The 82040-nt window shown below is 35.9% G+C and carries 70 protein-coding genes; 2 read left to right on the top strand and 68 right to left on the bottom strand.

All coding sequences use genetic code 11. The features are described from left to right. Positions 1 to 540: 540 nt before the first annotated feature. The 18 genes from C9J34_RS12875 to ftsE all read right to left on the bottom strand — a co-directional run bounded on the left by C9J34_RS12875 (position 541) and on the right by ftsE (position 27158). Positions 541 to 2379, bottom strand: coding sequence for an oligopeptide ABC transporter substrate-binding protein (locus C9J34_RS12875; protein ID WP_107840384.1), 1839 nt, complete (start codon positions 2377 to 2379; stop codon positions 541 to 543). Between the two features lie 396 nt (positions 2380 to 2775). Next, complete coding sequence (locus C9J34_RS12870; RefSeq protein WP_202973684.1) at positions 2776 to 3681, bottom strand: ABC transporter permease; 906 nt, start codon at positions 3679 to 3681, stop codon at positions 2776 to 2778. 32 nt (positions 3682 to 3713) lie between these two features. Next, entirely contained in the window at positions 3714 to 4676 is a 963-nt protein-coding gene (gene opp4B / locus C9J34_RS12865) for an oligopeptide ABC transporter permease (protein ID WP_107840379.1), read from the bottom strand. 1 nt (position 4677) lies between these two features. Next, complete coding sequence (locus C9J34_RS12860) at positions 4678 to 5628, bottom strand: ATP-binding cassette domain-containing protein (RefSeq protein WP_107840378.1); 951 nt, start codon at positions 5626 to 5628, stop codon at positions 4678 to 4680. Next, positions 5628 to 6638 carry an ABC transporter ATP-binding protein gene (locus C9J34_RS12855; RefSeq protein WP_107840376.1) on the bottom strand — a complete coding sequence of 337 codons (1011 nt, stop codon included), beginning with the start codon at positions 6636 to 6638 and terminating at the stop codon, positions 5628 to 5630. Before C9J34_RS12855 ends, C9J34_RS12860 begins: the two co-directional genes overlap by 1 nt. A 701-nt stretch (positions 6639 to 7339) precedes the next feature. Beyond that, entirely contained in the window at positions 7340 to 8812 is a 1473-nt protein-coding gene (locus C9J34_RS12850; RefSeq protein ID WP_107840374.1) for an alpha-amylase family glycosyl hydrolase, read from the bottom strand. 222 nt (positions 8813 to 9034) lie between these two features. Further along, positions 9035 to 9403: a YisL family protein gene (locus tag C9J34_RS12845; RefSeq protein ID WP_107840371.1), complete on the bottom strand. Its 369-nt coding sequence runs from the start codon at positions 9401 to 9403 to the stop codon at positions 9035 to 9037. Positions 9404 to 9703: 300 nt separating this feature from the next. Next, positions 9704 to 10606 carry a fumarylacetoacetate hydrolase family protein gene (locus C9J34_RS12840; protein WP_107840369.1) on the bottom strand — a complete coding sequence of 301 codons (903 nt, stop codon included), beginning with the start codon at positions 10604 to 10606 and terminating at the stop codon, positions 9704 to 9706. A gap of 58 nt (positions 10607 to 10664) precedes the next feature. Continuing rightward, entirely contained in the window at positions 10665 to 11837 is a 1173-nt protein-coding gene (locus C9J34_RS12835; RefSeq protein WP_238600648.1) for a DUF418 domain-containing protein, read from the bottom strand. Positions 11838 to 12067: 230 nt separating this feature from the next. Next, a complete protein-coding gene (addA, locus tag C9J34_RS12830) occupies positions 12068 to 15766 on the bottom strand; it encodes a helicase-exonuclease AddAB subunit AddA (RefSeq protein ID WP_107840367.1) in 3699 nt (1232 codons plus the stop codon). Beyond that, positions 15735 to 19292 (bottom strand): helicase-exonuclease AddAB subunit AddB, encoded by a 3558-nt coding sequence (addB, locus tag C9J34_RS12825; protein WP_107840365.1) that lies wholly within the window; start codon positions 19290 to 19292, stop codon positions 15735 to 15737. Before addB ends, addA begins: the two co-directional genes overlap by 32 nt. 322 nt (positions 19293 to 19614) lie before the next feature. Continuing rightward, on the bottom strand, positions 19615 to 20235 hold the full coding sequence (locus C9J34_RS12820; RefSeq protein WP_107840363.1) for a TVP38/TMEM64 family protein: 621 nt from the start codon (positions 20233 to 20235) through the stop codon (positions 19615 to 19617). A 233-nt stretch (positions 20236 to 20468) separates the two neighbouring features. Continuing rightward, the gene (locus tag C9J34_RS12815) at positions 20469 to 21638 is read right to left on the bottom strand and encodes a PDZ domain-containing protein (RefSeq protein ID WP_107840394.1); all 1170 of its coding nucleotides are present in this window, start codon (positions 21636 to 21638) and stop codon (positions 20469 to 20471) included. Positions 21639 to 21771: 133 nt separating this feature from the next. Next, positions 21772 to 23193: a S41 family peptidase gene (locus C9J34_RS12810; RefSeq protein ID WP_107840361.1), complete on the bottom strand. Its 1422-nt coding sequence runs from the start codon at positions 23191 to 23193 to the stop codon at positions 21772 to 21774. A gap of 59 nt (positions 23194 to 23252) precedes the next feature. After that, positions 23253 to 23816 carry a peroxiredoxin family protein gene (locus tag C9J34_RS12805; protein WP_107840358.1) on the bottom strand — a complete coding sequence of 188 codons (564 nt, stop codon included), beginning with the start codon at positions 23814 to 23816 and terminating at the stop codon, positions 23253 to 23255. 491 nt (positions 23817 to 24307) lie between these two features. Then, positions 24308 to 25561 carry a murein hydrolase activator EnvC family protein gene (locus C9J34_RS12800; RefSeq protein WP_420799128.1) on the bottom strand — a complete coding sequence of 418 codons (1254 nt, stop codon included), beginning with the start codon at positions 25559 to 25561 and terminating at the stop codon, positions 24308 to 24310. Between the two features lie 24 nt (positions 25562 to 25585). Beyond that, positions 25586 to 26482 carry a permease-like cell division protein FtsX gene (gene ftsX / locus C9J34_RS12795; protein ID WP_107840356.1) on the bottom strand — a complete coding sequence of 299 codons (897 nt, stop codon included), beginning with the start codon at positions 26480 to 26482 and terminating at the stop codon, positions 25586 to 25588. After that, entirely contained in the window at positions 26472 to 27158 is a 687-nt protein-coding gene (ftsE, locus tag C9J34_RS12790) for a cell division ATP-binding protein FtsE (protein WP_107840354.1), read from the bottom strand. The genes ftsX and ftsE overlap by 11 nt, the downstream gene beginning before the upstream one ends. 458 nt (positions 27159 to 27616) lie before the next feature. On the opposite strand from ftsE, the gene C9J34_RS12785 reads away from it, so the two are divergent. Continuing rightward, the gene (locus tag C9J34_RS12785) at positions 27617 to 28996 is read left to right on the top strand and encodes a transposase (protein ID WP_107840352.1); all 1380 of its coding nucleotides are present in this window, start codon (positions 27617 to 27619) and stop codon (positions 28994 to 28996) included. Between the two features lie 105 nt (positions 28997 to 29101). On the opposite strand, the gene C9J34_RS12780 is transcribed toward C9J34_RS12785, so the two are convergent. From C9J34_RS12780 to C9J34_RS12765, 4 genes are all read right to left on the bottom strand, one after another. Further along, complete coding sequence (locus C9J34_RS12780) at positions 29102 to 30292, bottom strand: SHOCT-like domain-containing protein (RefSeq protein ID WP_107840350.1); 1191 nt, start codon at positions 30290 to 30292, stop codon at positions 29102 to 29104. 192 nt (positions 30293 to 30484) lie between these two features. Then, entirely contained in the window at positions 30485 to 33352 is a 2868-nt protein-coding gene (gene uvrA / locus C9J34_RS12775) for an excinuclease ABC subunit UvrA (RefSeq protein ID WP_107840348.1), read from the bottom strand. Between the two features lie 7 nt (positions 33353 to 33359). After that, positions 33360 to 35342, bottom strand: coding sequence for an excinuclease ABC subunit UvrB (gene uvrB / locus C9J34_RS12770; protein WP_107840346.1), 1983 nt, complete (start codon positions 35340 to 35342; stop codon positions 33360 to 33362). Between the two features lie 187 nt (positions 35343 to 35529). Next, entirely contained in the window at positions 35530 to 35790 is a 261-nt protein-coding gene (locus C9J34_RS12765) for an IDEAL domain-containing protein (RefSeq protein WP_107840344.1), read from the bottom strand. A gap of 317 nt (positions 35791 to 36107) precedes the next feature. Between C9J34_RS12765 and C9J34_RS12760 the strand changes: the two genes are divergently transcribed. After that, on the top strand, positions 36108 to 36599 hold the full coding sequence (locus tag C9J34_RS12760; protein ID WP_107840342.1) for a competence protein ComK: 492 nt from the start codon (positions 36108 to 36110) through the stop codon (positions 36597 to 36599). 69 nt (positions 36600 to 36668) lie between these two features. On the opposite strand, the gene prfB is transcribed toward C9J34_RS12760, so the two are convergent. From prfB to C9J34_RS12530, 46 genes are all read right to left on the bottom strand, one after another. Then, positions 36669 to 37773 (bottom strand): peptide chain release factor 2 gene (gene prfB, locus C9J34_RS12755; RefSeq protein ID WP_107840390.1). Its coding sequence is split into 2 segments (ribosomal slippage): positions 36669 to 37700 and positions 37702 to 37773, totalling 1104 coding nucleotides; the frame shifts between segments, so codons are not numbered across the junction. 75 nt (positions 37774 to 37848) lie between these two features. Then, positions 37849 to 40356, bottom strand: a complete 2508-nt coding sequence (secA, locus tag C9J34_RS12750; protein ID WP_107840340.1) for a preprotein translocase subunit SecA — start codon at positions 40354 to 40356, stop codon at positions 37849 to 37851. A 249-nt stretch (positions 40357 to 40605) separates the two neighbouring features. Beyond that, on the bottom strand, positions 40606 to 41508 hold the full coding sequence (locus tag C9J34_RS12745) for a nuclease-related domain-containing protein (RefSeq protein WP_107840338.1): 903 nt from the start codon (positions 41506 to 41508) through the stop codon (positions 40606 to 40608). Positions 41509 to 41567: 59 nt separating this feature from the next. Further along, positions 41568 to 42113: a ribosome hibernation-promoting factor, HPF/YfiA family gene (gene hpf, locus C9J34_RS12740; protein ID WP_107840336.1), complete on the bottom strand. Its 546-nt coding sequence runs from the start codon at positions 42111 to 42113 to the stop codon at positions 41568 to 41570. Positions 42114 to 42218: 105 nt separating this feature from the next. Then, positions 42219 to 42614, bottom strand: a complete 396-nt coding sequence (locus C9J34_RS12735) for a PilZ domain-containing protein (protein WP_107840334.1) — start codon at positions 42612 to 42614, stop codon at positions 42219 to 42221. A gap of 204 nt (positions 42615 to 42818) precedes the next feature. After that, on the bottom strand, positions 42819 to 43223 hold the full coding sequence (gene fliS, locus C9J34_RS12730) for a flagellar export chaperone FliS (RefSeq protein WP_107840332.1): 405 nt from the start codon (positions 43221 to 43223) through the stop codon (positions 42819 to 42821). A gap of 402 nt (positions 43224 to 43625) precedes the next feature. After that, complete coding sequence (locus C9J34_RS12725; RefSeq protein ID WP_107840330.1) at positions 43626 to 44168, bottom strand: competence protein ComK; 543 nt, start codon at positions 44166 to 44168, stop codon at positions 43626 to 43628. 590 nt (positions 44169 to 44758) lie between these two features. Continuing rightward, complete coding sequence (gene fliS / locus C9J34_RS12720; protein WP_420799130.1) at positions 44759 to 45151, bottom strand: flagellar export chaperone FliS; 393 nt, start codon at positions 45149 to 45151, stop codon at positions 44759 to 44761. 37 nt (positions 45152 to 45188) lie between these two features. Further along, a complete protein-coding gene (gene fliT / locus C9J34_RS12715) occupies positions 45189 to 45548 on the bottom strand; it encodes a flagellar protein FliT (RefSeq protein ID WP_107840326.1) in 360 nt (119 codons plus the stop codon). 12 nt (positions 45549 to 45560) lie between these two features. Then, positions 45561 to 47669: a flagellar filament capping protein FliD gene (gene fliD / locus C9J34_RS12710; RefSeq protein ID WP_107840324.1), complete on the bottom strand. Its 2109-nt coding sequence runs from the start codon at positions 47667 to 47669 to the stop codon at positions 45561 to 45563. Positions 47670 to 47691: 22 nt separating this feature from the next. Continuing rightward, a complete protein-coding gene (locus C9J34_RS12705; protein ID WP_107840322.1) occupies positions 47692 to 48111 on the bottom strand; it encodes a flagellar protein FlaG in 420 nt (139 codons plus the stop codon). Positions 48112 to 48228: 117 nt separating this feature from the next. Further along, on the bottom strand, positions 48229 to 48378 hold the full coding sequence (locus C9J34_RS22400; RefSeq protein WP_238600647.1) for a hypothetical protein: 150 nt from the start codon (positions 48376 to 48378) through the stop codon (positions 48229 to 48231). Positions 48379 to 48401: 23 nt separating this feature from the next. Then, positions 48402 to 48614: a hypothetical protein gene (locus C9J34_RS22395; RefSeq protein ID WP_238600646.1), complete on the bottom strand. Its 213-nt coding sequence runs from the start codon at positions 48612 to 48614 to the stop codon at positions 48402 to 48404. A 46-nt stretch (positions 48615 to 48660) separates the two neighbouring features. Further along, complete coding sequence (gene fliB / locus C9J34_RS12695; protein WP_107840320.1) at positions 48661 to 49881, bottom strand: flagellin lysine-N-methylase; 1221 nt, start codon at positions 49879 to 49881, stop codon at positions 48661 to 48663. 48 nt (positions 49882 to 49929) lie between these two features. Then, on the bottom strand, positions 49930 to 51060 hold the full coding sequence (gene pseC / locus C9J34_RS12690; RefSeq protein WP_107840318.1) for a UDP-4-amino-4,6-dideoxy-N-acetyl-beta-L-altrosamine transaminase: 1131 nt from the start codon (positions 51058 to 51060) through the stop codon (positions 49930 to 49932). A gap of 2 nt (positions 51061 to 51062) precedes the next feature. Beyond that, positions 51063 to 51869 carry a formyltransferase family protein gene (locus C9J34_RS12685; protein ID WP_107840316.1) on the bottom strand — a complete coding sequence of 269 codons (807 nt, stop codon included), beginning with the start codon at positions 51867 to 51869 and terminating at the stop codon, positions 51063 to 51065. Between the two features lie 2 nt (positions 51870 to 51871). Beyond that, positions 51872 to 53212, bottom strand: coding sequence for a DUF4910 domain-containing protein (locus C9J34_RS12680; protein WP_107840315.1), 1341 nt, complete (start codon positions 53210 to 53212; stop codon positions 51872 to 51874). Then, on the bottom strand, positions 53209 to 54255 hold the full coding sequence (gene pseI / locus C9J34_RS12675) for a pseudaminic acid synthase (RefSeq protein ID WP_107840313.1): 1047 nt from the start codon (positions 54253 to 54255) through the stop codon (positions 53209 to 53211). Before pseI ends, C9J34_RS12680 begins: the two co-directional genes overlap by 4 nt. Positions 54256 to 54300: 45 nt before the next feature. Next, positions 54301 to 55455, bottom strand: coding sequence for a glycosyltransferase family protein (locus tag C9J34_RS12670; protein WP_107840311.1), 1155 nt, complete (start codon positions 55453 to 55455; stop codon positions 54301 to 54303). A 57-nt stretch (positions 55456 to 55512) separates the two neighbouring features. Next, positions 55513 to 56475 carry a UDP-2,4-diacetamido-2,4,6-trideoxy-beta-L-altropyranose hydrolase gene (pseG, locus tag C9J34_RS12665; RefSeq protein WP_107840309.1) on the bottom strand — a complete coding sequence of 321 codons (963 nt, stop codon included), beginning with the start codon at positions 56473 to 56475 and terminating at the stop codon, positions 55513 to 55515. After that, the gene (locus tag C9J34_RS12660; protein ID WP_107840307.1) at positions 56476 to 57198 is read right to left on the bottom strand and encodes a cytidylyltransferase domain-containing protein; all 723 of its coding nucleotides are present in this window, start codon (positions 57196 to 57198) and stop codon (positions 56476 to 56478) included. Further along, positions 57195 to 58391: an acyl-CoA reductase gene (locus tag C9J34_RS12655; protein ID WP_107840305.1), complete on the bottom strand. Its 1197-nt coding sequence runs from the start codon at positions 58389 to 58391 to the stop codon at positions 57195 to 57197. Before C9J34_RS12655 ends, C9J34_RS12660 begins: the two co-directional genes overlap by 4 nt. Continuing rightward, positions 58388 to 59449 (bottom strand): LuxE/PaaK family acyltransferase, encoded by a 1062-nt coding sequence (locus C9J34_RS12650; RefSeq protein ID WP_107840303.1) that lies wholly within the window; start codon positions 59447 to 59449, stop codon positions 58388 to 58390. The genes C9J34_RS12655 and C9J34_RS12650 overlap by 4 nt, the downstream gene beginning before the upstream one ends. Continuing rightward, on the bottom strand, positions 59446 to 60780 hold the full coding sequence (locus C9J34_RS12645; RefSeq protein WP_107840300.1) for an AMP-binding protein: 1335 nt from the start codon (positions 60778 to 60780) through the stop codon (positions 59446 to 59448). Before C9J34_RS12645 ends, C9J34_RS12650 begins: the two co-directional genes overlap by 4 nt. Positions 60781 to 60920: 140 nt before the next feature. Then, positions 60921 to 61160, bottom strand: a complete 240-nt coding sequence (locus C9J34_RS12640; RefSeq protein ID WP_107840298.1) for an acyl carrier protein — start codon at positions 61158 to 61160, stop codon at positions 60921 to 60923. 57 nt (positions 61161 to 61217) lie between these two features. Next, positions 61218 to 61757, bottom strand: a complete 540-nt coding sequence (pseH, locus tag C9J34_RS12635) for a UDP-4-amino-4,6-dideoxy-N-acetyl-beta-L-altrosamine N-acetyltransferase (RefSeq protein WP_107840296.1) — start codon at positions 61755 to 61757, stop codon at positions 61218 to 61220. A gap of 35 nt (positions 61758 to 61792) precedes the next feature. After that, positions 61793 to 62521 carry an SDR family NAD(P)-dependent oxidoreductase gene (locus C9J34_RS12630; RefSeq protein ID WP_238600645.1) on the bottom strand — a complete coding sequence of 243 codons (729 nt, stop codon included), beginning with the start codon at positions 62519 to 62521 and terminating at the stop codon, positions 61793 to 61795. Positions 62522 to 62900: 379 nt separating this feature from the next. After that, complete coding sequence (locus C9J34_RS12625; RefSeq protein ID WP_107840294.1) at positions 62901 to 64208, bottom strand: hypothetical protein; 1308 nt, start codon at positions 64206 to 64208, stop codon at positions 62901 to 62903. Continuing rightward, the gene (locus C9J34_RS12620; RefSeq protein WP_107840292.1) at positions 64205 to 64582 is read right to left on the bottom strand and encodes an NIF family HAD-type phosphatase; all 378 of its coding nucleotides are present in this window, start codon (positions 64580 to 64582) and stop codon (positions 64205 to 64207) included. The genes C9J34_RS12625 and C9J34_RS12620 overlap by 4 nt, the downstream gene beginning before the upstream one ends. Continuing rightward, complete coding sequence (locus C9J34_RS12615; RefSeq protein ID WP_107840290.1) at positions 64575 to 65159, bottom strand: SIS domain-containing protein; 585 nt, start codon at positions 65157 to 65159, stop codon at positions 64575 to 64577. Before C9J34_RS12615 ends, C9J34_RS12620 begins: the two co-directional genes overlap by 8 nt. Beyond that, complete coding sequence (locus C9J34_RS12610) at positions 65156 to 66658, bottom strand: sugar phosphate nucleotidyltransferase (protein WP_107840288.1); 1503 nt, start codon at positions 66656 to 66658, stop codon at positions 65156 to 65158. The genes C9J34_RS12615 and C9J34_RS12610 overlap by 4 nt, the downstream gene beginning before the upstream one ends. Continuing rightward, positions 66655 to 67182 (bottom strand): hypothetical protein, encoded by a 528-nt coding sequence (locus C9J34_RS12605; RefSeq protein ID WP_107840286.1) that lies wholly within the window; start codon positions 67180 to 67182, stop codon positions 66655 to 66657. The genes C9J34_RS12610 and C9J34_RS12605 overlap by 4 nt, the downstream gene beginning before the upstream one ends. A 19-nt stretch (positions 67183 to 67201) precedes the next feature. Further along, positions 67202 to 68269, bottom strand: coding sequence for a glycosyltransferase (locus C9J34_RS12600; protein WP_107840284.1), 1068 nt, complete (start codon positions 68267 to 68269; stop codon positions 67202 to 67204). 47 nt (positions 68270 to 68316) lie between these two features. Next, positions 68317 to 69414 carry a glycosyltransferase family 2 protein gene (locus C9J34_RS12595; protein WP_193768996.1) on the bottom strand — a complete coding sequence of 366 codons (1098 nt, stop codon included), beginning with the start codon at positions 69412 to 69414 and terminating at the stop codon, positions 68317 to 68319. After that, on the bottom strand, positions 69407 to 70354 hold the full coding sequence (gene fcl, locus C9J34_RS12590) for a GDP-L-fucose synthase (protein ID WP_107840279.1): 948 nt from the start codon (positions 70352 to 70354) through the stop codon (positions 69407 to 69409). The genes C9J34_RS12595 and fcl overlap by 8 nt, the downstream gene beginning before the upstream one ends. An 83-nt stretch (positions 70355 to 70437) precedes the next feature. Further along, positions 70438 to 71787: a sugar phosphate nucleotidyltransferase gene (locus C9J34_RS12585; protein ID WP_107840277.1), complete on the bottom strand. Its 1350-nt coding sequence runs from the start codon at positions 71785 to 71787 to the stop codon at positions 70438 to 70440. 85 nt (positions 71788 to 71872) lie between these two features. Next, the gene (gene gmd / locus C9J34_RS12580; protein ID WP_107840275.1) at positions 71873 to 72880 is read right to left on the bottom strand and encodes a GDP-mannose 4,6-dehydratase; all 1008 of its coding nucleotides are present in this window, start codon (positions 72878 to 72880) and stop codon (positions 71873 to 71875) included. Further along, positions 72881 to 74071 (bottom strand): glycosyltransferase family 4 protein, encoded by a 1191-nt coding sequence (locus C9J34_RS12575; protein ID WP_107840273.1) that lies wholly within the window; start codon positions 74069 to 74071, stop codon positions 72881 to 72883. It abuts the gene before it with no gap. Beyond that, on the bottom strand, positions 74055 to 74900 hold the full coding sequence (locus C9J34_RS12570; RefSeq protein WP_107840271.1) for an NAD-dependent epimerase/dehydratase family protein: 846 nt from the start codon (positions 74898 to 74900) through the stop codon (positions 74055 to 74057). Before C9J34_RS12570 ends, C9J34_RS12575 begins: the two co-directional genes overlap by 17 nt. A gap of 1071 nt (positions 74901 to 75971) precedes the next feature. Beyond that, the gene (locus C9J34_RS22635; protein WP_107840268.1) at positions 75972 to 76913 is read right to left on the bottom strand and encodes an acyltransferase; all 942 of its coding nucleotides are present in this window, start codon (positions 76911 to 76913) and stop codon (positions 75972 to 75974) included. Beyond that, positions 76914 to 78377, bottom strand: coding sequence for a capsular polysaccharide export protein, LipB/KpsS family (locus tag C9J34_RS12555; protein ID WP_107840266.1), 1464 nt, complete (start codon positions 78375 to 78377; stop codon positions 76914 to 76916). Positions 78378 to 78418: 41 nt separating this feature from the next. Further along, on the bottom strand, positions 78419 to 79111 hold the full coding sequence (locus C9J34_RS12550) for an acylneuraminate cytidylyltransferase family protein (RefSeq protein ID WP_107840264.1): 693 nt from the start codon (positions 79109 to 79111) through the stop codon (positions 78419 to 78421). Continuing rightward, positions 79108 to 80163, bottom strand: a complete 1056-nt coding sequence (locus C9J34_RS12545) for a nucleotidyltransferase family protein (protein ID WP_420799129.1) — start codon at positions 80161 to 80163, stop codon at positions 79108 to 79110. Before C9J34_RS12545 ends, C9J34_RS12550 begins: the two co-directional genes overlap by 4 nt. A 44-nt stretch (positions 80164 to 80207) precedes the next feature. Beyond that, positions 80208 to 80882: a class I SAM-dependent methyltransferase gene (locus tag C9J34_RS12540; RefSeq protein ID WP_107840262.1), complete on the bottom strand. Its 675-nt coding sequence runs from the start codon at positions 80880 to 80882 to the stop codon at positions 80208 to 80210. 11 nt (positions 80883 to 80893) lie between these two features. After that, the gene (locus C9J34_RS12535) at positions 80894 to 81556 is read right to left on the bottom strand and encodes a class I SAM-dependent methyltransferase (protein WP_107840260.1); all 663 of its coding nucleotides are present in this window, start codon (positions 81554 to 81556) and stop codon (positions 80894 to 80896) included. An 11-nt stretch (positions 81557 to 81567) separates the two neighbouring features. Continuing rightward, a partial coding sequence (locus C9J34_RS12530; protein WP_238600644.1) for a hypothetical protein occupies positions 81568 to 82040 on the bottom strand: 473 nt, incomplete at its 5' end.

The following is an 82040-nucleotide window of genomic DNA, read 5'->3' as shown; positions in this document are numbered from 1 at the left end:
TTTCAATATATTTTAAATAATTTAAAACAGTATAATATAGGTTATTCAGATTTCATTCTATTTATGTAATTAGAAGTTTTTGTTCAAAATCCAATATTAATAAAACATTCAGAATATTACTTGATTTATTTTTTATGATTTAGCAATATTTTCTCTGTTAGCAGAAATATAACATCCAGTTACAATTATAGAAAACACTCAATTCCGATTTTGAAGAGAGACTCTGCATGATGTAGATTAGTTAATCATTGACACGTGTTGTAACGCTTTTAGATTACTATGAGCCGTTCCATGTCATACGCTATAATCACTTCATAATAAGATGGAAGCTTAATCGACGTTTCATTTTACGAGGCGGGACTGTTTGTTTTAAATAGTTGTAAATTGTCCCACGACTCAATTGATGTTTTTCGGCAATCTGCGTGGTACGTATATCTACTTGATTATCCTGTTGGATCCCTATAGTTCATGTGCATACCGGGCACACTTAAAAAACCCTCTCCTGCAAATGAAGGAGAGAGTTTTCTCTAAAAAAAATTATTATTTAACCGGTGTGTCTGCTACTAATTCTACTAATTCTAAGTTAGAAAGTGTTGTATTACCGTATTCAACGCTCCAGTTTTTCACACGTTTGTTAACTGGTGTAAGCTCTAAACGGTACATCATTGGTACAATTGGTGCCACTTCAGCCATTTCTTTTTCAAATGCTGCGAACTGCTCAGCACGGTAAGTAGCATCAAATGACTTGTTAGAGTCGATATTGCTTAAAATTGTTTGTAAGTTTTCTGATGTGTAACGAGAGAAGTTATATGCAGCTGTATGTGCATAAACACCAGATGGTGATGGGTTAGTACCTACGCCCCATGCAGCCATAAAGATATCGATGTTTGGATCATCAGCTTCTACTTTGTCATAGAATGAGTTAAACTCAATTGTACGACCATCTGTGTACACAACATTTAATCCAATTTCTTTCCAGTTTTGTAACCAGAATGCTGAAATTTGCTCAGCTACATCATCACCTGACATTGTAGCAAATTTAATTTCAAATGGCTTACCTTCTTTATCTTCACGGATACCGTCACCATCAACATCCACATAACCAGCGTCATCTAATAATTGACTTGCTTTATCTGGATCATATTTATATCCTTCTAAGCTTGCATCATGGAATGATGAGAATACCGGAGGAAGGATTGCATTTGCACGCTCACGTAAGCCATCATAGAATACTTCTGTTACTTCTTCAACGTTTAATGCATAAGCCATAGCTTGACGTAAGTTTACGTCACCCATTTTAGAATTTTCTAAATCAGTTGCTACTTCTTTTGTTTCTGTATCCCATTTCCCTACTTTAAAGCCTAGGTATGAGTAGTAAAGCTCTGGAACCGCTAAAACATCAATATTTGTTAAGTTTTCGATTTCAACATATTTTGAAGAACCGAAAGAAAGTGATACATCATATTCACCTGCTTCTAATGCTTTTGCAATAGATGCTGATGGTACTACTTTCACGATAACGCCGTCTAATTTCGGTTTACCTTTCCAGTAGTTTTCATTAGCTTTAAATTGTACAGATTCACCAGGAACAACACGGTCAATTACGAAAGCACCAAGTGTTACTGGATTTTTACGAATTGCATCATGCTCTACTAATTCTGCTACAGGAACATCGCTAAGGATATGGCTTGGCTCAGCATAAGTTAAGATGCCATCTCCACCAGAGAATAAACCTGGAGATACTTCTTTAAGTTGTAATTCTAAAGTAGTTTCATCAATCTTGTTAAGACCTGAAATTGTGTCAGCTGTACCATCATGATACTCTTCAGCACCTACGATATTACGGAAGAATGAGTTGTAACGTACACCTGTGTAATCTTTATGACCGATAATGTTATATGGTAACATTAAATCTTCAATTTTTAATGGCTCGCCATCAGACCATTTTACACCTTCACGAATTTTAATCGTTACGATGTTTGGCTCACCCTCTGTTAAAGTAAAGCTAGCGATTCCTTCATCAGTAAGTAAGAAGTCACCATCGCTTTTAAAAATACTGTTAGAAGCAAACTCCATTAAGTCTGCATCATATGCATCCTCATAAAGTGCATATGAGAAAATACCTTGGAAAGGCTCATCTTTCTGCATAGCTACCATTAATGTACCGCCTTCAATAGCAGTCCCTTCGTTTTCAACAGAAATCGAGAAACCATCTTCTTCTTGCTCAGTATTAGTTTCCTCATTAGTTGTTGTGCCACCGTCAGTTGTGCCACCATCAGTACCTTTGCCTGCGTCTTCTTTTTTATCTCCGCCACATGCAGCTAATACTAGCATTAGTGCAAATAACATTGTTAGAAGAGCCCAACGTTGTTTCTTCATTTTTTTTCCTCCCTTTTTTGCCTCAGCTAGAAATTGTACCTATAAACACTAGCCATATTTATCAAAACACACTTACCAACTACTGATAAATGTGATGGTACCACTCTCTTTTGTACTGAAAGCGTTAGCAACAACTCTTTTGTGCAAAAGCGAAGCGTCAGCTACAAGTACAAAACTCTTACTAGTATTCTAGTAAATCTTTCAAAAAAAATCAATTTTCAGTTTTTTCTGAATAAAATTAATTAATAGTTTTTTCAGAAAGCAACTATTTGAAATAACTTCTTTCATATCTTAACTACTTTATATGCAAAAAGTCTAGTATATTTTCATAATTTGCGTGGAAAATTTAGAAAATATTTTCTAAATCTCCCACGCACGCATTGGATTACATCGAAATTACCCTAGACGTTGCTTAGCATCTGCCGCACGGCGCAACGCTTGTCCAACATAGTTGATTGAAAGCATTAATATTAAAATAAATAATGCCGCTGGTAGCCATACCCACCAATATGTTGACATAACTAATGGATTATTAGCATATGCTACAAGTGTCCCTAATGAAGGTGTTGACGGTGGTAAACCGAACCCTAAATAAGTTAAACCTGTCTCAATACCGATATTCCCTGCAAAGCTTAGTGTTGCTTCAACAATTAAAATTGAACTAATATTTGGCATTACTTCTTTGAAAATAATAACAAAATCATTCGTTCCAAGTGTCTTTGAAGCATTTACATAGTCACGACGGCTTTCTGATAATGATTTTGAACGTATAAGACGTGCAATACCCGTCCAGCCAAATATACTAATAATAAGAATAAACGTAAATACAGTATATTTCGGTACAATTGTAATAAATACAATAATAATCATTAAAGATGGTAATGTAATAAAGAAGTCAATAATACGCATAAACATATTATCAATCCATCCACCGAAATAACCACAAGCTAAACCGATAAAAATACCTGTTATGCCTGTTATTAATGTAATGGCAATCGCAATTAATAACGAGTTTTTCGCTCCGATAATAAGCTGTCCTAAAATATCACTACCACCAATATCTGCTCCAAGCCAATGTGTAGAGCTAGGTGGTGCATATTTATTACGCAACGAAACTTTCATGACTTCTGCCGGATCAAAAAACAGTGATGCTATAAAAACGCCAAAAATCGTTACAACCATAACTATTAATGAGAACATCGCAACTTTATCTTTTAGAAACTCTCGCCATATAACCTGAAAGCCTGTTGGCGGAGCGCTTACGATTTCTTGCTCTTTTTTATTATCTTTCTCTTTAACCACTTTTTTCACCTCTCCTTAAGTTATTATTTTGTCTATTCAATCCTAATTCGTGGGTCAACAATACTCATAATAATATCGGATAATAGACTACCTAATAACGCTAAGAAACCATATAACATAACAAGCGCTGTAATAACACTATAGTCACGAGATGAAATCGATTGAATAAATAAGTGTCCCATACCTGGATATGCGAAAATTGTTTCAATGAAAATTGAACCGCCTAATAATCCTGTAATTGTAAAACCGATAAATGCCGCTACTGGTAATAGCGAGTTACGGAAAATATGTTTTGAATATACTTTGCGTGCTGGTACCCCTTTTGCACGTGCTGTACGTACATAATCCATGCTTTTTGCATCAACTACTTCAGTACGTAAATATTGGATAATCCCAGTAGTACCTAAAACAGCTGCTGTAAATGCAGGTAAAATCATATGGTAAACTTTACTCATATAGTAACCAGCTGTGCCTGGTGCTTCTCGAACATCTACTGAACCCGTTGTTGGGAACAAGCTTAGTTGGTAACCGAAGAAGTATAGCAAAATCAATGCTAATACGAATGTCGGTATCGCAAAACTAATAAAACTATATAAAACGACCCCTCTGTCAAACCAACTGTTATGGAAACGCCCTGCCAATACCCCTAATGGCACTGCGATTGCATAGAGCATAACAGCGGTTAATAACGATAACCAGAACGTATTCATCGCACGTTCACCGATTAATGTTGATACTTTTACTTTGTACGTGTAACTATTTCCAAATTCCCCTTTAAAAGCATTGCCCATCCAACGTACATATTGCTGATACCATGGATCATTTAAACCATTTAATTCACGCAATTCTTCAATACGTGCAGGATCTGTTTCTGGTGTGATTTTGCCTGTGAATGGATCACCCGGCATGTTTTTCGCCATAATAAAAATTAATAAACTCAGTATAAATAATTGTGGAATCATAATTAAAACACGTCGAACAACTGTTTTCCACATATTAATTGCCTCCCTTCAAAGCTGAAGAAGTTGCAGCGACAAAATGCGTATCTGAAATTGGCGATAAATTATACACTCGACCATTTTCATCAAAATACTGCTTATGCTCTACTTGATAGTTACGCTCTACTTCAATGCGCTCAAGCTTACGATCTTCGCGTCCATTTGGTGTAATATCTGGAATAGCCGATAGTAATCGTTTTGTATAAATATGTTGTGGATTCTCGTAAATATCATATTTCGTACCTGACTCTACGAAACGTCCTTTATACATAATCGAAATATAGTCACACATATGCTTTACCACACCTAAATCATGTGAAATAAATAAATAGCTTAAGCCATATTCGTCTTGAATATCTTTCATAAAGTTTAAAACTTGCGCTTGTACAGATAAATCAAGTGCTGAAACTGGCTCATCCGCAATAATTAATTTAGGATTTGTTGCAATCGCACGTGCAATACCAAGACGTTGCTTTTGACCACCAGAGAATTCATGTGGATATTTTAATTTTGCATCTTCAGGCATACCAACAATCGCTAAAAGCTCGCTAATTCTACGGCTTTCCTCCTGAGGTGTTAGCTTCAAGAAGTTACGAATTGGCTCTGCTAAAATATCTTGTACACGCTTTCTCGGATTCATACTAGAATGTGAGTCTTGGAAAATCATTTGAATATCACGGTTATAAGCAGAAGTACGATCACGACGCTTATTCGTCACATTTTCACCTTCATAAATAATAGAGCCTGCTGAAATTTTCTCTAAACCAATAATTGATTTACCTGTTGTCGATTTACCACAACCAGATTCCCCAACTAAACCATAGGCTTTCCCTTTTTCAAACTCCATTGAAATACCATCAACAGCATATACATTATCAACTATTGTATTAAAAAATCCACCGCGAATTGGGTAATGGACTTTTAAATCATTAATTTGCATAAAGCTCATTATGCACGTCCTCCTTCTTCGCCTTTAAAATAGAATTCTTTATAGCACGTACATCTTACGAAGTGATTTGGTGCTACTTCATGCAGCACAGGATCCTTCTCATGCGCGCTCTCTGGAATCCAAGAAATACGTGGTGAGAAACGACAGCCTTGACGTGGCAATTTTAATAAAGAAGGTACAATTCCTTCGATAACATTCAATTTCTTCCCGTCTGAATTCATCTGTGGAATTGAGTTAAATAACGAGCGTGTATATGGGTGTTTCGGATTATTAAACAATTCCTCTACTGGTGCCTCTTCGATAATTTGACCCGCATACATAACAGCTACGCGATCAGCTACTTCAGCTACAACACCTAAATCGTGTGTAATTAAAATAATGCCTGAGCCCGTTTCTGCTTGTAAGTCTTTTAGTAAGTCTAAAATTTGCGCTTGGATTGTTACATCCAAAGCCGTTGTCGGTTCATCCGCAATAATAATTTGCGGCTTACAAGAAATCGCAATCGCAATAATAACACGTTGTCGCATACCACCAGATAATTGGTGTGGGAATTGTCTTGCAACACGTTGTGGATTTGGAATTCCAACTTGCGCTAATAGTTCGAAAACTCGAGCTACACGTGCTTCCTTCGTTAATTTAGTATGGTAGATTAAAGCTTCCTCAATCTGCTCCCCTATACGCATTAATGGATTTAATGCAGAAAGCGGATCTTGGAAAATCATCCCTATATCCATACCACGAACATCGTTGAACTCTTCCTCGCTTAATTTTGCAAGATTTTTATTTTTAAATAAAATCTCACCTTGCACTCGCGTTTTATTATGGTCGTGAAGTCCAATAATTGATGTGGCTAAAGTACTTTTACCACAGCCTGATTCGCCAACAATCGCCAGGATTTCGTTTTTTCTTAATGTTAAAGACACTCCGTCTACAGCGTCGAAGTATGTATCTTTGATTCGAAAACCTGTATGTAAATCTTTAATTACTAAAAGCTCTTCTGACGTCTTCAAATTCTTTCTCCTTTCAAGCAACCAGTTGAGAATATTATGACAATTTACTATTCAGCAAAAATCAATCATTCTAAAACTGTTTCTTAATTCTTGTTGTATAATTTAAAAGCTGACTATACCGCTTCACATTATACTCTTTGTAAATCTTTAAAGTCAATATGTCCTTCTTTAGCTATTCTGACATAATATGATTCTAAATTTAAATAATATTTTTGACAAGCCTTTTTTATTTTTTTCTTACTTCATCACTTTAAAGTGCTAGTTAATGCCTTTTATTCTTCATTATCAACAAATTCCTTCCAATTCAAAAAATATATTAAAATAATGATAATATCCCTCTATAGATATAAGAATATTCAAACAATAGTTTTCTGTTTTGGCAATATCTGCGTTACACTGATTTTACATTCATTATTAGTGTCATGAAGTATCGTAATATATGTAACATAAAGCTTATTTAAATAATTATGAAAAAATAATATTTTCCCTTATTACTTAGTAACACGAAGGTTTATAAAGCTTTTATTTGTTTCTTCTTATTTATTATAAGAAGGCTCCTATTACATGTTATATTTCGCATACCGAACCAATATTTCTGCACGTTTCCAATATTTTTTATTTTAAATTTTTATTTTAAATTTTTTTCTCTCCATACAAAAAACGCCCTATCAATTCCCTAAAAAGGAATGATAAGGCATTTTTTATATCTCTGTATTCTCTTCTAAGTTACGTTTTTTTCGACCGCGTTTGATGATTGCAATGACAAAGATGACAAACAATACATAAACAATTCCTAATGCCACCAAATAGGGGATATTCCATCCGCGTTCATCGATAATTTGATAAACTTCTGAAACTTCTCGGTCTAGAACAACGATATATTCATCATCTTTATTTTGCTTTACAATTTCATTACTTAATACACCGCGCAGTTCTTTGTCTTCACCAATCTCAGCTGCAGTTAAAACAACTTGCTTCGTTTTACTCGTATTGTTTGTAATAACTAGCCACTGCTCTTCTTCAGATTTACGAGTAAAAGCAATTAATCCATTGTCATTTTCAACTAGGCTAAAATCGCCTTGGCGCATAGCAGCAGATTTACTTCGTATACTTTGCAAGTTTCCGATATAATCAACAAGCTCTTCCTCTGTTTTAAAATTATAAATTTGATGCGCTTGCTCACCTGCCACACCATTCATCGCAATTTCCGTACCATATTGTACAACTGGTACACCAGGCAAGAACATTATTGGTAGCAATGCTGTCTTTAAACGCGTTGGTGGGAACATTTTTTGCTCCGTTGCGTCCAATACAAAACGATTTGTTTGTAACGAGTCAATCATTAGTAGTGGTGCTACTTGCTCACCTGCTAAGTATGGTTCGATATGCTTTAATAAATCATTGGTTGGTAAATCTACATTTTTGAAGATATCACGATATATTTCAGCTGCATCTTCCGCAAATTTCGCATCAAAATTTGCCTCACTATCTTCATTTGTAATCACATACATTGCATTATTTCGTGTCTTCACAGCTTCAATTAAGCTATTTAAAAAGGCTGTATCTGCATCCCCAATATTCGTTAAACGAATACCACCAAAATTATAGCTCTCAACGAACTGCATTAGGGCTTCCTCTAAAGCAGCCTGTACTTCCAAATTTGTTAAATCCCATTGTACAAGCTCTTCATGTTGCGATTTAATCCAAGCTTGCTTCGCTGGGTCTTGCGCCCACTCATGATTAACGCTGACATTCGATAGTGGGAAATCCACCATTATTTGAATACCTTCTTTATTGTAGGCCAGAATTAAATCAGCTAATTCCTGCTCCGTTCCAAAATGAGGTTCAAGGTTTTCATAGCTCGTTGGTGTCCAACCGTCATATGTTTCGGTTGTAAACACTGTCCCGATCGAGGTAATAGTAAAGCCCATTTTTTTTATTGTAGGAAGCTTTTCAACTAAACCGGCAAAATCCCCACCAGCAAATTGCGTTGCATCTTGTCTATCTACATTTATATCGTTTTGCGCTGTTTTGTTAAAATAGCGGTCAACTAATACATCATATATACTTTCATCTGCAATTGTTCGTGCCTCATCTGCATAGCTAACGATCGATAATGGCGTTAGTAATAAGATTGCCACGATTATCGCAGAAACCCATTTCATCATTTTCATTTAAAGTTCTCCCCTAGTTAACAGTAGTTCATCGTCATTTTACCAAACTTCCGAACCCTTTTTCTATTACAATACTGTAAATTAAATTGAAATACGGCAAATACGTGAACAAAAGCGATAGGCTGCGCCAATAAAGTGGTAAAAAAACGCTCATAAAACCCAGAAATTGATCAATTAATAAAAAATGCAGAGACATTTTACTTTGTCTCTGCACCTTTCATTTTAGAAATTCATACCGATTCCTGTCGATAACCCTAAATAAAGCGTTACTGCTAATACGATTGCAAATAATGCCCAAAACATCGTTGTTGGCTTGCCCTTTTTCTTACGCACTAAAATCATTTCCATAAAGCCGATGACAAGTATGCCAAATAATACTTTCATATCATAGTACATACCGCTCTCTGCGATATTGCTGCGCCACTCCATAAATAATGCGCCGCCAGAAATAATAATTAAAATGTACATAACACGTAATGCCATATGTACGCCTTTATTTGGCTTACTTGCTAATGCAGCAATGAAAAATAATACAAGTGCAAGTACCCATGTCGTAATATGAAGATGTGTTGTGCTCGTTAAAAAACTCATTGTATCCCACCTCATTTTTTCTCTTCATGACATATCCTATCATGTGAGATGAGTAGTTTCAATGAATATGGTGCCAGGCACACACACAATTCTCACACAATTCCAAAGAAAAACCTGAACGACAATGAAACATTAATTGTTTCAAAACCTTCAGGTTCTTCATGATTTATTTATCTCATACTTAACAATCTTTTGTGTACCGAAAGCGTAGCGTCAGGTACAGACTATGAAGCTCTTAGTTTGTGTTCCTTTATCATCAATCAGTGGGATTGAGAAACTTCCACTGATTAAAGGCTCACTTTATGCAAAACGATTTGCTAATGTACCAATTCCTTCAATTGAAATTTTCACTTCATCGCCAGCTTTTAAATATGTTGGTGGATTCATGCCTTTACCTACTCCTGCAGGCGTGCCTGTTAAAATAATATCGCCAGGCTCTAACGTCACATATTTTGATAAAATCGCAATTAAGTCTGCTACTTCAAACATCATATCTTTTGTTGAACCATTTTGACGCACTTCACCATTTACTTTCGTTACAATTGACAGTACTTGTGGATCTGGAATTTCATCCTTTGATACTAAGTATGGCCCCATCGGACAAGCGCTATCTAAGCTTTTGCCTAAGAAAAATTGCTTATGCTTTTCCTGTAAGTCACGCGCTGTAATATCGTTGGCAATTGTGTAACCAAACACATAATCATAAGCCATGCCTTTCGGAATATCTTTACCGCGCTTCCCAATAACGACTGCTAATTCACCTTCGTAATCTAGCATTGTCGTTTTCTCTGCATGAACTGGTAATGTTGTTTCATCCGCAGCGATTGCTGTAGGTGCTTTTGTAAAGACAATGATATCCTCTGGTGCTGCATCTGCCCCCATTTCTTTCGCATGATCATCATAATTTTTCCCTACACATAAAATATTTTTCGGTGTGCGCGGGATCGGGGCTAACCATTCGATCTCATTAAATGTATGTTTAAATTGCTGCGCATTTTCGCTTTTTTGTGCGGCATCTACTAATTTTCTTGTTTTTTCTACAAAGTCAAAGCCTAATGCAATACCATCAATAATCGTTGACGGAAAAGAAGGAAAAACTTGTAGTGCTTCTTGTATTGCTAACACATCCCAAACCGCTTCTTCTTTTTTTACTTTCGGTCCAAATTTTACTTGTTCATCTAATTTAAAAGATAATAATTTCATAATTGTGTTTGCACTCCTTCTTTTTTATACATCATACATCATTATGCAACAAAAAGCCTTATTTTTCTGATAATTTTTTACCGTAAGTCAATCTTTTTATAGCAGCCTCAAGTGGTCCTTGCGAAAACTTCGATAACCATAGCTCTGCAATAATCAATTGTGTAGCAAAAATACCTAACGCGATATACGTGCCCATTTCGACAGTCATTTTTCCATACAATCCAAGCCCAAAGTTATAGAAAATAAAAGTACCAATAATTGACTGCATAATATACATTGTCATCGACATGCGCCCTAGCTTCGCAAACGGTGATAACACCTTCAGTGCGAATGGCAATAAACAAATAACGATAATCACCGCCATATAGCCGATTGCTAAAATTGGTCCTCCGACAACTACTTTTACATAGTCTAATAGATGCGTATGTGTAAACATGTATGGTGCACTTTTAATAAATAAGCCTAAACCTATACCCACTACAGCTAAAATCAGCCACATCACTTTTAGTTCTTTTGCTCGTTCAATTAAACGCCACTTCGCTGCGGCTGCACCAATGAGCATATATGGCAATATCGTAAATAAGGACATAAACCACATACCGAAACCCATTTGTACAGATAGATCAGCTAGGCGTTGCGTAAATGCATCCATCCATGTACCTGTGCCATATGCTGTAATCGCATTTTGAATCATTATAATATCCACTGCTCTTGCTTCAACTTCCGAATTTAACATGCCCATCATGGACAAGACGAATAGCATAAAGCCATGGAACAGCCCATTTAACATGATTGCAATAGTAATCATCCACGGACTTTTCAAACGTATTAACACAATTAAAAAGAAACCGCAAAATGCATAGGTAGCTAAAATATCGCCCCACCAAATAAGAAAGGCATGTAACAAGCCAATTACTAATAAAATAATAAGGCGCTTCGGTGCAAATTTATAAAAATTTATACCCGTTTTTTGCGACTTTATATATTGCATCGCTAATCCATAGCCAAATAGCATGGAGAATAGCGGATAAAAGCTACTTTGCACATAAATATCTAATGTTTGCTGCCAAATAATATCCTTTGCTTCAGTAAACCAATGAAGCGTATCGATATGTGGTTGCGGTAAATAGAAGCCAAACATATTTACTAGTAAAATACCTAGTAAACTTACACCGCGTAAAATATCAATTGTATGTACCCGTTCATGCATTAATGTAGGTTGAAATTTCACAATTATAGCTCCTTTGATAAGGCCATCTGAAAAGTAGAATAACACACCACTTTTCAGATAACAATTTTCTGTTTTGTGGAGCATACTTACCATTCAGAAAAATGACTTTAGCCTTTAAATAGTTGAAAACACTAGCCCCAACGACTTTTCTTTACAAATTTAAAGCGAATAAAATATTTTTTAGAAGTAGTTGCTACTTTCGGCATAACGCTTTTATATCATCACAATTGCTACTTCAACACAACAGTTTGACCAATATCATATAAATACAATATTTTTTCTGTGACCTGTACTTGATTAATCATCTCAATTGCTTCGCTATAAATTTGTAACTGCATTTGATAGCGCTTTGCCATTTCTTCTGTTAAAGCAGGCTCTACCTCAAATGGTGGACGAATTTTATCCGTTTTATAATCGAGTAAGACCCATTGCCCATTTTCCTCAAATAAGCAATCAATAACCCCTTGCACAATTTGACTATCCCCTTCAGAATCTGTTCGGCTAATCGTAAATGGTACTTCACGAAGAAGTTGCGTTGCCTGTTTAAAGCGAACACCAATTGGAGAGTTGAAAAATTCCATTACCTTGTCCATCTTAACAATCGCCGCTTCATCTTTTGTTAGCAATTCACGCTCAACTAAATTCCCAACAAAACCGTTCGCTTCATCAAGCGTTGTAAAGCCTTGCTGCGGCACATGCTGCATAATGGAGTGAATAACCGTTCCCATCTCAGCTGCTGACAAAGCTTTTGACTGTATAAAGCTTGGACGTTTCGCTATTGACGCTTGTTTCATCACCTGCGGATTATAAACGATATCCTCCTCCTGCTGTAGCGCCTCAAAACGCTTAATTTCCGAAACCGACGTCTTCGATTTTTTCGTTGTCGCCTGCAAATACGGATATATGGCTGTAAATCGCTCTGTTAACTCTCCAACAAGCTGCTCACTCACCTCTTCCTCTAGTAACATTTGCACGAAAGAAGCTTGTTCCTCTATATGTTTGAGAAGCTCCGTTGCCAATATTTTGACTGACCATAGCGAGTCTTTTTGTGCGATTATTTCACGCTCTCCAAATGCCTCATCCTGCATAGCTCTCGTTAAAAAATCTGGATGACTAACAAGGGCAGGTGCTACCCAATCTAAAAATGAATTCGCACTTGCTCTTAAATAATTAGGCAATAACGCTTTTGGCGGCAGGTCTTGAAGCATTTCCCATTTTGCTAGCTTCTTCTCCCAATTTTTCACTGTGCCTAACAAAATTAAGCGCTCTTTTGCACGCGTCATCGCTACATAAAGTATACGCATTTCCTCCGCCTTAAGTTTCGCTATTTTCTTTTCTTTTATAGCTAAATATGGCAAAGATGTAAACATCGTGCGCTCTTCTGTATTAATCGCCTTTACGGCAAGGCCAAAATCTTGATCGAATAAATAGGAACCTTTAAAATCTTGCTGGTTGAAGGATTTAGCGATACCCGCTACGAAAACAACTGGAAACTCCAATCCTTTTGATGAGTGAATCGTCATTAAACGAACGACATCATCACCTTCTCCAATGGATTTTGCAATACCTAAATCATCACCACGTGACTTCATGCGATCAACAAATCGTAAAAATCGGAACAAGCCACGGAATGAAGTTTTTTCATAAGCCAAGGCTCTGTCATGCAACGCCCTTAAATTCGCTTGGCGTTGCTTGCCATTCGTCATCGCACCAACAAACTCATAATAATTCGTATCTAAATAAATCGTCCAAATCAAATCAGCAAGGGAGCCTCGGCGTGCTAGGTGGCGCCACTTATCTAATAATGTTAAAAAATAATCGAGCTTTTCTGCCACTTTTGAATTCACTGGTTGCTCTATAAACGTAGTTACTGCTTCAAAAAATGGCACATTCCCTTTTGCCAAACGCACCTCAGCAAGCTCATTTTCCGTCAAGCCGAAAAATGGGGCTCGTAACACCGATGCAAGTGGAATATCTTGATACGGGTTATCTACAATTTTTAATACATTCAACATAATCATTACTTCTAGCGCATCAAAATAACCTTTTGATGATTCTGCATAGAGCGGAATACCCGCCACTTTAAATTCCTCGGCAAAATCCGCTGACCATGTCATTGAGCGCATTAAAATAACAATATCACTGTAGCGAATCGGTCGTGTTGTACCATCTTTTGGATTATAAATGGGCATTTCTTTTTCAATCATATGTTGAATTTTTCGAATCATATAGCGTGCTTCTTGCTGCGATGTTCTTAATTCCTCCTGCTCTTCATCAAGCTCAGTAGTTTCCTCCTCCTGCTCTGTAAACTGGTCAAGCACAACAAATTCAACAGGAATATTCATCTCGCTATACTGTGCACGGAATTTTAATGCTGCCTGCTCGTCATAATTAATTTCTCCAACGGTTTCATCCATAATGCGCTCAAATACATAGTTCGTCCCTGCTAATACTTCTGAGCGACTACGAAAATTCGCATTTAAATCGATTTTCAGCCCTGTATCGATTGGATTTTCAGAGAAATCTTTATATTTGCGTAAGAATAGGCGTGGTTCTGCTAATCGAAATTGATAAATTGACTGTTTGACATCACCGACCATAAATAAATTTCCTGTCGCCTCATCACCTGATTTGACAAGCTGTAAAATCGTCTCTTGTAATAAATTTACATCTTGGTACTCATCAACGAGTACCTCTTTAAAGCGCTCTTGAAAATCCCTCGCTACCGCAGATGGCTCAATGCCTGTCGCGGTTCGCTCTGTCAAAATTTCTAAAGCATAATGCTCTAAATCGGAAAAATCAACAAAGGCTCGCTCTAGCTTTGCCGCTTTAAATGCTTCACTAAAAATTTTCACAAGCTTCACAAGTGTTTCGATAATTGGCTTCATCTGTCTAATTTCATCAAGTAAAAATTGAGGCTTACGTATAAAAAATGTATCCTTTATTGCTTTCACAATATCCTTTGCCTCATCGCGATGATTTTTTGCCATCTCTTTTATTTGTGAATCTGCATCATCTGATTTTTTGATTGTCGGCAATCTGCCCCATTGCGCTTTTTGCATATGCTCATGAACGTCTTGCCATGTACTATTTTTGAGCAGGTCAATTGCAACTTGCACAAAGGCAAGCTCCTCTACTGCTAATGGGCTATACGCACCGATGCCAAAATCGCCTTCTGCATAGCGTTGCATTGTTAATAAATTATTTTCAGCAGCATATAAAGAATTCAAGATAGATGTTTTTAATTGAGGAGTGAATTTTAAATCATCCACTGTTACATCTGGCGCAATATCGTATTCCTTAGCCAGCGTATCAAGCCATTCATATGGTGCAGGTTGTACACGTGACATATTGTACAGCTGCAATAGCAACACTTCGATTTCTTGATCATGTCGATCCGAAGAAAAACTATCAACAAGCTCATATACTTCTGCTTGCAATAATTCTCCATCGTCGCCATATGCCTGCTCTAATATAGTAGAAAGGACATCATCCTGTAATAAAGCAACCTCATCCTGACTCGCTATGCGAAACCCTGGATCAAGATCAATCATATACGCATATTGGCGACAAATCGCTAAACAAAATGAATGTAATGTTGAAATTTGCGCTTTATTAATCAAGCTTAATTGACGTCGTAAAAAACGGTTATTTGAATCCTTTGCAATTTCCTTTTCCAATGCGGCAGCCAAGCGACTTCGCATTTCGGCTGCCGATGCGTTCGTAAACGTTACAACGAGCAATTCATCTACATCGAGCGGCTCGTCCTTCGCAATAATTTTCTGGATAAGGCGCTCAATTAAAACGGCCGTTTTTCCTGACCCTGCTGCTGCTGACACAAGCGTATCCTGTCCTGTCGCCCAAATTGCTTTCCATTGCTCATCCGTCCATTGAGCATCAGTCGGTTTCTTCGGTATCTTTAAGGTCACTATAGCCACACTCCTTTCTTACCTTTAAAATCAGCTCATCCGTCTTTTTCACTGGTAAATGATGATATTGCTGATGCCCGTCTGATGGATCAAACTGGCATACTGCTTTGAATCCACAATAATCACAGGCTGTTCGATTTTTTAATTTATACGGATAAATGTCTGTCGCTCCTGTGAATATTTTATTGCCCGCCTCTTTATGCTTTTCAATGACAAAGTCCTGTAAAATCGGCATCGTTTGCACATCTACCGTTTTAGAGTATGCGCCAATTGCCCCTTTCGTTGTCATACTCACTGGAATAACGGGCGATTTCTTTTGCTCCAATAAATTTTCATCCATCGCCTCTAGTACAGGAATTTCATTCGTTAACAGCCCTTGCATTCGGTATTTTTCAAGGCGTTGCAATTCTCGCATTTGCTCATCTACATATTCCTCCAAGCGAATTAAAGGATCGTGTACATGAACATACAGCATTCCTGCTGGTGTCACAGTAATTTCCTCATTTTTCGGCAAGGCGAATAGCTCTTTCGCATTTTTGACGGCTACATCTAAATACGTTAAAAGTTGCAATGAAATACCGTGATACACTTCATTTAAATCTAAATCGCGGCTTGATGATTTATAATCGACAACACGTAAATACAACTGGCCATTTTCTTCATATGCATCAATGCGGTCAATTTGTCCGCGCAAATACATTTTCCGCTTATTTTCTAATGGAATTTCCAATGCAGGTAACGGCTTAATCCCCTTTTTCACCGTTTTATCATCCGTTTTGCCAAAAGGTTTCTCATGAACGACTGGCTTAAACTTCGCTACCTTCGCATGCTCTGTCAAAGCAAATAATGTACGTGCCACAACACGAATTAGCTTTTCCTTAATATATAAATAGCGCGAATTGCTCTCTAAAATACGATAAGAAAAAATATGAACAAGCGGCTCTACTGCCTCACGTGCCTTTTGCAAACATTCCTTATAATTGGCTGGGGGTATCTCATCGCTCGATAAAATTGTACGCAATGCTTCATGGAATAAATCCCCCATCGCAAAAGTTTCTAAGCGATATTCCGCACGCTCCTCTAATCGCAAGCCATAAGTTGCAAAATGAGAATATGGACAGCGATAAAACTTTTCAATACGCGAAACACTGGCCTGTAGCTCCTCGCCATATAACTTTTCAGTGATCGCTGGTTGCAATGGTTCTGCCTTATTAATCGTATATAATGGCTTCGTCACAAACTGTAGCATTTGCTCCCATTGTGGATAACGACGATAAAATGTACGCAATGCACGCCACTCTGCTGCAAGCGATTTCGTCTGCTCCGCCTCTTTCAACTGTGTCGCTAAATAGGCAATGGATGGCTTCGGATGACGTAAATAAGGTAATACTTTACTTTGATCGATTTCTTCTATTGGGTCGATAAAGACACGCGTATGTGCTAATGTGCGCCGTTCGCCTATAGTAAATAATTTGTGCAATCGATTAATATACAGCGATGGCAGCAAGCTTTTTCCCTCTTCATCTGCGCTCGCAAATGTAATATAAAGCTTGTCTGTCGGTGAAGTAAACGCACGATAAATTAAAAACGCTTCCTGTAATAGCTTGCTTTTCGCACTCGGTGCTAATTCATAGTCAAACTGCTCAAAATGATGGCGATCCGCATCTGTTAACAATCCTTCTTGATCAATCCGCATTGGATAAACGCCATCATTCACACCGATAATAAACACTGCTTTCATATTATCAAAACGTGAGTATTCCACTGTCGCGACAGTAATCTCATCAATGGCTGGTGGAATATTCGAAAATTGCAATGAATCATAGCCTTCATCAAGCATTTCTGCTGCTTCCTGCAATGTCACTTCTTGCTCGCCAAACATTAAAACAAATTGATCGAGTATATTGACCCAGCCATTCCATACTTGGTCATGTTCACTTGCTAAATCAAGAGCTGTTTCAAGCTCCTGCGCCTTCATGCTTTGTAACTTTTCATATAATTGCAAATGTTCTGCATATTCATACAAAGCTTGCCCTATTTCTAAGCCTGTTTTTGCATTTTTTAAAGCTTGCTCCAACATGAGTAAAGGATTACGTACAATTTGGCGCGCCTGTTGTAGCCTTTCTTGCATTTCAAGCTCTTTATCTGTTTGTACAGCACCTATTTTCTCCAATACACGGAATCGACGATATTGCCAAACTTCTTCATCATGCCAGCGCTTACCAATAATTCCTTTCGCTATAACAAAATTTTCAAGCTTATCTAGCTGCTCACGATAAGTTTTCACCTCTGCGTGCAAAGGCAAAAATAAATCTGTTTTTACTGCGCGAAAAACAGGCTCATATTGCCAATTCGATATAACTGCCTCTAAAGAAGAACGCATAAATTCAATAAAGGGATGATGTAACATCGGTCGCTTTTCATTCATAAAAAACGGAATTTCATATTGCTTGAAAATCGTCGCAATGAGCGGATCATAGACATCTGCTTGGCGATACATAATCCCGATATCTTTATAACGAACTTGTTCCTCTGTCACAAGGCGCGTTATTTCCCGTGCAATACTTTGTATTTCTGCACGCCGGTTTACACCTTCGATAATCTGCACTGCTCCTGATGCTGCTTGAGCTACTGGTATGGAAGCATGGAAATTTGCTTCAATGTGCAATAAATCAGATTGTTGTGTACGGCAATTCGTCATTAAGTGCACACGGTTTTCAATTTCAAGATGATGCTGTGCTGCAAAATCCATTAATTTATCGTATGTAAACGCCGCACGATGAAATAATGCTTGTGGGTCCATTGCATCCTGTACATCATCAAAAGGTAAAACAATTGTGACACGCTTTGCTAATAATAATAATTGCTCAACGATGGCAAATTCCCTTATTGTAAATGCTGTGAAGCCATCAATATATACTTCTGCCTGCTGGATTTTTTCGGAGTTTTTTAATTGCTCAACTAAAATTGGATAAAAGCCTTCTCCATCCACGTAGCTTTCACCGATACTTTCTTCTAATTGCTGCAAAATAATTTGAAAATCCTTCATTTTTGCAATTAATGTATGCGCTGCCCCGTATGCTTCAAGCTCCTTTATTAGTTCGATAATAGAAATACTCGTTACATCATATTGGCTAAATTCACGCAGTAGTTGCTCAATTTCCTGCGTAAACCCTCGCTTACCAGCAGCTTGTTTAAAAATAGCGAATTGCTCCTTATAATCTTGCAAAATACGGCGAATAAGCATTCGATACCCAAAACTATCAATTTTATCGCGTGCAACACCGCCTGTCTCCTGTAAAATAAACCAAGCTAATCGTTTAAACGTTAATACTTGTGCCCGTATCATTCCGCTAATATCATAGCGATTTGTTAAATCGTATTCTGTTTTAAATGACATTTGATCAGGTACAATGACAAATAATGGTGCACCAAAGGGCTCCTCCTTTAAACGCTGCACAATTTCCTGCTGAAGTAATGTCGTTTTTCCAGTACCAGCTCGCCCTGAAATAATGCGTAAAGACATCAAACTCCCTCCTCTTTCTATCATTATACAACAGAACATACGTTTTAAATACTAATTCTTCCACCATTGCTCAAAATTCAAAAAATAGCTTAACCTGAATTTGCTACGATATTTGTACCTAGCCTTCGGAATGAATCACTAAAAGGGGTGCCAAAAGATATTCTCCTTTTAGCCCCCTTCGTTTCTGTATTAAATACCTGCTAAAAACAATGTGTACCTGTAAAAATTATTTACTGTTCGCTTTCACAACAAAAACATGAGCTGACGCTTTGCTTTCATACAGAGAAGCTCCTGCGATTACTTGTCGCAAAGGAGCTTCCTTTTAAGAATGGCTCTCTTTACTAACTGCTCGTAAATCACGTTCCACTCGTTTATTTAATTTATTTTCAACCCATTTTCCAATAATCCACAACAGAAAAATCCCACATATAACTAAAATTAATTTTTTCGGATCTGTTAAAATAGCGCGTAAATCATATCCTAATCCGCCAGTCACAGCAATCATCACAAATTTCCCTATAACAAGTGCTGTTAAATAATAATATCTTCGAATATTTGATAAACCTGCCACAATATTAATTAAAAATGCTGGTGAAAATGGAAAACACAATAGCACCAATATTGGCGCTAATCCTTTCATATCTACCCATTTGATTAATGTTTGTACACGTTTATTTTGTACGAATCTTTGCAGCTTCGGATGCGTTCCAAATTTCCTTGATACTAAAAATAATCCGTACGCACCTATAACGGAACCAATCCAAGATATGACAATCCCCAAAACAATTCCATACGCATTGACATTTGCCACAACGATAACAACGAGTGGTAATATAGGAATAAAGGCTTCAATAGCTGTCATAAAAATACCAAAAATCGGTCCTAGTAAATGATATTGTTCAATTAAATTTTCTAAATTTTCGATTGTAAACCAATCTCTCATCTGCTATCCCCTCTATATCAAAAGCACTGTATTTTATACTCATTTTAACATATTCTGCAGTATATAATATTTAACATTATTCGTCATTTTTCGCGAATATCTCATATATATTTTATACAATGTAGACGCAAAGCATACTATTAAAGTTTCACAAGGGGAATTATGGATTTTATTCTTTTAAAATACAAAAGCTGCCTGAAAAGTGGCATATTCCTCCACTTCTCCGACAGCTCTTAATTCACTAACAATAACCCAATTTTATAATGATCATTACTATGCACAACATGCTGTGCTAGGCGTACCTCATTTTGATGATTTAATATTTCTAAACGACAATGAGCAGCATTTACTTGTAGTGCTTCATATAATTCGCTTTCAGTAAATACGTCCTTCCCATTGACTTTGCGAATCACCTCACCAGCAACTAAACCCATTTTTTCAGCTGGTGAATTCGGTAATACACCTGCAATGATGACACCTCTAGACAATGGAGCAACCGCATAAGCATCTGTGCGCTCCTGTATTTTGTAATAAAGGCTAATGAGTAAACGTAAAATAGCTGCGCTCATTAAGGTTATAACACCAATCAGTGGTATAAAGTTTGAGGCTAACCCACCAATTATTACGAGCTGTGCCAAAATAAAAATAGCTCGGCTATACTTCGGATAAAAATAAACAGGTAATGTGCGTTTCGTCATTTGCTGGAAGCCAAACACAAATGGGAATAGCACAAGCGAAAATTCACTAGCCCCTAAAGTAAATTGTGGCCACCATGGAAGATAACTAGCGATTGCATCACCCGGGACAATGAAGAATAACGGTACAAATCTAATCCCCTTACTAAAATAAGCGACAGCATTTCTTCCCCGCTTCGTTTGTTCTACTACTGGGGAAGCAAACTTAGGTCCTGCCAGACGAATAAAACGAGCTTCCAACATTAACAGCATGCCTGCAATTAAAGTAATCGTCATTGCAGCTCCATGCTCATAAGAAAAGCCTTCGAATGTAAAGCCAAACACAGTAAAGCTTTTACCGAAATAAGCCATCGCTACAAGCACGCTAAAGCTAATCGCAATTGTCACAATGGGTGATAATAAATGGAATATAAAAATAATCATTGATGCTATGCTGACAACTATTAGCAGTAATAAAAATTCACTTGGAATTACTAACCCAACCGCTACTATTATCATGGATATAAAAAGGCTAGCAATCCAATTTATTTTCACAAAGCTTATTAATTCCGACCAACCATTTAAAATACGAATTCTAAAAAAGCGGCGCTCTCGTTTAACGCGACGATAGCCAAGATAAATGGCAAAAAGAGCAGCTACATACAATAATGGATTCATAATAAAGCGCAAAATAGCCATTAGTACTTCTATGATTATATCTATATACACAACTTCACCTACCAAGCCTCTTCTTTTTCTACAGGATCTTCATTATTCTTAGTTTATCTTTTAAAAGTCTCACTTTATAATTGTAGCAAAATCTTATTATATTGCGTAGCGCAAATTCTCCTAATTAGCTTTTTTACTGACGACTCTCTAGCTCATGTAATAAAAAGCTAAGTGCCATTTCGAGTTGCAAATCATGCTCTGGCTTTTCTTTATAAGTAAGGGCTTCTTCTTGTAATGCCGTAAAAAAGCTTTCGTCTAACTCTTCCCCTTTTACTAAATCATGCTGTTTTCGGAACTGCTTTACAACTTGGGCTGTTTCCTCATCGAAAAAGCCATCTGTTCTTCCAACTGAATAGCCAAGCTCATTTAACACATTTTGCACGTAAGCAATTTCTTCACTAAAATCACCTTGCTTGAAAGTGCCAACCAATGGCATCATTTCTAATGTGAAAAGTGGATGTTGCTTTACTTCTATATCTGGCAAAATACCTTTCCCATGAATCCATTCCTTTGTTGGCGTTAACCACTTATTTGTGGACAATTTTACCTCACCGCCATTTTGTAGCTCCCACGATTTTTGAACTGTACCTTTACCAAAGCTTGTATTGCCAATAATCGTTGCACGCTCCCACGCTTGCATCGCTGCAGAGAACACTTCACTTGCGGAGGCGCTTCCTTCATTTTGCAAAATGACAATCGGCTTTGTTAATGCTTCAATTTGCTCTGGCTTCGTCGTAAGAGGCTCCAATGCTCCTGCATTATTTTGCATATAAGCGAAAATACGCTCTCGATTTTCCAATGTGCTTATAATTTCAGCAACGCTATGCAAATAACCTCCTGGATTATCGCGCACATCAATAATCCAGCCTTCCACATCTTTCTGCGCTACTTCCGCAACTGCATTTTTCCATTCATCAGCCGTTTTTTCACCAAACATGCTAAGTGATAAATAACCAAATGATTCATCTGCTCGCTCTATAATCGCCGCTTCCACCGTTTCATTTTTTAATGCCGCTCGTTCTATTGTAAGCTTAATATGGCGCTCTGCCTGTGGTCTGTATAAAACAAGTATCACCTTTTCCCCAATCTTCCCTTGCATTAAGCGCATGACATCACCCATTGTTTTTCCATCAAGACGCTCATCATCAATTTGGACAATTTCATCTAGCGGGCGCACACCTGCCTTCTCAGCAGGTGAATCTTTAACAGGCGAAATGATAACAAACTTACCGTGCGTTTCCGCCAACTCCACACCAATCCCCACTCGTTCGCTTGCAAGTGACTGTCTATGTATCGCAGCCTCCTGTTCGCTATAGTATGTGCTGTATGGATCTTTGATTGCTGACGCCATACCGCGTAATGCCCCTTCTACTAACACATTCGACGCTGTATCATAAACGGATTGTTGTGAAATGAGCGTATACAATTCATCAACAGCCGCTAACTCCTCAGTAGGCGCCTTTTTCGCAAAGAAAAAATCATTGTTCCACAAAAACAAACTGCCTCCAACAATCCCAACAATACAAAATAATAAAACAATTCGGCTTTTGCGCATCTACTAACCTCCTACTAAACAAATTATGAATAATAGAAGAAAATGATACGTCCATTGTTTTATTTTAATTTTGATGCATATTGTTGCAATGCCTCTAAATCAAGCGGTCCTGTAATTTGATATTGAATACGACCTTCTGAATCAATCATAAAGGTGGTAGGAATCGCAATAATTTTATATGTCTCTGCAATATCTTTTGATTCTGCAAGTAAAATAGGAAATTGCAAGTCAAAGCCTTTCGTAAATTGCTGAATTTGCTTATGTGAGCCATCTTGATATGTTAAATTAATTGCCAAAATTTCTACATTATCTGCTGCTGCATGCTTTTTATAATAATTTTGCATATGGGGCATTTCTACTTTACAAGGTGGACACCAAGTAGCCCAAAAGTTAATCATCACTTTTTTACCTCGATAGTCTTCCAATGACACCGTTTGCCCATCCAATGTTTGCAACGTAAAATTAGGCGCAAATTGCCCTTTCTTCAAGCCTACTAACTCGACCTCCTGCCCAATCGTTGCCTCTGCAAGCCTTTGACTATCCTCAATCTGCCCTTTTATATAAGTCACTACTGCAATTGTTATTAATAGAAGAATAAGCAGCAAGCTTATATTTTTTTTCATTAAATCACTCCTCATCAATTAACGACCTGTTATTATTTGCAATTTTACTTATTTCGAAAAAAGCCTGCATCACATCAGTGAGTTTTAACCTAACAGTTAGTAGCTTCTCACGATTTATTGGCGAGTTTTCTTGATTTATCTGCGAGTTTCACCTTTTATCTGCGTTTTCTCACGATTTATCTGCGGATTTCACCTTATATCTGCGCTTTCCCATGATTTATCTGCGGGTTTCAATATATCTGCGCTTTCCCTTGGTTTATCTGCGGATTTCACATTTTATCTGCGAATTTCACATTATATCTGCGTTTTTCTATGATTTATCTGCGAATTTAGCAATATATCTGCGCTTTCTCTTGGTTTATCTGCGAGTTTCACGATTTATTGACACTTTGCATTATTTATCTGTGCTTCTCTTGCATTATCAACGCCTTCCAAAATACAAACGGCTGTCAGGAAAATCATGCGTGAGCATGTTTCCGACAGCCTTTCATTTATAGTGGAATGTAACGCAGTGGATTTACTGACCCTACACTTTGTCCACGCCATGGTCCAATATGGATTTCAAAATGTAAATGTGGTCCTGTTGAACGGCCTGTACTACCCATCGAAGCAATTCGTTGTCCTTTGCTCACTGTCTCACCTACGCCTACATTAAATCCGCTTAAGTGTGCATATACCGTTGTGAAAATCTGCCCATCAATCGAGTGCGTTAAAATCACAACATTCCCATATGTAGACAATGGACCTGCATACGAAACAATGCCATCTGTTGCTGCAACAATCGGTGTTCCTGTAGCATTGGCTATATCAACACCATAGTGAAATTCTGTACCGAAGCCAATATTTCGCCAGCCATAGCCAGATGTTAAACGACCATTTGTAGGCTTTGTCCAAGTTCCAGATGAAACAACTGGAATATTATTGTTTGCCATTTCACGTCGGCGCTGTAATTCTTGCTGACGAGCAATTTCTGCAAGACGGTTTTGCTCTGCAACAATTTTCTTTTGTAATTCCTCACTTACTTGTAATGCTTCTGAATAATCAGCTTCCAGTAATTGTTTTTCTTTTTTCAGCTTCTCCTGTTCACGCTCAAGCTCATCAATTAATTTATTTTTATCCTTTTTCTGCGCATCTAAAGAAGCACGTAAACGTTCAAGCTCAGCTTGATTTTCTTCTAGTTTCTTTTTCTTATTTTCTAACAGGAGCTTTTGCTCTTCTAAACTTTCAATATCTCGCTTTTGGTCGCGCATAATCTGACGGTCTGCTTCCATCAATGTACTAACTGCTGAGAAACGGTCAATAAAATCAACAAAGCTGTTTGCCCCAAGTAGCACGTCCAAATAAGACACTGTACCATTTGCCTGAATTGCACGCATGCGCTCACGCAACAATTCATCTCGTGCTTCAATTTTCCCTTCCAGTTCCGCAATCGCTTCCTCAAGCTCTGCAATTTCTTGATTTGCTACTTTGATATCCTCTATAACAACATCAATTTCTTCATTCGTTTGCACAATTTTTTTATCGAGTGCTTCAATTTGTGATAATATTTCCTGCTGTCTATTTTCATTTGCTTTTATTTCAGATGTTGTTTCATTAATGGAGTTTGTTATATTCGATTTTTTCTGTTCAATTTCATTTTTTTGGCCCTTTAAGTCATTTAACGTATTTGCTGAAACGGCTGGCATTTGTACAATAAGTAATAACGCTAAAGTGACCATTAACCATTTAAATGGTGCTGACTTCAAGCTGATAAACCCCTTTCAACTGAATTAAACTTTTAAAAACTTGCGCACGGACATAAAACTGCCCCACACACCGATTAGTATACCGATTGCGAGAATTAAACCATTTACTTGGTAAAGTAAAGGAGTAGAAGGTAAAATTTGTAGCATTTGCCCTTTTAAACGCGGCAATACAATTTGATAAATATTGTAATAAGCAACAGATACGACAATCATCGGAATAAGTGATCCTAATATCCCTAGCCACATACCTTCTAAAACGAATGGAATACGCACAAATGAATTTGTCGCACCAACAAGCTTCATAATTTCAATTTCATCTCTTCGTGCAACAATCGTAATGCGAATCGTATTTGAAATTAAAAACATCGCCGTAAACAAGAGACCTAAAATTAATACTAAGCCTACGTTTCTACTAATTTCAATAAAGTTAAAAAGATTCTCTACTTTGCCTTCACCATATTTCACTTCATATGTATGATTTAGCTTCTCGATTACTTTCGCTACATTTGCTGTTTCATGTGGATTGACAGCCTTTACATATAAAACATTATGCAATGGATTATTTTGCTCATATAAACTGAGTTCTTCCCCAAAATCTTTAATTAGCTTATCAAGCTCTTGCTCCTTTGAAGAATAAACGACTTCAGCTACATCCGGTAAATTGTGAATTTCATCGATAAGTTGATCCTCTGCTAGCTTTGCCTCTTCCGTATCTGCGATTATATCGATATAAACTCGTATTTCAACATCATTTTCCAAATCTGTTGCTACTTTATTTAAGTTCATCATGATGACTGCAAACACACCAACAAGTAGTAACGTGACAGTTACCGCACTAATCGAGGCAAAGGTCATCCAGCCATTTCGCCCTAATGATTTAAAGCTTTCTCGGAAATGTCGGCGAATTGTTCTACCCTTCATAGCCGTAGTCACCTCCGTATTCATCACGAGCAATCATACCGCCTTCAATCGCGATAACTCGACGACGAATTGTGTTTACAATTTCACGGTTATGCGTTGCCATAACAATCGTTGTACCGCGCGCATTAATTTCCTCAAAAATATTCATAATTTCCCACGATGTTTCAGGATCCAAATTTCCTGTAGGTTCGTCCGCAATTACTACTTTCGGCATGTTCACAATTGAGCGGGCAATTGCGATACGTTGCTGCTCCCCACCTGATAGTTCACTGGGTAACATGCGCGCTTTATGTTTTAGACCTACAAGCTCTAACACTTCCAATACTCGTTGACGAATTTTTTTCGGCTGCTCCTCAATCACTTCCATCGCAAACGCTACATTTTCATACACAGTTAAACGCGGCAATAGTTTGAAATCTTGGAATACAACACCTATTTGTCTACGCATTTTTGGAATGCGACTTTGCTTTAAAGATGTTAAATTTATGCCATTGACAATTACATCACCAGAAGTTGCTTTTTCTTCACGATACATTAATTTTATAAATGTAGACTTCCCTGCACCACTTGGACCGACAACGTAAACAAATTCACCTTGTCTTATATCAACAGTGATACCATTAGTAGCTACAACACCATTTGGATATTTTTTTACAACATTGTTCATTTGAATCATTCTTTTACCACCTAAATTTCGTTATATCACAAGTTGACAATTTTTTTACTCTTCCTCATTATAACATTGTCTAGGTGTCATGTTATTACATTTTCATGTCAATATCGCTTAAAATTTAGTTAATGCTGGTAACTATTATGAACCACCTCCATAAAAACCAACGAATACTTTCTCAAGACAAATATTTTTGAAAAATTTCGCAATCAATATGACAAAGTATTGCACTTTCAGTAGTAAGTTAATATGTACACCTTCACTCAAAATAAGTGTTGTTTAAAAGTGACAAAATCGCTTCTCCCCCACACACTATGCTTTATTTTTCAAATGTAAAAAGCTGTCGGAAAAGTGCTTTCCGACAGCTTCATTCTGTTGATAAACTCCGCCGTCAAGAGATATTTTGTGAAAATTCGGGTAAAGTCCCTTCAAATCATAATTTTTTATGAATGGGAGGGATTTTCATGTTTTTTATGCACTCACGTCAAGATATCGAAAAAAATCGGCAGTTTTATCAAGCGATGTACGACCCCAATCATCCATTAATTCAATTAGACAAACTCATCGATTGGCAGTGGATTTATCAAAAAATCTTACCTTATTATTCTCCTACAAAAACGGGTCGCCCTACTGTGGACCCTCTTTTTCTCATTAAAATGCTTGTGATTCAGGGGCTAGAAGGGTTTCGTTCGGTTCGCTTTACCTGTAAACAAATTCAGTCCCATGCTACCTATCGCTGGTTTTTAGGGATTTCTCCATTTCAAAAAGTGCCGCATCATAGTACCGTTTCACGTTTTCTATGGGAACGCCTACAAGGTGCTTCTTTTTGGCGAGCATTTCATCATACACAACTGCTTACACTTCAAGCAGCACGTTTTATTGCGAATGAAACGTGGGCTGCGGATGAAACGGAATTAAAAGCGAATGCGAATAAACGGTTTCGTCAAAAGCTTTTTGTCCAAAAAACGATTCAAATGAAATCAGAAGAACTTGAAATCATTAATGCCTTTCGCACACGTCACGGAAAAAAAGCTTTAAAGCCATCTGCACCTAAAATTGATTACCACCCAACGAATTTTAGTCCGATTGATGCGGATGCTCGACTTTCTGTTAAACACGTGGAACGGGGACAGTTTGCGTATTTTGAACACCGAATTGTCGATACGCTTCATGGCTTTATTATAGCGACAGATGTTACAGCCGCTAACGTTCCCGGTCATAAAATCTTACCTAGACAAGTGGATCAATTAAAAGAACTGTTTGGGGCTTATGCAAAGGAAATTACATTAGATGCAGGGTATTACAATGCGACGTGCGCGAAGGCTTTATTCGACCGGAACTTTTTTGTTTCGATGCCTTATAAACGACCACATTCAAAGGAACATCCTCAGTGTAGAAAAGTTCAATTTCAACAGGTGACAGAGACCCTTTATTGTTGTCCAAATGGCGTCCCCTTTACGTATGCTACAACGACGCGTCAAGGCTATCATGAGTTGAAGGCACCTAAGGGCAGTTGTTTCCATTGTCCTTTTGCCCTCAAAGAAGATACCGATCGCGTCTTAAGAATCTCCATTCATCAACCGACGTATGATCAATTGAGGGAAATGCGGCTTTCTTGGCGAGGGAAGATTTTACGAAGTGTTCGGCCACAAACGATTGAACTGAGTTTTGCTCAAAGTAAAGAAAACCACGGTCTCCGTTATGCCAGATACCGTGGTCTCCAAAAAGTTGAAACACAAGTTTTGATGACAGCCATCATTCAAAACTTGAAGAAATGGGCCAAGCTCCGTTCACTACAACAAGTCGGGCTCCATCTCACCTATAAGATTATAGAAGAGTTTTGATAAAAATTCAAAAAATCCCGTCAAAAGTTCGACGGGATTTCATTGACAGTTTTGTTTTTCAACACTGTGAAGCTGTCGGAAAAGTGCTTTCCGACAGCTTTCATTTTAGTTATTATGGTAGCGAACAATTACAGAGCCCGTGCGTGTTTCACCTGCTATTTTTAACACTGGTGCACCTTCAACAACTTTACTAAAGTGTGCTGTTTTTAATAAAAATTGATCTTCGCTTGTGCTAATAGCTACATCTGGCAGTCCAACATCTGTTTTCCCGAAATTTGTCATTGCACGGCCATCTAATGCTAAATTTTTTGGTATATAAAGCTCAACCGCTCCAGCCACTGTAGAGCCTTTTAATTTACGAGCACGCTCAGAGCTTGTTGTTAATGTAACGGCTCCATTGACAGATTCCGCTTCAATTTCTTGAATATCTCCATCGATGTAAATTCGGCCATTTACTGATTCAGCTTCTAAATCTTCACCTTTCACTAAACGAGCCTCAATCATGCCATTACCAGAATTTAAATCTGCACGTTGGAATTCCGTGTTTTCAATACGAACTGCTCCATTGTATGTTTTTAATTTTAATAAAGTAGAATGGATACCACTCACAGTAACACCACCATTTAATAAACGAACGATGAAAATATCATAATGCTTTTCTGGTACATATACATGTAAATCAACAGATGACATTTTTACTGCTGTAGCAATCGTTAGCTTGCCGTCATGCAATGTGACAAAATCATTCGTAAATTTAGCAATTGTTTGTTCCTCATCACTGTCCGACTTCGCCACTTTTATATTCGCTTCTACCAAGATTTTATTATCTGTAGCTTTTTCAATCGTTAGCTTACCGCTTGGCAAATCAACTTCAAAGCCATTTACTTCGTCAGCATCATAGACAAATGTTTTATTGAACTCTACCTTTTCACCAAATGGAAACTCAAAATCAAATTCCTTCACCTTTGAAAAAGCACCGTTCATTAAGCCCATCATACGATTGCTAAATTGAGATAAGTCTTCCTTCAAATCATTCATAAATTCGTTCATTTTTTTATTTGCTTCTTTATCATTGAATGCTTTGTTAAATAGGTCCTCAAAACCTGTGGATTTCTGCTTTTCTGAATCATCAGCTTTCGTAAAGCCTTCTTTTTTCTCTTCTAATTTCGGTGCAACTGGCATCGTCGCTTGTGTAGGCTCACCTTTTCCTAAGCCTTCTAGTAATACAATGGCCTCTTCTGCTGAAATTGTTCCGTTCTCAACTAACTTTAAAATACGTTGGCGTTCATTTTGCATGTTAAAAAGCCTCCTCTAATTTGTATACTAAGTTATACGCCCAAAGAAGAAAAAGGTTTCAAATTTTAGCAAAAACCTTTATCACAACGATTTCGTTACTCCCTCAATTTATGACTGACGCTATGCTTTCGTCACAAAGAGAATCTGTGATTGCTGCTACGCTTTCATCACATTAAAAGCTTGTAGCTAACGTTACACTTTCGCTACAGAAAGGATTTGTTCTGCCATACGCTTGCGGTCACGCTCTAAAATAGGCTTTAAATAGTGTCCTGTGTGACTCTTCTCATTTGCACAAATTTCTTCTGGTGTTCCTGTTGCAACGATTGTTCCACCTTTGTCTCCACCTTCAGGGCCTAAATCAATCATATAATCTGCGGTTTTAATTACATCTAAATTATGCTCAATGACTAAAACCGTATCGCCATTCTCCACAAGTCGCTGTAGAACGACTAATAAGCGAGCGATGTCATCCGCATGTAAGCCTGTCGTTGGCTCATCTAAAATATAAAATGATTTACCTGTTGAACGACGATGTAGCTCCGATGCTAGCTTTACGCGCTGTGCCTCACCACCAGATAACGTCGTCGCAGGCTGCCCCAGCTTCATATAACCTAAGCCGACATCTACAATTGTTTGTAGCTTACGATGAATTTTCGGTATGTTTTCGAAAAAGACGACTGCATCTTCAATTGTCATATCTAATATATCTGCAATATTTTTATCTTTATACTTCACTTCTAATGTTTCACGATTATAACGTTTTCCATGACATACTTCACATGGTACGTACACATCTGGTAGGAAGTGCATTTCAATTTTAATAATACCGTCACCACGACAAGCCTCACAGCGACCGCCTTTCACATTAAAGCTGAAGCGACCTTTTTTGTAACCGCGTACCTTCGCCTCATTTGTCACTGCAAATACGTCACGAATATCGTCGAAAACGCCAGTATAGGTTGCAGGATTGGAGCGTGGTGTACGACCAATTGGTGATTGGTCAATATCAATAACTTTCTCTAGTTGTTCGATGCCATCCACTGATTTATGCGCACCAGGCTTGACCTTTGAGCGATTCAGTTTGGCTGCTAGTGATTTATATAAAATTTCATTAATCAATGTTGATTTACCAGAGCCTGATACACCTGTAACCGCAATAAACACACCTAGTGGAATATCGACATTGACTTTCTTTAAATTATTTTCTGTCGCGCATTTAATCGTTAATTTACGACCATCTGGCTTACGACGTTCCGCAGGTAATGGAATAAATTTCTTACCACTTAAATATTGTCCTGTTAAGGAAGCCTCATTATCCATTACCTCAGCTGGTGTACCTTGTGCGACAATTTCGCCACCGTGCACACCAGCGCCTGGTCCAACATCAATAATATAATCAGCTGCCAACATCGTATCCTCATCGTGCTCAACAACGATTAACGTATTGCCTAAATCACGCATGCTTTGTAGCGTCGTAATTAAACGGTCATTATCTCGTTGATGCAAGCCAATTGAAGGTTCGTCTAAAATATACAAGACCCCTGTTAAACGCGAGCCAATTTGTGTTGCTAAGCGAATACGTTGTGCCTCACCACCAGATAAAGTACCTGCTGCGCGTGATAATGTTAAATAATCTAAGCCGACATTGACTAAAAAGCCTAGACGTTCATGAATTTCGCGTAAAATTAAACGCGCAATCTGCAAATCCTTCTCTGATAACTTCAAACCATCAAAGAAAGCATTCGCCTCTAAAATTGAAAATTTTGTTACTTCACCGATATGCTTGTCATGTACTTTGACTGCAAGCGTTTCTGGCTTTAAACGATAGCCTTTACAAGATGGGCATGGCTGCTCTGCCATATATTTCTCCATTTGCTCACGTACATAATCAGAGGATGTGTCGCGAAAACGGCGCTCCACATTGTTCAAAACCCCTTCAAATTCTACTAACTGACTACGCTTATGCCCAAATTCATTTTCGTAGTTGAATTGAATTTTGTCTTTGCCAGAGCCTTTTAACACTTTATCCATTTTTGCTTTTGGTATTTCTTTAATAGGTACATCCATCGGAATATCGTAGTGATCACATACCGCCTTTAATAATTGTGGATAATATTGGGAACTCGTTGGCTCCCATGGCGCAATCGCATGCTCTAACAATGTTTTATTCCAATCTGGTACAACTAAGTCGATGTCTACTTCTCGCTTCAGTCCTAACCCATCACAAGATGTACACGCCCCGAATGGACTATTAAACGAGAACATACGTGGCTCTAGTTCACCAATTGAAAAACCACATTGTGGACATGCATGGTGCTCGCTAAATAATAGCTCCTCATGCCCCATTACATCGACTAACACGCGCCCTTCTGCTAAACGAAGTGCTGCCTCTAATGAGTCGCTTAAACGCGCAGCAATTCCTTCCTTCATGACAACGCGGTCCACAACAACTTCAATGGTATGCTTTTTGTTTTTATCAAGCTCAATATGATCATCTAAATCACGTAATTCACCATCAATACGGACACGTACATAGCCCTGCTTTTTCAAATCTTCCAATAGCTTCACATGTGTCCCTTTACGCCCTTCGATCATCGGTGCAAGCAGTTGCATTTTCGTCCGCTCAGAATATTCCATTAAACGATCAACCATTTGCTCTATTGTTTGCGACGTAATTTCAATGCCGTGTGTTGGACAAATCGGCTTACCGATACGTGCAAATAATAGACGTAAATAATCATAAATTTCCGTTACTGTTCCGACAGTGGAGCGCGGATTACGACTCGTTGTTTTTTGATCGATTGAAATAGCTGGCGATAAGCCTTCAATCGTATCAACATCTGGCTTATCCATTTGCCCTAAAAATTGACGTGCATAAGCAGACAATGATTCGACATAACGACGTTGCCCTTCGGCATAAATCGTATCAAATGCTAATGAAGATTTTCCTGAGCCAGATAGTCCTGTCAAAACAACGAGCTGATCACGCGGTATGGTCACATCAATATTTTTCAAGTTATGTGCACGTGCACCTTGTACAACGATTTCTGTATTTTTCAAGTGGAATCTACCTTTCTGCCTTCAATTCAAAGATTGTATCTCGAAGCTCTGCTGCTCGCTCAAAATCTAGGACCTTCGATGCTTCCTTCATCTCTACTTCCAATGAGGCAATTAATTTGTCTATTTCAGCCTTTGTTAATTTCTTACCTTTTGTCACTTTCGTTACATATGTTTCCTCTTCTTCTGCAACTTGTGTTGCACGGATAACATCTGGAATTTTCTTAATAATCGTCTGTGGTGTAATGCCATGTTCTTCATTATAAGCCATTTGAATCGTGCGACGACGCTGTGTTTCGTCAAGTGCCTTTTTCATCGAATCTGTCATTTTATCAGCATACATAATAACATGACCGTTCGCATTACGCGCTGCACGCCCAATTGTTTGAATCAAGGAACGCTCAGAGCGCAAGAAGCCCTCTTTATCCGCATCTAAAATCGCAACAAGCGACACCTCAGGAATATCAAGCCCTTCTCGTAATAAGTTAATTCCGACTAATACATCATGCGTTCCTTTACGTAGCTCACGAATAATTTCAATACGTTCTAACGTTTTAATTTCTGAATGTAAATATTCTACTTTCAAACCAACTTCCTTCAAATAGGAAGTTAAATCCTCTGACATTTTTTTCGTCAATGTTGTAATCAAAACGCGTTCATTACGCTCAATTCGCTGGTGAATTTCATCGATTAAATCATCAATTTGCCCTTCAATTGGACGCACATCAATTAATGGATCTAATAAACCTGTCGGACGAATAATTTGTTCCACCATTTCAGGTGTATGCTCCAGTTCGTACGGACCAGGTGTTGCTGACACAAAAATCGCTTGGCTAACTTTCGAATCAAACTCATCAAACTTCAATGGACGATTATCTAAAGCTGATGGCAAACGAAAACCATGATCTACCAATACGGATTTTCTCGCTTGGTCACCATTATACATTCCTCGCACTTGCGGTAATGTAACATGGCTTTCATCGACAACAAGTAAAAAATCATCTGGAAAATAATCGAGCAGCGTATAGGGTGTTGCGCCAGATTCACGCAATGTTAAATGACGCGAATAGTTTTCAATCCCTGAGCAAAAGCCCATTTCCTTCATCATTTCTAAATCATAATTTGTACGCTGCTCTAAGCGTTGTGCCTCCAATAATTTATCTTCCGCGCGAAACTTCGTTAACTGCTCGTCCAACTCTACTTCAATATTCTCAATCGCTTTGCGCATTTTTTCCTCACGCGTCACGAAGTGAGATGCTGGGAAGATTGCAACATGGTCACGTTCTGATAAAATTTCACCTGTCAATGCATCGACCTCTCGAATGCGATCAATTTCATCACCAAAAAATTCAACGCGAATACAATGCTCATCACGTGATGCTGGGAAGATTTCTACTACATCGCCGCGCACGCGGAATGTTCCACGAATAAAATTAATATCATTGCGCTCATATTGCACATCAACAAGACGACGCAATAATTCATTGCGCTCGATTTCCATCCCCGTTCGAACTGACACGACCATTTCTCGATACTCTTCAGGTGAACCTAAACCATAAATACACGATACCGAAGCAATAATAATAACATCATTGCGCTCAAACAATGCGGATGTGGCGGAGTGCCGCAATTTGTCTATTTCATCGTTAATGCTTGAATCTTTTTCAATATACGTATCTGTTTGTGGCACATATGCTTCTGGCTGGTAGTAATCATAATAGCTAACGAAATATTCCACCGCATTATTCGGGAAAAATTCCTTAAACTCGCTATACAACTGCCCTGCTAATGTTTTATTATGTGCCATCACCAAAGTAGGCTTATTTACTTGTTGAATCACATTGGAAATTGTAAATGTTTTCCCTGTACCTGTCGCACCTAATAGCGTTTGATGACGCTTACCTTTCTGTACGCCTTTAACGAGCTCCTCGATGGCATTTGGTTGATCGCCATTTGGTTGATAAACTGATTGTAAATCGAAAGTTTCCGTCATGTTTGTTCGCCCCTTCTTGCCAATCTAGTTAGTTGTATTTTAGCATATTCACTTTCAAATATCGACAATTAAGCGAACATATATTCTTTCATCTTTAAAATTAATTTTTAATGCAAACAAAAACAGCATGTTAGATTTAACTTTCTCTAACATGCTGTTCTATTTATGCGGCAATCCTTTAGGTAATTCACATAAAGGCAATGCTTTCTTCATTTGGTTGCTCCTCCAACTCACGTAATTCATTTGTATAAGTATAAAAATTTTGTTCATTCCTTTCATCTAATGCCACATCGATTAACTCTTGCAGCTGTTCAATTCTCTGTAATCTTTGAAGCCTACTTAAGAATAAGTCCAGATAAATGTCACTCAATAATTGCTCACATTGATTTTTCGTTCCCTGTTGACCTACTGCTCGTAAAAACTCAGTGTATGAATAGTATTTATCCATTTTGATCACCTCGATGCTCTTTTTTCTATTATATAGGAGGAAAATTCAATTTGCAATATTTTCTGATAATTTTATATCTTTAGATTTTTTTCACTACTTTATCATCATTGTTATTGATTACATTAACATACATGTATTATAATGGATGTTGTAGAGGATATATAAATTGTTCGATTTTATACATTCGGCTATTACGAAACAGCTTCTAGATGAACACTTAAAAAATTAGCGTATATTAACTCAAAGCCCTTGGTTAATGAGGTCCACTGAAGCCAAAAACTCTAGCTGAGGCGCAACTTATTGGAGGGGATCATAATTTGAATAAAAGCATGAAACATTTAAAATCTTATCATGTTACAAATGCAACTTATTTACTTTTACCAATAAAAAAAGACAAGCAGTTACATACTCTCGTCTTTGATAAAACGGGTTGTCTATATGTTTCACAAAGCCCTATGAGAATAATTAACGCATCCTGCAGGCAAATGGGAAGCAGCTATCAATCGGCCAAAGAACTTTCCAAGCAGTACTTCGGTTCAAATAAACATAAACTCCCCATCGTCGTCGCCATCAACTACGGAGATCCTTGTGTCATGTTCCCTTTAATGTCTCCAAAATCCCCTTTAAACGGATGGGTATCATTTAACTCCTTAATTAACATCCAAGATCAAGAAGGTCAAATTAATGTCACATTCAAAAACTTTTTAGATTCCAATTTAGATATTCAATATACATCATTTTGTAAACAATATGTCAATGCTGCGATGTTACATAAACATTTAACATCAAAGTGGACACATTTAGTTTAGCAGTTTTGCTGTATCCTCTACATGAAAAAGCCTCCGTATGTCTCTTCATCATACGGAGGCTTTTTCATTTTATTTCACAATACGTGAACGTAAATACGCATTAATAAATGAATCGATATCTCCATCCATCACCGCACCGACATTTCCTGTTTCTTCGTTTGTACGATGATCTTTTACCATTGAATATGGGTGAAATACATAAGAACGGATTTGTGAGCCCCAGCCAATTTCCTTTTGCTCACCACGAATTTCATCTAGCTGTGCTTGTTGTTTTTCGATTTCTAATTGGTAAAGCTTTGCCTTTAACATTTGCATGGCTTTTTCACGGTTTTTAATCTGTGAGCGCTCCGCCTGACATTGTACAACTGTACCTGTTGGGGTATGCGTAATACGAACAGCTGAATCTGTCGTATTAATATGCTGACCACCAGCACCTGTCGCACGATATGTGTCAATTTTCAAATCCTCTGTACGCACTTCAATTTCAATTTCTTCATTAAATTCTGGCATTACCTCACATGATACGAAAGACGTGTGACGACGACCTGAGGAATCAAATGGTGAAATACGTACAAGGCGATGTACACCTTTTTCTGCTTTTAAATAACCATATGCATTATGACCTGTAATCGATAATGTCACAGATTTAATCCCTGCCTCATCACCTGGCAAATAATCCATTGTCGATACTTTAAAGCCACGCTTTTCCGCCCAGCGTGTATACATGCGCAGTAGCATCGAGCCCCAGTCCTGAGACTCTGTACCACCAGCACCAGGATGCAGCTCTAAAATAGCATTGTTTTTATCGTATGGATCAGATAAAAGCATCTGCAATTCGAAATTGCCCATCTTCTCTTTCAATTGCCCTAGTTCATTGTCTAGCTCCATTTGTAAATCTTCATCAGGCTCTTCACGTAAAAGCTCTAACGTCATTTCTAAATTTTCATGTGTTGAAAGTAAATCATTGAATTCATTGACGATTGCTTTAATGCCGTTTGCTTCATTAATAACGCCTTGTGCTGCCTGTTGATCATTCCAAAAATCAGGCATTAACATCATTTCATCAAGCTCTTGAATACGTGCCTCTTTGTTTTCTAAGTCAAAGAGACCCCCTAAAATCAGCTAATTTCTCAGCCGTATTTTCCAATATATTTCTTGCCTCTGCTAATTCAATCATATCCATTCCTCCGTTAAGAAGTAAGAAAGGAAATCGAGTAACAAGCGCTCTCGACTTCCATTCTTTACTTATTTAATTCGCTACACCATGACAGTTTTTATACTTTTTACCGCTACCGCATGGACAAGGTTCATTGCGGCCAATATTTTCAGCTTTACGCACAGGTGCTTTTTTCTTTGGTGCTGCTTCCTCTTTTGGATTAACAGCTTGCCCCTTTGCAACCTCTTCACGCTGTAAATTGCTACGAATTTCGGCTTTCATCGCATATTTAGCAACATCCTCGCGCACAGCTGCCACCATATCCTCGAACATTGCAAAGCCTTCTTGTTGATATTCACGCAGTGGATCTGTTTGACCATATGCACGTAAATGAATCCCTTGACGTAACTGATCCATTGCATCAATATGGTCAATCCATTTCGTATCAATTGAACGAAGTAAAATAACCTTTTCAAATTCACGCATACGCTCTGGCGTTAATTGCTCTTCCTTCTCATTATAACGCTCTTGTACAGCATCATAAATCGTATCAATCATCGCCTCTATTGTTTTGCCTTGTAAATCGCTCACTGTTACGTTACCTTCATCAAGTAAGTTTGCTGCGATATAATCTTCAAGCGACCCTAAGTTCCAATCTGTTTCTTCACCTTGTGTATGAAGTGCTACTGCATGTTCAATTGATTCGCGAATCATTGACTCCACAAGCTCACGCATATTTTCTGATTCAATGACATCTTGACGTTCGTTATAAATTACTTCGCGCTGTTGACGTAATACATCATCATATTGTAATAGGCGTTTACGTGCATCAAAGTTATTTCCTTCCACACGTTTTTGAGCTGATTCAACGGCTCTTGATACGATTTTCGATTGAATCGGCTGTGAATCATCCATACCAAGCTTTGTCATCATCGACTTCATATTATCCGAGCCGAAACGACGCATTAAATCATCCTCTAAAGATAGATAGAATTGCGTTACCCCGGGGTTCCCTTGACGACCAGAACGACCACGTAGCTGATTATCGATACGGCGAGATTCATGACGCTCTGTACCAATTACAGCTAAACCACCTAGCTCCAACACACCTTCGCCTGGTTTAATATCCGTACCACGACCAGCCATGTTCGTAGCGATGGTCACAGCACCTTTTTTACCAGCATCTGCAATAATTTCCGCCTCGCGCTCATGGTTCTTCGCATTTAATACGTTATGTGGAATTTTATGTTTCGTTAACAATGTAGAAATAATTTCAGACGTTTCAATGGCAACAGTACCTACTAATACAGGTTGCCCTGCTCGATGGCGTTCCGCGATATCACGCGCTACTGCCTCAAACTTCCCTTTCATTGAAGCGTAAACTAAATCTGGGCGGTCATCACGCGCAATTGGCTTGTTCGTCGGAATCGCTATGACATCCATATTATAAATATTGCGGAATTCCTCTTCCTCTGTTTTCGCTGTACCTGTCATACCAGATAGCTTTTGATACATACGGAAGTAGTTTTGGAAAGTAATCGTTGCCATCGTCATCGATTCATTTTGAATCTCTAAGCCTTCCTTCGCCTCAATTGCTTGGTGCAAACCATCAGAATAACGACGTCCTTTCATTAAACGACCAGTAAAGCCATCAACGATGACAACTTCGCCTTCCTGTACAACGTAATCAACATCCAGATGCATTGAGACATGTGCCTTTAATGATTGATTAATCGCATGGTTTAAACGAACATGCGTTAAATCGAATAGGTTGTCAATGCCAAATGCTCGCTCCGCTTTTTCAATCCCATTCTCCGTCAACGTTACACCTTTTGTTGACTCATCATAATTGTAATCATCTTCAGCCTTTAACATACGCACAAATGCGTTTGATTGTACATAAAGCTGCGCTGTTTTACCAGCTTGTCCCGAAATAATTAATGGCGTACGTGCTTCATCAATTAAAATGGAGTCAACCTCATCAATAACAGCAAAGTTAAGCGGTCGCTGTACGCGCTCCTCTTTATACAAGACCATATTATCACGCAAATAATCGAAGCCTAGCTCATTGTTTGTCGAATATGTAATATCCGCCGCATAAGCCTCACGTTTCTCATCCTTTGATAAGCTATTTAAGTTTAAGCCCACAGTTAAGCCTAACCATGCAAAAAGCTCACCCATTTCCGTCGCATCACGGCTCGCTAAATATTCGTTGACCGTCACAACATGTACACCTTTACCAGTCAACGCATTTAAATAAACGGCTAATGTAGAAGTTAATGTTTTACCTTCCCCCGTTTTCATCTCCGCAATATTACCATCGTTTAAAGCAGCAGCCCCCATAATTTGCACGCGGAATGGATACATACCTAAAACGCGACGCGCTGCTTCACGCACAACCGCAAACGCCTCTGGTAATAAGTCGTCCACCGTCTCACCTTTTAGGAAACGCGCCTTAAATTCCTCTGTTTTCGCCTTTAAAGCATCATCAGGCAATGCCTCCATTTGGCTAGCATACGCCTCAACAGTATCCGCCTTTTTCTCCAAACGTTTTAATTCTTTTTTATTAAAGTCAAACATCTTATTCAATATATTTAACATATGTTTTCACTTCCTGTATTTTCTCTACCCCTCATTTTAGCATTATCTGTATGCGTGGTGCAAATTTTCATAAATTATAAAAAACAAATGCACAAATTTACTCAGATTGCTTTTATTCCTGAGTGAACTCTTATTCTATTGGCGTTTTTTATGATTCTATTGGCGGTTTATTACATTCTATTGGCGAATTTTACTGTTCTATTGGCGTTTGCAAAATTTACTTGGACTGCTGACATCCACCTAATTCTATTAGTGCTTCCACAAAATACGATACTTTCTAACTCTTTTCTCTCCTACATAAGGTAGCTCAAGCTTCTTCAGCAAGCGCTTCGCTGCATGAATCGAATCAATACCTAAAAATGTTCGAAACTGCTCGTTTGAAATCCATTCGTCGACTAATAGGTAATAATCACTTAAAGCACGTTGTAATAAAGTGCCGTCATCTTTCAATACACAATCCAAACAAATAAAATTGCCATGCTTATAGTACATTTGTGCTGCACATTGATTGCATAACACACCTCTTCGCATGAGAGAAGCATCTATATTTAATTTTGGCTTCACTGAAACACGCATTTGAAGTAATTGCTGTAGGAGCTGCTCTAGGTGGTCATTTGTTAAGCAGGGGGGGTGCGAAGCAAGTAAGTCGCGAACATAAGATTCTAGCCCGCTACTATGAATAATCGGCGCATTTGGAGGTATACGCTCAATAATAGTTTTAGGATGTGCCAAAACAACCACATAAAATATGGGAAGTGTTCGTATATATTGCTCCAGCATTCGTTGATGGCGCTGTGCCTGATTCAATGGATTGCGAAAGCCTTGTACACTGCCGTCTTTCAGCTTGCGTGTAAATTGATGTGGAGTATTATCAATTTCAATAATACCTGTGATATTTTTGATTTCTAAAATGAGAAGAAATTGATGACAAAGAAAAAGGGTGTCTATTTGATGTTTAGAAGTTTGAAAATCGTGGAGTAAAAAATAAGGTGTATTTAGCTGCATATCGTCCCATTGGCGGTCAACATAATATTCACCTACCAAACCTTGTTGTACGCGGATTAGTTCATTCTTATACTCAAAAAATCCTCGGCGAACAGCTGCTGTCAGCATTGCTTCTCTAACCGATTTTTCGCGTGGTAAAACAATCAATAAAATGTCCCCCCTATCTTGTAAGGGCTGTTAGGAAAATTCCTAACAGCCCCGAAAGTTTAGTTTGTTTCAATTAAACCGTATTTGCCATCTTTACGTTTGTACACAATGTTTGTACTGTCTGACTCTGCATCTGTGAAGATATAGAAATCATGACCAAGCATGTTCATTTGTAAAATCGCCTCTTCTTGGTCCATTGGCTTTAAGTTAAATTGCTTTGTACGAACGATTGAGTACTCTTCTTCTTCAGCAGGCTCGTTTTGTGTAACATTTGCAAAGTATAAGCCAGCTCCCTCACGCTCACGGAATTTACGATTTACCTTTGTTTTATGTTTACGGATTTGGCGCTCCAACTTATCAACGATTAAATCAATAGCTGCATACATATCGCCATTGCGCTCCTCTGCACGAAGCGTTAAATTTTTCATCGGAATTGTAACTTCTACCTTTGTTTGTTTATCGCTATACACTTTTAAGTTAACGTTAGCGCTTGCGTTCATATCATCGTTGAAATAACGCTCAACCTTCTCGATTTTCGTTTCAACATACTCACGAATCGCTGGAGTTACCTCGATGTTCTCTCCACGAATATTAAAGTTTAGCATATGAACTCCTCCTTCATTTAAGGCTATATTAATTTATTTCGACATTGTAAAGGATTCTCCTTCTTTTTTTAAAATTCTTTTTCAAATATCGACATTTTTTTCACCTTAACTATTTGTTAGCTTCGCCTGCGCTATTTCTTTTTTACGTCGTACCTTAAGTTCACTAATAATTAAATCTTCAAGCGAGGATTGATCATGAAATATAATTCCATACTGTTTGCCTTGACCAAACTCTTTCGTCCAAACAATCTCACCAACTCCAATAATTTCACTTGAATCTAAAACGAACTGAACTTCTAAAAGTGGGGCTTGACTGACATTTTCATTGAAGTTTGCTTCTGCAAACATTTTTATACCATGTGGACTAATATCCAATATACTTGCTTCGAAAATTTCACCATCGTTCTTTACACCAGATTGATTATTTATAAGTTTTTTCACTTTTGCTTGAATCGGTTCATCAAATGCAAAACGAAAGCCTTCTTGCCTTTTAAAAAACATCTAACTCCTCCTCACCACATACTGACTATTTATTGTTAGTTTCATTATTAATCAAGCGCTAGTAATCGTCTATCATCTTTATTACTATTTCAACACCAAGTCTTTATACCTAAATAAAAAAAGCTAAAATATAGTGAAATAATTACATTGAATAATATGTAAATATCCACAAGGCGCTTACATCACCTTGTGGATATGAGTTCATTATACTTGTCGTGCATTACTATATTGCTGCTGACGTGTAATTTTCAATACTTCCTTCCACGTATCGCGGAACTCCGTCATTAAGCCTTCTACTTCCTCAACAATTCCCACATCATTTTTTGTGTTCGCCTCGACTAGACGTCTGTTCATATATTCGTATAATGGTAGCATTTGCTTAGAAATTTCAATATCCATATTTAAAGTTGACATTAATTCAGCAATAATAGCCTGTGCTTTTAATATATTTGTATTTTTCTCTTCAAAATTTTTTTCTTCAATCGCTCTTTTTGATTTTATTAAAAATTTCAAACAACCATTATATAACATAAGTGTTAAATCACCTGGCGACGCTGTTGTAACGCTATTTTGCTTATATGCATTAGATGCAGATGTATGTGCTGACAATGGTTGACATCCCCTTTGTTCATCTATTTACTACTATTTTACATTATCTAGTACAATATTAGCTAGTCGAAAAGCAACAGTTTTGTGAAAATGCTAGGATGATTTACTTTGATTTTTAAAACAAATTTGCTTATTGAGAAATAGAAAATTTTATAACAGTATTCATCGGATAGTTCCCTGATATAACGACAGCCAGATTTTTCGATTTCACTTGCTTTAAACTTCGTGATATCCACCAGCAGTTGTGTATAGCAACGTTCTTAGATTAGGCTTCTCTTTCTCAATACCTGCCAGCTAATTAACCACTTACCTTGCTATCTACTTAAAATCAGAGGATCGATGGATCAAGGTAAACTAATACCTGCTATTAATTTCAGCGAAAAAACTGAGGCAAAGCTTGATTTAGCAGAGAAGTACATTCTCAGTTAAATCAATTGTTTCATATTCTGATAAGCGCTCTAGAATAATCGAGGACATATGTTGTGTGCGTTGCTCCATTTTCGCTCTCAATAAATGCGCATGGTCAATGCGCTTCGTAAATGCCTTGTAATAAACAGGTACAAAATAGCTCTTGCCGTTTGTTAAAATAACCTTTGTCCGACCATTTCCTGAATCCTCAAAATAGATTACACAATGTAACGCAATCCATATGCTCTTTGGAGAGGTAATTGATTCACTCGGGAACCAATATATATTTTGTGCTGGATTAATGGCAATTGGGTACATATGAATATTCCCCAAAACGGCTCGAGATCCATCACGTGCCCCTCTATAGCTCGAGCCAAAATGCTTTAAATTATACTCCAATAGCTTTTGCTTTGACATAGCAACATGTAGATTTCGATGCTTTTCAATAACAATTGAATAAAATTCTCCATACTCATTTGTTCTCTCAATTAACATTGCTGTTTCAGTAGTAAAAATATAATTTTCCAATAAATTCATAATGCTCCTCCTCGAATTATACTAAAGGAATACACTGCAAAAAATTAGTATATTTTGCATCAAAAATCTTCGAAAGATATACTTTATTAACTATCTATTATGCTTTAACAAAAGATGCTTACCAACTCAAATTGTATTTTAATTAATGTATTCTCCTCTCTCTACAGTTACTTTGTACCTAGGTAATAAAAATAGCCTTTAAACAAAAGTAAAATAATGTAATATTTATACAAGTTTTCTATATACTATACCATTGTACCTATAGTGTCTACACATTTTATAAAAAAATCTACAAATCGACAAAAGCTTTCAAAATAGGACAAAATAAGTGAACTTATTTTTATCATAACTCTCTTTTGCTATAGGGGTTTTTGTTTGATTACAAAATTCATAATACCTTATAAATGTAAAGAGCTGGTTTTTTGCAAATATTTGCTAGAGCAGATGAGCTATCATCTAGTAATTGCTTATATTTTGATTCGGTGGCTCACACAATAAATATCGAAACCCATCCTCTTACATAAGCTCCCCAAAAGTAAAACCGCATAGACTCAGAATTTCTTCTGGTCTATGCGGTCATAGTTTATTTATTATACTTGCTGTGAGCCACCAAATTGCTGCTGACGAGTAATTTTCAGCACTTCCTTCCACGTATCGCGGAATTCTACAACTAAACCTTCCACCTCGTCAATAATTGCTACGCTGTTCTGGATGTTTGCTTCAACTAGGCGATGGTTCATATATTCATACAATGGCAACATCTGTTTAGAAATTTCAAAGTCCATGTTTAATGTAGCCATCAGCTCAGCAATAATTGCTTGCGCTTTTTGAATATTAGTGTTTTTCTCTTGAATATTTTTTTCTTCAATGGCTACTTTCGCTTTTCCTAAAAATTTAATACAACCATTGTATAGCATTAACGTCAATTCACCTGGTGAGGCAGTCGTTACACTATTTTGTTTGTATGCATTGTAAGCGTTCATTTGTGCTGTCAATCACGACACTCCTTTAATGCTTTTATTATTGCTTATTATCGTAATAGCGTCCATCCATTGTACTAACACTGGCGTATGGGTTGATATATTGCTTCTCGTTCTTCTTCGCATTGTTCAGCTCTTTCATATCCTCTTTTACAGCTTCCATTACTTTGTTCAATCGTTCACGAATACCCTTATCCAGCTCAGCTAGCATTTGATGTGAGCGGTTTGTTGTGTCGAATTTAAAACCGCTAGCTAATAAATCTTGCATATAAGTACCACGCTGATTGAGTAATGCTTCAATTTCTTCAATATAAGCATCACGTTTTTCTCCCGTAGGAATTTCTGTTAGATGCTGATACAGCTTAGCAGAAACCTGTAACAAGTGTTGGAGTTTTTCCATGAGTCACGCTCCTTATTGCTGTTGAGTCATGCCAGGGAAGAACATTGTTGACTGTTGATTTGCTCGGTTAATGGCTTGCTCCATCGCTGTAAATTGCTTCCAGTATCGAGCTTCGATGTTTTGCAGCTTAGCTTGTAATTTAGAAATTTGCTTATCTGTATCAATGATGCTGCGTCCAAGATTATAAGTTTGCTCTGTAGCACCTTCTCGTCCAGCTCTTTTTTCAATATTTTTAGTCAATGCTGAAATTTCATCACGTAAACGTTCTGTAATTCCTCGTGAATCAACAGTTACATTACGTTTTTTATCCGCATCATACGTTGTTGTGACTGACCCTCTTTGTGTAAACATTTCAACAACTTGCTGTGGATCTTTTTCTAATGCTGCATCTAATTTCTTTTCATCAATGACCAATTTCCCATTATCAGACATCTTATTTGACGTCGTAATACCAATTTCAGCCAAAGCATCAATTGTTTTATCACCAAGTCCTTCTACTTGGCTCATAAATTGTGTGCGCATTTTAGAGAGCCCTTCACGAATAAGTGAATCATTGCGTAAAAGACCACTTTTTGCTTTTTCATCCCACAATTTTTGCTCATTTTCAGACATGTCTTCACGTTGTTCATTTGTTAATGGTGGGAAATCACGATACTTTTTCTCAGTTAATAAACCGTTTAATGTATCCAACATTCCGTTATAAGCTTCTACAAATTCTTTAATACGATCTTTAATAGCCCCTGTATCTGTTGTCGAATTTATGCCTACAGCGACTACAGTTGGTGATGTGTCACCCGCTGTATCTGCTACAGCAGCAACAGCGTTATCATATGATTTTTGTGCCACATCTTGGCGTGTTACACCAGCCGCATAAGCTGCATCTGCCGCATTAGACGTAGCCTTATTTGCATTATTTTGTTTTTCAATATCATAAAAATCTTGGAAGCGTGCTAAATAGTTTTGAGCTGGGTCATCTTGATCCGTTAAATCAGCTAGTTTTCCTAAATCTCCTCTATTCAGTCCGACAAATTTATTTCTAACATCTTCTGATAAAGTTGGATCTGCAAATGCTGCATCAATTTCTGCATTATCTTTCCCTTTAATAGAAGCTAAGAAATCAATATCATCTGTAGTTAATTCAGACAAAAACTTTTTATCTAATGTTTTATATGAATTTTTTAAGTCTTCTGTTTGGAACAAATCATCATATGCTAGTTGATAAATATTATCACGGTATGTTGTATATGCATCGTTAGCAGCACTTTTTGTAGCAGCCAAACCTGGAAGTGCTGCTTGGGCATTTGCAAGCTCTGCTGTTGCTGCCGCTAAACGCTCTTGCGCTCCAGCTTTCGCGTTAAATGTTTCTTTCAGCGTAATTTCATAACCAGAAATATTGACCTTATTCGATGAACGCTCCATTGAAATACCATTCACTTGTAAAATAGCATTTTGTCCTTCTCTTTTTGTCACTTGGTTATCATCATCAAAACCTAGAGCATCGAATACTTCCTTCCCTGAACCGAAAACAATCTCACCTGAACCGCTTTTCACGCTACCTGTATTGTTAGCCGTTAAAGAAAGTTGCCCATTTTCGAATAAAGCTGTTACACCAGCATTGCTATCATTAATTTTTTTCACTAAACCATTGATTGTTTCTGTATTGGGATCAAAATTGATTGTTACAGCTTTACCTAAATTACCATCTTTATCAATGGCACTCAGTTCAAGAGATGTACCTGCAATACCCAAGTCTGACAATTTCGTATTGCCTGTATGTGCTGTTTGTCTACCAACCATTTGTGTAGCAGTAGCTAACTGTGTCACACTCTCAATATTCAGCGTACCTGTTGCGCTATTTGTCGCATTAACAGATACTAATTTATCATTTGAAGAAGTAGCTGTTTTCTTCACCATTTGGCTTTGTAAAAACATATTACCTTCCAAAAATTTATTTAACTTTTGAGTTGCTTGATTGACATTTCGATACGCATCACGCTGCCATTCAAATGTTTGCTTTTTTTGAAAAGCTTTATTCAATGGTGTGCGCTCTGCTTGCATTAGTTTTGCAACTAATGAATCAATATCCATACCTGACGCTAATCCGCCTATTCTCATTACCATAATATATTCCTCCTAAAACTACTTATATTTTCTCATCTATAATCATGCCAAACATTTTTTGCATTTCATAAAAAGCATCTAATAGCTTTTTCGGTGGAATTTCTTTTACTACCTCTTCCGTTTCTTTGTCTACTACGGTTACATAATAACGATCTAAACCTTCATGATACTTAAATTTAGCAGCGCTGTAGTTCACCTCTAGCATTTTGTTCATTTTCTCTACAGCTTCTTGAACTTTAGCCTTCATTTCCTCATCATTCCCTAGCTGCTGGACTTGTTCAGCATTAGCAACAGGATTCAACTCAACATTTTTCACAGTAGCTTCGCTTCCTTGCTTCACTACATTTTCTACAGTAGGTACAGCTTTTTCTGTTTGTATGTTTTGAGAAACTACTTTATTAAGAGTCGCTGCACCTGTATCTGCATTCCCTGTAATACGCATATTTTCATCCTCCTTGAACCTAATACAGATATCTTTGCTAGTAGTATCGGTTGAAAAAAGGAGAATTTCAGTTTTTTATGAAACATTGTGAAAACAAAAACAGTAATCTTGCAACAATCACAAGATTACTGTTTCATTATAATCGAATAAATATGCCTGTTCACCAGTTGCTTCATACTGTGCAATTTTCTCTCCTAGCTCGGTGGTGACAATCGTTTTCACCACAACACCAGCATAAGCATTCAACTCACGTACAGAAAATGACAACTGTGGTGTAGGTCATGCTTCCTTTATATATAAAAACGTATACCATACGCTCCTAAAACTTGCGCTGTTTCACAAGCAAATTCATAGGAAAAATGACGTGTATCATAAGCAATAACGATACCGCGTGCTTTCGCAGCCTCTCCATCGGCTACTACATAGCGTGCAAGCACCTCCGTCACACGACAAATCGTATAAACGTTCATTCGATTCGTGCCAACATCTAGCACACCGCGCATCCCACCTGTTTCAATAGATAAAACATATTACCTTAATTACTCAGCTTCAATTTTTAATCATAACAAACATATGTCCCATCGTGGTATAGCCTGAGTTCTCCATTCCTTCACGTACTCCCTGCAAATAGGCAGAATGATGTTCTATCACCTTTACTAGCTGCTGAATACATTCAATGACCATTTCTTCTGTTAATCGTTGTTGCTTTGCAGATATACCTATTACATGCAATTTGATAAGTGTAAAATGAACAATAAGCATCCTATAGCTTTCAAAGAAAGTACTATAATCACATGGAAATAAATTTTTAAAAATATAGTTTACTATATAATTTTCCAGCATATATTCTTGCTTCTGTATAAATGGCTCATAAAAATTGCTATAAGCCTCCTGGTATTTCAACATTGACTTTTCTATATCCTGTACTTTTCTTTTTTCATCTTCCTCCAAATTTAAACCCTCTAATATCTGATTAAAAATCTTTAAATACTTTTCTGTGACTCCCCCACCAGACATACGATACTGAATCAATTTACGCACTAAATTGAATTGAAAGCTTAAATTACCTTTAATATTTTGCAATGAGGAGACAAATTCCTCATTATCTAAGCGTTTTAAGTAATCCTGGATAATAGCAGGTAACTCTCTCTCAAGTTCATATGGCGTTACCTGCTCTACTTTTTGTAAAAACAACCCTAAAATGATTAAACGGATTTCTATAGATTGCTGACGACTTTGCATAAGTTGTATAATAAAGACTCGTATATCCCAAAAATAAGGGTTTCTTTCTAAAACCAGCTTATTACTAAAAGTTCCTCTTATCTCTTTAGCCTCTTCTGTCTCTATAAATCCTAACCCTTCTTCACGTAAAAGGACAAGACGAGCTGCCTCTGGACAAGATAAAGTTAAGCTTTTCTCTACCACATCTCCCACTTGAGTAAACACCCTTGGATAATTAGCACATGTGTTACATAAATACGCTTCGCCTAATTCTTTATGAATACTACATAGTCCATCCTCTAACAACATGCTGCACTTCTTGTCCTGATCAAGAATAAATTTTGCATAATTAACATCGTTATATTGCTTATGATTACGTTTGACATTTTGTTGTAGCTTTTCTGTCATATGAGGATGTTGAATTTTGCGATAGGCTTGATATGTCCGTTTATCTACTGCTACATCCCATCCTGCACAACAAGTGTCTTCACACGCACTACCTATACATTTAAAACCTGCAAGATATTCTGGTATTAAAATAGATTTCATTGTAATCTCCCCTCCCACATTCAACATCTTATTTGAAAATGGTGATTTTTAGATTAAAGACAATAATTTATTAATGACATAATTAATTTCTTCGTCTGTCAAACCTGGATGAATCGGCAATGTTAACGCCTTCTCATACCATTTCTCCGCTACCGGACATAGCCCTCTTTCGTAACCAAGCTGTTGATAATAAGGATGCCAATATACAGGTAGATAGTGTACATGTACACCGATATTCGCTACACGCATCGCTTCAAATACTTGCTTACGATTAGCATGCTCTAGCTGAACCATATATAAATGCCAGCCAGACTCCGCGCCTTCCAGTTGAAATGGTACTCGAATGCCGTTGACATCTTTCAATGCCTCGGTATATATAGACGCAATTTCCTTACGTTTATGTAAAAATGCATCCAGCTTCGACATTTGTGAAATTCCTAATGCTGCCTGCAAATCTGTCATGCGATAGTTATAGCCAAGGTCTGTCATTTCATAGTACCAGCCTCCCTGTTCCAGTGCATAGGCAGTTTGTTCAATACCATGGCTACGAAACTTCATTAGCTTTTTATAGTACTCCTCACTATTTGTAACAATAACGCCACCTTCTGCTGTTGTAATAGGCTTCACTGGGTGAAAGCTAAACATGGTCATATCAGCTTGTATACCAACTTTTTGTCCTTTATAGATAGAGCCGAATGATTGTGCTCCATCTTCAATCACAACTAAATTATGTTCCTTAGCAATTGCCATGATTTCATCCATATCGGCAGGCTGTCCTGTAAAATCGACTGGAATAATCGCCTTCGTCTTGTCTGTAATATTTGCACGAACTTGTACCGAGTCGATATTATATGTTTGACTATCAATGTCTGCAAAAACAACTGTACCACCAACATAGCGTACACAGTTAGCACTCGCAGCAAAAGTAATCGGCGAAGTAATCACCTCATCTCCCTCACCAATCCCAGCTGCGTAACAAGCACCATGCAAGGCTGCTGTGCCATTGCAAAAAGCGACAGCATATTTAGCACCAACATAATTAGCAACAGCTTGCTCAAACTCTAAGATTTTCGGTCCTTGCGTTAAGTTTGGCGAACGCAATGTATCAATAACTAACTGCACATCTTCATCATCAATTGTTTGACGTCCGTACGAGATAAAATGCTTGAATTTTTCCATGATTATTCCCCATTTCGCAATGCAGAAATTAGTGGTGGTTCTATTTTTGGTAATTTACCATCTAAAAATTGATCTACAATATCATTACTATAAACATTATAAACAAAGCGTAAATGCTGTGGCATCCAGTCCGTTCCAACCCAAAGCTTCCCATTGCCTTTTTGAGGTGTATATTGAATTTGCTCTAAAGGTATGCTTTGCACAATCTTCACTAAATCCTGGGACACCTGCGCAACAGCTTTACAGGCTACATCGTGCAAGCCGTCTCCATAGGCAAGTTGTGGAACTGATTGATGGACAATTTCTCCAGCATCTAAACGCGCTGTTAGTCGATGAATCGTCATCCCCGCCCAATTTGGTCGTAGCATAAAGAACGGCCAGAACAATGTCGTATTGCCTTTATACCATGGCGAAAGACCCCCATGAATATTCCATGAATGCTCTGGCATCACCTCAAGTAACTCATTACTTAACATATGGACACCATAGCTAATAGCTAAATCAAATGATTGATTTTTAACCCATTCAATTGTTTCCTTACTATTCAAATTGGCATATGACACTTTAAATGTGGGAATATCACTATTCACTTGATTGTTTCCTGCAAAATGATAATGCTCTGCTTTATCACGATCGACGAAATGACGAATAAAGTTTTCACGATCAACATCTTCTAAATAAGCTGGCGGCTGTGGAATAAATTCCTCACGCACCTCCATCACATGCGCAGCCACTACCCCTAATTTTGCAAGCTCATTTACTAAATATAAATGTCTTGGATGTGAACCTGTTAGCAATAATATTTTCATTTTCACAACTCCTGTTCTTCATAAAATGGACCTACAAGTAGCCCATGCTCTTTTAATGCCTCAATTGAAATTTCATAATCCTCTAACGGATAGTGCAATGTTTTAGCTAAATCTGATAAGCGATGTTTGCCGTCTGAATAATTTAAAAGCGTCAAAACTTGATTTAACTGTTGACGATTATCAATTTTTTTACTGCTTGAGTTTCCCCATATTCCAGGCGCATTTATATCCGGATACAAATCATATTTACCTAATTTCGGCTCACCGAATGGCTTTTGATTTACATAGTAACCATTTAACTCTTGTAGCTTTAATAATTTTTCAATTTCATCCACACTTTCAAGCAATGCTTCAATTGTCATCGCTTCCTTTGTATCCAATGAATTATGATAACCTGCATATGTTCCGTAAATCATTTTTGAAAATTGCCCTACAGGTAAATTAAAGCCTGGAGAGCAATATTGTCTTTCATCTGAGCCATATAACGGTGTAAATGGGCGAATTGGCATCTCGTATTTCTCAAATTGATTTAAATGCGCAATTAATTCATCCATCGGTGTGTTAGTAGTACGTGGCTGTTTAAATGACAAACGATGTTCCTTACCACCTAAACAGGTTAATACAAGTCCTGAATACAAACTTCCTTTCAAATACTGTCCATATTTCCATAAATATGCGATAGATCCGATTGTTTCAGGTAAAAAAACAAAACGATAGGTTAACTCTCGTTGCTCCCATTTTTTCAAACGATTATATAAAGCTGTTGCTACAAGTGGACCACTTAATTCATTGTTAGCCATTGATGGATGGCAAATATATGTACTAATAAGCACTTCTTTCTTTGATTTCCCTGGTAATACAATCTGTGCGAAATTCAGCTCTCCATCAATCTTTTCACTCTCAATATATACATGGTATTGTCCGTCTTCTAAGCTTTCTAACTGATTTTGGCTCATGCAAAAGCCCCAACGCTCTTTATAATATGAAATCACATAAGGCACAGCCTCAGGTAAATGCGGTATCGTATGGATATATTGCTTCAATTCATCTAATGACAGCCATTTGTCAATTGGTTCGCTATAATTCACGACATGCAAATTCAAATCCTTTATATCAACAACTACATTTCCTTGTGCATCTTTAATCCATGCTTCACGGATAATCCACTCTTTTGGAATATCCCAATCAAATACCTCTGTTCCTGTTAGAATACCTTCCATTTCAAGAGGTATATATTCTTGTAAAATACGAATCGTTTCGCGAACACCCTCTCCTGTAATACTACGCATAATAGGGAAAAGACGGTCGAATAATGCATCTATTTGTTGTAACTCTTCATTCACAATAAAATCTCCCAACTAAGCGGTGTACCTTTCACAACATCTCGCTTTATAGCTTTTCCCAAAACTAAATCATAGTATTTCGTAGGTAACCCTAGTCCCGGTCGTACATTTCGTAAGTTCTCAACAGTCAAAATATCACCAACCTTCAAATCTTGACCAATATATAAGGAGCGGCGGAACTTTATTGAATCCTTTTCGGCATTTGTTGGACCATAACTCACTTTCCCCAAACTTTGCCATGCGCGCTCTGTTTCCTTAACAAGCATTTTTAATTCATCTGGCTCCATCGAGAAAGCAGAATCAACGCCTCCCTCTGCACGTGATGTTGTAAAATGCTTTTCAATAACCGTTGCACCAAGTGTGACTGCAGCTACTGATACACCAACTCCCATCGTGTGATCGGATAAACCAATTTCTGTGTCGAACAGTTCACGCATATGCGGAATCGTTGCTAAATTCGAATTTGCTGGTGTTGCTGGATATGTACTTGTACATTTCAATAAAATAAGCTGATTGTTTCCTTCGTTCCTCACTGCACGCACCGCCTCATCAAGTTCAGCAGCCGTTGCCATACCCGTTGAAATAATTATTGGCTTTCCTGTTTTCGCAACTTTGCGTATTAACGGAATATCAATATTTTCAAATGATGCAATTTTATAAGCAGGGACATTTAACGTTTCTAAAAAATCAACTGCTGTTTCATCAAAAGGTGAACTAAATGCTAATAATCCTAGTTCATTGGCCCGATCAAAAATGGCTTTATGCCATTCCCAAGGCGTATAAGCTTCTTTATATAAATTATACAAAGAGTTGCCCTTCCATAGATTTGCATCATCTTGGATAAAAAATTCCCCCGTATGTACATCGAGTGTAATTGTATCAGGAGTATATGTTTGAAGTTTTAATGCATCTACACCTGCTTCTGCTGCTAGCTCTACTAAATGTAGTGCACGCTCTAATGACTGATTATGGTTACCAGACATTTCTGCAATAATAAAAGGTTTTACATGTCTACCTATTTCTTTATGTCCAATTTTTATCATTTTATCAACCCCATTATTTCATCTAAATAAGCTTTCTTAGAGACATTACATATATTTTTTTGCTTCCTCTACTGTATACAATAATTTATCGACCCGATTGTCCCATAAATGGTAGTTTTTAATCTTTACAGTGTTTTTTTCAACAATACTTTCTCTATAGATATCATCCGTTAAAACTCGATTTAATTTTTCACCATCTAAACTCTCAGCACTGACTTCAATAAAACCCTCAGTAAAATGTTGAGTTATGTACTCATTTGAATCAGTTAATATAACTGCACCACAAGCCATCGCTTTGAAAATTCGTTCATGTCCTCCCCTTATAAAATTAGGAAATATATTTAGAACTACTTTAGACTTTAAAAATATACCTGTTAAATCGTTATACTCAACCTCTTTATGTAATTGGAAATTATGGTAATTCATTAATGAGCTATCCTTTGGTAATTTACCAAAATAATCTACAATATAATCTTCTTCTAAAAGCTTCAATAAAATTTTCTCTCGTTTATAAGCACGGTAATATCGATCAACTAAAATTAAAAATGCAAAAATATTTACTCTATTTTGCATAAAAATATCATGTAAAATAGCGTACTTTGTTAAACAATATTCTTTAAATGTATCCAAATCAAAATTAGATTCATTAGAATAATTTATAATGTCAGTTAATAAATTTGGTATTAAATCTAATAATGGTTGCATTTGTTGTGTAATACTTTCTATATCCTCTAGCCCACCTGCAAATACAATATTAAATTTTTTTTCTTTTTGTTGTTCTTCAACTGAGGTGGCGTGCTCAATAAATGTTACAATTTTATCCGGATAATATTTTTCCATATAATCACAATGCGCATCATCTATACATGCCACTATACTTTTAGAAATAGGTTCTTCAATTCTGGCAAAATGTGCTGCTGGATGGTCTACAAGCCAATGGATAAATGTTGTATTATAAACATCGAATAATGACTTTCCATCTACGCGTAAATCGCTCCCTATACCATTAAAACCTACAGTAAAATAGACGGGGAATTCAAATGCTGCAATAATTTCCTGGGACATTTTTTCATCATTTGTAATTGGAATAACAATCACTTCAAAACCTCTTGCATATAACACTTTGGCAATCTCATCTACGAAATTATTCACAACATTGTAATTAAAATTCCCTTTAAACATCACTACACGTTGCAACATCTATTCCCCCCTCTATAAAAACAGTACTTAATCTACGTCAAAATATGACTTGAAAACTTAATTTAATTGAATCAACTCTAAAACCTCATGCAACCAAGCATTTGGTTTCTGATTTGCTGTCAGCTCTAACCCTTTGCTGCTCATACTATCTATTTTTAAATCAGATAATAACTGCCAATATGTTTCAATTGTTACTTGCTCATGCCAGCCTAAATTAATGGTGACACCCAACGAATCTGCATAAGTAGTCGTCTCTCTTTGATTATCGGCAATAATTGTCGAACTTGAAGGAAGCCCTACATAACAGCGCTCCCAAAGTGTACCGCCACCAGCACCAATGGCAAAGTCCGCCAGCTGCATTAATTGCGCCATATAGTCTATTTGACAATGGAAATAGTAATTTCGCTCCCTACAAATTTGCTCAATTTGCTCTTTCATCGGATTACTATTGCCTACAACGATGTCAATACGCACAAAGGAAAAACTTTCTAATGCCTGTAAAATTTTCATCGTTTCATTTGTTGGGTCACTCCCCCCCATAAAAACAAGTAGTCGATGAATATTAGTATCTCGCTGTCTTAATTGCTGACGTTGTTGTAAAAATTCCTCACGCATAATTAAATATTTAGGTCCAAGCAACGTAATACAATGTGCTGGCACTTTCCCCTCATAGCGCGTTGCAAACTGTGGGATGACATTTTGATCTAATAGTAAATCGCAATCATGTTCTCGCGCTAAATCATCTATCACTACTATTTCTTTCGTATATGGTCGAATAGCTTGCTCCCACTCTTTACTTAATTGATAGTGGTCAATTATATATAAATTTGCCTGCTGTGCTGATGTAATATTGTTAAAACCCTCATTAGCAACGAAATCAATTAAATTTCCCTTTAGAGGCTCCATCCAAAAAGATACCTGACACCCCTGTTTTCGGAGATTTTTAGCAATCGTCAAGCAGCGCATAACATGACCACTGCCAATTGCAACAGAGGCATCCGCTCGGATAATGACATTCATTTAAATCACCGGTTTCTGCTCAATATGAGCATTTATTTTCGCTATTTCCGGATTATTCGTTAAATATTGAATGACATCAACACTTGATACTAGCGGATTTTGAAAATGCTCTGCAATGGTTCTGATTAACTTATAATCTTCTTCTGTATCAAGCGTAATACGTAGCTCTGATGCTTGTCTATTTGCTGGCACTTCATACTTTATTGTCTGAAACTGCTCTTTAAATTCATATGCATAATAGGTCACATGTTCACGATGACGTGATTCTTGGCCTACCTCATGGATATGTAAAAGTGACTTATAGGAAATAATTTCAACTGCTAATCCACGTGGTAGTTCACCATCTAGCAAGACAATATCCTTTTTTTCTTGCTTCATTAGTTGCACCATCTCATTCGCCATCTCATAATCAACAAAAGGACAATCTGATGTAATACGCATGACATAGTCAGGCTCATACAATTTTGCGCACTGTACATAACGATCTAATACATCATCCTCAGAACCACGGTAATAGGCTACCTCATGCTCTTCACACCATTTAGCAATTGCATCATCTTGTGGCAATGTACTCGTTGCTACAATGACTTCTGTTACACCTTTGATAGCGCGACAACGAACGATATCATATGTTAACACATCAACGTTATGTAGAGGCTTTAAAATTTTCCCTGGCAAACGGGAAGAACCCATTCTTGCTTGAATGATTGCGATTGTTTTCATTTCAACACCACTTCCCTCGTAAACGAAGTTAAAAAGCTTTGTCCATCCCATATCCCCTCAAAATCAAGCGCCTTTCCAATTGGCACAATACGATCTAATCCACGTGAAGGGATAGCTTCAATAAATGCTTGTAGCTGCTGACGCTCTATACCAAAATAAGCAAGCGTCTGATCTTTATCACAAATCATTTGACTTGCATTAATAAAATTCACTACATCGTACTCATAAAATAAACCGCCACCACAATGCACTTCACGTACATTCGGCTCAACATGCTTGAATTGTACACGCGAATAATAAATATCACTGCTTATACGGCTTACTTGCTCCTCTGCTGCAAGCTGAAACGCTGTTGTATATTTCAATACTTGTGTTGCTGCAAATAGCTCATAATGCTTACTTTCAATTACTTTATCAAGCGCAGACCAAAAAAGTACCTTTGCCTTTTCTTGCTGTTTACCTGTCCAAATCACTAAACGCGGGGACGAGCATGCCATTTGATCAAACCAAAATACATCATTATAAAATTGCCCTGCTAATACAGCTAACTCCTCTTCATCTAAGGAGGCTACTTCATCACTATTCAATGCCGCCAATGAAAAGCGATCTGGAAAAGCTAATTCGTTTGCTAAAGGAGCTAAAGGTACATGACGAATTGCTGCTACTGTAGCATCCCCTCCCCAAATAACACGCGTATGACATAACAGGCTAATTTGCTCTGTCGCCTTTTCTTCATGTCCGTATGTACAAATAAGTGTCTGCCTAGCAATTGTGTCGAATTCTGGCTTTACAAGCTCCTCTAAAATAACTTGCAAAAGCGTATTCAAACCATTCTGCTCCTTGCTGGAAATCCGTAAAATATTGCGATTACCTGCAAGCATTGAAAGCATCCATGAATAAACAAAAATCGTATCCACATTCGATGGTGCAATATGAAATACCGTTCCTCTAGCACGTACAAATGAACCTTCATGTTGCTTCTCAAATTCTTCCTGCATCTGCTTTATATTTGCCTTACGTAACCAATAGCCTAATGCGACGATTTCTGGCTGTTGACGTATACGTACAAAACGCTTTGACAACGCTTGCGTAAATGCAATCACCACTTCAGTAAATGGGGAGTTTGTTTTGGTTTGTCCCAAATCTATTAGTGCTTTATCAAACGATTGATTCGTTGGCCAAAATAGCTTCACCCTTGCCCACCTCCTTGAAACGTATCGCTACAGCCACGCAACTCTGCCTTTGGAATACGCCCTGCCACGGAAAAATACTTCCCTTTCCAGCCACATTGACAATTATCAATGCCATGAATCGTTCCTAAATCCTCTGTTAGCAAAGCATGACCTGGATAGCTTTTAGGTAGCTCACTCACTACTTGAATAAGTCCTTGCTCCCCAACCTCTACTGGTTCAAATGTAATGGCATCACGAATAATCACATCCGCATAGCTTGGTGCATGTAAATATCCCTCGCTGCATTCCACAAAAATGGAACCAACTTGCTCCACCATCCCATAGTAGTTATGTACCTTTTGGATTCCAAGTTGCTCCTTTAACAAACGATTAAATGTTTGCGCATCAACTGCCTCATCCTTCAATTTTTTCCAGCCACCACCATGAATCAGTACACTATCAGCAAAATTAAGCTCAATCCCTTTATCATGGACTTCCTTATAAACATATTGCCAAACCATAAACGTAAAACCGAATAATAAAATGCGCTGCCCCTTATATTCCTTTAAATACTCCTGTAAGCCTTCGATATCCAGCGTCATATCGTCGTTTAACGCGTAAAAATGCTTGCGCCCAAAATTCGAAAAGCCCAAAATACCAGCTCCACGTGCACTAAATAATTTTCGATCCTTTAACACCGATTTCGTATCTAAAATAATCATGGGTAGACGTTTGCCGCCTAAAATAGGCTTCATTACTTCTACTAACGTCTTTGTTTGTGTAACAGATGTTTCCTTATCTAAATAAATTTTCGATACCTGCTGACCTGTCGTTCCACTAGATGTTAAAACCTTTACGACATCTTCCTGTGAAATTGATTTTAAATCCATCAGCTTAAATAATTGCACAGGTAGATAAGGCACTTCTTCTATATTGTGCGCCATTACTTGCGTATTGCTTTTTTCTAGCATTCTTTGATATGGCTCACAATTTGCCATATGCCATACTGTTAATTCATTTAATTTTGAAAGCAGCAGCTGCTCTTTTTCAATCTGTGTTAAATGATATGGAACTGTCATAAACAGCGCTCCTTCAATGTTGTATAATCTGTTTTGCCATTAGCAAAGCGAGGAATAGCATCCAATAAAACGACTTTATACGCCGTTTTATGTAGCTTATACAGGCTTTCAATCGCTTCCTTTACATGCTGCATTGCACTTTCCTGTTCAATGGCTACAATTAATTTATCGTCAGAACCCGTGCAAGCTAAAGGAATATGAAAGGCTTCTTCCAATTTTTTCTCAACTTCATCTAAATTAATACGAAGTCCAAATAACTTGATAAAACGTTTAATGCGCCCTGTGATGGTGAAATACCCCTCTTCATCGACTGTTGCAGTATCACCTGTATGAAGGACACCCTGCATTTCATCCCCCTTTGCCAAATCCGCTAAACATTCTGCATAGCCCATCATGACATTGGCTCCACGATAAACTAATTCATTCAATTCGCCTTCAACTGAAAGCTGCCCAGCAGGAATTGCGATACCGATTGTTCCTGACTTTTCAAGCACCTTATCATAAGGAATATAGCTCATTCTTGGCGCTGCCTCTGTCTGTCCATACATAATGTAAAATCGTTTACTATGCTCTTTGGCGTATTCACCAAATGCTTGTACAAACTTTTCATTCAAACGCCCACCAGCCTGTGTCAGCACCTTTAAATGAGGCAAATCCATTTTCATAAAGCCAACACGATGTAACATTTGATAAGTAAAAGGCACACCTGCAAGAGATGTCGCCTTATGCTCCTTCACAAGCTCCCAAAACGGCTTTTCCATTACACTCATATCAGTTAATAAAATCGATGCTCCTGCTAGCAAATGACTATTAACTATTGACATACCATACGAATATGAAAGCGGCAAGTTCATCACTGCACATTCTTGTTCGCTAATTTCTAAATACTCAATGATAGATTGCGCATTTGCACGAATATTGCTGTAGGATAAGCGTACAAATTTTTGACTGCCTGTTGTACCAGATGTACTTAAAAGTATTGCTAAATCTGAATGAATTTCTACATTAATCTCAATTTCTCTTACTAATTTATTAAAATTGGATGTATAGCCTTCATACCTCTCCAAGCCCACAATCCAATACGGTTTATATTTGTTAACAATATCATTTAATAATTCAGAATTAATATCCGCTGAAAGTAGCATCACTGAATGACCACTGTTCAACCCTGAAACATAAGCAGTCAAAACATCAATCGTATTTTGACATAAAATTAAGATGAGTTGCTTTTTTGAGTGAATAAATTCAATTGATGGGATTTCATTGTAATGATATTTTTGTTGTGTTGTTATAATTGCTAAGTTATGATTTTCTAAATTGAAAAAAGTCATGTACGTCACACCCTTAAAAGATTACATATTTTTATCTATCACAAAAGTCATACTATTTATATTTTCTTATCAATTATACTGTAAATGTGCTTTCAATAGACAAAAAGCTTGTAATTCTTAAAGAATCACAAGCCTTTTTACTAAAACTCTACATCATATTTCGTTAAAATTTCCTTTGCCTTTGCAAATGTACTCATATCAAGTACATCATCTGTATCAAGCATCGTATCAAATTGATCGTCAATTTCAGAAACTAGTGCCATATGTGCGATAGAATCCCACTCTGGAATCGAATTATATGTTAATTCGTCAGTTATTTGACCCTCATCAATTCCTAAGCTCTCTGCGAAAATTACGCGTAATTTTTGTTCGTTTGTCATGTTAATCCCTGCCTAAATATATGTATTTATAAAATATATCGGTTAATTCAGTATTTATTATAATACAAAATCTGCTCTAAATTTATGAAACTTAGCACAATTGTCTTTCCAATGATCTTCCATAAGCTCAAAATATTCAACATTATAAAATTTATCATACTTATATATGTGCTCTTTAAATGTTGCAATATGCGTAAAACCGTAATGTAAATGCATTTTCATCATCCCATCATTACCTTCCATCACTTCAGCATACAATTTGTTCAATCCTAACTCAAAGAAAACAAAATTATATAAATATGGATGAATACGCCCCGCAATAATCGAATAGCTCAAGTCCCCAATATAATAAGCAAAAGTTGCTTTCTTATTTTTTCGGTCAATTTGATTCAAGGAAATAAGACCAATAGGCGCCCCTTTCACTTCAATAATCCAATAATACTGTGTATCATCATTTGATATTTTTTCAAACCATACATACTGGGTAGCTAAATCTTTTTCAATATCCGTATACATATATTGTGTCACATGCTCACTTGTACGCCATTCTAATACCTGTGTCAAATCACGTTCCTCTAGCTTTCGAAAGATAATCATTGTCCTCACTCCTCACCTACTTGAAAAAAGTATGGCTAAATCACCATGCCTCCATCAACACCGATTATTTGCCCTGTAACATACGAAGCTAAGTCTGAAGCTAAAAATAATATAGCATTCGCAACTTCCTCAGGTTGCCCAATACGCCCCATTTTAATTTCTGACAGGCGCTGCTCAAACTTCTCCTCTGATAACTGCTGTGTCATATCCGTCGCAATAAAGCCTGGCGCTACTGCATTAACGCGAATATTGTACGGTGCCAACTCCTTTGCCGCCGAATAAGTTGCTCCGATTACAGCCGCCTTACTCGCCCCATACACAGTTTGCCCTGCATTACCAACCCGTCCAATAATCGAACTGACATTGACAATAGAGCCTGATTTTTGTTTCATCATTAAACGAGACGCATACTGCATGTGATAAATTACTGCCTCTGTATTAATAGCCAATGTCTGGGTCATTTGCTTCTCATTTACCATTCCAAGTAGGGCATCATCTAAAATACCCGCATTATTCACTATAGCATCAAGTTGCCCTACATTCTTTTTAATCCACATAAATGCTTTTTTAATCGCATCTATATCGCACACATCATAGCTTAATGTATGAATTGTTGCACCATATTTCTCCAATTCTTCTTTAACTTCTGCGAGACGTGCTTCACCACGACCATTTAATATGACTGTCCATTGTTGCATAGCTGCTTGTTTCGCTGTTGCATAGCCGATTCCGCGTGTTGCACCTGTAATCATAATTGTTTTCACTCACTTTGCCCCTCTTTTCAAAGATTGAAGTATATCTAAATTCTCTTAAATACGCCAAATATGCTCTCTAACCTATTATTCTTATCCTTTAATTATACACTACTTATTTTATGTATACATTTACTTTGAATTTTCAGTAGGTGACATAACCTATCTTCTATATTATCAAAATAAGACAACCTACTTAGATTTAGCTCCAGCTAAGCAGGTTGTCTTATTCCTTCTATAAGTACCTTAACAAATTTTTATGCATCGAATGAAATTCAATTGAATACTTCCTTAACTCATACTTGTGCTACTTTTTTGTATACAGTCATTTAAAACAGTACTATTACCTTTATTAAAAGTAATAAGCTTGTCTAAATGATGTCTGCCGTATTCAGTAATCACTGACTTCCTCAACACACTTCAACACCTCTTGCAATAGTTCCTCTAGATACGTATAGGTATTAGTAATTTGATACAAATTCTCCTGCTCGTACAATGCATCCTCCATACCAAACAAAACACGTAATGTTGAGAAGCCTTTCATATGATTAGGATAAATAATAATTTTTCGACACTTACTAGTAGCAATAATTTCACTAAAGCCACTACGATAACAAATGATCGTTCCGGCAAATTCGCTAACTGCCACAGCCTCATGAAATTCGTAAAAAATCCGCTCAGACCCTTGAATGGGATCCTCTTCAGGTGTGCCGCAGTTTGTAAACACTTTTAAACCTAGCATTTTCAAAGAGGCAACAAGCTCCTCCCAAAAATTAGCTTTAATTAATGGAATACTGTTAGCATATGGAGCAATAATTACAGACTTACCTTTAACTACACCATACTGCTCACAAATTTGCACTAAACGCTCTTCACTAATTGATACATTAGGAAGCTCTGGCTGTATCTCCTTACTCAATCCAAGCAAGCCATGTTTAATCTCTTCAACAAATGTTAGTCCTCTATATCCATCAAGATAATGATAGATTTCTTGATAGTTATGATATGGATTCAACACCCTTATTTTCTCTGGATAAAAATTTGCTAGCGCTACTAGTGCATCATTTTCCTCCACACTAATTAACTTGATATTAGCAACATCGAACATTCCAGCAGTTAATTCACAGGATTTTCCCACTACTGTAAAAACATAGTTTGCGCCATTATACTTTTCTTTTATGTACTGATTTAAATATGAACAAATAATATAAATATCCCCATTTGGTTTTACTGGTGACATCATAATCAAATCTGTATGGAATTCGTATTTTAAACGTTCATACACTTCTATTCCCTGTTCAACAAGGTACATATATTTGTTAAATGTCTCATCAGATAAATTAAAATCACTATTGCGATTTAAATCTACTACTTCAAATATATGAATATTTTCACTATACCCCAGTGCCTCTAGCTGTCGTTTCATCTCTTCGTAGTATCTAGAAGCGATTAAAATGACCGTTTTTTCATAAAAGGGTATTAGTTCCTTTTCGGGCTTTCTTACTTCAATTTCAAGAAAATAACTACCATCCAGTAGTTGATTATTATCTAGTACTTTATCGACATAAATATCACGTGCCAATAAATCATTAATAATAATAGAGCCAGAAGCATTTGCACCAAAAACGATTATTTTTTTATTAGTTAAAAACTGATTTGCAACTAAGCGGTCAATATATGCGGCTACTTTTTGTTTCATAAATCCTCATCCACCTCATATTTTAATGGCTTAAAGCAATCTCTAGCTTGATTAATACTATATGCTGTCTTCAATCCTGAAGGCTTTATATCATTAAATAAAATCCGTTCACCATGAGGAGCATCAAATATAATATGATCATAATGAATTTGATGTTTAGCTAGAAAAGATAATGTCTGTTCCTTATAACGTGATGTGCGGGCAGTAACAATAACCACCATATCTCGTTCGCATAATTGCTCAAAAAATTCAGATACGCCTTCCAGTAAGGTATCCTCTCCATCAATTTTATACCCATTGTGCTTTACTAATGTGCCATCTAAATCAAAAATCCACGTTTTCCCTAGTGATGATAACTTTAATTGCTCATACATTTTTCAAAGTTTCTCCAATAAATCCGCCTGGATGATTTCGTTTAAAGTCAGCTAATTGTAAATTTAACTTTTCTGCAATTTGCATTGCTAAAGCCTGTAATACAATTAAATTTAATGTCGTTGAGTTATTCGGCATAATATTCCACATGTCACCTTCATGATTTAATGTAAGCACAATGTTTTTTGGTATTTCTCTAGTTAAAGTACTATCTGTATTAAAGGTAAGTAGCCATAAATTCGCTTCACGTTCTTTTAAAAGTTGCGTTAAATAAATGGACTCAACTGTTTCTCCACTCTTCGTTAAAATAATCACTAAATCATCTTTTTTAACAACCCCCATATCTCCATGAACAGCTGAATTCGTATTTAAAAAATAAGCAGCCAATCCTAAAGACAACATAGAACCTACAAATTTATCGCAGATAGGTACATTTTTCCCTAACCCAGAAACAACAATCTTTCCTCCATTTTGTAAAGTGGAGATACTTTCATTCAAAAGTTGATTAAATGCTTGCTCATCTAAACTCTTTATTGAATAGTTAATTTCCTGTAAAAGTAACTCGAAATAGGCATTCATAGTATTTCCTCCAAATAATATAGACCTAAATAAAATGCTCCACAAATAGAGTCATAATCTTCCCATGCATATGTTGTCAACGATAACCAAATAATCGAATGCAATAACTTAATTTTTTCCTCATTAACTTCCTCTTTTAAAAGCTCAAAAAAGTATTCTTCTAAAGATTCCCACTGATTAGAATTTACCACTATTTCAACTTTTTCTGCATCAATTGTCAAATCAAATCTCTTTAAATTAAATTGATCATAATTTCCAGTAATAGAATAATAAAGTTTAGCCCAATCATAATCTACATCTCCAAATAACGGAACATGTCCAAAATAACCTCGTGGATCAATAAGTACGGGCTGTAACGTATCTGTAATCATCATATTTGAAAATGTACAATCACCATGCAATAAAACAAAACGATGCATTTCTAAAGACTTAATCTTCTCCTCTAGCTCATTTTTATAGAAAAATATATTTCGACATTTTCGATTATTCACTGTAATAAATCGCTCATTCGCAAATGGGACTAAATCTCTTATTTTATTTAAACGATCCATCGTTTTATCGAAATAAGCCTCTTTCACACTAAAATAATCTGTCTCGATTTGATTGATTGTATGCAGCTGCTTTAACATTTCAACAATTGATTGTAAAGCTGTTTTTTTATCTTCAAGACTTAAATCACTACACTCATAAATATTGCGTCCTTGAATTCTTTCCATTTCAAATGGCTCATAACTATAAATTTTCGGAATCTGATTAAAATCGCTATGCTCTCGTACATATTTGTACCAAGCCAATTCCTTCGCCGCAATTTCTTCCCCCTGCTTAGTAATCGCCTTTTTTATAATCGTCTTTTCTTTTACAATAAGTTGATTAAATGGGCGGCATTTTTGCGGTTCTAGCTTTTCATATTCAGATAATAGACCATATTCTTTCGATTTGTACATTGGTAACACTTGAAACTGTAAATTTTGCCGCTGTAACCACCGTACAAACTCACCTTGCTCTGGTATATTTCCCAACAGTTCTTTGTTTTCAAACAAAAATAAACCTGCAACACCATATTCATAGGACGGCTCTTCCTCAAATTGACCATTCTCATACTTCCAACGACATCTAAAATCTTTTGATAACCCTATGTATCTACCTGCATCAGGAATCTGTAACTCCTCAGATAAAATTAAGTCTGACCATGTTAATAAAAACGGTGTATTCTCTGGAAGTAAATGAAGTGCATCCTTTATTCCTGATAATGTTCCCTCTTTTCCAGTAGAACGGACCAACAAATACTGTACATCAGCAAATGCTTTTAAATATTCATTTAATACATCATAATGATAATCACCAATAATAATATATTTTTTATTCGGAAATTTTTTAAATAAATGAAATAGCATCGGTAAATTATTTATAGGCACTAAACATTTTGGTTTATTTTTTGTTAAATGCTCAAGACGAGTACCTTTTCCACCAGCTTGGACAATGATATATTCACAAGTCACAATTTCTCACCCTTCCTTGTTACATTAAAAAACTCCGCTAACTCTGGGTCATCACCTTCATATGTAATTAAAGGAACACGCTGAAACTCTCGATTCTGCAATATTCCTACACTAATAAATTCCTCAATATCAATGATTCCTTGTTCTACTAAATTATACGCTGAACGACCATTTGGCTGTGTTGGGGATAGTATGATTAGCTTATCAGTGAACATGTATAAATTGTAAAATGATAGGATTGTATTCATTGCTTCCTCATCAATTATTTTAACAGCAGTGTTAATACCAAAATACTTTTCACATTTCGTTATTATTTGTTCAGTAGTAATTATGAGGGGTGCTAAATTATCTTTTCTCATAAAATCAGACAAATATAATAATGAATAATACAACATCTCATCATTAGTATTTGGTAGTAAAAATAGATAGTCATTGTCATTTATATTAAATTCTTTTATTAAATTTCTCCATTCATCTTTTCCTCTATTAGCTTGTTCCATAATTTCTCTAAAACCTCTGTTCATTCATTCAACCTCAAGCTTTCTAGAATTTAGGCACTATAATTTTTTCTTTGCTAAAAGTGTTCTCTAGTAGAAAATGAAAGATTTCAACTAATTGTGCACTACCTATTATAATTTGATCATACTCATGAGGGTTATTTTTTAAATATTCTATACTCATAAGCTTTGTTTTATAAAAGTCTTTTGGTTCCCCCTCAAAATTACTATTTGAAAATCCAGATATTTTATAACCTCCATTAGTCAAAATATCATATACCACTTTACCTAGCTCACCGTTTCCATAAATAATATATTTTTTATTTTTATTTAAGGTAGTATATATACTTTCAATAAACACTTGAGCAAATGTTTCAGATTCATTAATTTTTGAAATCGAAGATTGTCCATTTTCTTCTCTGTACTCATTCATTCTCTTTAATGTAGTCGCGTTATATGAAAATGCTATAGAAGGATTAGAGTACCATCCATTTTCACCATGGACTCTATAACATCCTAAAGGTTCATCAATAGAAATCATGTCAGCAAATATATAACTAAATATCCTTATATAAATGTCTGCACAAATTTTATAATCACCTTCTGGTACAGGGAAAACATTATCTAAAACAAACTTTTTAAACGACATTGCAGAAGTTGGGATGATGCCCATAAACCCATAATTCTCAGTTAGTTTCCTTTGTTTTAATCTCCCTTCTTCTAAAAATGTAAATTTATATTGATTGTTGACTAGTAAATTATGCTGTACACTATCATAAGTAATATGATAGTTTCGAATTACTTCTAATTTATTAGGATACCAATAATCATCTGCATCTAAAAAAGCTATAATATCTCCTATGGCATTCTCAAATCCCGTATTAAATCCTGATGCTTGCCCGCCATTTTCCTTATAGATTACTTTTACTTTATTTTTTATATCCTGTATATTTTCTTCAATTATTTTTTGGGAACCATCAGTAGATCCATCATCAACAATAATTAATTCCCAATTTTCATATGTTTGATTTTTAACTGACTGAATAGCCTTATCTATATACATTTCGTAATTATAATTTGTTATAATAACTGAAATCAAATAGTTTTCACACATTTTTATCCTCACCTTCTATTTACAATCAATTTGAATATGACTATTATTTATAATAATTCATACCAGATATTCACTAAATCCACTTTTCCTTTTATCTGTTCTTTTACCATATTTGCAGTTTCTTCCCTTTCTATAGAGATAATAATAGCAGAGATATCTTTTCTTCTAATGTTTTGAGTAGATATAATGGGTTTGCCATGTAGCTTTTTGTTTTGCATTTTTATATCATTATCTATAAAACAAACAACCTCTACCCCCATTTTTTTTAGCATATTATATAAATAAGTAGCATTTACTTTAGTTCCAAATATAGCCACTTTTTGAACTCTTAAAAAGCTATTTTTCTCCTCAAAGTAACTATCATCGGTAATTGAAATTTCTAACCATCTTTTGTAATATTGATTTATTTGGTAAGTATCAAAATTTAATAACATATTTTTCAAATAGTCTGGAATACATGAAAAATGTTTAAAACGAATAAGTGCATGCTCAGTATGCATTTTTCTTTCATGGGACAGCGCGTTACTAATCCCTCCTAACCTAAACAATGCAATCTCTATTGGCACATAGTCAATTCTCTCGCCATATTTTTGGAAACATTTGATAGTAAAGTCAATATCAGCTAAAATCTTATAATTTATATCAAAGAAACCAAACTCCTCAAATAATTTTCTATGAGCAAATACTGATTGATGTGGACACATTTTTCCGGCTTCAAAATCTTTATATATTAATGGCTCGCCTCGATAATGCCAGTGACCAGTAAATTCATCAAACGCTTTTACATCACCATGTAACATTAAAGTATTTGGCTTTTCATACAAATGATTCGCTACTTCCTGCACAATCGATTCAGTTGAGAAATAATCATCTGCATTCATAAAATTTATAAAATCGCCGGTACTAACTTTTATACCTTTATTAAAAGCATCATAAATCCCTTCATCTGACTCAGAAATAATAATATCAATTTGCTCCTCATACTTCTTAACAATCTGCATCGTCCCATCAGTAGAAGCCCCATCCACAATAATATACTCAATATTATCGTAAGTTTGATTAATCACACTTTGAATTGTTTGCTCAATTGTCTTCTCTGCATTATAGCAAGCTGTAATAATACTAATTTTTGGTCCATTACTCATGCTCATTCACATTTTCAAGATACCACTTATACGTATCTTGAACCCCTTCCTTTAGTTCAATCTTATGATGCCAGCCTAGCTCATGAAGTTTCGTTACATCTGTGAGCTTTCTTGGCGTGCCATCTGGTTTAGTACTATCAAACCGAAGCTCCCCATCAAAGCCAATAATTTCGCATATTGTTTCTGCTAGTTCACGAATTGTTAGCTCTTTACCTGTACCGATGTTGACAAATTCCCCTATTTGTTCAAATGTGCAATTTTCCATTAAGTACACACAGGCAGATGCCATATCATCAACATGTAAAAATTCCCTTAAAGGTGTTCCACTTCCCCAAATAGTTACAGCTTCTTCTTTATTTATTTTTGCTTTATGTATTTTTCTCATCAATGCAGGTAATACATGAGATGTTTCTAAATTAAAATTATCATTTGGTCCGTATAAGTTAGTTGGCATTACGCTAATGAATTCTGTACCATATTGTTTATTGTAACTAGAGCACATTTTAATACCTGCGATTTTCGCCAATGCATATGGCTCATTTGTAGACTCTAATTCACCTGTTAATAAATAATTTTCCTTTAAAGGCTGTGGAGCCATTTTAGGGTAGATACATGTACTTCCTAAAAACACTAATTTCTTTGTACCGAATTCCTTTGCTGCTTCAATAACATTTGATTGAATCATTAAATTATCATATAAAAACTGCGCTGGATAAGTAGCGTTTGCCAATATTCCTCCTACTTTAGCAGCAGCTAAAAATATATAATCAGGCTTCTCTTGCTCAAAAAGCTGGATGACAGACACTTGGTTGCGTAAATCAAGTTCGTGGCTAGTGCGATAGATAATGTTATTGTACCCTTTTTCTTGTAAATGACGGATAATCGCAGAACCTACCAATCCTCTATGCCCTGCTACATATATTTTAGATTGTTTCTCCATGCCAACACCTTTTCTCCTATTATCTCTGTTTTATTATCGGTTAAAAAGAAAAGAACTGAATATTTTCAGCTCTTTCTCTATCATTATTTAATTATATCATTCCATTCATATGTTAACCTGACGATATCATCTTCTACTAATGATTCACCCATCTGTACTTCAATAATTTCTGTATCTTTTATAGCCATTAAAGCATGCTTTGCCTCGATTGGAATTTTTAATACATCTCCTGGGCGAACAATTTGCAGATCCTCATTCAAAATAAACTTAGCTTCTCCTGAGATTACCGTCCATACTTCTGAACGCTGATGATGGAATTGATAGCTTAAGTTTTTTCCCGCTTCAATAAACAGCCGTTTTGTTAGTATCTCTCGATCTGCAGTCTTTGTAAAGTCTATTACGCGATACCAGCCCCAACGACGTTCCTCATACATTGGTCGAGAAAATAACCCTTCATGAAGCATGTCCTTCATTTTAGAGCTTGAAGGCTTGTCAGACACTAAAATACCATCAGCACTTACAGAAATCACTGCATTTGAAATACCAAGCACTTTAACTGGTAAATCAAGCTCATTAATAATATGTGTATTCTGACAGTCATCACTCATCCCACCATTACCAATGACTTGCTGTGACATTTCCTCTGTCAATGTATTCCAAGTCCCTAAGTCTTTCCAATATCCATCATATGTAATTGCTCTAATATCCTTTAAGTGCTCAACTACTTCATAATCAAAGCTATTTTTTGGCAAGTAATTAAACTGATTTTGCAATACATCAAAATCTAAAGGCATATGAAGCTGCGCTAATTTCTCTGCAATTAAGCTCACAGGAAATGCAAATACGCCACTATTCCAATAAGCAGCTACATCTATTAACTTTTGCGCCTCTTCCTCACTAGGTTTTTCTTTAAAGCTTTCAACAATCATTTGTTCTTCATGCCAAGCTTTTGGTATTAAATAGCCATACTTTGAAGAATTATAAGTTGGTTTAATACCCAATAAACCTAGTTGTATGTTACGCTCTTGCACTAATTTTTCTAATTGCACAACTTTTTGATAAAAGGCTATATCTACAAAAGCATCCACCGATACTACTCCAACCACTTCTGACTCAGATACACCCATTTTTGAGTGAAGGTAGCTAGTAGCGAGCGCAATTGCAGGAAATGTATCTCGACGTTCTGGTTCAATCACCACAGGTATATCCCCAACTTGCTTGCGAATCATATCAATTTGTACCCTATTAGAAGCAATAATAATATCTTCATGATTTACAACTTGTAGTAACTGACGATATACGCGCTGTAGCATTGATTCTAACTCACCAGTTTCCTCATTTCTTAACACCTGTAAAAACTGCTTTGCTCGTGAATCATTTGATAGAGGCCATAAACGTGTACCTGAGCCACCTGATAGTAGGATAATTTTCATATTATGCTCCTTTAATTACATCTTTATAAAGATAACATAAATGCAGTTCAACATTAAAAAATGTTAAAACTGCATCTATATTCATTTATTTTTGTAAATCTGTCTGCACCATCATTTTCACTAATTCATCAAAGCTAGTTCTAGGCTTCCAACCAAGCTTTTCTTTTGCTTTTGCTGGATTTCCTAAAAGTAAATCAACCTCTGTAGGACGGAAGTATTGTGGGTCAACGGCTACAATGACTTTACCGGTCGCTTTATCAATACCTTTTTCTTCGATACCTTCTCCTCGCCACTCAATAGCAATATCTGCCTCTGCAAAAGCTCTTTCAACAAACTCACGAACAGTTCTCGTTTGTCCTGTCGCAATAACAAAATCGTCTGACTTGTCCTGCTGTAAAATAAGCCACATTGCTTCAACATAATCGCCAGCAAAACCCCAATCTCGCTTTGCATCTAAATTGCCTAAGTATAAACACTCTTGCTTACCTTTTTTAATGGCAGCAACACTTAAAGTAATTTTACGTGTAACAAATGTTTCACCACGCAATGGAGATTCATGGTTAAATAAAATTCCATTACACGCAAAAATATTGTAAGCCTCACGATAATTTACCGTAATCCAATAAGCATATATCTTCGCAGCAGCATATGGGCTTCTAGGATAGAATGGCGTTGTCTCTGATTGAGGTGTTTCTTGAACTTTGCCATATAATTCACTGGTAGAAGCCTGATAAATACGCGTTTTATCTTCAAGCCCTAAAATACGAATTGCTTCAAGCAAGCGAAGAGTCCCTATACCATCAGCATTTGCTGTATACTCTGGTGTATCGAAGGAAACCTTCACATGACTCATTGCAGCTAAGTTATACACTTCATCAGGACGAATTTCAGACATTAAGCGAATTAAATTTGCTGAATCGGTCATATCACCATAATGCAAATGAATTTTATCTAAATATTGTTCAATACGATCATAGCGCTCGATTGAGGATCGACGTACTAAACCATGTACTTCATAACCCTTTTCTAATAGAAATTTCGTTAAATAGGCACCGTCTTGACCTGTTATACCTGTAATAAATGCTTTTCTCATTTATATCATTTCCTTATTCTTATAATATAAATATGTATCTAAAATAATCTGTGAAAAATTTAATGCGAAGATTTTAACATTTTCTTCTGCCTGCTTCAAAGCTTTAGCTTCTTTAATTGTCGAATCAAATATATCTTTTTTCATATAAACTTCTTTCATTTTTTCTGCAAGATTTGTTGCATTTTTCGGTTCGAAAAAAAGACTTTCTTCTGTTTTTTGTTCCCTATGAATAGGAATATCTGATAAGATTACTATTTTCCCTAATGCCCTACTATCTTCTAAGACAGTACCCCATCCTTCAAATAAAGAAGGCTGAATAACAGCTATACTTTTTCTTAACAGATATATTTGCTCTTTCCTCGGAATGAACCCCAACACCTTTATATTTGTGTGTAAATTATTATTTGCAATATATTCTGTTAATACTTTAAAATGCTCCGGTGCTCTATAGTCCTCAATAGCTCCCGTTAAAACACAAGTAACCTCTAATCCCTCTTCTTTTAATTTTTGGACTGCCTGAAATAAAGTAAGATGATCTTTATGTTTCCATAATTGATTACTACATATAAAATAGGGTTTACTAATTTCATAGTTACTTAGTATCATTTCATTCTCTTCATACCAATCTCCTGGTGGAATTAAATAAAAAGACATCACTTTATTTAAGGTGCTGTTTTCAGGATAAAATTTATTATAATCTGTTAAAGCGTCTTGACTACTAAAAATAACTACCCCTTGATGTTTAGCTATTTTTTCAAAAAATTGATCTCTAAGCTTAATTTCATCTTTTGAAAACATATATGGCAAGTGCTTATGCTGAAAATCTGGAATCCAAGATATACTTACTCTATTCTCCAAAATATCAGAGAGTACTGGATAATAAACATCTGTAATTTTTGCTAACTGATCATAGTTTTCGCATTGAGTATATTTATAAGGTATATCTAATCTTGCTGTTCCCACATAAATTAACCCATCAAACAATCCAAACATATATTCATGTAAACTTAAATCGGCTAGCTGCCTATCTCTAAAAACTAAGTAGATTTTTGGTTTTTGATTTTTAGAGAGTAAACTTAATGCGTTGGCTAAATAATAGATGTAAGTTATTCCTCCCATCCATTTTTCACTTCCAATTATAGGTATAGCAACTTTTAAATCGCTTATTCCTTTATCATTTATACCATTCATGATAATATTTCAAACCTTCCTGTATAGTAATTTTTTGTTCAAATCCTATTTTTTTTAGGTTATTTATATTAACATGCCAATTTATAGGATCCCCTATACGAGCATCACCTTGAAACACAATAGGTTTATCACTTTGCATTTCCTGTTTGATTAAGTTTGCTATATCTTTAATGCTAATTGATTCACCGCTCGCTACATTTAAAATTCCATGGATATTTTTTTCAATGATTAGTTCTATAATATTACATAAATCATATACATGAATAAAATCTCTTGTTTCTTGCCCTGTACCAAATAAATAAACTACATCCATGCTTTTATCAGAAAATTTCTCGAAAATATCATAAATAACTTGTTTTGTCATACCTTGCCCATAAACCGAAAAGATACGCAAAACTGAAGTAGGAACTTGAAATACTTCATTATACTGTTTGATTAAATACTCCGAACACACTTTACTATAACCATAAGGAGAAATTGGACTTACTGCACTCTCCTCAGTAATTGGGTCATCTATAGGATTACCATAAACAGCAGCACTCGATAAATAAATAAAATGCGTTTTAGGTGAATGGAGACGAAGTGCCTCTAAAATATTTTTTGTTGTTAAAACATTTTTTTCAAAATCTTCACTTGGTTTCTCAAATGACATTGCTACAGATGAGGCTCCTGCACAATGAACAACAACTTCCGGGTGGAATTTTTTAATAAAATTTTCAATTTCTTGATAATCTAATAATTCAATTCTCTTTTCATATATTTCATGTTGATTTTGTAATTGCTTATAAAGCTCTCCACCAATATACCCTTCTCGACCTGTGATTAGCATTTTCAATTTTCCTATTTCACCACACTTAATTTATAGAAGTTCCATCGATTTTGTTTTTAGATTATAAACTTCTAAACTTTTAATTTCTTTCACTCTATCGTACCCTGATAAATAATTCAAATTACTATTTAAATCTCTAGATTCTCTGATTTTTGAGTATACATTATACTTTTCTATCTCTTGGGGTCTTGAAGTATTGATTACACCTGCTCTAACAAAAGGGTGTTTGTTCCAACTTGGCTTGCTCCTACAAAGAGATGTCCTTTTTTCTTAGCTGAGGGAACCATTACCTTCAAATTTGCACCATAATATAAATTTGAATATTGTGAATGTGTGCAATAAAAACCTTCTCTATATCAAATAGTTATATCCTGTGACCTCGTGTTCCTCAAATAATTGATTGATATTCTCTTTTGTAATAAAGCTATTTACTGCTTTTAAATTATATTTATAATAAATTTCATCATTTTTTATTGTATTGATATGCTCTAGACCCATATCAATAATTAGAGCATCCCAATTATTGTTCATTAAGAAAAATCTTATAAGTTGATTCCCTTTAATCCTCTACTCTAAATTCAATGAAAATTTTATTAGAAATTTCAATTTTATAAATACGGAATGATTCCATCCTCGCCCCATCGAGGTTGCACTTTAAATTTAAATTCATGTAAATATTTGTAATAATCTTTCAGATTATCATTTTCGATTAAAAGTTTAGCACTTAAATACTCTATAACGTAATCATTGAATTTATCTATTTTTATTTATATTTAAGTGATTATTCAGGTAAGTATAGACTTTTGTATTGGTAACTTCAACTAATCCCATTCTTTCTAATTGTTCTTTAATGATTTTTGAATATATTCCAGAAATAATAACTATCCCCTTTATCCTCTTCTTTTAATTTAGTAGAACCATATATCATTTCCCCTAAAAACAATTTCCCTACTTTTTCGTGATTGTTATCCAAGAAATAATTATAGTTATCACTATTTTCTACTAAAATTTTTGCTAAGTTTACCGTACCAAATATTATTTTTTCAAGAAAGTCTGTCCTTTTTCTTATAATTATATACTTCTGCCTTTACCAACTAAAACAGGGTCTATACCTTTATATATATCTTTTTGATATAAATGGTTTTTATATTCTTCTCTACTTGGAAATTTTGTTGTTTCTCTAATTTCTAAGATTTTATTGATTTTTTCAATACTATCTGTTCTTTCCCATGTTGAATTTTGTGGGTTATACATCTTGATAATTTTAGCCGGATTACCTACGACAATACTAAATGGCGGAATATCTTTTTTGACCACTGTATTAGCACCAATGACACTTCCTCTTCCAATACGTATCCCCCCTGTAACAACTACATTTATCCCTATCCATACGTTTTCTTCAATTATTAACTCACCTAAGTTTTTAGTTGTTTGATACATAATAGGTATATTAATATTTTCATATGTATGATCTGCATTAGATATATACACATTAGGTGCGAGTAAACAAAAATCCCCTATTTCTAAATAACTAGCTCCATTTATTAATGCATTTTTACCAATTAAGCACTTTTCTCCTATCTTAATTTGACATTTGTTATCTCTAACACTATCATTAATCCATGTATTATCTGCTATTATGGTTCCTTTACCTATACTTATATCCTTCATTCCTATTAATTGAACGCCGTTACCAAACTTAACATCTTGATAAATAATACTTAAGTATTCAGGAAATATCTCAATAAATCTCTCATATTCGATAAATTCCAATTCATAATTAAATCCTGCAGCTATTAATTGTTTGCTAATTTCCTCAAAATAAGTACTGGCTATAACAATAAAGATATTATCTTTATTTTCATTTAACAATTTGTCGAATGAATACACACGTTTCCCTCTAAATTCAGTGTCAAAATTATAGTTATCTACATAATAAATAATATCTTTAATAACGCTCGTAACATACGCACTATATTGTCCTGTACCAAAAACAACGATATTTCTATGCACTTATAGCACCCCTTGTTCTAATTTATTTTTTAAGAACAGCCACTCTAGGCTCTCCGAATTTTCAATAGCATTCAATAAAATTTCTACATTCTCACTTCTTATTACTTCTTTAAAGTTATCCAGTAAATAAGCGAAGTTACTAGGTTGAGGCGTAAATTGTGTTTCTAAAAAGCCTAAAACTTGTGAAAAATAATAATACTCTAACGCTTCATTTTTATCTTGAACGTCCATTTTACATTCTTGTGAAAAATACAAAATCTTGTTCAGATACTCTCGTTTATCTAAAGTCGATTCTACAAAATTACTGTTTTTATAATAAACATCTGTGCACAGAATTGACTTTTTACCAAGAATTCCAGCTTCAATCCCTAAAGTAGATGTATATGGTAAAACTAAATCTGTCTTCTCTAATATGCTATATGTATTTATTTTTTTATCATGTTTAAATATCAATACTCTTCCATTAGAGATAAACTTAGCAAAATTAAATTCTATTTCTTTTATCAAATTTGTATTATTGTAAAATTGATCAGATGAAGGGTGATCCCTTATGATAATTTGATAACTTGTATTATGCAATAAGAAATATATAGTTTCAAATAACCATTCTTTTATATTAAGAAATCCACAATTTATTCCAACTGCTGCTGCATCATTAAAAAGATTTAACGGAAACAATACGTTTCTTTTATCAATTTCCATATGATATACATTTTCTTTTTGATAACCGAAAACGTCATTTCCTTTCCGTCTTAATTTAAGCAGCTCTTCTGCTTGCTCAATGATTTTCTTCGAAAAAATCTCTGAATTTGGATATTTTTTTAATTTTATGTAAGCCTCTTCGACACCCTTTTTATGAGAAGCAATACTATTGATTCCCAATAATAGGCAACTATCTCCTGAATCATAAGTAATATATTCTGTATCAAAAGATTCACAGATGTCACTAATAATTTTTGTATTTTTATATACACCACCTGGCACAATCACCTTATCAAAGGGTGTTTTTGCAAATAATTCAGAATAAGCACTGTAACTTTTTTGAAGATAACCTGCAGCATATTGATATTCTGAATTAGAGTATTGTCTATTTATCAATTGTTCATTAAAATTTATATATTTACTTATGTCATGCTCACTTATATTAAATTTGGTAAAATTACTTAATAACATTTTTTTATAAGGCTCTTCAATTTTATTATAAACCTCGTAAAGAACTTCATTTTGATATCTATCTCCAAAAAACATAAAATCATCAAAAATAAATACTATTTTATGTTTTTTTTCGTTTAATAATTGTCCTAATATTAGACTATAAAAAGGTACATCTGTATTCAACCATGCTGTAATAACAATTCCAATTACTTGTCCTTCGTTATTTAACTTCGTTTCACTTCTGCTTTGTGATGTTTGTAAAATTAGGTTGACTACTTTTTTAGCATTATCTTCAAATTTCTTTAACAATATTGAAACCCCTTCTCCAATTATTACCCTTCAATCATAAACTACCGATTTTTCTTCATTAATAGTTGCTCACAAATGAGGAAATCTACTTCATTATCAATATCCAAAGACCTTTCAATTGGCATAATATATAATTTGGTTTTTTTTCCGATAAAGGATTTCTCCTTTAAAAGTTGACTTACTTTATTTACATAAACTGCACCATTTAATGTATAAGTTTTAGGTAAATCTTGCCTCGTTGAAATTTTACTTTCTGCTTCAAATAAAGGTTGAAGAAACTCTTCTTCATTCATCTTGTACATCCAATATGGGGAACTATGAGACTCTGCTACTGTTACTCCTGAATCACTATTTGTATTTAGTACCATTTCTATACAACCATCAATATCAGCTATATTACGTAAAGGAGATGTTGGTTGGAGCAACACCACAAAATCAAATGAATCTGCTCCAAGTGTATTAATTGCATGTAATACAGGAGCAATGCCAGGAGTATCATCTTGTGCCAACTCCAAAGGTCGTATAAATGGTGTTTCACACCCATACGTTTTGGCAATTTTAATTATTTCATCATTCTCAGAACTTAAAATTAATCTATCAATATAATTTGATTTTTTCGCTTCTTCAATAGTCCATGCAAGTAAAGGCTTCCCAGCTATTTCTCTAATATTTTTTCTTGGAACTCCCTTTGAGCCACCACGAGCTGGAATAATCGCTAAAATTTTCGGCTTCATTCATAATACTCCTTGAACTCATTATTTGCACGATTAAAATCGTCAACTCTTCCAATATCCAACCAATGCTCATGGATGGGAAATACAGATGTTTTTTCCCCTCTTTTAATCAATTCTTCGAAAAGAGCTGGCATATCATAAAATTGATTATTAGGAATATAATCAAACACTTCTGGATTTAACACGTATATCCCTGCATTAATAAAACATCGTTTAACTGGTTTTTCCTTAATATCAACTAAATCCGTACCCACAGTTTCAATTACCCCATAAGGTATTTGATACTCGTACTCTATTACACACATCGTTGCCATAGTATTATGCTCTATATGAAATTGCATAAGCTGCTCAAAGTTAATTTGTGTTAGCAAATCGCCATTCATTACAAAAAACGGACTACTCGGTCTTTTTTTTAATAAAGAAAGAGCACCTGCTGTTCCCATTCGTATATTTTCTTCAATATATTCAATGGTTACATCAAAAGCTTCTCCTCTTCGAAAATACTCTTGAATAATTTCCTTTTTATAGTTGACCGAAAAAATAAAATTCGTATAACCATACTGTTTAAAGCTCTCAACAATAGTTTCTAAAATTGGCTTATTACCAATTTTCAACATAGGCTTCGGTATATCATTTGTTAAAGGACGAAGCCTAGTTCCTAATCCACCTAACATTAAAATAACCGTATTTTCATTTCTACACGTATCAAACTTATCCATAAATATAATGTCAATAATTTTATTATTTTCATCAACTACTGGAAGTTGTCTTAGTTGCTTAGAGCGCATGAGCTGTTTATACTCATGAATTTCTCTACCGTATACAGAGGTTGTGGGATTCTTATTCATAATAGATGTAATAGAAATTCCAAGTTCTTGTCCCTGTAATATCCCCCGGCGAATATCCCCATCTGTCACTGTACCCAGTAGGTATTCCTTTTCATCAATTACCACAGCAAACTGTAGTGTAGATTTATCAATCGCCCTCATCGCTTCTAATATTGTGAAATTCTCCTTTATAACTGCATCTTTCCAATTACTCAATAACCTCACCCACTCTAAAAATACTGTATTCATTAAGCTAGTTTCTCAATAAATCACAATTTTTCAGCTTTTACTATAAACATTTCTGAAAAATTATCACCATCTTCTAATGTCATTGTTTCAATTATAATATTCTCATAGCCAACTTCTTTAAGGATTTTTTCTAATTCACCCTTTGTATAAAAGTGATGTGTCCACCCTCCAGCAAAAGGACCTTTACTAATATTTTTAAAAGTATTAGATTCTATTTGTTCTCCTAAATTGTATCCTGTTGTATTAATAGAAAAGCTAGTCGATAATAATTTACCTTTTGATTTTAGAACTCGATATATTTCACTATACATTTTATAAATGTTCTCCAAAGTGTTTGCACAAATTGTTCCACTATCTATAACACAATCAAAAAACGAATCTTCATAACTTAAATCTGCTCCATCCATAATATCAATTTGAACATTAGTATTTTTTATATAAAACTCCTTTAATTTATTTATCGTTTTTTCAACTGCACTTTTTGAGCCATCAAATGCCCAAACTGAAAAGTTTTCTTTACACAAGTACCAAGTATGTGCTCCTGCACCACAGCCATAATCAAGAATTCTAATATCTTTTCTATTTTCATGTTGATAATAATTACGTGCTATAAACTTAATAACATTCTCGGTAGGATACTTCCCCCATGCATTACTTGAGTGAATTTCTTCCCATTTTTCATCAAAAGATTTCATACTAAATCCCCCTATTTTCTCACAATATAAATCCACTCTCTTACACTATCTTTTAAATTATTATAGGTTCGAGTATACATCTCATTTTCTAAGACTTCAAAATCCTCCAATAAATCCTCCATATCTTCCTGACTAGCAAATCGACATAACCCCTTACCTTCCATAGGTCCTTCATTTACTAACCATGAGTTATATCCTATGTTTTCTCCTGTTTTGTCTCCCCAACTCCCTTCTGCAAAATGCTTTGTAATTACAGTACCTCCTGTTTTTAACACTCTAAATATTTCCTTAAAAATTCTTTTTGCATCCTCATGGTTATTAGCAGAAACAGCCTCAATGTCTATGACTGCATCGAAAAAATCATCTTGGTAAGGAAGAGTGAGCATGTCACCTACTATGATTTCTCCTTTCCAATCATTCACTTCATTATCCAATCTATTCCTAGTCTTTAATACTCCTGTTGGAGAACCATCAATGGCATAAATTGCAAAACCCTCTCTTGCTATATACCAGACATTAGCTCCTTGCCCACACCCTACTTCTAATATTTTTATTTCTTGCCTATTTGGAGAGTTATAAAAATTTTTTGCTATAAATCGAATTAATTCTTCTGGTGGATACTTTCCCCATTCTCTCTCTAGAAAAATTTTTTCCCATATATTGTCCCATGCCATAAATATACTCCCTATCTATAAAATAAGATTCTATTGCTATTACTTATCTTTTCGTTTTTATATAAATTATTTTTCAGCTCTTCATATACAGAAAAATTATGAACCTTCTTCCCGATATAATAGTCTTTTTCAAAATTTGAGAATCCTTTTTTATACATAAATAAAGTATCTTCTATATTATCTGACATTCCTCCTCCTAAATATAAAGAATATATACCTGCCTTTTGTGCTTGATTAGCAAAATAATCAATGATTATACTTGTAGCACCACATTCCTTCCCTTCCTCGGTCGAGGCGGAAAGATGATATTCAACAATATTTGAATCCATGAAAAAAATACATGCTGCAATAACTTTTCCTTCTAAATTTATCGCACTAATCAAATTACAATTTTCATGAGAAAATAACTTATCAAAATAATATTCTGTAAAAAAATATTCTTGACTAGTATTTTTAGCCTTCATCAAATTCACATATATTTGTT

This window comes from Metasolibacillus meyeri, assembly GCF_003049505.1.
GTDB classification, from domain to species: Bacteria; Bacillota; Bacilli; order Bacillales_A; family Planococcaceae; genus Metasolibacillus; species Metasolibacillus meyeri.
Note: the sequence above shows the minus strand (reverse complement) of the source record. Positions and strands in the feature narration are given on the sequence as shown.

Excerpts from the sequence above, each read along its gene's own strand:
- C9J34_RS12875 (WP_107840384.1), bottom strand. The coding sequence starts at position 2,379 with ATGAAGAAACAACGTTGGGCTCTTCTAACAATGTTATTTGCACTAATG.
- opp4B (WP_107840379.1), bottom strand. The coding sequence starts at position 4,676 with ATGTGGAAAACAGTTGTTCGACGTGTTTTAATTATGATTCCACAATTA.
- C9J34_RS12860 (WP_107840378.1), bottom strand. The coding sequence starts at position 5,628 with ATGAGCTTTATGCAAATTAATGATTTAAAAGTCCATTACCCAATTCGC.
- C9J34_RS12850 (WP_107840374.1), bottom strand. The coding sequence starts at position 8,812 with ATGAAAATGATGAAATGGGTTTCTGCGATAATCGTGGCAATCTTATTA.
- C9J34_RS12845 (WP_107840371.1), bottom strand. The coding sequence starts at position 9,403 with ATGAGTTTTTTAACGAGCACAACACATCTTCATATTACGACATGGGTA.
- C9J34_RS12840 (WP_107840369.1), bottom strand. The coding sequence starts at position 10,606 with ATGAAATTATTATCTTTTAAATTAGATGAACAAGTAAAATTTGGACCG.
- addB (WP_107840365.1), bottom strand. The coding sequence starts at position 19,292 with ATGTCTTTACGCATTATTTCAGGGCGAGCTGGTACTGGAAAAACGACA.
- C9J34_RS12820 (WP_107840363.1), bottom strand. The coding sequence starts at position 20,235 with ATGAGAGATTGGTTTACAATCGAAAATTTAGAAAATTTAATTGAACAA.
- C9J34_RS12810 (WP_107840361.1), bottom strand. The coding sequence starts at position 23,193 with ATGCGCAAAAGCCGAATTGTTTTATTATTTTGTATTGTTGGGATTGTT.
- C9J34_RS12805 (WP_107840358.1), bottom strand. The coding sequence starts at position 23,816 with ATGAAAAAAAATATAAGCTTGCTGCTTATTCTTCTATTAATAACAATT.
- ftsX (WP_107840356.1), bottom strand. The coding sequence starts at position 26,482 with ATGAAGGGTAGAACAATTCGCCGACATTTCCGAGAAAGCTTTAAATCA.
- ftsE (WP_107840354.1), bottom strand. The coding sequence starts at position 27,158 with ATGATTCAAATGAACAATGTTGTAAAAAAATATCCAAATGGTGTTGTA.
- C9J34_RS12785 (WP_107840352.1), top strand. The coding sequence starts at position 27,617 with ATGTTTTTTATGCACTCACGTCAAGATATCGAAAAAAATCGGCAGTTT.
- C9J34_RS12780 (WP_107840350.1), bottom strand. The coding sequence starts at position 30,292 with ATGCAAAATGAACGCCAACGTATTTTAAAGTTAGTTGAGAACGGAACA.
- uvrB (WP_107840346.1), bottom strand. The coding sequence starts at position 35,342 with ATGACGGAAACTTTCGATTTACAATCAGTTTATCAACCAAATGGCGAT.
- C9J34_RS12765 (WP_107840344.1), bottom strand. The coding sequence starts at position 35,790 with ATGGATAAATACTATTCATACACTGAGTTTTTACGAGCAGTAGGTCAA.
- secA (WP_107840340.1), bottom strand. The coding sequence starts at position 40,356 with ATGTTAAATATATTGAATAAGATGTTTGACTTTAATAAAAAAGAATTA.
- hpf (WP_107840336.1), bottom strand. The coding sequence starts at position 42,113 with ATGCTAAACTTTAATATTCGTGGAGAGAACATCGAGGTAACTCCAGCG.
- C9J34_RS12735 (WP_107840334.1), bottom strand. The coding sequence starts at position 42,614 with ATGTTTTTTAAAAGGCAAGAAGGCTTTCGTTTTGCATTTGATGAACCG.
- C9J34_RS12725 (WP_107840330.1), bottom strand. The coding sequence starts at position 44,168 with ATGAATTTATTGGAAAATTATATTTTTACTACTGAAACAGCAATGTTA.
- fliS (WP_420799130.1), bottom strand. The coding sequence starts at position 45,151 with ATGAACGCTTACAATGCATACAAACAAAATAGTGTAACGACTGCCTCA.
- fliT (WP_107840326.1), bottom strand. The coding sequence starts at position 45,548 with ATGGAAAAACTCCAACACTTGTTACAGGTTTCTGCTAAGCTGTATCAG.
- fliD (WP_107840324.1), bottom strand. The coding sequence starts at position 47,669 with ATGGTAATGAGAATAGGCGGATTAGCGTCAGGTATGGATATTGATTCA.
- C9J34_RS12705 (WP_107840322.1), bottom strand. The coding sequence starts at position 48,111 with ATGCGTATTACAGGGAATGCAGATACAGGTGCAGCGACTCTTAATAAA.
- C9J34_RS22395 (WP_238600646.1), bottom strand. The coding sequence starts at position 48,614 with ATGCGCGGTGTGCTAGATGTTGGCACGAATCGAATGAACGTTTATACG.
- fliB (WP_107840320.1), bottom strand. The coding sequence starts at position 49,881 with ATGAAATCTATTTTAATACCAGAATATCTTGCAGGTTTTAAATGTATA.
- pseC (WP_107840318.1), bottom strand. The coding sequence starts at position 51,060 with ATGGAAAAATTCAAGCATTTTATCTCGTACGGACGTCAAACAATTGAT.
- C9J34_RS12685 (WP_107840316.1), bottom strand. The coding sequence starts at position 51,869 with ATGAAAATATTATTGCTAACAGGTTCACATCCAAGACATTTATATTTA.
- pseI (WP_107840313.1), bottom strand. The coding sequence starts at position 54,255 with ATGATAAAAATTGGACATAAAGAAATAGGTAGACATGTAAAACCTTTT.
- C9J34_RS12670 (WP_107840311.1), bottom strand. The coding sequence starts at position 55,455 with ATGTTGCAACGTGTAGTGATGTTTAAAGGGAATTTTAATTACAATGTT.
- pseG (WP_107840309.1), bottom strand. The coding sequence starts at position 56,475 with ATGAATGTCATTATCCGAGCGGATGCCTCTGTTGCAATTGGCAGTGGT.
- C9J34_RS12660 (WP_107840307.1), bottom strand. The coding sequence starts at position 57,198 with ATGAAAACAATCGCAATCATTCAAGCAAGAATGGGTTCTTCCCGTTTG.
- C9J34_RS12650 (WP_107840303.1), bottom strand. The coding sequence starts at position 59,449 with ATGACAGTTCCATATCATTTAACACAGATTGAAAAAGAGCAGCTGCTG.
- C9J34_RS12645 (WP_107840300.1), bottom strand. The coding sequence starts at position 60,780 with ATGACTTTTTTCAATTTAGAAAATCATAACTTAGCAATTATAACAACA.
- C9J34_RS12640 (WP_107840298.1), bottom strand. The coding sequence starts at position 61,160 with ATGACAAACGAACAAAAATTACGCGTAATTTTCGCAGAGAGCTTAGGA.
- pseH (WP_107840296.1), bottom strand. The coding sequence starts at position 61,757 with ATGATTATCTTTCGAAAGCTAGAGGAACGTGATTTGACACAGGTATTA.
- C9J34_RS12625 (WP_107840294.1), bottom strand. The coding sequence starts at position 64,208 with ATGAAACAAAAAGTAGCCGCATATATTGACCGCTTAGTTGCAAATCAG.
- C9J34_RS12620 (WP_107840292.1), bottom strand. The coding sequence starts at position 64,582 with ATGTATGAGCAATTAAAGTTATCATCACTAGGGAAAACGTGGATTTTT.
- C9J34_RS12615 (WP_107840290.1), bottom strand. The coding sequence starts at position 65,159 with ATGAATGCCTATTTCGAGTTACTTTTACAGGAAATTAACTATTCAATA.
- C9J34_RS12605 (WP_107840286.1), bottom strand. The coding sequence starts at position 67,182 with ATGAACAGAGGTTTTAGAGAAATTATGGAACAAGCTAATAGAGGAAAA.
- C9J34_RS12600 (WP_107840284.1), bottom strand. The coding sequence starts at position 68,269 with ATGTGTGAAAACTATTTGATTTCAGTTATTATAACAAATTATAATTAC.
- C9J34_RS12595 (WP_193768996.1), bottom strand. The coding sequence starts at position 69,414 with ATGAGTAATGGACCAAAAATTAGTATTATTACAGCTTGCTATAATGCA.
- fcl (WP_107840279.1), bottom strand. The coding sequence starts at position 70,354 with ATGGAGAAACAATCTAAAATATATGTAGCAGGGCATAGAGGATTGGTA.
- C9J34_RS12585 (WP_107840277.1), bottom strand. The coding sequence starts at position 71,787 with ATGAAAATTATCCTACTATCAGGTGGCTCAGGTACACGTTTATGGCCT.
- gmd (WP_107840275.1), bottom strand. The coding sequence starts at position 72,880 with ATGAGAAAAGCATTTATTACAGGTATAACAGGTCAAGACGGTGCCTAT.
- C9J34_RS12575 (WP_107840273.1), bottom strand. The coding sequence starts at position 74,071 with ATGAATGGTATAAATGATAAAGGAATAAGCGATTTAAAAGTTGCTATA.
- C9J34_RS12570 (WP_107840271.1), bottom strand. The coding sequence starts at position 74,900 with ATGCTAATCACAGGTCGAGAAGGGTATATTGGTGGAGAGCTTTATAAG.
- C9J34_RS12550 (WP_107840264.1), bottom strand. The coding sequence starts at position 79,111 with ATGAAGCCGAAAATTTTAGCGATTATTCCAGCTCGTGGTGGCTCAAAG.
- C9J34_RS12540 (WP_107840262.1), bottom strand. The coding sequence starts at position 80,882 with ATGAAATCTTTTGATGAAAAATGGGAAGAAATTCACTCAAGTAATGCA.
- C9J34_RS12535 (WP_107840260.1), bottom strand. The coding sequence starts at position 81,556 with ATGGCATGGGACAATATATGGGAAAAAATTTTTCTAGAGAGAGAATGG.